Source organism: Providencia sp. PROV119 (assembly GCF_028482435.1).
Lineage (GTDB): Bacteria > Pseudomonadota > Gammaproteobacteria > Enterobacterales > Enterobacteriaceae > Providencia > Providencia stuartii.
Window position 1 is genome coordinate 57,672 of the sequence record NZ_JAMPQL010000002.1, and the last position, 115,343, is coordinate 173,014.

Sequence of the window (115,343 nt, forward strand, 5' to 3'; positions counted from 1 at the left end):
TGGTCCTTATATAGCTGGTAATATCCAGCAGGAATTGGCTCAAGTAATATAAATTGATCATTTCTTACAACGTTAGGCATAAGACCATTCCTTTAGAATCTTTGCATCTTCATTGTTTTTTATTATTTTAGATAATAAGAGATTAAACATACCTTTATGATATAAACAGAAACGCGATAAGCTTTTATTACCGATAGGCTCACCGAATAGGCTAATATTTTGGCATGGGTCAACGCCACAAAAAGGTTGATACGCACAATTATCACATCCGACATGGAGCATATTCAGTGAGTCAGACAGCAATTGATGGTAGATAGGATTTTGTGAAAATATAAGCTGCTCTATATCTCCAATGGAAAAATCAATATCAGGATGGACTTTTTGTAACATTCTAGTCTCATCACTACCATATAGCTTTCCATCATAATTAAATAGTAAGCTATTGAAAATCAATCCACTAGGTGATTTCAAATCTGCGTATCCAGCAAAATTTGGATTATTTATTCTTTTAATGTGGATTGCAGCAGAATGTTCGACAAATGGAATTCCTTGCTTATTTTTTTCAAGAACAAGCTCTAATAGTTTGGAATAAAAAGCAAGATACTCATCAATAGTGTAATCCTCTTTGTTTTTAGCGAATCCATAAGGACTAATAGGCCGAATAAAAATATCGAATATTTCTAACGATTGATGTGCATCCAGTAGCAAATGTGGGGAGTCAAGTAAAGCTTTTGTCACTGTGGTCACTGTTGCAACATGTGATTTACCAAGCGCTTTCTGTAATTTTTTAATATTATTTTCAACGAGTTGAAATGAATTGCCATTGGGTAAAATTCTATTCTTATTATGGATAGATTCCGTTCCATCAAGAGAAACCGAATAATAGATAGGTTTATTGATAGACCAATCAATCATATCATCGTTAAGCAAAGATAGACTTGATGTAATAACAAATTCAATATTTTCTTCCCCAAGTACTATCACGGCTTCTTGATATATTTTTTTTATTAAATCAAAACGTAGTAGAGGCTCCCCTCCCTGAATTTCTATTTTGTATGGTTTAGATGAAAGCTTTTTTATTAATGATATTATTTTAGGGATTTTTTCTTCTTTAAGATCAAAATTTTTGGCTGATAATGAGGCGCGGCTAACTTGGCAATATTTACACGTATGATCGCATCTGAGAGTCGGTACTATCATAAAAATAGGAGAAAATTTGATCTCATTTGTTATTTTTTTTCCAAGTGCTGAAGAAAGCATCTTCTCTGCTAACAAAACATTATTGCTAATAAATAGCTTTTCTATTAGTTCTTTGTTTAGTTGCTCATTCGATGTTGCATGTTCGTTAACTAGCTCAAAAAAATTTTCAGACTTTAGCGTGGTCGAATACCCCGCAAGATTACTTATGAAAAAATCTTCTTCACTTATTTTTTCAAAATTAAAAGGTAAAAGATTCATTGAGATAAACGCTCATCAATACTGGCCAATACTTTACTCATAATCGAGCTTCTGATATCTCTTGTCTTTATATCAATCTGTTCTCTTAAAGTATAATCATTCAATAGGCGATTAAATTGAAATAAAGCATCATCATTACAGTCTTTAAAGGACACCTCATACGTAGTGTCTTTTTCTGTCAATGTCCATTCTGTTATTGATGTCATCCAGTATAACGACTGTCTTATGACAGAGATCGAATACTGTTCTTTTTGTAGGGTTAGTCTATTCATTGTACATAACTAGTTATAAAATTAAAAAATATACCTTAAGTTTAAGGGGATTTAATTTGGAATTCTCTTAAAGACTAAGGCAAATAATACCAACCAATTTTTTTACTTATAGTTAACAATAAAATCCAAACATCTTAAATCTATTTAAATTTTGCTCATCTGCCATTCTCAATAGCGTAATAACATCGATGGGTAACTTATACCTTATTGATAGATATTAGAATAAAATTGACTCAAAACGCCCTCGATATTTTATTAATTTGCTTGTATTTTCAAAGTGGCTGGATCCCAAAAAGGAAATGATAGCAATGAAATTAACACAACTTTGGCGCAAGCACCCTTCAAGCGAGCATTTAACTACCCCACGTGTGATGGCTCGTGTTTTCGTGAAGCAAGGTGAATTAGAAAGTAGCATTGCGTTTTACGAACAACTGCAACAAGTCACTATAGACGGTTTTTTCCCTTTCCCTGAGCACCAACTGCGTCTTGCCATGGTAGGTGCTTTCTTGATCATTGAAGGGCCAGATGACAAATTGGCCCCCTTTACGAGTACTCATACGACATTCCTCGTTGATGATGTGCAACCTTATTACGATAAATTAGTCGAACAAGGCGCGAAAATTATTTTCCCACTACAAGATGTACCAACCGGAAGGGCTTTTAATGCAGTTCATCCCGATGGCACAGTTATTGAATATGTTCATCACCGCCCAAATCATGAGGGCCAATAACCACAGTACAGAACACATTGACAACCCAACATCTTAATAGCGTCAGCGCTTAATTTCTCTCGCGCTTATAACTGTTTTACAATAAGCGCTTTGAGACTTTATATCTCATATGCATAAGTTAAATAAATGACCCTAATATGTACGCCATACACTGATATAAAATTAATCTATTCCTGCCATTAAGCCTACCTCATATTTTATCTTTCTTATTTCTTATAGAGATTTAACTATTAGCGTCAAATTTTGTTATTAAATAAATTTTCAGTGTAATTAATTGTAATTATGCATAAAAATTATTGAGCTTGGTGCTATATCCAAGGTTTATAGTATAAACCTGTTCAACGATGGAGGACTGTATCATGTCATTTCTCAGTTGGTTATTTGGCTTAGGCAAGCATTCTCGATATTCAAAACATGGGCGTTATTCAGGTCATGGCGGTTATTCTAAACATGGTCGCCAACATGACCAATATGAATATCAAAATCGCGATAGCTACTCTGATGTTAATCAGCAATATCAAAATATTATGCGATGTAAACAGTGCAACTCAATCTTAAATAAAGAAGCGAAATTCTGTAGTGAATGTGGTCTACCGGTATAAATAAGAGCCTAAAAAACCCTACTATAGGTACACAATATGAAAATATCTTTTTTTTACCAAATAAATCACTATCCACTTTATATGAAAAATTTTATCGCATCGCCAACTAAGATGGGAACTGTCTTGCCCTCTTCTCGTTGGTTATGTAATACCATGCTCAACAATATTGATTGGAGAAACAGTTATAAAATCGCAGAAATCGGTGCAGGTAACGGTGTTATAACGCAATATATTTTGCAACGAATGTCATCGTTAGCATATTTAGAACTCTATGAAATCAATAATGATTTCATTAAAATTTTGCAGAAGATAGACGATCATCGAACAACAATTCATCATTGCTCAGCAGAATATCTATCGGGTGATTATGATATTGTTATTTCAGGGATCCCTTTTCGTTCACTAAGAAAGAAGATGGGGATGAAAATTCTCAAAAAGGTACAAGAGAGGTTAATAAAAAACAACGGAAGCCTTATATTATTTCAATATACTCAAGGGTGTGAGTCCATGTTCTCACGTTACTTTTCCTTTACCAAAAAGAGGGTTTATCTAAATTTTCCACCAGCTTGGGTGTACACCTGTAAACCAAAATTAGACAGTGACGACTGATCTTCGGATAATAAGAGTACCGTAATGAATATATATGACATGTCACCTTAGAACGGTTTTAACGGCTTTAAGGTGACATCATAAACCCCAACCATTATTGGGTTAATGCTTTCCTACGTTGCAATAACCATTTATCTAGTTCATTTGCAAATTGTTGCCGGTCACGTTGACTTAGACTTGCAGGTCCCCCTGTTTGTACACCGCTTGCCCTCATCGTATCCATAAAGTCTCTAATTGTTAAACGCTCACGAATGGTCGCTTCACTATAGCGCTCTCCCCTTGGATTTAACGCAATAGCGCCTTTTTCCATCACTTCCGCCGCTAAAGGAATATCAGCAGTAATCACTAAATCACCCAATTGTGCACGACGTACTATTTCATTATCTGCCACATCAAACCCTGCTGGAACTTGCAAGGTACGCAAAAAGGCTGAAGGAGGAACGGTTAACCGTTGATTAGCGACGAACGTTATCTGAACTTTCTCGCGATCTGCCGCGCGGTACAGCACTTCTTTAATCACTTTCGGACAGGCGTCAGCATCTACCCAAATAAACATAAAGTTACCCCGTAACTACAATATTAAAGGCTATCTTACCAAGATATAACAGCAAGGTGAGTTTTATTTTACATAGCACTTTTACTTTTCGTTCACGGTGATGAGGGTATATTGTTTCCATAAGGCAAACACAGTTAATAAACCAAAGAAAAATGGAACCGCTAATGTTAATTCGAGGTAGACCAACCGGTTAATATGCAAATGTGGCTCTTTGGGCACTAAATAGTACGCGAGCGGTGCCGCTAAAAAGGCCGAAATAATAGCAATAACAAAAAGGTTTTTAAGTCTATGAATATTTTCCCATTGATTTTCTTGGCTTTGTCGATAATGGTACTGCCAGTATTTATAACACAGATACAGTGCACCGAATAAAGAGCCCGCATGCTGCAATAGCTTATAAATAGCAATCTCTTGGCTATCCGTCATAATATTTAAATTTGATTTAAGAAATGTAAAATGACGAACAACAGCCCCTGTATCATGAGTAAATGAATCCCAAATAATGTGTGTTAGCGCTCCGAGAAAAAATGAAAATATCAGGATGGCGCCATTTTTTGTGCTCCACCGCCAATTTTGGGGAAACTGAAATGGTACCACCTTTGATAACGGAACTCGGAGCCAATAAGTCACAACATAAATAATCAAGCAAATTGGCAGCCCCGTATAAAACCATCCAACGACATGATGGGCTTGTGCCGCTATTTGATACAGCCCAAAAGAATAAAGCAGATCTGGGCTTAAACTCCCCAAAATTAGTGCTGGTAAACTAAGCCATCGACCAAGCTTAGATTGTTTTAATGGAAACACCACTGCTGGGTGAGAAAAAGTCCATGGCATACAAACAATCCCTTACAACAGAAAAACGTTTATTTTGCACTCATGATCCGATTTGTATTATGAGATAAATCGTAAAGCCATTGATATATTAAGCTTATTTCCTATTACGCTATGAGTGCTAAGCTAACAAACTAACTCCATTCGCTCTTATAGCATTAAGCATATCAACCCCAAATTTAATTTCGGGGTTGATAAATTGTTATTAAATTAATGAGTTAAATGTTGAAATAAATCTATCAACATCTTCCTGAGTTGTTGACCAGGAAGTACAAAGGCGCAAACAGCTTTTCCCTGCCTCAGGCTCACAAATCTTACGCAATACGTAATGAGACATCAATTTAGTCGCAAGTTCGTTAGGTAAAACCACAAAAATTTGATTAGATTCTGGTGGCGCAAGGAAACCAAAACCTTTTTCCTCAAAAAGGTTCACTAGCTGTGTCGCTTTATCATTAACATATGCCCCCAATTGAAAAAATAGGTCATCGCTAAACAGTGCATCAAATTGTGCTGCCAACAACCAACCCTTTGCTTGCAAAGCGCCTTTTTGTTTTAGGGTATAGCGAAAATCAGACTTAAGTGCAGGATTTAAAAGCACCAATACTTCTGCTGAAAAAGCGCCTATTTTTGTTCCACCGATATAGAACATATCCGTCATTTGAGCGATTTCTTCGATTGTTAAATCACTCTTGTTCGACATTAATCCAGATGCTAAACGCGCCCCATCCATAAATAGCCACAAACCATATTGATCACAGGCCTCCCTTAGAGCCTGAAGTTCATGTTTACGATATACAGTACCTATTTCTGTTGAGTTACTGATATAGACTAATTTGAGTTGTACTGCATGCTCATCACTATGCTCGGCAAGTACCGCCTGAATATGCTTTGGTTCAAGTTTACCGGAGTCTGAGCTAACGGTGAGGACCTTATGGCCTGTTGCTTCAATAGCCCCTGTTTCATGGGTCGCAATATGCCCAGAATCGACGGCAATTACGGCTTGATGTGGACGCAAAACATGGGAAATGGCTGTTAAATTGGTGATCGTACCACCATTAAAAAAGTGAATATCTGCGTCTGTACGCCCTATTCTAGACTTAATTTTCTCCGCAATTTGTTGAGTATATTTATCTGTTCCATAACCATCAAAACGGCTTCCAACTAAATCATTTAGCGCTTTCATGACTGCGGGGTGTGCTATTTCATTATAATCATTTTGAAAACTGTACATCATTATTCCCAGTGCTGTTTTTGTTAATATTTTTCATAGCACTATTTATATTCGGATACACAGCAATCTTCAATAGCCTGAACGACATCAGTCGTTTTAATGCTGTTTAAACTTTCTCAAGTAGTTTTTAAAATTATTACAACAAAAATTTATGAGCAAAATAAGGGGTTATATTCTTTTTATCTGTATAGACATTATTAGCTTATCAGCGACGTCCTTTTTTACTGGCAACGCCGAAAAGTGATATTGATTCTAAATTCCCCTAAAACCGGATGGCATCCTGCTTTAATGCTACGTACGCCATGGTAATTTAGCCTAGATTTCCCCCCCCAAACCACCACATCACCATGCTCTAATAGTAGTGCTGTCTTGGGCCCTTCACGAGTTAAGCCACCAAAATCAAATGTTGCAGGTAGCCCTAGAGAAAAAGAGACGATCGGTTGAGAAAAATCCATTTCATCTTTGTCTTGATGTAGTGATAATTTTGCCCCAACAGAATAACGATTGATTAAGCATGCATCTGGTGAAAAATGATAAAAACCAGCCATTTCAGCGGCCTTCCTTGCTAATTCGATAAAAATTGTCGGCATTTCGGGCCAAGGCTTATTTGTGACAGGGTCACTCTTTTGGTACCGACAACCTTTATGATCAGTTACCCATCCCCAAGGGCCACAGTTGGTCATCGCCACTGACATACCATATCCACCAGGTGTCACCATATATCGAAAAGGTGATTGCTCTACCACCTCATCAAGTGCTGATATCAATGCCTGCCCATTCCCTAATAAAAAACCTTTTAATAAGAAAGCATCTTCGGCAATTAACAACCTATTGTCTTCATCCGAAAACAGCATATTCACCTCAATCCAAATTAACTAAATAACGTTCATAGTATAACCGGTAATGAGTGATCCGCTTCTCACAAAACTACATTATCATTGCTTTTTAATCTGATGGTTCAAAGCGATTAAGCACAGGTATACCAAGCTATTTTCTCGTTTCTTATAGTACTACATAGTACTACATCCCGACTTTTCTCCCATTATTGGTAAACAAAAATTAATCATTTCAAACATTCCGGCCGATATTAACAGCAGACATCGACGATTAATGTCACAGTTATTGTTTAATAAGCAATAATTTGATTAGCCAATATATTCAACTTAACGCGATTAATTCGAGTTTTTATCTATACTTAAATCTGATTTTGATTTCTTTTCGCTCAAGTTAGAATTTCATTAATCACATTAAAATATTTTATAAAAGTAGAGTTTATAATTAAATGACCAAATACTCCTGCAAAATTACCGTAGCCCTACTATTTATTAGCTCAATCGCTCACGGCATAACGCTAGAAAATACTGATTTTTCTATCGCCATTGAACCCGAAACCTTAAAAATGACTTATCAAGATGAGATCATTAATGAAGGCACTCAGTATACCCCTGTTGAAAAGCTTAACTCGGGTGCAGATAGCGCCAAGTGGTATTGGCCAGATAAACAGATGGAAGTGACGGCTCATCTTGAAGGTAAACAACTTCATTTACGCTTTACCACAACACAAACTCAACAACTCTTTTGGTATCAATCTCCTATCACAGTTTCAGCGCTATATTTGCCGTTAGGTGAAGGCAGTCACATCCCCACTGACAATCCCATATGGCAACAGTATTTAATCAATGAACAAAATGGGATTGATACTAACTATGACCTTAAACTCCCATTATGGGGCCAACAGCAAAAACACGTTTATAGCTGGTTAATGGCAAATCCATTTGGTAATCAGATTGATTTTACGACCCAATCTAAACAGCTGAAAATGTCTGCTCGTCATGTCTTTGACCAATTTAATCTAAACCGTCCCTTTGATGTAATACTCTCAATTGGCGATACCCCATTGGATGGCGCTTTCGCTTACCGCCAATATTTAGAATCAAAGGGTGAAATTAAAACATTACGAGAAAAATTCGCGGATATCCCCGATGGACAAAAGCTAATTGGTGCGACTCACATTTATGTATGGGGTAAAGGGTTGCTTGATCAGCAAGATATTAAAGATTGGCAAGGGTTAAGCCAATATTTACAATCTCCGAATGGTCAGTCTATTTGGGATGCACTAGAACAAGAAGCGCAAGAAGCATTCAAAAAGATTAAGCTCTCACCGCCTGAAAAATGGCAGCAACCATACTTAGTTGGAGCTTTGAATGAAGCCTTCAAGCGTATCGTTCCTAATCAAAAAACACCTGACGATAGTGATTTTTTATACTCTCAGAAGCTACAAGCACAAAAAATAAAGCAAGTTGTTACACAGCAGTTAGGGCCATGGTTAATCGCAAGCGAAAACTGGGGGCAAGGTTTATCAATTCCACTGATTAACCAGCTCAACATTAGAGGACTAGATAAACTTTGGTTAGGAGTTGATAATTGGACCGTAACCTTTTATCAGCCTCAAGCAGTTGAACAAGCCATCGAGCTGGGTTATTTAATTGGCAGTTATGACTCCTATGATACCGGGATCCCTGTTGGTACAAATGACCAATGGCTTACCGCTCAAGTCACCAACGAATTACGCGAAAAATGCGCCATTGTGCAGGAAAAAGGCACCAAATTAGCTGGGTTTAGTGGCAAAGGTTACTACCTGAATCCAGGCTGCATGTTAAGTTATTCACAAGATAGGATCAGAAAATTACTTGAGCTTTCATCAACGAATAGTTTATTCCTTGATGTCGATGGTACAGCGATGGTAACAAATGACTATAATCCAGAAAATCGCACAAGTGCAGAGCAAATGACACACGCCCGTAATGCACGTATGCAGTGGATTGAAAAAAACCTTAGAATTCCTTTAGGATCTGAAGATGGCAATGCCTTAACAGCAAAGCATTTAATGTTTGCCCACGGGATGGAAACGTGGGGTTTTGGTTGGGGCGATCCTAGTATCCATAAAGATAAGCATTCTCCTTACTATTTAGGTGCCTGGTGGCCTGAAAGTGAACCAGCGACCTTTTTTAAACAAGCAAAATTAAAACAACCTTATTTAACCGTTGTATTTGATCCCCGTTGGCGTCTCCCAATGTACCAAGCTGTCTTCCATGATACTATTATTAGTACTCATCACTGGACCTTTGATAACCTCAAATTCCCCGAAGTACAGGTAACGAGAGAGTTACTCAGCCAGTTATATAATACCGCGCCTTTATACAATTTAAGCCGTAGCACCCTTCACCAGCGCCTCCCCGCCATGATGAAATCTAACAGTGTTTATCGGCCACTACACGAGGCTTTATGGGATCAAAAAATGGTCGGCTTTCAATGGCTTGATAATCAAGGCTGGGTACAAGAAACTCGCTTCAGTGATGGCTCAATAATCATGGCCAATTTTTCTAAGCAAGTATTTAAAGATTTACCTCCACAATCGTTAAAAGCCATTTTGTCTGACGGACGGGTCATTAAGCAGAACTACGCTCGTTAGCTTCATTATCTTCAAATAACATTAAAGGGTAAGTTTCATATGCAACTTACCCTTTATGCCACATAGATACTACGTCGTTTAGCTAGTTATGCTAGCTGCTGTAATCTACGCTGTGCTAATCGTTTTTCTGATTGTTGGCTTGTCCATACGCTGCCTAATATCACCACCATACCTAAAAGCTGTAATAAACTTAAGCTCTGATCTAATACTATCCAACCTAATATGACAGCACTAACTGGACTTAAAAACCCTAAAGAAGCGACAGAGCTTGGGCCTAGCAAGGCAAGTCCTCTAAACCATAAAGCATAAGTCAATGCGCCACCAATTAAAGTCAGATAGCTTATCCCTATCATATTAATAACCGTTAATGATGGTAATGAAGGCTCTAACCACAGAGCGAATGGCAATAAAACGATCCCGCCAGCAGTTAATTGCCATGCTGTAAATATCAATGGCGTTACTGGTGGCTGCCAACGACGACTCAGCACGGTACCTGCCGCCATTGAAAAAGCACCGGCGATACCCGCGATCACTCCCGTTAAATCTAGTGCAGCATTAGGGGTCAATAATAATATTGCCACACCCGCAATCCCTGCAAAAGACGAGGCTATAGACAATGCGGAAAGTGGGCTTTTCAATAACCAATAACTTAAGAATAATACAATCAGTGGTTGTATCGCCCCTACTGTTGCCGCGACGCCTCCGGGTAAACGATAGGCAGCAACAAACAAGAGCCACCAAAACAGCGAGAAGTTTAAAATGCCTAATAGCGTTACTCGTAACCACCAAATCCCTTGAGGTAATTTACGCAGCCAAATCAATAATAGCAATCCCGCAGGTAATGCCCTTAATACTGCCAATGTTAGCGGGAAGCCCGATGGTAACATCTCAGTAGTAATCAAATAGGTACTTCCCCAAACAATCGGCGCTAATGCCGTTAATAACAAAGCCGTATATCGGTTCATCATAAAACCCTTCCCATTTATCTTGATATCAAGATAGTTTTAAACTAACTTGACGTCAAGATAAATAGTTGTCATGATTGGCCTATGGATCGTATAGATAAAATCATTCAACAATGGGCACGTGAACGCCCTGATTTAGATATCAGCGCGATGGGGCTGATCGGTCGACTAGGTAATATTGTTCTCCACCTCACCCGTGAAATGGAGAAGGTTTTCGCACAATTTGGCCTTAACCGCTCTAGTTTTGATGTATTAGCGACACTACGTCGCGCGGGTCACCCATACACTCTTTCACCAGGTGATATGTTGGCTACACTGATGGTGACATCTGGCACAATGACCAATCGTATTGATCAACTTGAAAAAGCTGGGTTAGTTAAACGCCATCCTAATCCAGAAGATGGACGCGGCTTTTTGGTGTCATTAACCGATGATGGCTTATCCTTAATTAACCAAGCGATTGAAGCACATGTCGCTAATCAAGCAAGATTAGTGGCGGGGTTGAGCACTGACGAACAAAACGCATTAAATCAGCTTCTTAAAGTATTTCTAGTATCTTTAGAAAAATAAAAAAACAGCCAAATAACGACTGTTTTCCTTTATTACTCATCTCTGAAATATTTTCAACCTCACTAAAATGAGGCTCGACGGAAAATATCAAAATCAGGGCGTATTAAACTCAACTGTGTGTTCCCCCTATTTTCAGGGTACAACGTCACATAGCCACTCGCACGCTCCAATTGTACTTTCGCTGTTCCTCCCATTAACTTGTCATTACTAATTTTTTGCTGGCCAATATGGCTATTATTTGTATACATACTGCGCGATGTTGAGGGAACCGCACGCGAAGTTGATGCTTGAGCATACTGCTGGCTTGGCTGTAATGAGCCTAAACTTTCTGCACTTAAACGCCTATTAGCTGAAGGGGGGATCATTTCTACTTCTTGGGATGAAGAGGAAACACCCGAGTGGCTAACTCTAGAAAGCCCGCTATCATGAGAGTGTGCACTATCAGATCCGAAAGAGCCTGCTTGAGCACGATTAGAAGATACAGAAGAGCGTCTTGATGACATTGATGAGATACCACTCTCTGCACTTGTTCCCTCCCCCCCAGCGATAGCACCGCGCCGCCCCATTCTACGTGCAAAAAAGTCGTGATGCTCTACTTCCGAGGCTCTTCTTAATTGAATTTGACCGTTTCCTACAGAATGTGCTCTATAACGCGGTGCTGGCATAGGCATTCTCTCTAGCCGCCATATAAACATGCCACTTGTCGCTATAACGGAAGTCACTCCAAGTGCAATAGAAGCCCATCCCAAATTTGCTGATGTCCGATTCGATGCTTCAGGTGAATCATCATGGGTCGCTATGCTAGCAATTCCGAGTGCCTCGCCTGCCACAGTTAAAAAAGTAGTACCGGCAAACCAAGCAAATGATGAGGTAATATAAGCAAATGCAATATTCGCCGAAGCAGATGCCAAGTTGGCTAGTATTCCAGTTATAGCAGCCGCCGGTGCTCGGCCCGTAGGATCAGTATAATTAATAGGGTCTCCATTACAGTAAACATAGGGATTGATCCCCCCTTCACCAAATGGGCTTAAACTATCAGGGCAGTTAAAACGCATAATCGTTGGATTATAAGCACGATAGCCATTACCTAAATGATAAACGCCAGTCAGCGGATCTTTTCTTTCACCATTAAAAGCCACATAGGTGTTTTCTTTAATTTCACTATCTCCATAGGGCAAAAATGTATGTGTATCCCCTTCTTCCATTTTCGAATGACGAGACCAACACACACTTTCATTATGACCCGCGGCCATAAAGACCAGTTGATTATCATCAACCACTGCGCAGCACTCATGATCTGACTTAATCAGGCGAATATTTTGCTTTTTGCTTGTATTAATTTCATGAACTAGTTCATCATCACGATAATAGAGATAATAGGTGCCATTATCGTGAGTTTCCTGTTTAACGAGTTGATTAGAGGCATTATAACCATACTTAGCACTCACTAAATCATTGACGCTGACATCCATGAGTCGGTTCAGCATATCGTATTTTAATGTTCTTCCTACTTCATCACATATCATTCTACCGCAAGCATCATATGTAAAAACAGTTGCAGGATAATGAGGGTTAGAGTGAGTGATACGTGTTAATTGAGTTGGATCTAACGTATTTTCATAATGGTAAGTACTGATATTTTCTTGTTGCCCCGAAAATACAGACACAACCTGACGCAAGTTATTCAGTGCATCGTATTCAAAAAATTGTTCGATAACATTCGCTCCCGTGCTATCTTTTGGAAGCTCACTGCCTTGCACAAAATAATTTGTTAAACGATTCCTCACATCATATTGATACTGCTCACTGCGGATTAATCGTGTATTTCGAAATGTGTTTTGAGTTGCGAGTAACCCATTCGCTAACCAACTTTTATTGATAATAAAATGCGTACCATTACTATCAATAATTTCCCGTGTCACTTCCTTATTAAACTCATCATAAGCATATTTAATCTCTACATATTCATCTGCTTTAGTGCTTTTTGCTTTACGGATAGCGGTTCGCCCTAATTCATCATATTCAAAAGTGACGATGATATTTGCATCGATTATGGATTCTATTTGCCCGTCTTTTCGCCATATATACCGAGTTTCATTGTTATCAATATCTGTATATTTGGCGACGGTCCCTAAAACAGTGCGCTCATATTGTGTTTTTCGCACTTGGTCATCAATCAAAAAATACTCTTCTATTAAGTCACCTTGTTGATTTAATTTATTTATATTGAGTGTGCTCTCCGATTTTGCAAAGACTATTTTTTGTGTGGCTACATCGTAATCAAATTGCTGTGTCGTTTCACTCGTCATCACTTTTTTTGTCAGACAATCTAATTCAGGAATATATTCGAAGTGAATTTTTTCTCCCGAAGGCAATATGACTACACTGGGTTCCGGATAAACGTTTTCATATTGAAATTGCGTTGTTCTTCCTCCTACAGTTTGACTTACTAGGCGTTCTAAGCCATCAAATTGTTGTTCACCAAGTAACCACGCTTGTTGGGAGCGATCAGTAACGGTTATTGCCGTCACCAGTTCATTCTGGGAATGGGGAGCGTATTGTCGATGGATCACTGTGCCATCTTCATATTTTTGAGTCACGATGCGATTAAAACAGTCGTAAGTGTTCTCAATACTGTGCCCTAACTCATCGGTTATTTTTAACAGGCGCCCAAGGGAGTCACTTTTATAATATTTGGCGGCAGCGACCTTCCCATCGATACCTAATAAATATTCAGATTCAATTTGCTGATTTTGTTTATTCAGCGTAATTACCGTTTTCCCGTGGCGGGATGCTGAGGCTACTTCTGTATTGATAGGATATGTTGTTTTGGTTAAGGCGATAGGGTCTATCTTTATCATATCCGTAACGCCGATAGATTGTGTTAATGCGGTAACCTCTCCCCAGCCATCATAGTTTGCCGTCGTTTGATAGATAAATTCGGCTGTATTTAAGCCAGATAAATGGTGATCATATTGCAAATGTTTAACTATTTTACCAAATGCATCATATTGGCAAGATTCTATTTTATGCCACTTTTTACTATCATAAGCATCTAATACATCTGTACGAATTTTCCGCCCTAAACCATCAAAATAGTGCTTAAACTGACTCCCACATTTATCTTTTTCAATGGTGATAACCCCCTCCTCTATTTTTAAATATTTCCAAGAAACTGAGGTTTCATAAGGCGTATTTACTGCCGATTTTTTATAAGATGGGCGTCCTAATTTATCATAGGTATAAATTTGAACGACATTAAGCTGATTTATATCTTCAAGTACAACACCTCGTAATATCGACATCGTTTGAGTGGTGGTGGTAATGATATTATCAAAGCTAATATCTGTATTCTTTTTTATAATAGTATCGCCATTTAATTGATAATCAAATTGCTGATAGGATGTGAAATGTTGTGAATTTTCACCCAAAGTATATTGAGTACTTCTAATTAATGATGGCGTACCATATCCTAGGCGTTTAGCATCTTGAAAATAACTGAAAGAGAGACACTTAAATAGTATTTCATCTGAATAAAATAGTTGTTTTGCGATTACTGCAATAGAGGTATTCGCCAAATTTTCATATCTATAATAGATTTTATTAATCGGCTCATTATGCTTTCTGCTTAATGGGTAAGTGATTTTTTCTTTCATATACCGAATAAACCCATTAACTTCGGCAGGACAATCCTCCTCCCCTTCGGCTTTATACCATGTTGTGACCACTCGAGTGCCATCGGGTGTTACTTGTAAAGTTTGATTGCCTTGTTCATCAAATTCATATTCGCTAATCTCTTTTCTTTGGTTACCCTCGTTATCAGTGATCGTGATAACCTGTTTTTTCATTAATTGGAACTGTTCAGGCTGAAAATGAATAGGCGTATATTTTTGAGCATAATATTCTATTTCATTTTTTGTTTTACAGCCATCTCGCTCTATTTCCTCACTAATTTGCAGATGATAATTATTAAATACACGAGTGGTTTTAATTTCACTGCTACCATCAGAAATTGTTTCTGTAGAGCTATAAGTATAGTCTGTTAAAAGTTTATAAATATAATCACTATCACTCGTCCAATCACCAAAGTCGCCATTAAAACCTAAAAAATTATGCTCGCTATATTTGTAGCGTTTAACCGTTTTTTGCTGCCCAAAACCTGGATTAATGATATATGATGTAACAACCGGTAACCGCCCTGTTTTACCCGAGCTACTTGGGAAACGAAAACCAAACAGCTCACTGTACTCGACCTGCTCAGTCAGTCCTGTAGGATAAATAATTTGCGTTAGATAATGCTTATTGCTTTCAGTTAATGCCTCATAGCCAAAACGCCAATAAATAAACGCATTATCTGCATATTCACAAGCAATATAGTTAAGTTGCTCATGATTAATTAATGAAAATTTTATTAAGTACTCATCATTGGTTTCTGGAAAAACACGAATGCTAACATAATGCGAGTAGTTTATTTCACAAAGTGTTTGAAATTCGTCTTTAACCCTTTTTAATAATGGGTATTCACCACTCCATGACCATGATAAGGATAATTCACGGCCTAATTCTGACATAATCTTTGTGGTAACATAATAATCCTCACCGATAAGAGTGAGGCTCTCAGATTTCCCATCCTTCCAAATAACAGTATAACCATCATGACTATTGGTATTATTTGTATATTTTAATATAAAGTGTTTAAGCCTTTTATTTATAACATTTACTGTTCCTGGTGTTATTTTATAACTTTCGCCACTACTTAGCTCTAATGTATTATTACGCAAACAGAGCATCGTTATCCCTATTGAAAACCCTCTTCCAAAACCATAGTTAGCATCTTGCAGTGGCGAATAGGATACAGATAGAGCAAGATCCGGCCCAGAACGCTGATTAGCAATAATATTAACGAAAGGTATGCTGACAAGAAACTGTCCTGTTCTGACATCAACATTTGTCTTTAACTTCCCTAAGAAATTACCCGACTCGCTGCTGAATTGAGTACTCATAGTTCCCCTTTAATAAAAAATAGAAAAGTAGCACTAAATTTAGTTAGAATGATATTTAATGTTTAAAATCAAATAGCAAACATGATAATATCCATTTTCTCTTATCATGATAATCAGCGACTCAATTTAAAGTAAAAAATAAAAAACAACACAAAATATTAATTTTGTCTTGGTGCTATATTATCTATTTTAAATTCAGACTTAACGCCAGCAATCAATAGGGTTGAATACTTACTAGGGGGAATAGCAAACTTCCTTATTCATCACCTATCGAATAAAGAAGTTTTCATAATAGATCGCTAACCAAGAAAAAATAAAAAAGCACGTTTCGCTTTTTTATTATAACCATCCCTGCTTCTGATGCTGTGCGCAAATCGGGCATAAATGCGCGTTGGGCTGCCAAGACAAGAAAGCCAATCGACATTTTTCGCACTGAGCATCATAGTAGTGATATACCGTAGGCTGGTTATTTTTGGCGACTTGGGATTTGACTTCAATTGATTTTGGAAAACACACCACTTGGCAGCTCATGCAGCCAGTACAACGTTTTTCATCAAAGATAAATTGATTTTCTTCAATAAGGATCGCTTGTTCATCGCAAACTTTGGCACACGCACCACATAAAATACAGCTTGAGACATCAAGTTCAATATGGAACCAACTGTCTTGCGGATAGAGTTGTTTGCGGGCATTTAAACCCGTTCTCACTTGCCCTTTATTTAATGGATTCTCATCCAGTTTTTGACGAAAGAATAAGGAGCGACGGCCACTATCAATTTCTGGTGGTTGTGTTACTACCAATTGCCAAATAGGCTCTTGCAACGTTTTTAGCTGAATATTAAGCGCCGCCAGCACCGGCAACCATTTTTCTACCAGTGGCTCCGCAATTTCTACCCCATTTATCTGGTATTGCTTATGCCAAACTAATAACTCTTCCACACTTGCCAAAGGCTCATCGTGGCTAATAACCAGATGATTGTTATGATAAGTACGTTCATGCGGCGAGATATTTTCGATTGCATCGACAGGACATGAAAACAAACAGTTCCCACATTGGTAACAAAGCTGGTTATCGATAGTTGCATTCATCGTCTCAAAAGAGATAGCCCCTACAGGGCAAACTTGTGAACAACTATCACAGACACTATTTTTGAGGCGTTTCCTCACACATTTATCATTGATAATGGGTTCAGGAGGAAGATCCATCCTAATAAAATGCCTCATACAACCAAACTCCATGATGTAACGATAAAATATAAAACGACTGAATACCCTCAGTAACCGAGTTAAAAAATCGCTTTCTTCTCGTAATATGAGCGAATGCGACTTAAGCTGAGGACTTTATTATACCTACTAATCAGAATTTAGGGGAATTATAGTAGGTAAATGATTGATCATGGACAGGTAACAATAACCTCGATTATTGACTATAACCTAACGGTCACCATTTTGTAACCTAATACGATACAAGTAGACTATCAAACTATATACTCATCAATACTAACGTTTACTTATTGAACATATAAATGCTTAGGCTCTACCATTTTTGCACTATAAGAACAGCCATTATATATCCTAAATTTATCCCTATCGCCCTGAATGACAGGTTAATCACTAAGTAGCGCTCGACTAGCCAATAAACCTATTTGCTGCAAAATATCATCAAGCAATGACTGAGTAATTTGGGATTGATTAAGTCTTTTTAATAACGGTTTTTTAGCGACGACAAAACCCAATACCTGCCCAATAAGTGCATGTGCACGAATAATTGCGGTTTGTTCATCAACTTGATTGATAAACTGAATCAAACTTGATAAACGCATATGGAAAGGTTCGATGAAATCACGATAAATAATTTCGTAATTTTCTGTCGGCTCAAGCTGTTCTCTTAAGATCAGTACAGAGTAATAATTGTGTTCTGGGAGCAGCAGAGCATGCCCAAGGCCCCCCATTAACATATGAAGTAATGTTTTAGCCCGTTCCGTCTGTATAGGACGTTGCGCCGTCAGCTCTGCAAAAGTACGGTCAAATTCATGAGTATTGCTAGCGGCCGCGAGGTCATTGGCAATTTTTTGAATAACAGCGGAATAGACGCCCAGCTTTCCTCCCATATGATAAGGAATGGCTGATTGGTTGACCCCGGCATTATCTGCTAATTGTCGGGTTCTCACTCCAGCAATTCCATGAAGAGCAAATAATTTGATCCCTTCGTTTATCAATTTTTCTTTTGTTGACTCAGATGAAAGCGTGTTTTTATTGGTCTCTGTCATATCCCGCTGTGGCCCTATGGGTTAAATATCGGCTCGCATCAAATAGGTGGAATTTTTGTTCAATTCGATCCCTTTTTCTTTGCCAACGACAACTGTTCCGCCTAGATTACATAAATGATAACCAAACGCACAATTAGGTTCAAACGCAAACGTCATACCTGCTTTTAGCACTAACTCTCTGCCTGGGTTGGGTAATCTCTCCAATTGACGATATTTTTGTGCAATCGGCAATGATTCAATACCGGGTGCAGTACCAAAACCAATTGGCCCGTAAGGGTTAATACTGTGGATCAGAGGATGCACATGCCAACCTTTTGATCTTAATAATGGTTGCTCCATTTTATCGACAACTTCGCCGAAGGTGACCCCTTCTTTTAGATATTCGACGCCAATTTCATAACATTCCCGTGAAATTTCAGCCGCTTTTTCAATATTTGGATGTACCTTACCTACTGCGACAGCAGCTTGGTGCTGTGTCTCATACATACCATATAATGCAAATATCTCAGTTAATACAATATCACCTTCTTGAATTTCACGAGGCTTTTGCGAACGGTATTGCCACGCAGGTTGCCCCCAACCGATATATTCAGGACCTGAGCCCATTAATATTTCCGCGGTGAATCCTCCCATAGACAAACATGTAGAGGTTACTGCCGCAGCGATATCAGCTTCCGTATTACCTGGAATAGCGGTTGCTCGCATGGCCTCGCTCATAGCTTCACCGATCATGGCCGCATGCTTAATATGCTCAAGTTCTTCTTCACTTTTAACGGAAGCGAGCTGGAAAAACTGTTTATATACCGGAACAAAATTGACATTTGGCAATCTTTTTTTAATTCCTGTTAAGGTGTTAAACGGCATTGCACCATCAAAATAAAAAGGGGGATATGGTTCCAAACCGATTACGCCTATATTTGCGCGAGAAAATACACCTAAATCAATTAATACTTGTGCAATGTTATGCCCTGTTTTGCCAACAACGATTTGTTCAGGCGCAATCCACTGCATATCACCACGCATGGCAGCTTGCATATGATCAGCAACCATCATAGGTGCAAACGTGACAACGACAGGCGCTTTATCAAGGTGGAATAAAACCACTGATCCTAATCGGTCATTGGTAAAGTAATGATCGATGCAAAATGGTGCTGGTGCAGCAGACTCTCTGTCACCATATACCATTAATACTTCTAGATCATTGGCTTGCATAATTTGGCGCGCAAGCCCCCACCTTCTATCACGCTCATTAATTGTAAATGCGTTTGGGATCACTCTATTTTTCATAACAACCTCATTTAATTCATTTGAATGAATTAAATATAGAACAAAATTTGCTCTCCTGTCAAAAATATTTTCACCATCCTATACAATGAACGAGATAAATGACTCTAACTTTCTGTTTAAACTAACTTAAATTAACATTTAAAAATGTGTTATTTTTGAGTTTAAACTGACTGTCGACAACCTCCGTTTCGCATATTCAAAACTTAGCCGCCTGATCGTGGGTAACTCTTTTTCCCATAACGGGTTAGTTTTAATGTGATAACCCTCCGCTTTAGACGTTGTTATCAACTCAACTAATTCTTCTTTATTCGTTATGATGCATAACTCATCAAAACGCCCTATCTTTTTGGGTAAAGCAAACGTTGCTGGAAAATTAGCATCTAAATCCGTCACTGGACTTGTTGCATCAACACTGTGATGCACGACTTTCTCTGCCTCACCCACTAATGCGCGATTAATTAAAGAAATCATCTCTCTCACTCGTGGTGATGCATTACCAATTTCACTGTCTTCATTTTGATAAAAATGGTTTTCATCTCTATAAGCTTGGCTCAAATTTGCATCTGTTGGTAAGCGTTGATACTTTTCAACACGTTGGCGATATACCGAATGGGCAACATCGGGTACAGGGAGCATATCTTGATGACCAAAATCTCTCATGTGTGGGCCAATTAACAATAAATCATAATCAGCAGTGATAGGTAGGCAACTATCAATAGGTGCTAATACTTGAAGATATTTTTTCTCAAAATAAATTCGGTACTTTTGTTGCTGAGGCTCCCATTTGGCTTCAAATTGATAACTTCTCAAACTAGGCCCTTTCGCGGTAAATTGTTTGACCCCTTGTGAATTTTCTAAACTAAGGTTATCAATCGCTCCCATTTGCAGTAAGGTGTGTAATCGCTCCTCTGTTATTTCAAGAGGAATCGGCCGAGCATGACCTTTTTCAATACAACGACGAATAAAACCGTTATATTTATCAATGAGATCTTCAGATTTGTTTTCTAATTTACTAAAACGCTGCTCAACACAAATCAACCCTGCCTGAGCCCCCCATGAAGCACTTTTACCTTTGATATGAAAGTTTTTTGTCGGGTAGCCCGCCGCAATTAAATCTGTCGCAAAGCGGTCTACAGGCCGAACGCCTATAATGCTATCTTGCTCCTTAGCAACTTGTTGCAATGGGAGCAAATGGCTTGATACCAATCCAGTATTTTGGCTAATACACTCGGTTAACTGCGCTATAGAATGCGTTGTTTTTTGCTCGGTAGACTCATTTGCAGCTTGAAGAGGCTCATAACCGATTTTGTTGTAGCTCTTATGTGTTTGTATCATTACTTTTCCTTACTTATTTATTCCTAATTCCCTCCCTTCTATCAAACTTTTCACCTCATTTCTTTAATAAAACAATGCTTGACATTTGATTTCAAAATCAATTATTTAATTGTTTAAAATGACATATAGAGATAATACAAAGCCAAATTATGCATGTATAATATAGTTATGTTAGTTAATGTATTCTCATTATCTCGTCGTCCTTTACCCCGCTTGTCAGCACGATATGACAAGCAAAGAACGTCTCTTTCAATTCTGAAATAAGGTCTATATATGAACAATTTCGAATTTTATAACCCAACACGTATTGTATTTGGTAAAGGGAAAATTGCTGAATTGAATAGATTGGTCCCCAAAGAGGCTAAAGTTCTAATTCTTTTTGGTGGTGAAAGTGCACGTAAAACAGGAACATTAGACGAAGTAGAACAAGCATTGGGTGAACGTGAAGTTGGTCTATTCGGCGGTATTGAGGCGAACCCTCGCTATGAAACTTTAATCAAAGCGGTAGATAAAATTCACCAAGAAGGCTACAACTATCTGCTCGCAGTTGGTGGTGGCTCAGTCATTGATGGCACCAAATTTGTTGCTGCGGCAGTTAATTTTGAGGGTGACCTCTGGGAAATTTTGACCAGTGGTGGAACCAAAGTAACATCCGCCTTACCCTTTGGCACCGTATTGACGCTCCCTGCCACAGGCTCCGAAATGAATAAAGGCTCAGTGATCACCCGTGAAGCGACGCAATCTAAACGCGCCTTTATGCATGACAGCCTCTATCCACAATTTTCTATTTTAGATCCTGTAAAAACCTTTACGCTGCCACCACGTCAAATCAGCAATGGTGTTGTTGACGCGTTTGTTCATGTAATGGAACAATATTTAACTTATCCTACTCATGCTTATGTACAAGATGCATTTGCAGAAGGTTTATTAAAAACGCTAATTGATATTGGGCCAAAAGCGTTAGCTACTCCGCATGACTATGATTTACGTGCAAGCTTAATGTGGACAGCCACTTTGGCACTAAATGGCCTTATCGGCGCGGGTGTACCACAAGACTGGTCGACACATATGTTAGGCCATGAGATTACAGCGCTATACGGCTTAGATCATGCTCAAACGCTAGCGATAGTCTTACCTTCTATGTTGAAGGAAAAATTACCGCAGAAACAAGCTAAACTGGTTCAATATGCTCAGCAAGTATGGGGGATCAACGAAGGGTCTGAGGAGCAAAAAGCTCTGCAAGCTATTGAGCTAACAAGAGCATTTTTTGAGCGCATGGATGTCAAAACGCGTTTTAGCGATTATAACCTCAATGAAGACGTGATTGATCCTCTTATCGAAAGTTTGACCCAAAATGGAATGACGGCACTGGGTGAGCATCATGATATTACGCCTGAAGTCAGTCGCCGAGTTTATGTAGCATCTCTATAATAAACCCCGCTCCCACCCTTGTGGTGGGATCACTAACTGGAGGTAAAAATGGATAATTCAACTTATACCCCACCGAAAGTCTGGCAATGGGAACAAGGTAATGGCGGACAGTTTGCAAATATCAATCGACCAGTATCAGGTGCGACGCATGAAAAAGAGCTACCGATTGGTAAACATCCCCTACAGCTTTACTCTTTAGGAACACCTAACGGGCAAAAAGTCACCATCATGTTAGAGGAATTACTCGAGCTGGGTATAAAAGAAGCCGAATATGATGCTTGGCTGATCAATATCAGAGAAGGTGATCAATTTAGCTCAGGTTTTGTCGAAATTAACCCTAACTCTAAAATTCCAGCATTAGTTGACCGAAGTGGCGAAAAACCTATCCGTGTTTTTGAGTCCGGTTCAATTTTGACTTATTTAGCTGAAAAATTTTCAGCATTCCTACCAACCACCCAACCGGAAAGAGCAGAAACCCTCTCTTGGCTCTTTTGGCAAATGGGTTCAGCGCCTTTTGTTGGCGGTGGATTTGGTCATTTTTACACCTATGCACCAGAAAAATTTGAATACCCCATCAATCGATTTGCGATGGAAACCAAGCGTCAACTTGATGTATTAGACCAGCGTTTAGCCAATAACCACTATATTGCAGGCGAACACTACTCTATTGCGGATATGGCAATCTGGCCATGGTATGGCGCGTTAGTCAAAGGTTGGTTATATGATGCTGATGAATTCCTCAGTACTCACGAATATCAACACCTAAACCGTTGGGCTGACGAAATTTATGCACGCCCAGCGGTACAACGAGGGCGTCGAGTTAACCGTTTACATGGCGACCCCGCACAACAAGTCCGCGAACGCCATGATGCAAGTGATCTTCGATAGCGCGCTTTAACCTGTATGACTTTATTAAGAGCCTTATGCGATTTGTATAAGGCTCTTTTATTTATATGCAGGATGAAATGGTCAGCGTGGGCGTTCGGCGAGTGATCATTAGCAATAAAATTGCAGAGCATATCGCCATGCAAAAGTTAAAACCTAACCCGAAACTGACCGCATTTTTAAGTTGTTCAAAGGGAAATTGAGCCGAAAAGTGAGTTAATCCGTACTGCATCATCACAGAAACCATAGTGGCACCTATCGCGGCTCCGACTTGCTGCAATGTTGCAGTAAAGCCTGAAGCTTGCCCCGCTATCTGAACACTCACTTTAGCAAGAACTAAATTTAGCATCGGTGTCATGATCATACCTTGTGTAAACCCCACAAGGAATAAAACCGGCGTCAACCATAGTGCTGAGCTATTCGATGAAAACCAATATAGCATCACAAGTAACAGCATATAGCTTAAGCCATAAAATAGCGCGCCCCAAAATATTGTTCTTTCACCATAGCGATTAACCCAAAGAGGGGTGATTACCGATGAAATTACAAATCCAATGCTAGAAGGTACAAAAATCATACCTGACAAAAACGCGCTTAAGCCGATCCCTTTTTGCAGTAATAGAGATAACATTAAAGGGAAAGCGGAAGATGTTGCATAAACACTCATTACTACCAGTAATCCAATAACAAAGGGGCGATTACGCAGAATTTGCATACTGAATAATGGCGCTTTTCCTTGTTTCTCTAATCGGATTTCATAATAAGCAAAGATGGCCAACAGTAAGACCCCACTGCTGAGTAATAGGCTACTTGTATTTAACCAACCCCATACGGGTAACATAAGCAATGGCAATAAAACACAGCAGATCCCTAAACCTGATAATATGACGCCACACCAATCAAGATTAATGCGGCATTTTTCTCCTTCGAGTAAAAAACGCGATAATGCGATAGCCAGTATGCCTATCGGTAAATTCACTAAAAAAATTGTCCGCCAACTCAAGTTAAATAGATCTAACGTGATCAGCCACCCTCCTAAAGCTTGCCCAGCAATAGCAGCGAGTCCTAAGCTCATTCCCAAATAGCCAAATGCTTTTTTCGCCTGTAACGGATTAAAATTGACACGGAGACTGGCATACACTTGGGGAAACAGTAATGCAGCAGATAGCCCTTGAAAAAATCTTGCGACCACCAGCAAGGTTGCTGTCGGTGCGAATGCACAAAATAAAGATGTGAGCGTAAAGCATGCCATACCCACGCGGTATAAGCATTTTTTACCGTAAATGTCTCCTAACCGACCTCCTGTAATGAGTAATAAACCAAAGGCTAATTCATAACCTACTATAATTAATGTTAGCTCAGTCAAATTGGCATTTAACGAATGCTGAATAGTCACAATGGCAACATTAACCACAAATAGATCAAAAATTGTTACGAACCCCGCCAATATTAATACAAAAAGAGCGATATGCTGATGTCGATTCATGATGTTCTCATTTATCTAGCCGAATAAAATGAGGACTATAAAGAATCCGTTATCATGGTACAATTTAACCATTTATACTATTACTAAAGGCAATAGGCTATGAAAGCGATGCAACGAATGCGCCCTGAGCTGGCTGAGTTTTTAAAGCAAAAACGGGAAAGTATTTCACCGGAAGAAGTCGGCCTACCGCGAACGACAAGGCGCAGGACACCGGGGCTTCGTCGTGAAGAAGTTGCTGCTTTAGCTGGGGTTGGTTTGACTTGGTACACATGGCTTGAACAAGGTCGTGATATTGGCGTTTCGACGCAATTCCTTGATAATTTATCAGCCGCGTTACATTTAAATAGCGCTGAGCGTCAACACCTTTATTTGTTAACCCATAACCGCGAGCCGATAGCAACAGGTAATACCGAGCATCGTGTTCCTTCGGCTATTTCCCGCATGATCAGCGATTTTCCTGATCATTATCTCTGCTATGTGCTCAACTTGCACTGGGATGTGCTTGCTTATAATACTCGGGCCGATCACTATTTTCATTTTTCGGATGCGCAACCGTATTATTGCAATTTCCTCTATCTTCTATTTATGGATCCTCGCTACCAAGAACGCTTCGTTAATTGGCAACTTGTTGCCCAACAACTACTGGCCAGTTTTCGCCGTGATTATGCTCGCACCAAGAACAACCCCAATATTAAAAAAATGATTAACGCCCTGCTGGAACAATCAACTTTATTTAGCCAACTTTGGCATAAGCATGAAATTTACCAACCTTGTACAGGTATTCGTGAAATTGCTTATCAAGGTAAAGTGGAAAATTATGATTACTCTTCTTTGACATTTGATATTGAAAAAGGTAATCGGTTATTAGTCTACATTCCGAAATAACCTGATTGTTGTGAAATTATTGAAGCCGCTTTTCTGTATCATGTCAGTGATGACGCTGGGCGATACTGTAACATAGGCTTAAAGCCAAAAATAATAGCGTAATCCTCTATAAAGGTACTGCTATTCCTTCTATTGCCTATTTAAAAAACCCTAATCCTAGATAAGAGTTATCCAATATCTTGTTTTTATCTTTTTCAGCCTTTGTACTGACTCAGCCATTCCCTGTTATCACAAAATTCGGTAATTTATCTATTTAACAGAGAGTGCTACAACTCAATAACAATTATAACGTTAGGTCGTGGGTCATGTTGTCTAAATCAAATATTTCAAATAGCGCTTTACTCTGCTCTTCATTGCTATTAACCATTGGACGTGGAGCAACCTTGCCATTTATGGCGATTTACCTGACACGAGAATACCAAATGGCTATTGATATTGTGGGGATTGCAATGTCTCTTGCCTTAACTATCGGTGTCTTATTTAGTATGGGCTTTGGTATTTTGGCAGATAAAGTCGATAAGAAACGCTGTATGCTAATCGCTATTATTGCGTTTATTTTGGGCTTTATTGCAATTCCACTCTCAAGTCATGCCGTGCTTGTGGTTATTTTCTTCTCGTTAATAAATTGCTCTTATTCCGTCTTTTCAACCGTACTAAAAGGTTATTTTTCAGATACTCTTCCTCTTTCTATTAAAGCAAAGGTATTTTCCCTTAATTACACATTTTTGAATATCGGTTGGACCATCGGCCCGCCTCTTGGAACATGGTTATTGATGTATAACATCAATCTGCCATTTTGGTTAGCGGCAATTTCAGCGTCAATACCCGTTTTCTTTATTCAACACTTTGTACAAAGTGTGAAACCTGCTCCCCACCAAGAAGGCCAAAAGCGCTTATGGAACCCCGCTGCGATGCTACATGACAGAGCATTAGCATGGTTTATTTTGTCCACTTTTCTTGGCTCGCTGGTATTTGGCACCTTCACAACGTGGATATCTCAATATGTTATTACCGTATCCAACAGCGAGTTTGCACAAGCCGTCATCGGGGTCGTGCTTCCCATGAATGCAGTGGTTGTGGTTACTTTGCAATATATGGTAGGTAAACGCCTTACACCAGATAACCTTAAGCGTTATATGACGTTAGGTACTCTCTTTTTTGTCGGTGGCCTTGCCACATTTATGGAAGCTGACGAAAACCTATACTTATGGGCGCTAGGATCCTTTATTTTTACTCTCGGTGAGCTGATCTATGCGCCCGGTGAGTACATGTTGATTGATAATATTGCGCCGGAAGGCATGAAATCGAGCTATTTTTCGGCTCAAGCCCTTGGCTTGCTTGGCGGTGCATTCAACCCGATGCTTACAGGGGTCGTGCTCACAGAGCTTCCCCCTAAAGCCATTTTTATTATTTTAATGTTCTTCACGGTATTAGCTTGGATGAGCATGCTCAAAGGTATGAACGTCAGCAAACAACGACAAATCTTACAAACTCAGTAGGTACGAAGGGGGGAAGCCAACTCGCGCTTCCCCATTATTGACTCGACCGAATATCTAATACACTCAACACAATGGCAATGGTCAGCATTAGCATAATGATCACACTCATGGTAACCAGCCCATGGTAGCTCAATACCCATGATAAAAGTGGCAGCATAGAAAACAGTACAATGTTATTAAAACTTTCCGAAACGGCTAATACTTGACCTTTGTTTTCGCCACTGCGCATCGCAACCATGGTGGTACTCAATGGCGCAGCCATCCCCAAAAAACCGCCCCAAATAACTAAACATGCTGTGTGTACCACCAGTGGAACATACGCTAAAACAAATGTGAGTACCGCCACTGCCATCAGAGAGATGACTAATAACAATCGTTGGCTATCATTTGATAAAAAATGATTGAGCCGACCAACTAATAGATTTCCGATAAATAACCCCACTCCAAACGCAGCAACGACAACACCGATTAGCGCGCTATCAATTGAAAATTTCAGTCTGAGTACCTCTCCTGACAATAAGAAAACACTGACCGCAGTGCCGTTCCATATTGCTTTAGCACTAATAAAACGAACTATTTTTATATCCTGTAGCCACTGGAATCCCCCTTGTTTTCTCACGTCTTGATGAGGCTTTGAAGGTGGCAATATTTTACAGACACAAAACCATACGATAAGACTTCCTACTGCAGTCATAATAAAGGGCGCGTACCATGTTAAATACTCTGTTAATACGCCTGCTAACACAGGGCCTGATACGATCCCTATCGTCATACCAACCATCACCATCCCCATCGCTGTAGATTGCTGACGCGCTGGGAAGATATCTGCAATTAAAGCAAAAATGGTGGGTACTATCGCCGCCGACGCTAAGCCACCACAAATACGGAAGAACATTGCGATAGTGAAGTTCGGAGAAACAATGATAGCCAGGCTATCTATCGCAAATAGAAACATGGCTACTAACAATAACTTTCGCCGATCGATGCGATCAGAAAAATAACCTATCACTGGTGCTGTAACCGCATAAGTCAGCGCATAAGCTGAAATTAGCCATGATGCTTGTGCGCTACTGACCGAAAAAACCTCAGCCAGCGGTGTTAATGTTGCAGATAACATAAATTCAGTAGTACCCACTAGGTAAACCGCCGTAGCAAGTACCCATAATAAGTAACGATATGGTTGCATAATAATTCTCTTGAATAATAGACAGCCCTTCCGTGAACACAAGGTCACAGATAGGTGTTAAGGGCGATGGGAAATAAAATTAAAATGGGTTAAAACAAGAAGTTAAAAAGGGGTATCAGGAGATAAGATATGAATGTTTGAAGCTAACTAGATGTTTAGATCTTATAAAACATCGACGCGCTCGTCAAGAGGCATTATGGTGCCCTTTCATCAATAAAAACACCATAATACCTTTAATTATAAACGGGTTAATTTTAATGTTTCCCCCAATATCTTTATTCCATTAAGACGCCTTGGGATCAACGGCAATGCGTAGTTAATACGTAAATGATGTGTAAAGCATCCATCAGATGAAAAGTGCTCTCCTGTTAGCACAATCACTTTATTGCGCTGTAAAACATCCATTAATTTACGGTTATCCACCGGAGGATGCTCAACCCATAATGAAAAGCCCCCTTGTGGTCGAGAAATCCGTGTCATTGGCGGAAAGTGACTTTCCACTAGTTCTCGATACTGGCATTGCAGCTCACTATAATGTTGGCGCATAGCGCGTAGATGTGGGAAATAGTGCCCATCACGTAAAAAGTTAGCCATAACTTGCTGCATAAATATTTCTCCCGAACAGTGAGACAAATATTTTAAGTGCATGACTTTTTCTTTATATTTTCCGGGTATCACCCATCCTGTTCGCACCCCTGGGGCGATTGTTTTAGAAAATGAACTACAAAGGATCACCTGCCCATCACTATCCAATGATTGGATCGTCGATGGGCGCGGATATTCATACGCTAATCCCGCAAGAATGTCATTTTCAATGATCGTCACGCCATATTGAGTTGCCAGTTGCAATAGCTGCTGCTTATGTGTTTCAGGCATGGAGCAGCCCATAGGGTTATTGCAAGTCGGTGTTACCACAATAGCTTTTACTGACCAACGATGAAAAGCCTCTTGTACCCGTTCTAATTTGATCCCTGTCTGTGGATCTGTTGGGATTTCAATAATTCTTCTGCCTAATCCATACAGTGTCTGCAATAAACCAGGAAATGTCGGTGATTCTACCGCTATCACATCATCGCCTTGCGTCGATGCTTGAATAGACAGCGATAATGCTTGATGACCACTTGTCGTCGTCACGATATCGTCAGGCGTAAACAGGGTTTTATGATCAGAAATATGATGAATTTGCTCACGCAATGCTGGCAATCCTTGTAAGCAATCATACTCTAACATTAAGCGATTTTTACGACGGCTGAGCATATTCATTTCTTGCCACAGCGGCTCTAATGTTTTGTTATCGATATTCGGAACTGCGCAAGATAATGAAGTGATATTATCGCGCTCTTCTACGCGTAAAAAATCAATAGTTGGGTTCCATTGAGCGATATGTACTGGTTTTTGTATGTAATTTACCGCCTTAGGCAGTAGAGCCTCGGTTTTGTTTGGAATAACAAAATAGCCTGATTTAGGTACCGCATAGATCAGTTGCATTTTTTCTAGCTCACGATAAGCAAGCTGCGCTGTTGTTAAGCTGACCTCATGTTCACGCCCTATCTCCCTCACTGAAGGAAGTTTTTCACCACTTAAAAAGTCTCCTCGATGAATTTTTTCCTGTAATGTCTGCGCGATCTGTTTGTACAGTAACATCATTCAGCCCTTAACCGTTTGCATATCGCATTAATGTAATACAAAACTACCCATATTTGATCTGTATTATGCAAAAAACGCTATCTGTCACTTTTTTATGATTATTCTCTATGCAAACCTAATTATAAATTTAAAGGTACAAGGGGGTTATATGGAATATGAACATAACAAAGGTGGTAAACCTTATTCTAAATTAATTTTAATAGAGCCTATCGTTTGGATATTGAAAAAATTAACCAATCCAATAAAAGCGATTTATTATCACTTTAAAACCAGAAAGAAATTTGAAAAATATAAAAACCAAAAAATATAAAAATCAATAATTATCAATAGGGTAAACAAAAAAGCATTTTCATATTAATGTTATCTATAAAAGTTTATTGATTCTTAATTATAGTTAACCCTAAGTGTAAAAAGCTTAAATTATTTTTATTTTTCCTATACTCGATAAATAAAACGAGCGATTACGCTATGTTATAAGAAGCTATCCTTTTAATTCATGATGTTATTTTCAGTCATGAAATAGTGATAGCTTTCCTTAATTAACGCGGAGCTAATAAAATGATGTGGCCTTCTTGCTGTATAATACCTTGTTCTTTCAACTTAAATAAAACTTTATCCAAATGGCGACGTGAAGTACCTAAAATTGCGGCTAACGTCTCTCTCGGTAAACGAATTTGGTGGCTCGATAGTTGCGTTAAAATGTACAGCAAGTTCTTTTCAATGGAATCAACGGCGGTCATCAATCGTTGTTCTCCATTAATTAATGAGCGTTTCGCCAATTGTCGATTTAAAAGAATGGATAAGCGGTGGTCTTGAGATAACCAAACTAAAAAACTATCAGATGGGATACGGATCACTCGTGCGTCCGTTAATGCAATCACATCATAGCGATAATGTTTTTGCTGGCACAATGCTTCCATCTCACCAAGAAATTCACCTTTATAACAGAATGTTAAAGCGAGCTCTTTACCGCTATCAGCGAGTTTGTTCACCACAAATTCACCTTCAATAATAATATAGGTGTATTGGTTTTCTGTGCCTTGATGGATCAATTTGTACCCTTCTTGTAAATGAATGGTACAAAAGGTATTTTTGACTGAGGGTGGCGCATGACGAAATAACCAATCAACATCGGGAAGTAGCTCTTGTTCACTGAACTTTAGCCACAACTCGCGAAAAGGAGTTTCATCCATCATACCTGCCACCCATCACTATGATTAACCTAAAATTAGCCCTGCTATAGCACCGTTCATTAAGTTCGCCAAAATAGCCGCACCAAATGCTTTGAATGCAATACTCGTCAATTCACCACGACGTTCAGGACACATCGCACCGATGCCACCTATCGCAATCCCTATTGTACCTATGTTAGTAAAACCACACAGAGCAAACGAGAGGATCACTTGTGTCTTAACGCTCAATGCTTCGCCTGTCGCTGGCAAAATAGAACCATCTAAATAAGGCTGTAGATTAGCATATGCAATAAATTCATTGAATAATACTTTCTGGCCTAATAACTGCCCTGCGAACTGAGCTTCATTCCAATCAACGCCTAACAGCCATGCTATCGGTGAAAATAGCCAACCAATCAACTGGGTGAGCGAAATTTCATAACCAGTAAAGCTAGTTGCCCACATCATTATGCCATCGAACATTGCAATAATAGCTAACAAAGCCAAGAGCATACCCGCAATATTCAGCGCCATACTAACCCCGACGCTAGCCCCCTGAGTTACCGCATCAATGCTATTACGGTATTCAGATTTTTCGCCTTTCATGGAGCTGACTGTTGTATATTTATCACTGTTCTCTTTAGTTTCAGGGTAAAACAATTTCGCAAACAGTAATCCTGCTGGGGCCGACATAAAGGAAGCCGCCAGTAAATACTCAATTTTCACGCCATACTGGGCGTAACCAAGTAACACGGTTCCCGCAATTGAGGCTATTCCCCCAACCAAAATGGTGAAAAATTCTGAAGAGGATAAATATTTTAAATAAGGGCGGATCACTAACGGCGCTTCCGTCACCCCTAAAAAAATATTTGCAGCTGAAGACATTGATTCCGCTCGTGATGTTCCAAGCAAACGGTGTAATGCTCCACCAATCAAGATGATCAGTTTCTGCATAATACCTACATGAAACAGTAAGGCCGATAGTGCAGATAAAAACACCAGTACAGGTAGTACTTTAAATACAAAAATAAACCCATCGGCACCAAGCAGATCAAACATTTTGTCAGTGGCTAAGCCCCCTAACAAAAATTGTGTGCCTGTTTGTGTATAGTCTAATAATGCGGTGACTTTATCCGCCATCCACATCATAACGCGCTTGCCAGCTGGCAGATATAACATACAAAATGCAAAAGTAAATTGCATTAATAGTGCGATGGAAACGAGCCGTAGGCTTATCCTACGGCGGTTGTTAGAACAAAGGTATGCAACCAATAATATGACAGCAATACCTAAAAGGCTATTCAGTATCGACATCAGCGTCCTCCGCCTACTTTTAACTTTTATTTCAGTTCAAAGGCATTTAAATACTGGTACTGCCTATCACTGAGAGTATCGAAGGAAACACCCATATCTTGTAATTTTAATCGCACCACTTCACTGTCGATTTCATCGGAAACAGCATACACTTTTTTATCCAGCGCATGTTTGAGTAGATATTCCGCGCCTAAGGCTTGTAAAGCAAAACTCATATCCATAATTTCTGCTGGATGACCATCGGCACAAGCGATATTGACCAATGCTCCACGCCCCAACAAATAAACGGTACGACCATTTTTCAAGCAGTAGGCTTCAATATTTTGACGTGCTTCATAGGTACTCACACACAATTCTTGCAACGCATTAAGGTTAATTTCGTCTTCAAAATGTCCGGTATTACTAATGATCGCCCCTTCTTTCATTAAACTGAAATGCACCTCAGTCAGCACATCACAGCAACCCGTTGCGGTCACAAAAATATCACCTAGTGGTGCTGCGGCTTCCATCGTCATGACTTCAAAACCATCCATCTTCGCTTCAAGCGCTTTGATTGGGTCGATTTCAGTAATAATGACTTCAGCACCAAGGCCTTTTGCACGCATCGCACAGCCTTTACCACACCAGCCATAACCCGCAACAACCACTTTTTTACCCGCAATCACTAGGTTAGTTGTGCGCATAATGCCATCAAACGTAGATTGCCCTGTACCATAACGGTTATCAAAGAGATGCTTAGACTGCGCCCCATTAATGGAGATCACCGGGAAATTTAGCTCATGGCTTTTTTCACGAGCCATCGCCCTTAACACGCCAGTAGTTGTTTCTTCACAAGCGCCAATAACATGACCTGCATATTCAGGATAAACACTGTGTAATTCATGCACTAAATCGCCACCATCATCGATAACGATATGAGGCTCACATGCCAGTGTCTCTTTTACAAATTGTTGGTATTCTTCGGCGCTAGCACCATGAATTGCAAATGTATTGATACCACTTTTCACTAATGCCGCTACGATATCGTCCTTAGTCGACATAGGGTTACTGCCAGTCACCGATACTTTCGCACCGCCAGCGGCAAAAACTTGAGCAAGATAAGCGGTTTTCGCTTCTAAATGGATAGATAATGCAATGCGTTTGCCCGCAAAAGGCTTCTCTTTACTAAAGCGAGCTTCTAAAGCACGCAATAGCGGCATATGAGCACGCACCCAAGCAATTTTTTGTTCGCCAGCCGGCGCTAGAGATAAATCTTTATAGATACTTGTGACCATCTTAAATTCCTTTCAATATGTTGCTTAGAATGAAGCAAAACATACAAAACGAACGATAGTCACAATAGGTCATTTGCCCATATTAGGTTGAAAAAGTGTTAACGAGATATAATTATGGCAAACAATTTTGCGTTGTGATTATTTGTTAAACGAATCATTTACTCACCGCTTCTTTATCCAACAACTGACGTTTACGTGCAATACCCCAGCGATAACCGGACAAAGCGCCATCATTTCGCACCACTCGATGGCAAGGAATTGCCACAGCCAGCATATTTGCCGCACAAGCGCCGGCAACCGCTCTTACCGCTTTTGGATGACCTATCTGTTTAGCTATATCACTGTAACTGACCGTTGTGCCAACAGGGATAGTGCGCAATGCTTGCCAAACACGTTGCTGAAATGCTGTACCGCGAATATCTAAGGGTAAATTTAATCCAATTTCGGGTGCTTCAACAAAACCGATTACTTGTGCAACCAACGTTTCAAACTCACTATCTCCCCCGATTAATTCAGCATGAGGAAACTTATCTTGTAAGTCTTTGAGCAGTTTTTCAGGATCGTCGCCCAACAAAATAGCACAGACCCCGACTGAACTTTGCGCCACTAAAATATCGCCTAATGAGCACATGGCTAATGCAAAGTAGATTTTTGCTCCCTCGCCACCAGTTTTCCATGCTGTTGGCGTCATGCCTAAGCGCTCCGCCGAGGTTTCATAAAAACGGCTATCTGAACTAAATCCAGCATCATAAATCGCATCAGTAATACGCGATTGCTGCTGTAATTGCTGACGCAGCTTCCCATGCCGGTAAGCATCAGCATAAGCTTTTGGGGTAAGCCCTGTTTGAGCTTTGAATAAGCGATGAAAGTGATAGCGACTGATCCCCACAAAAGCGGCAATATCATCGAGTTTCACTGACGTACCGCTTTGTTCTATATAGCGGCAGGCTTGTGCAATTTTTTCTTGGTAAAATTGTTCAAGTTGAGCAGCCTCTTTCGTGCTACGTTTACCGGGCCGGTAGCCTTTATCTAACGCCTGTTGTTCGTTATCAAAAAACTCGATATTCTCTCGTTTCGGTAAACGCCCCGCGGCTGACGGATGGCAGTAAATGCGTGAAGTACGGACACCATAAACAAAATGACCATCCGCGGCTTTATCGCGGGCAACAATCGCTTGCCAACGTGCTTCATCACTTAACCATTTGTTTACTGTTGCCATAGTCATACTCCATTTCTATCGTGTGTTGCCGCCATTATTCGTTAAATAAGGCAGCAACAAACTCCATCTCTTGCTTTTTAGTCGCATTAGTCACAGATGCAGACCGCTGGCTGAGTACTTTCTTTTCGTAAGTTTTGACGTACTTTCAACCATAAAACCACAATACCTAATAATGCGACTAACGTTCCCATATAACTCACCGTTGAGTAACTGTAGCCGAATGATAATACGCTAGCCCCAATCGCTGCACCAATCGCATTACCGAGGTTAAAAGCGCCTACATTCACCGAAGATGCTAACGCTTGCGCCCCAACCGCGGCTTTCATGACTAAAATTTGCAAAGGGGGAACAATGCCAAAACTAAAAATACTCCACAGGGCTAACCCTAGTCCGGCACCTATTGTTGTCGTACCTATCATTGGGAAAATAACCATACTTAAGGCCAACATGCCAAAGAACACAAACAATGTTCCATATAAAGTGCGATCCGCAAATCGCCCACCAAGATAGTTACCGATAGAAAAACCGACACCGATAATCACCAGCATTAGTGTGATCATTGAGTCAGAAGCATCAATAAATTGCATTAACATCGGTGCGACATAAGTATACAAGGTAAACATCGCACTAGCTCCTAACACCGTACTTAACATGCCTAACATCACTTGGGGTTTTCGTAAAATACGCAATTCAGCCCGAACGTTGACAACTTGACCCTTTAAATGGCGAGGCAACGCCAAGACTAAACTAATGAGTGTGATAACGCCTAACCCTGAAATGACCAAAAAAGCCTGTCGCCACCCTATGACTTGGGTCAGTTTTGTCATCAAAGGTACTCCACCTATATTGGCGATCGTTAACCCCATAAACATCGCAGCGATTGCACTAGCTTGCTTACCAGGAGGAACAACACTCGCGGCAACCATTGCTCCTAACCCGAAAAATGCACCATGATTTAAGCTAGTCACCAATCGAGAAAGTGACAGCGTCACTAAATCAGGTGACATCGCAGATAATAAATTGCCTATGGTAAATATAGACATAAGTAAGATCAGTGCGTATTTAGGGCGATATTTGACTAATACCAATGTCATTATAGGAGCACCAATCATGACACCTAACGCGTAAATAATCACAATTGATCCGACAGAAGGAATAGCCACATCCAAGTTGCTGGCAATATAAGGCAACATCCCCATCGGGGAAAATTCAGTTACGCCGATAGCGAATGCACCTATCGATAATGCAAAAAGTGCGACATTGATTCTCATAAATAGACCTTGCTAATAAATACTTATTTTTTATTGAGTACACTAAAGTGGCGTGATCTTTTCATATTGATGTGTCATGAAAAAGCCGTTAAGGTGAGAAAAACTTTTGCCGGAATTGCAAAAATGAAAATGACCTTTGAAGAGTTGCAAGTATTTATTAGCGTGGTTGACTGCGGCTCTATTACCGCAGCGGCAGAACAGTTGAATATGACAATATCAACAGTTAGTCGTACCCTTCTTAGGCTTGAAGAAAAAATACAAACAACCCTGATTTATCGCACAACACGTAAAATTAAACTCAGTGATGAAGGGGGAGCATTTTTGCAAAAGGCGCGAGAGATAGTCCAGCTTGCTCAAGAAGCCGAAGAGATGTTATCAGCACGTCAAACCATTCCATCTGGGAAGTTGCGTATTGATGCGTCGACGCCTTTTTTAACCCGTGTAATAGCACCTTTGCTCCCATTATTTAGTGAGCAGTACCCACAAATTGAGTTAGAAATTACTAATTTTGAAGGGTTTACTAACCTATTAGAGAAAAAAACAGATGTCGCCTTTCGGATCGGCTCTCTAAAAGATTCATCATTAAATGCAACATTAATTGGTTATAGTCAAAAGCGGCTACTTGCTAGCCCTGCTTATCTCAAAAAATATGGTGTTCCCAGCAGCGTTGATGATTTAATTCACCATCGTTTGCTAGGTTTTACTGCTCCGGAAACATTAAATATTTGGCCGATAAAAATGGCAGATGGCACACCACTTAAAATAACGCCAGATATTGCCGCAGCCAGCGGTGAAGTGTTATTCCACTTAGCGGTTCAAGGCTGTGGGATCTTACTTTCTTCTGATTTCGTTAGCTATGAGGCACTCGCAAATGGCCAATTAGTGCAGGTTCTAACTGAACAGACCGATGAGGTAAAACAACCTATTCATGCTGTTTACTATCGCAACCAAGCGGTTTCACCTAGGTTACGCTGTTTTATTGATTTTGTGAAAAAGCATGGCACGCAGATTGAGACAAGCTGATTAGTCAGTAACATCACGACGATGACCTTTTTTAAAATTAGATAAGGTTAGCCCTGTATGCCGTTTAAAATATCGACAGAGATAAGAGGTGTCCTCAAAGTTGAGTTGCGCCGCCACTTCTTTGATTGATTTATCTCCACCACCTAACAACGCTTTGATTTCGAGTACAACTTGCCTATCAATCAACGCCTTTGGGGTATCATTAAAAAAATCGCTGGTGATTTGAGACAAATAAAATGGTGTGACGGCTAATTTCCGTGCATAAAATTGGACGTCTCGATGCTCTTTACAATACTGTGTGATCATATCCCAAAAACGCCAGCACAACTGTTCTTTACGGCTTTGTTGTGCTTTTTGTTTAAGGGGTGTTGGTGGCATTTTATTGGCTATCAATAGAAAGAAATTTTGCACATGATGGCATAACATGGTCGTTACGTATTCGCCCTGTTGTTGAATAATAAAATCGAATAACGCTTGCCATTGCTGTAACGCAGCCAAATCAGCTTGCTCCACAGATAGCACCGGCGACGCATTAAAAAATGCAAACAGTGGATTTGGTAACTGAAAAGCGACATCAACTGCAAAATCCTTTTCAAGTAAAAAATAATCAAACAGAGAAGCCCCTGAACACTGTTGCACCATGACAAACGTATCGTCATACAACACAATGATGTCATTTGCTTTTACGACATATTTTTTAAAATTAATATTAAAAACGGCTCTTCCTCTTTTACAAATCAATACGGCGACATAGGTTGGTACAAGTGGCGTAAACTGTGATCTTGCCAACGTTGTCTCCCCCGTGCTTATAACATGAGGTACACAATATCGGTGATTAAATGAGTTCAGCATGCAGGCCCTCTGTGAGCGTCAATATGGATAATGTGTTGGCAAAAGTACCTAAAGTAACGAGGTTTTGCGCTTATTTCTATCACAAAAATACCTAAAATAGGCAGTATCTAGAAAACAATAAGGAAAATCTCGATGAAACTTTATACTGAAAGGCTAATTTTTCGCCCTTGGCAAGAAAGCGATGCTAACGACTTGTATGAATACGCGAAAGATGAACGTGTTGGACCTATCGCGGGTTGGCCCCCTCATAAAAGTGTGGAAGAAAGCCGCTCCATCATCAAAACGATGTTTATGCGTGACGAAGTTTATGCTGTCGCTTTAAAAGAAGATAACCGTGCTATTGGTTTAATTGGTTTGTCCATGCAGGCTGATAGCCAATTACCTATCGGAAAAAACGATGCTGAAATCAGTTATTGGATAGGAGTGCCATTCTGGGGGCGAGGCTTAATCCCTGAAGCGGTTCGCGAGATCATTCGCCACGGATTTGCCGATTTAAAATTAGAGAACTTATGGAGTGGTTATTTTCAAGGCAATCTGCAATCTAAAGCCGTTCAAGAAAAATGCGGATTAACCCATTACGGCACCCTTGAACCCAAATACATGGAATTAATAGGTGAAACGAAAATTGAAGAAATAAGTCGGATCACTTATCAAGAATGGAAAAACCGCACATAATTTCTTTGTTCATAAACAACAGTAAAAGAGCTATTGCCTAATGGCTCTTTTGCCTATAACTATCATTTTTATACACTTCCGGTCGATTCATGCCGACTTTTTTGTTACAAAACGCTGCGAATAAACAGTTATCTATTCATTAATCTTACCTATCAGTGCTATGATTTTTCGATAATTATAATTTTAAAATAAAAAATTCATTGCAAATAGGTAACCACATGCAAGATTATGGTATTTGGACAGTTATTACTCCCATCGTCACTATTCTGTTGGCGATCCTCACCCGCCAAGTCATGCTTTCGCTCATGCTAGGGATCTTGGTCGGCTTTACCGTTATTCATGACCACAATATATTGCTTGGGATCAAAGGAACTGTCGATGGCGTTATTGATACCTTCGCATCACCGGGAAATACACGCACAATAGTCTTTATGGTGATGATTGGTGGAATTATGCGCTTAGTTGTAGTCACGGGAGGCGTTCGCGCATTAGTCCAACTACTTTCCAATCGGACACAGCTAGTCAAAAACCGAGTCACCACTCAACTTTTGGCTATTTTGATCACTTCATTAATTTTCATAGAAAGCTCCATTAATCAGCTAGTCGCAGGCGCTTCGACTAAAAACCTCGCACGCAAATACGCCGTCGCACCGGAAAAAATGTCTTATATCATCCAAACCGCTTGTGTTTCTGTTTGCTCTTCCGCGGTTATCAACGGTTGGGGGGCAGTGATTATGGGGTTAATTGGCGTCCAGATCTCACAAGGGCTTATCACTGGTGAACCTTTTGATATTTTGATTAAATCAATCGGTTATAATTTGATGGCTTGGTTGTCGCTTGCCACTATTTTATTCTACGTATTCACGAATATATCTTGGGGCCCAATGAAAAAGGCTGAGATGCGATATCAGGCTAATCATACCGTGGAAGCCGATTCTCAGCAGCATGACGCAGATGACGAAACGGATATTATTGATCACCCCAATGCTCACTCCGTTTTGAACTTTTTCATTCCTATCCTTTCAACTGTATTAATGGTTCCCGTTGCCTTGTATATCACTGGTGATGGTGATTTTAGTAAAGGAAGTGGCTCAACGTCCGTTTATTGGGGAGTCATGTTTGGTACTGCTGTCTCTTTTTGCTGGTTTATTGGGCGTCGATTGCTCAATATTGAGCATTTCTTTCAAGAATTATTCATTGGCTATGCCAATATGCTAAAAATCAGCTCAATTATGATCTTAGCCTTTTTAATGGGGAATGTTTCAGCGGAGCTAAATACAGGGACTTATATTGCCAGCGTCACACAAGGGGTGATGGCTCCCGGCTTCTCTATTGGCTTTGTTTTTATCATTAGCGCCATTATGTCGTTGGCAACAGGAACTTCATGGGGCACCTTTGCCATTATGATCCCTATTGGCGTGCAGCTAGGGATATCCGTCGGTATGCCTATTGAATATATGATAGGTGCCGCCATTTCTGGATCAATCTTTGGTGATATGACCTCACCCATTTCCGCTGATGCGATTGTCGCGTCAATGGCGACAGATTGTGATCATATTGAGCATATTCGAACACAAATGCCCTATGCATTAGTCACTGCAAGTATGGTACTCGCTATTTATCTATACTTAGGTTTTTCACATTAGTTTCCGAGGAAGTTGACATGTCACTACAACAAAAACTAGCCCAATTTACCAAGTTGAGTTTGAACAAAAGCTCGACTCCCCTTGAACGACTTGAAAACTTATCTCGTGTATATGGTCGTGAGATCTTTATTAAACGTGATGACATTTCGCCTCTCGCGATGGGAGGAAACAAACTACGAAAATTAGAGTTTCTTATTGCTGACGCATTAGAGAAAAAGGCAAAAGTGATTGTTACCGCAGGTGCAATTCAATCTAATCATGTGCGCCAAACGGCGGCAGTTGCGGCTATGTATGGGCTAAGATGTATTGCTTTACTGGAGAACCCTATACAAAGTGACGACCCTAATTTTTTGCATAACGGCAATAAATTGCTGACCAATCTATTTGGGGCTGAATCTGTCATGTGTGAGGCTTTAACCGACCCTCAAGCTCAAATGGAAGAACTCATTCAAACATTAGCATTAGAAGATGCTTATATTGTTCCTGTCGGTGGCTCTAATGCCCTTGGCGCTCTTGGCTATGTTCAATGTGCCATCGAAATTGCTCAACAAAAGCCTTTAGAAGTGGAGTTTGATAAAGTCATTGTGGCTTCGGGCAGCGCGGGCACCCATGCAGGTCTGGCTATCGGCCTACAAGAGCTGTTACCTCACTCTCAAGTCATAGGTGTGACAGTGTCACGTTTTAAGCAAGATCAGGCACCAAAAGTTGAAAAAATACAGCGGGAATTAGCTGAACTACTCGCTATTTTAAAAACGCCAGAAATAGCGCTCTGGGATGGATTCTTTGAACCTATGTATGGCATGCCAAATCAAGCAGGCCTAAACGCTATCACCCTACTGGCTCGCAGTGAGGGAATTTTGTTAGATCCTGTTTATACAGGCAAAGCAATGGCTGGTTTAATCGATTATTTAGAAAACTCAAATGAAAAAACGCCGGTCCTGTTTGTGCATACAGGGGGCGCACCAGCCCTATTTGCTTATCCCGAAATCAACAAAATAGTTAATCAATAATTAAAAACGGCTCATGCTATTGTGAGCCGTCTTCTCATTTACCGCGATTAACTTAGGCTGATAATCCCCTTCATATCCCCTATGCAAAACAGCGTTCCCAACATCAATTGATCTATAAATCAGCGGTATTCACCTAGATTTACGCTTCTTAAACAAATAAGAAGCGCCATGGTTAAACACCGTCAATCAGCCAACCTGTTCATCTCCTCACTCTTTTTTCGCGCCAAAAATGCGCTATACGGACGTTTCTGTAGGCATTGAATAATGAGTTGTATAGACTAATTATTCGATATGGGAGGCAAAGATGAATCTTCAATTACGTACAATAACCAAAGAAAATTACGAAGCAATATCATTACTTGAGGTGTTTGAAGAACAAGAAGATTTTGTTGCTTCAAATACATGGTCTCTGCTTGAAGCAGCATATAATAAGGAGTATGTCACTAGAGGCATTTACCTGAATGATACCCCCGTAGGCTTTTTTATGTGGGTACCGAAATCAGATAACACCGTTGCTATTTGGCGCTTTATGATTGATAAGTCACATCAACATCATGGTATTGGCCGTCAAGCAATGGCGTTAGCCCTAGCAGAAATTAAGCAAGATAATTCATTGCAAGCCATTGAAATTTGCTATAGCCCTAAAAATAGCGTCGCAAAATCATTTTACTCATCATTTGGTTTTCAAGAGATTGGGTTAGATGAAGATGATGAAGAAATGCTTGCTATGATGTACTTATAATATTAACAATCTGAAAAATAATATATTTATGAAAATCATACTCCGAAAAGCGACAGAACAAGACGCACAATTACTCTATAAGATAGGCATGGAAAGCTACCTCTATCACTTTGCAAAGCGATGGAAAAATGCAGATGAGCTAGCCAGCTATGTTTATCATGAATACTCTCCCTTTAAAATTATAAGTGATATGCAGCAATCGAATATTGAGTGGTTTGTGATTGAGAATTCCCAACCTATCGGGTTAGTCAAATTAACTTACCATTCCACTATCCCTGATGAAACAATTCAGGGAACCCAACTCAATAAGCTCTACTTTTTACCTAGCCAAACGGGGCAAGGCAATGGCTCCCTCGTATTTAAGCAGATTGAAGCTCTGACTAAGCAGCATGGTGATACCCTATTATGGTTAGATGTTCTCGCTGATAACCACTCGGCGCTCAGTTTTTATCAAGCAAATGGCATGCATAAACTCAAAGAGGTTATATTTACCCGCCATACTCAACAAAGCCTTGAGTTTATTATGGGGAAAGTAATCTAGTTTGCTTAGTGGACGATAATGAAAACCACATTTTCACTCAAGTAAAAGGGAGCTTATTGCGACGATGGGTCATTCGGAACTTGCCTACATGATTTCTGTTTTTTATATAATAAAATTTGCGCGACAAATCATAGAGAAAGGAGTAGCTTGTCATGACGCCAGAACAATTTCATGAGCAAATTTGGAAGGCATTAAAGCCCATCAATAAAGAAGAATTTCACGCCGTTGCCTCAGTTCCACCAACGGCAGAAGCTGTCTCTTTTATTGAGACATCAACGGGGATTAAAATTCCTGAAGAATTCGCCACATTCTCAATGAAAACCAATGGGCTATGCATTATGGCCAAAGAGTCTGTATGGCCTGAAGCAAAATTATTTGATGTGGCTCCTGCATGGACATTCCATTGTGGTGTAGTGATCCTTGGTATAGATACCGATGATCTCCCTGAATGGGCAAGTATTTTAGAAGCTTATAAACAGCTTGTTGAGCGTTTTGAAATCACAGATGTTCTCCCTTTACTCACAATCTATGGTGACGGTAATCATGTATGGGGTGTTCGCAAAGATGGTGCCTTTGTCGAAGTCTATGATGATGAAATCACTGTACTCGATAAAGAGTTTACTGACGTTTATTCTGAAGAAATCGAAGCCTTGATGCAGCGACTCAATGATATGAAAAAACGCGTCGCCGCACGCCAAAAATAATTTTTAACCACGGTATGAGGGGCTTTTTCCTTAAATAGCCTCTCCTCGATACCATTTAATTGCCCTCCAAACATGTGCTTAAAAATAAAGCTATCTCAACCTTTTCGTTCAATTAATCCTATTCCACTAAACGGTAATGGATAACAAATAGTGATTGTTCTGTTGGATAAATTTCACGAATAAGGCTTTTTAAATTATCCAGCGTCATCGCCTCCTGTGTTGCGTGATACTCCGAAATATCATCGTAATCGATCGGTTCAACAGAGAGGATTTCTATATCCGTATAGTACTTCCCCGTTTCAAGAGCAAACACCTTAACAACTGAGTGCGGTACGTAATGGCTTTCATGTTGATCACGAATAGTAATGACTTTTTTACCTGAGATAACCAAAGGTAGCAGCCGCTCATAAAACGTGATTGTGTCTGGCACTGTATTCACATCAAATCCCTGTATAAAAAATAGGGGTTGGTGATGACAATTTCATCACCAACCGATAATTACGACTTAAGATAACGTGCATGAAATGCAATATGATCACCAATAAAGCTAGCAATAAAATAATAGCTGTGGTCATAGCCTTCACGTAAATTCAATGTGAAATTATGGCGTTTACGCTTGCACACTTCATCAAATAATTCAGGTTGTAATTGTTCTTGGTAAAAAGGATCTGCCGTTCCCACATCAACCAACATCGGCGGTGTCGATTGCGCCTCATTCAATAAATTGATGGTATCATAGCGAGACCAAAGCGATTTATCCTCACCGAGATAAGCAGAAAATGCCTTTTGCCCCCATGGTACTTGTGTGGGAGCAACGATTGGCGCAAAAGCCGATAAACTACAGTAACGGTCTGAGTTACGTAGGCCAATCATCAATGCACCATGCCCCCCCATAGAATGCCCACAAATGGCACGTTTACCATTGGCGGGTAAGTTCGCTTCGACCAATGCGGGCAGTTCGGAGACAATATAGTCATACATTTTATAATGGCTAACCCAGGGTTCTCTTATTGCATTTAAATAGAACCCTGCACCTTGCCCTAAATCATATGCCTCATCATCAGCAACCTGTTCACCTCGAGGGCTGGTATCAGGTGCGATCAAAATAACACCATGCTCTGCTGCAAACTGCTGTGCGCCAGCTTTTGTAATAAAGTTTTGTTCATTACAAGTTAAACCCGATAACCAGTAAATAACCGGGCATTGTTTGTTCGCTGCCTCAGAAGGTAAAAAAGCCGCAAACCTCATATCGCAATTCAATACGGTAGAATGGTGCTGATAGACATCTTGCCAGCCGCCAAAACAGGCGTGACGTTCAATCCTTTCCATACAATCTCCTTATCAATTTGAATGTAAGATAAGCCCGACATTTCGGGCTTGCGGACAATTAATCGTAATGGATCACTGTACGAATGGATTTACCTTCATGCATTAAGTCAAAGGCTTCATTAATCTTTTCCAGAGGCAGTGTATGAGTCACGAAAGGCGCTAACTCAATATCCCCTTTCATGGCATCTTCGACCATTCCTGGAAGTTGGCTGCGACCTTTTACACCGCCAAATGCCGTTCCTCGCCATGAACGCCCTGTTACCAGTTGGAACGGACGCGTCGAGATTTCTTGTCCTGCACCTGCAACACCAATGATAATGGATTGACCCCAACCACGATGCGCACTCTCTAGCGCAGCTCTCATCACATTAACATTACCAATACATTCAAAGGTATGATCAACACCCCATTCTGTCATTTCAATAAGGACTTGCTGAATCGGCTTATCAAAATCGTTAGGGTTCAAACAATCTGTCGCACCAAATTGGCGCGCTAACTCAAATTTTGCAGGATTAGTATCAATTGCAATAATACGCCCTGCTTTTGCTTGCCTTGCTCCTTGGATAACGGCAAGGCCAATACCCCCTAAGCCAAACACTGCAACAGAATCGCCTTCTTGAACTTTAGCTGTATTATGTACCGCGCCGATCCCCGTTGTGACTCCGCAACCCAATAGACATACCTCTTGGTGATTGGCTTCTGGATTAATTTTCGCTAATGACACCTCTGCAACCACGGTATATTCACTGAAAGTAGAGCATCCCATATAATGGTAGAGCGGTTGGCCATTATAAGAAAAGCGGGTGGTACCATCTGGCATAACACCTTTACCTTGTGTTGCGCGAACGGATACACACAAGTTTGTTTTACCTGATTGACAAAATACACATTCGCCACACTCTGCCGTATATAAAGGGATCACGTGATCACCCGGTTTTACACTTGTGACACCTTCCCCGACCTCAACCACGACACCAGCCCCTTCATGGCCTAACACAACAGGAAATAAGCCTTCAGGATCATCCCCTGATAAGGTAAATGCGTCAGTATGACAAACACCGGTATGACTAATTTTTACTAATACTTCTCCCGCCTTAGGTGGCATCACATCAATTTCAACAATTTTCAGTGGTTCCCCAGGCCCAAATGCGACCGCTGCACGTGATTTCATATTGATTCCTTATTTTTAACGCAGGTATGTTCGAATAAGAGAAATAGCGTCATCAACTGACTCTTTTTGGCTCTGCGTAGTTGCAGACTCCTGTAATCCTTCTCGTAGATGGCTCTCTAAAACCCCCGCCATCAACCCATTGACCGCTCCTCTAATTGCCGCAATTTGCTGCAACACAGCACTGCACTCCACTTCATCTTCTAGAGCCGATTCCAGTGCCAGCAGTTGTCCTTTTAATTTCCTGACCCGAGTCAGAACCGCTTTTTTTTCTTTTGGTGAATGTGGCATCGTTAGTCATCCATCATATACATAGGGGGAGTATAGTATTTTTCAGTTCCACTGTACAGAATAGCAAAATTATAGGTCTAAAAATGCGCTATTGGTGATGCACGCTATTAAGGAAAATCCGCTTCTTGTAGACTGGCTTTTAGGATAATAAGACTGATAAATGAGATAATTGAATGAAAAATAATGAGCTGTGTTTTTATCAACAAGAGCGTCATTTCTGGTCAGGAATTTGCAAAAATACCGTAAGCATCAGTGATACAGCTATCGCATATTTCTCTGAACTTCCTATTCCCGCCTTTAGTTTTATCTACTTACACTCCGGCGCATCAATCGCTGATTTTAAAGCAGGCAATGCACTGTTTTTTGAACAAAAAAAACTTATGTCCTTGTCGTACATGAAAAAGTGTTGCCACAGCTCGCGCCAATTATGACTAAGAACCAGTATGAAAATGATGGGGAAACAACGGCAATGGTACTAACCTCATCAAAGATGGTGGATCATACTGACTGTTTACTGCCTGAAAGCTATAGGATTGCCTTAAGTAATGAACAACTGACTGAATGGGCACAGCCATTAATTACTGCGTTTGCAGCCCCTGACAGTGAGGATGATCCAACAGTCATCAACGAATATATCCGTTATCACCAAAGAGCCTTACAGCTAAAGGGGCAACTTCTACACTATGTATTATTTCATGGCAATACCCCTGTCAGTGCATTAACTCTAACCTTAAACGGTAGCATGGCTCGCCTAGACGATATCGGTACAGATACACAATATCAGCGTCAAGGGTTAGCAACCTTATTGATTAAACATGCTTTAAAAACCTGCACGCAAAATGGGGTCGAACGTTGTTTTCTTGAGGCATCAAGCGATGGGTTATCTATCTACAAAAAATTAGGGTTTCCCCCCCTTTTTCGTTACCACAGCGTTATTGTTGAATAGTGGATTGATGGCTACTCATTCCTACATCAACCATTTTTAATCATTATTTAAAACAAGGTTTCTATGTTTTTATCTGTGAAAAGAGCAACTGCCATGGTTTCAATGCCACTAAAAAATAAAAATAGTGAAAACTGTATTAGATTGGCGGTGTTTATTTTGCAAGCGCCTAACAGACTATCTTGATTAGCGTATTGATAATGAACCTCCTCCCCGGAAGGTTTTTTGGAGGAGGCGTTAAAACAGTAGTTAGTTTATGGTTTGATACCACTCGTTAATATCTTTCACAATCAATTCTGTTTGTGATTTTCCTTCTTGATCGAGGAAAAAGTGATCTAACCCCTGATATGTTTTAAACGATACCTGTGGATTATTAATTTTCCCCATCATTCGCACAACACTATGGGGATCTACATTGATATCATCCATTGTTTGAATCACTAAGTGAGGTGTTTTTATCGATTGAAGCAGTTTTTGGTTATTCACTGTTAGCATTTCACGCCACCACTTTTCCCCATGTTCACTCGGAAATTGGTTATCATCTAATTTATTTTGTATTACAGATTTAGCGAATTGTTTAAAACCTTCAATAGATTGCGCGACTTCTTCATTAGGCAATGTTTTTTCAATATTATAAATAACATCGTTAATAAAAAACTGACCGCCACCATTCAATGAGATGGAGGCTTGGATCATATCCGTGTTAGAAACAATTAAATTTGTCACTACCGCCCCTTCACTTCCTCCAAGCAAAATAATATGTTGATAATGGTTTTTTAAATGCCCAATTAAAAATAAATAATTCTCTGCTCTTTCTAATGGAGAATCATTTTTCATATAATCAACAGGACAATTTTCGACTAATGCTCCATCCTCATTTTTTCCAACTTGGCTATCTAATCCCGTTTTTTCAACCAGTAAAATATCATTATTAGGAAATGCCGCGCCAAAATTTTTTATCATCTTAGTGTTATTAATAACACTTTTGCAATCAGAGCCTTGGATCAACACTAATACGTTTTTTGCTGTTTTATCGCTTTGCTTTATTATGTAGTAATGTATCTCTTTCCCTTGTTTATCCTGAATTTTTTGTAACTCAGGACCCTTTTCTGCGTGAGCCGTGAGTGTAAAAGCCACTAATAATAAAATAACAGAGCCTATTTTCATTTTTTACCGTATTTATAATCATAAAATATAACGACATGATTATAGACATCAGAGTGCGCTAAACATGGACTAAAAATGCTGTCTTCTGAATAAAGTTCAACTAAATAAAATTAGGTAAAAGCATAATGAAATTTAATATTTCATTATGCTGAGAAAACGCTAATGTATAAAGGTATGCTGAATATTGCATACTCGTTATCATATATTATTATTTTATTTTGTTGACTAAATTCTGTTGTCAGCACTTGGGACTTTTGCATTCTGATATTCTATTGTGAAACAATTTTCGTGGCACGGCTGCAAGTGGTCGTGTCCTATTTTTTCTAAAAACACGCCTTAACGCTGAATGATCAACTTGTATTGTATCTAACAGTAATCGAACACATTAATTGATTAATCTTGTTTAACTAGGCGCTATTAATACCTAATATACTTCCCTAAGTCATAAATTTAATACATATAACCACAATGCCATACTGATTATCTCTATCTCATTCGAGATACCGTGCTATTTTTCAAAATCAATATAGCTAACATAGATAATATTTTTTTGGTTTCGCATGAGAACCCTATCATATTGATCCTTTAACCTTTATTATTATATAGACTGACAAATGGGCCATCGCACTGATAAGAAGAAATGGACAGAAAAGGGAAATACGCCACCCGATATTAGATGATCCACTTTTAGATACTCTTCATCATAGATAATTTAATAACTAAACTAAATATATTGATAAAATGACTCTATCTCCTGAATTATTAGAAACAACACCGACTACGCCACCAGCCAAAAAAGAGCAAGTGGCAACACGGATTATCTTTTTTATTGCAGGTTTTGCAACCGCTTCATGGGCAGCAATTGTCCCTTTTGTCAAAGCCAATACGGGTGCAAATGACGCCACACTTGGATTATTACTTCTCTGCTTTGGCGTCGGTGCGCTGATTGCGATGCCTTTAACCGGGGCTATTGCTGCAAAATTTGGCTGTCGTAAACTGATGGTGGCCTCGACCATCGCCTTTTGCTTGCTACTCCCTTTACTCCCTGCAATATCACATATCGGTATATTGATTGTTGGCTTATTGCTTTTTGGTGTCGGTATTGGGCTAACAGATTGTGCCATGAACATACAAGCAGTGATTGTAGACAAAGCTTCTGAGAAGCCCATCATATCGGGTTTTCATGGTTACTATAGTGTAGGTGGAATTGTAGGGGCTGGTGCTATGAGTGCCATTTTATTAATGGGTACACCACCAATTGCTGCTGCAATTATTATTTCATTGGTTTCATTACTGTTGCTGTCTATCAGCTTCAAAGGTTTTTTAAGTTATGCCAATGCACCAACCGGCCCTCTTATCGCGATACCCAAAGGTATTGTTCTGGTCATTGGTATTATTTGCTTTGCTATTTTCCTCGCGGAAGGTACGGTACTAGATTGGAGTGCCGTATTTTTAATCGAGCACCACGGTCTAGAAGAATCCCTTGGTGGATTGGGCTTTGCAGCCTTCGCCACAACAATGACAATTGGCCGTTTAACTGGAGATAAAATAGTAATGCGTGTCGGCTCTGCGCGGGTGGTGTTCTGGGGCGCTCTTTTAGCCTGTATAGGCTTTATGATCGCGGTATTATCACCTTACTTATCCATCGCAATTATAGGTTATGCGCTGGTTGGTGCTGGCTGTTCTAATATTGTACCTGTGATGTTTTCATCGATAGGTAAGCAAAATACGATGCCTGAAGCGTTAGCTGTTCCTGCTGTATCCACACTGGGTTACCTTGGTATTTTAGCAGGCCCCGCCGCCATTGGTTTTGTTGCCTTTCAGTTTACATTAGCGACCGCTCTACTCACGATCGCCGCATTATTAGTCATTATTGCGTTTGTCTCTAAATTGGTGAGAGTCTAAAGCTGACAATTAAATAAGATTTTCACCTTAAAACGCCCTGACTAACCCAATAATTAAACATGCACCTTAATCTCTATTAAGGTGCTTATACAAAATCATTCTATCCGATGATTTCAATCTAATTATGTTGTACCGAGGATTACATCGATGAGCGCCCCGAGCATAGTGCAGTGAATATCGCACAAAATGCGCTATCCGTTATTCAAAATTCATTTATAGGTACAAATAGATTACGCTTAGAAAATGCTTTCATAGGAATGCGACCTATGCCACAGGATGAGATGCCAATTGTCGGTAAAGTTGCTGATTTCAGTGGTTTATATATTATTAGTATGCACGCTGCTATCACATTTGCACCATTAATTTGCCATTTGGCACAAGATGAAATAATACATGGCATAGAGCAGACAGCACTTAGCCCCTATCGATTAACACGCTTTGCGTCAGGTAACTGAAACATGAATATTCCGCTCTACTACTTAAGGCATTATCAGTCCATCGAAAAAACATTTTGGACATCGATTTGTGAGCACAGTATCCAGATCGAACAACATACTATATGTTACCTTACCCCTCTAAATTCGCCTGTATTTAACTTTATTTATCTTCAACCTGAATCATCGATTCAAGCATTTAAGCAGGCTCATCACCTTTTTGTTGCACAAAAGAAAAATCATACACTGGTTGTTCCTGAAGAAATGCAGCAAGATATTGTCAATGAGGCACTCGCCTTAGGCTACAAACGTGACAGCGTCACAACAGCAATGGCATTATCACTTGATAAACAACTCCCTGTAGAACTGCCTGAAAATCAAGTGGATATTGTGTTTGCGAACCATGACCTTTCATTGTGGGCTAAGCCTTTAGTATCTGCGTTTTATATTTCGGATGAACACGATAAGGTTGTCAATGAATATGTCCGCTATCATGAAGATGCTTTATTGCAAGGTGCGCCACAATTCCATCTTGTCCTCTTAGTCGCTGGAGAGCCAGCAACATCGATGACCGTCACTATTGAAGGTAGCCTTGCACGTTTTGATGATATTGGTACGGAGCCAACACACCAAGGGAAAGGCTACGCGACACAATTAATCGCTTATGCGTTAGCATTTTGTCATCAACAAGGTGTTGAACACTGCTTCCTTGATGCCTCAGAAGCCGGTTTCGACCTATACAAAAAGTTCGGATTTGAACCTTTATTCCGTTATATTAACTATGTCTGGTGCAAGTAATTTATTAGGCTGGCAATTAGCCCCTACGGCAGCAAAAGTACTAGTAACATCACGCATAGTTTGATCTCTTATCGCAATAAACAAGGTGTGGGTGTCGTTATCACCATGCACCTTGTGAGTCTCTTACGTTAAAACCAATGCCGCTTTTCTTGAACCATAAGTTGGTACTGCTTATGTTTTGCCTGAATAGTGACATCAAGACATTGAGCATTTTTTGTTTGATCAAATAGAATAATTCACTGATAAGCTTCGTTTTCCAGAACGCTTTTGTGCAACTTTACCCTTCAGTAAACCTGAACGGCATATCTACCATAAAATGATTTAACTCATGAAAATTAATGTTATTGGCTGTAGTGGCAGTGGTAAAAGCACCTTTGCCCGGCAATTAGCGTCACTTTACGCTGTTCCATATATAGAAATGGATGCTCTTCATTGGCAAAAAAATTGGCAACCCGCAACCGATGAGCAATTGTATAAGAAATTATCGCAAGCCCTGCAAAATGCACCAAACGGCTGGGTACTTGATGGTAACTATACTCGGACACAACCCATTAAATGGAAAGAGGTTGAGCTGGTGATTTGGCTTGATTACTCATTCTTACGGACGCTTTATCAATCGGTGCGTCGAGTGTTCTCACGGATCAGAAGCAAACAAGAGCTTTGGCCGGATACAGGGAATTATGAGTCGTGGAAAAATGTCTTTTTTAGTCGTGATTCCATCCTAATATGGATGATAACGACCTATCACAAAAGTAAATGGCCTAGGATAGCCAGTATGGCGGATAAACAGTATCAACATATACGTTTTATTCGATTAACGACGCCAAAAGAAACCCAGTTATTCTTAACGCACCTGCAAAAAAATGTTGCGCAGCATCACCGAGATTAAGGCATAAACTAACCGATGTTTTATTAGCGTGACATCGCACGCTAATAAAATACCGCGATATTAGTCAATTAATTAACATCACACGCTGTTTTTAAAGCAATGGTTTGTTGATATTTTTCAATGCCTAGTTCAATAAGGCGGCTGATCAACGCTTGATATGTCATCCCGCCCTGTTGCCACAATTTAGGGTACATACTGATATTCGTAAACCCTGGTAGTGTATTAATTTCATTGATAATAACGTGATTATCTTCGGTCAAGAAAACATCAACGCGAGACATACCACTGCAATTGAGTGCACGATAAGCCTGTAATGCAATTTCCCGTATTTTATCACTCACTTCAACATCTAAATCCGCTGGTGCTACCACAGACGCACCATTTTCATCGATATATTTGGTGTGATAAGCGTAGAAGCTATCATGTAGAACAATTTCGCCACATGGACTTGCCAATGGCTGTTCGTTCCCTAATACCGCACATTCTATCTCACGGCCTTTCACTGCACTTTCGATCAGGACTTTCATATCGAACAAGAAAGCGAAATCCAATGCTGCCTTAAACTCAGACTCATTAGTCACTTTACTGATCCCAACAGAAGAGCCTTGGTTAGCCGGTTTAATAAATAATGGGAGGCCTAATTGTTTAACAACCGCTTCATAGTTGGCTTCAGTGCGATCCGACGCTGTCAGCGTAATAAAAGGTGCAACATGTAGCCCCGCATCGCGTAGTAATCGCTTAGTGATATCTTTATCCATACAGGCTGAAGAGCCTAAAACACCTGGGCCAACAAAAGGTAAATTAGCCATACGCAATAACCCTTGCAAAGAGCCGTCTTCACCCAAATTACCGTGCACAATGGGGAAAATAACATCAATTTGAGGGAGTGGCTGAGCATCTTCAAGGGAAATAAATTGCTGGGTTGTTTTACCAGGGATAATAGCGATACTGCGTTTTGGCGTACTTAGTGCAATACGAGCGGGATCATTTGCATGGATTAAAAAATCAGCTTCATCATATTCATGCCAATGCCCCTGTTTGTTAATGCCGATTAAGCATACATCAAATCTATCGCGATCAAGACCATTAATGATGTTCTTCGCTGACTGCAATGACACTTCATGCTCTGTTGATTTACCACCAAAAATGACACCTACCCGTAATTTACTCATTACTCACTCCACTTAATAAACCGACAAACCCAAGTCTGGAAATATAACACGCTATAAAATAGTTATGTGACAAAATCTTTATTTATCACATGGTTTTGCTGAAAGAATAAACAATTCGAGTGTAAAGTAAAATCTGTGCTACTCCTTTTGGGTTAGTGTATAGCTTTCTTGAAGGCAATCTTTTAGCCACTCAATAAATAGGTGCAAAGCACTTCCGACAACAGGTGGTTTGGGCGACAACAAATAATAAGCTGAACCATCTTCGATAAAACCATAAGGCGCGGTTAATTGACCTGATTGCAACTCATCTTCAACCATTAAAAATGAAGCAATCGCAACCCCTTGACCAGAAATGGCCGCCTGAATGCAAAGGTAAAAATGTTCATATGAAACCTGTCGATTACCTTGCTGACTATTGCCCATCTGCTGTTGCCATTGCTCCCAAACAGAGGGACGAGAGGCTGGATACAGTAACGCAATGTCGCTGGAGCCATCGTGCCAATGTAAATCGGGCCGCTGCACTAACCCCATCCTTTCACGACACACTTCTTCAGCATAAATATGGCTATTCCACTTAAAATCATTACGCCTAAAAGCAAGATCAACACCTGCTTTAGTGAAATCAATAGGCCCTCCTGCCGCAATCAAATGCACCGTAATATGAGGAAATTGCTGATAAAATTGAGTTAATCGAGGAATAAGCCATTTCATAGCGATAGTGGGTTCACAAGAAATACTCACCACATTACTATCAACGACACTGCCAAGCTCTGCTAATGTCTTATCCAATTGAGCAAAGATTTCACTCGTTGTTTGATATAGCTTTTTGCCTGCCAACGTTAAAAAAACCGCTCGGTTACGCCGCTCAAATAATGCAATACCAATCTGTTCTTCAAGCAAACGTATTTGGCGACTGATAGCACTATGCGTGACATGGAGTTCATCCGCCGCTTTAACAAAGCTGCCATGACGCGCGGCGGCATCAAAGAAACGTAATGAGGATAATGGTGGTAATTTCATCATATAGGTAACAAAAACTGACAGATTTACGTCAGCATAAATCGCTTTTTAACTAAATACAATCTATTGATAATACAGTTAATTAATAAACAAGATGATTTATATCAGCAATTTTTAATATCAGTTTTTATTACCTATTAAGGACAGTTAACATGAATGAACTTATTGCTATGGCAGCCATGACTATTTTAGCGGTAATTAGTCCAGGTCCCGACTTTGCCATGGTGACACGTAGTAGTTATGCTTATGGCACAAAAATTGGGTTGCTTGCAGCATTAGGTATAGCCTTTGGGGTGCAGGTTCATGTTTTTTATACTGTATTCGGTGTAACACTGCTTATCATGAACTCACCGACGCTTTTTACTATTGTGAAATTATTTGGTGTGGGATATTTAATTTATATTGGATTTAGCTCATTTACCAATAAACAAAAAATCAATACAGAAACCGGTGAAACACCTAAACCTACAAGATTTGCTGCCTTTAAAATGGGCTTTTTAACTAATGCATTAAATCCTAAAACCATGCTATTTGTCGTTTCTGTATATACGCAAGTGCTCCAAAATTCTCACTCATTAATGCTTAATTTGAGTTATGGGTTTTTTATCTCTTTTGTTCATTGGCTATGGTTCAGTTTGATCGCGTTATTCTTCGCAGCGCCCGTCATACGCAACCAAGTTCTCAATTACCAATTCGTGGTGGATAAAATAATTGGTCTGTTATTAATGGCGCTCGGTGTTTCATTGTTGTTTTTAAATATAAAATAAGTTTTATTTCAACAAGTTAGTTTCATTTACCATGCTTGCCAATTGCAGTAGATCATGTGGGATATTGAGATTGGCTAGCTCTTCAAAAGGCACCCAACAAAATGCAGGATCAGGCGTTTTATCTGGCGATACAAGCTCACATAAATACACCATATCAATATGCCAATGATCCCCTTTTTCTTTATCAGTTATAAACTCTTTTAAGATGGCTAAAGGCATGGGCAAAGCAGTGACTTTTTCACAACCCGTTACCTTGGTTGCTGTTGGATAGGCGCAATCAATCACGCGGCAATCTAACCCTGTTTCTTCCCGTACTTCACGCATTACCGCATCTTGAGGCTCTTCATTATCTTCTAAATGCCCTCCCGGTGGGAGCCAACACCCTAATTTGCGATGCTTATGTAATAAAAACTCCCCTTTTTGATTACGCAGCAATGCCGTTGCCGTGAAATGTTTATCCTCTTGCGTCATCATTCTATTGTTCTCTATTTTGTGTGGCTTTCCAATCATAAGGCATCAATTGCTCTAAGGTGACTTGAGTTTCATTATCGACCCCAACGAGCGTCTGCTTATTTTTATTGGATAATTGACTGACTAATTCTCGACAACGCCCACAAGGCGGTACAACATTTCCAGCGGAATCAACGGCAACCATCGACTTAATGACCGACTTTCCTGCTTTGAGTAATTCAGCAACAGCGCCATGCTCTGCACAAAAACCCAGAGAGCACGCCGTATCAATGCTAATACCTGTATAAATTTCACCATCTTCCGCTTCTAGCGCGGCAGCAACATAACCACATTCAATATAATCATTGATAATAGATGGCTTTGCATAACGGCTGGCAATTTTGACTAAATGCTTCATCAGGTATACATCCTTTTCTCACAGAATAATTTTAATTTTATTATGTCGTTTATCTATGTTGGAAGCCAAACGTGCTCTTTCACCGTTCCATTAGCCAGACTATTTCTGAACACATTTGTACCGCAATAATTCCACTCCAAATCACATGATACTGAAATTCAGAGCACAATTTTGGACGACGGGTTGTATTAGAGACTTGAGAATTGTTTCGAGATTACAGTGATAAAAAAGCCGGCTCATGGCCGGCATCATCATATACCCCTAAAAACTAGGCGGCTAACGCTAATTTAGCCCCAAACATTAAGAAGATAGCACCAATGCAGCTATTAGATAATTTAGACAGTTTTTTGTTATGTTTTACCATGTTAGTAACAGCAACAGCACCAAAAATCAGCATTGATAGATAAATCATACTGCATGCTTCAAGAATGCTGCCTAAAATAAAAAACGGTATGCCTGCATTAGGATAAGCAGGATCAATAAACTGAATAAAAAATGACACATAAAAAATGATCATTTTAGGATTAAGCAAACTTAAAAACACCGCTTTTTGGTATGTTCCTTTCGCTGCTAATACTATTGCATCCACATCCCCAACCGGCTCTTTTTTATGAAAGACGCTATACAGCGTTTTTATTCCTAAATAAACTAAATAGGTAGCGCCAACATACTTAATTACACTAAAAAAGATAGGTGATGTTTTAACCAGTGAAGCAACCCCTAAAAACGATAAAAAAATCAGTATCGCGTCACCCGTAAATACGCCTAGCGCGGCTTTATAACCATTTTTAATGCCATATTTTGCACTACTCGTTAACACAAACAAAGAATTTGGGCCTGGCACCAATGTAATAAAAATGACACCGATTAAATACGTCCATAAATTTGTGATACCAAGATTTTCAAGCATAAGGAACCCGCTAACTTAATAAAAGTTATAACAAAAAATAAACATATTCAGTTAATATTGACTATGATACACGGGGTTATCTTACTATAAAAGATATCACTACGCGCAAATAAAAACATGGGCAAATATGCCATGTATAGACCAAAAACTAGGTTGAATAATCTAAAAATATTGAATTTCATGAACCAATAATTCACGAAATAAACTAAAAATAGAATCGTATTGACACTAACATTTATCTTGGGTTTTTATTCTGCAATATTAAGAATAATTGAAATAATAACCCAAAATAGGCCATTGGGTAGTGATAGTGAAAATAATTAAGATTAAGGGTATAAATAGCATACGTTTAATGCAATATAACTGTGTGTTTATATTCCGTTTTTATCATGGGTAAAGAGTAGGTATTGGGATGGAAAGTGCCAATTATTTTCATTTGCGAGAACTGGGTGGCTTAGAAATGATAGAAGCCCAGTACCATCAACAAAAATTTTCCCGCCATAGCCATGAAGGCTTTTGTATTGGTGTGATTGAAGATGGTGCTCAGCAATTTTTTCGTACTGGTGAAAACCATTATGCACCTAAAGGCGACATTATTGTGGTGAATGCGGATGAAATCCATACAGGCTCTTCTGCTGTAGCTGGTGGCTGGGCCTATAAAGCTATTTATCCTACCCCTGAAATGTTTCAACGCTTAACCTTAGATTTAAAAACGGATAACTACGGAGTGATCCCTTGGTTCCCTAACGCAGTGATCCAAGATCCCGGTTTAGCAGCTCAGTTAAATTTACTATTTAATTTATTATTACAACCCAATAACATCTTATTCAAAGAGACCTTATTACTCTCATCAATGAGCTGGCTTATTTTGAAATACAACAAAAGCCGAGTACAACCCAATGATATTCCCCCTGCAAAACAACGTATGCAGGATATTTGTGACCTAATCATGAGCACCGCAGAGCAGGATCATTCCCTAAGTGAGTTAGCAGCAATTGCTGGGGTAAGTCAGTGGCATTTTCTACGTCAGTTTAAATTACATACAGGCACAACCCCCCATACATTTTTAATCCAAGCAAGATTATACAAAGCTAAAAAATTGCTATTACAAGGGGAGAAACCTGCTGATGTTTCAAACCAGTGTGGTTTTTCTGATCAGAGCCATTTCACACGGCATTTTAAGAAATCCATTGGGGTCACACCTAGCCAATATACGCGGCATATTACCAGTGGCGGCATTCATTTATGCTAGCCCTTATTTCCGTTATCAGCTGAATAACCGCTTTTATTATTGCTTAAAAGATAGCTGGGAATATTGCGTGCAAATTGTCCACATTGTGTAAATTAAAGGCTAGTTATTTACTTTTATGCCATGGCATTGGTGATAATACACTCATATCAAGAGCAATTTTATTCTATCAGCCATCTCAACTCGACAGTATGATAAAAATAACGAAGCAAAAAAGGTATTAAATCAATGTATTCACAACAACGTAGCCAATGGCAACGTGCTTTTACTCATGGGGCTCTGCACATGACTCCATTGAATTTAGCAGTGATCCCATGGGGTGTTTTAGCAGGTTCAATGGCTGTTGAAGCCGGACTTTCATTTTGGCAAAGTATTTCTATGTCAGCGATGATATTTGCTGGCGCAGCACAACTTGTTACTTTAGGTTTACTTAATTCTGGGGCGGGTTATATCACTATTATTATATCTGTCTTCTTTATTACTTCACAGCATTTGCTATACGGCCTAACAATGCGGCCTCATGTTAAGGATTTTACTGCCACTCAACGTTTAAGCATTGGCTTTTTATTAACAGACGAACTATTTGCTATTAGTGCTGCTAAACGGCAGCCACTCAGTTTTCCTTATTTATTTGGTGCTGGATTCAGTTTTTATATTGTTTGGTTAATCACCAGCCTTCTTGGCATTATGATGGCCAATTTCATTACTGACCTAAGTCGCTTACATTTAGACTTTTCTGTGGTTGCGACACTATTAGCGATTGTTGTTCCACTGACAAAGAAAATAAGCACAATTTGTGGCGTGATATTTTCATTAGTTGTGGCCGTTACCCTCTCTCTATATTCAATAAGTAGTGCGATTGTCATCGCGGGTGTTGGGGGGATGTGTGTTTCAGTTATTGTTTCTCGATTACTTAAGGAAGAAAAATGATTTGGGTATTGATCCTGACACTGACGGTTATTGTTTTCTCTTTACGTTACGTTTTTCTGATCCCACAGCTTCCTGTTAGGTTGCCACTGTTTATTAAACAGGCTCTCGGTTATTCAGCGCCTTGCTTATTAACCGCAATTTGTGCTCCGGTGATCCTGTTAGATAATCATGCGTTGCGGGATTTCCCTGATAACCCCTATTTATGGGGAGCTTTATTTTGCGTCGTTGCCGCGGCGTTACTGAAAAATATGCTATTAACTGTTGGGTTAACCTTAGTCTTTTTTTATAGTCTCATCTATTTTATCGGCTAATTCAACGTCAGACACAATATGCGTAAGGTAGGCTAAAATCGTCTATTTTACGCATTCTTATATTGATAAAAACAAAATTACTCTCTAGTATGCCTTTCTTAAAACGCCTCAATATTTTTGAATCTCAACATTGATAACTATCATTGGTGATTGATTTAGAAAACTTAATTTATGGAAAATCAATAGCCATGCTTAATAATTATGTTTTACGTCGTATTCGCTACATACTAGACCTTAGTGATAACCAGATGGTGGAAATTATGCAGCTCTCTGGTTTAACGGTGACCAAAGCAGAAATAGTAAGTTGGCTAAAGAAAGATGATTCCCCCGAATATAGGGAGTGTAATGATAAAACCTTGGTTCACTTCCTTAACGGTTTAGTCTATTTTCGTCGAGGTAAAAGCGATAACCACCCTGCTCCGACAGTTGAAACACATATCAACAATAATATTATCCTTAAAAAACTCCGTATCGCTTTTGCATTAAAAGATACCGATATGATAGAAATCTACCAAAAAGCCGATTTTCGAGTATCTAAACCCGAAATTAACGCCCTATTTCGTCACCCCGAACATAAAAACTACCGTGAATGTGGTGACCAATTACTGCGCTATTTTCTAAAAGGACTCACCCTGAAATTACGCCATACTTCAGCATGATTGAGTCTGGCAATTACACCTTCTTATTGGCAAATAATGGGATTAAATATTGCAAAAAAGCATCAATCTTCGGTGATAATGAACGTCGACTCGCATAAACTGCACGTAATTCAATCGGAGCGGGTCGCTCAGCAAACTCAATAACTTCAAGTAAACCTTGCTCAATATCTGGTTGGCAAGATTCCATCGCTAAAATGGCATAGCCAATCCCTTTTAATGCAGCAACTTTAGCTAAAATACCGCTATTAACTCGGTATCGACTATTAATATTGAGTTTTTGAGGGCGTTCTTGTTGGTCGATAAATATCCATGGCTGACCGGCTATTGCACTTAAACTTGAAATACAAGGCATATTAGCTAGCTCCGTGAGGTTTTTCGGCTTGCCCGTTTGTTCAATAAGATGAGGAGCCGCCACAACAACGCTCGGCCAAGCTTTTATTAATTTCGAATGATAGCTGCTATCGCCTAATTCACCCCGATGGAACGTTAATAATAAATCGATATCATCATTAATCACATCTAAAGGCATAAGCTGAGTATCACAATGAAGCGTTAATTGTGGATGCAACAGAGCAAAATCGGTGATTATGTCGGCTAATAGTAGGCTTCCCGTCTCACTAGGAATAGTGAGCCGTAATGTTCCTGTTAATCTCTCACGATGGCTTATTTGGCTCAATATATCATCAAGCTCTGCATAGAGATTTTGACTATGCTTCCATAATATTTCACCTTGCTCTGTCAGCCTCATATTCCGCGTTGTTCTCTCAATTAACCGACAATTGAGCTGAGTTTCTAATTGCTTAATACTCCGGCTAACATTCGATGTCGGCATAGACAGTTGTTGTGCGGCACGAGCAAAATTGCCCTGAGACGCCACAGAAACAAAAACTCTTAATAAATTCAGATCAACCGACATTTATCGCCTATCCCTATTGAATACATCAAGCCACTACCTTAATTAGAGCCAAAACTGTTCGATGATATGATCATCAAACTGGACACTATTCCCCTTTAATTCAGCACTTAATTTCGCCATAAACTGTACTAAATAATTCGCATTTTGAGTGGCGAGCAATCTTCCCATTGAAGTTTGCATAGTACTCGGTAATTTAAGTAATTTTTGCTGAAAGTGATCTAAAGCCCATTGAGTATCATCCAGTGGCCTATTTTGTGCAAAAGGATCATTTGCATCAAATAATGCCCTATTCAATTGGCCACTAACGGCAAAAACACGCGCTAAGCCAATTGCGCCAAGTGCTTCTAACCTATCCGCATCTTGAACAATTTTCGCTTCAATCGTTTTTGGTTCGAGCTGAGCACTAAAACTATGGGTGATAATACAGTGAGCAATCGGTTCATAGTAATGTTCAGGTAGGCTTGGAAAATGAGACTGAAAAATACTCACCGCTTTATCAGCACTTAAAGAAGATGCTTGGTGTCTTTGGGGGTGATTTTTCGGCAATGAGACAAAATCGTGAAAATAACAGGCAGCCAATACAACCAAAGGATTAACTTGTTCTATTGGCTCCATAATTTTTTGTGCCGTACGCCAAACTCGTCTAAGATGAAAAATATCATGGGCATTATCATCATTAACCCAGTTTTTTAGCAGGTAATTATCAAACTCATTCGCCCATTGCTCTATATTCATTTCTATCACCAAACGACTTCAGATAAAAATGACTATATCATGCTTAACAGTAACCAAACGCCATAATTTTCTGATATCTTTCGGCCAATAATAGATCAACATCCCGTTTTTTGAGGGCCTCTAAATCAATAAGCAACTGCTGTTTTAAATTTTCACTCGCTAATACATAATCGCGATGTGCGCCACCGAGCGGTTCAGGGATAATAGTGTCAATAATACCTAGCTCCTTGAGCCTTTTGGCTGTCATTCCCATTGTTTCCGCAGCAACTTGTGCTTTTTGTGCATCCTTCCAAAGGATTGAAGCACAACCTTCCGGTGATATTGCCGCATATGTGCTGTACTCCAACATATTAATACGGTCGCCAACCCCTATTGCCAGTGCACCACCAGAGCAACCTTCCCCTGTTATCACGCAAATGATAGGTGTTTTTAGGCAAGACATCTCCATAATATTTCGTGCTATCGCTTCAGCTTGCCCTCTCTCTTCTGCACCAATACCGGGATATGCCCCCGCAGAATCAATGAATATCACCACAGGTAAATGAAAACGCTCAGCCATCTTCATTAACCTTAATGCCTTACGGTAACCTTCCGGGGAAGGCATACCGAAATTTCTCATCACTTTTTCTTTTGTGGTACGCCCTTTCTGTTGACCTATAACCATAACAGGTTGCCCGTCAAGGCGTGCTAGACCACCAACAAGCGCCTTATCATCCGCAAATGCCCTATCTCCAGCCAACTCCTGAAATTCCGTAAAAATCAGCGAAATATAATCTAGGGTATAGGGCCTCAATGGATGCCTTGCAAGTTGAACTATTTCCCAAGCACCAAGCTGAGAAAAAATTTTCTTTGTCAGTGTTAAACATTTTTTCTCCAGCAACTTGATCTCTTCATCGAAATCAATATCAGGCTGTTGGCTATTTTGTTTAAAAGCCACTAAGGCGTCGATTCTTTCATTAAGTTCGACGATAGGTTTTTCAAATGCTAAGAAGTGAGTAGACATAGGACCCTTTAAATCAGTGTAGCAATACCTAAAGTGTAGTTAAGATCTAAAAGGCTTTCTATGAAGGAAAATGGGATAAATTGTTATCAAAAGTGGGATAATCACGCGGTTATACCCACTAGATTATGCCTTATTGGCTGAATTTTCGGCTATTTCGTAGGCCTATCGACATTATTTTTTGAAATTTAGGGCAGGCTAAATGATTTTCTTCAGGGCAATTGACGATATGCAAAATACCTTTTTTTAACGCCGACAAATCATCAATGACTTTTTGAATTTCCTCTGCTTTTGTTATTAAATAGCCACGATCAATCGTTGGTCCATTTCTTTGATTCAACATGGTGCTTATTTCATCAAGTGAAAATTTTGCTTCTCTCCCTAAAGCAATAAGTGATAAGCGAGTCATCACATCTTTACCATGATAAACACGCTTCAAACCTTTACGACCAATCGGGGTAATTAACCCCTTTTCTTCGTAATAGCGCAACGTCGATGGCGGTAAGCCCGATAGCTCACTCACCTCAGAAATATCTAGTTCATCAACCATGGCGTTAATAACTCGCTTAATTCACCCATACCTCATTTTTTCATTTGCCACTGCAAATGTCATTGATTCGGTATCTATACTTTTTTATTACCTAAAAGGAGGCTCATCAAAGGTTCTTAATTTTCTTGAATGCAGTTTATCGCCTTCTTGTCGCAAAAGATCAATCGCTCGAATACCAATCTGCAAATGTTCTGAAATTGCCCCTTCATAAAAGCTATTTGCTTGCCCTGGTAATTTGATTTCACCATGTAATGGTTTATCAGAAACGCATAATAGCGTCCCATATGGCACCCTAAAACGATAACCTTGAGCCGCAATAGTCGCACTTTCCATATCTACAGCAACAGCACGGCTTAAGCTGAAACGGCGGGCCGTTGCAAAAAAGCGTAATTCCCAGTTACGATCATCCGTTGTTACCACCGTACCTGTTCTTAGCCGTTGCTTAACTAATTCACCTGGCATATTACTGACTTGTTTCGTTGCATCGTACAGTGCCCTTTGTACCTCTGCGATACTTGGGATGGGAATATCAGGGGGTAAAACATCATCTAAAATATGATCATCACGTAAGTAGGCATGAGCTAATACATAGTCACCAATTTTTTGACTTTCACGTAAGCCGCCGCAATGGCCTATCATTAACCATGCGTGTGGCCGTAATACCGCCAAGTGATCACAAATATTTTTTGCATTCGATGGACCAACACCAATATTAACTAATGTTATTCCTACACCCTCTTTCGCGATCAGATGATACGCTGGCATTTGGAATTTTTTCCATGTGAGATCAGACGTGGCAATTTGTGGGTCAGCGTTTTCAGCCGTTAAATAATTGTGCCCTACACAGGATAATGCAACATAACGACTATTCGGATCCCTAACTTGCTCGCAAGCCCAGCTTACAAACTCATCGACATAACGATTGTAATTTGTAAACAAAATATAAGGTTGCACATGTTCTGGCGGCGTTCCCGTATAATGTTTCAGTCTCGCTAAGGAAAAATCGACACGCAAAGCATCAAAGTGAGAAAGGGGCATCTCCTCTGCGGATTGAAATAAACCGTCGGTAATATCATCACTAATATCTGCAAGATCTGTAATAGGAAAATGAGCCGCTAGACTGCTACTCATACTTCTATCTAAAGCTAAATCAGAACCATCAATCACAAACGGGTATGGCACTTCAGTTTGTGAGGGGTAAACAGAAAAAGTGACATCATAATCTTGCTGTAAAATGCTCAGTTGCTCGGTTAAATATTGACGAAATAGATCCGGCTGGGTCACCGTAATACGATACTGTCCGGGCTTAACAAAACGTGCATATGCCCTCGTTTTTACGCAATGATCAATTTGACCATGCCACTCAACACATAGTTCAGGATAGGCAAATAATCCCTTTTTGCGGGCATCCGCATCAGGTAATTGCCCATCAGTCACATAAGCTGCAATGGCACTTCTTAAAGAATCAATGGCATTTGTGTACAGCAATGAAAGTTTATCTAATACCTCATCAATAGATAGATTTTCATTATTTTGACATTTTTCTAAAGACACACATGACCCCTTATCATCAAATGATATTATTACCTTATCAAGCAGCAGTGTATGTCTTTAATATTATTCAAACAAGCCTTTATACATTCGCGTTGGGGATAAAAAATTCGTCTTTTCAGGTTGTAAACGCCTTACAACCTTGGTTTCAAAAAGCCATTGAAATTCAGCTTTGCTGAGGCTTAATGGCTGCCCAGTATTACTTTCAACGACAAATAGCGTATTATTTTTAATACCTTTAATTTTTATCCCCATCAACTCAGATTCTTTGGTTGTGAGCTTCTCGGGTGAACTAAAAATAGCCTCTATCGCGCGTGAACTGGGAATGGAGAGTGTTTGGTTTATTTGGGGTTGTTGATTAATACAAAATGGCATTAGCGTTCTCAATAAACAGAATTTTGAATGTAGATATAGCCATTAGACATATTTTATCTAAAACTGTCATAATGCGTTATTCCTACCACCATTTTATCCCCAAAATTAACCCCATATTTTAACAAAGCGATTCTCTTCAAACCCATTATCTCACTTAAGCTAAATAACGATAGCAGCAATGAGTTAATGTATTATCTGGGTAAGAATGAATGGTAATGTCACGACAGCAATTACGGTCTGCAAAGTGATGATGCCTGCCATAAGCTGACTATCACCATTTAGTTGACGAGTTAAAATATAAGCCGTCGGCGCCGTCGGTATTGCAAAGAAAATCACAAATAACGCGGTTTCAAACTCCGGTAATGAGAATAATTTTGCTGTTAAAAGCGCTAATACTGGCATCGCTAATAAACGTAACAGCGTAGAGGTCATTAGCGGCTTAAATTCTTTCCTGAGCGTCGATGTTTGCAATGCCGCGCCAATACAAATTAACCCTAATGGTAAACTCGCTGCCGCAAGTAGCTTTAATAGTTGTCCTGAACCAAAAGGTAATCCTATTGGAGATAAGTTCAGCAAAATACCAATAATACAAGAGAGGATTAACGGGTTTTTAATGATCGGTAAAAATAACTGTTTGATAGAAACTTTAGAGCCAGTGGTTAATGCTAAGACCGCAATAACATTACAACTTGGCACCAGTATCGCCATAATGACGGCAGCAATCGCTATGCCATCAGTACCAAATAAATCGGCTATAATTGCAAGCCCTAAATAAGTATTAAAGCGGGTAATACCTTGAATATGAGCACCAAACCGTGGTATTGGCATTTTAAAAAGTAATTTAAAAATTAGAACTAATACACTGCTAATAATAAGCACAAAAAATATCGCACCCGCGAGATAAGGCAGTTTAGGGCTATCAAGTGGGGCACTCGCTAAACTGTTAATCAATAAAGCAGGAAACAAAATAAAATAGTTCAGTTTTTCAGCGCTAGGCCAAAAATCAACCGAAAACAGCGATGAACGACGTAATATAAAACCCATTGCTATCAGTGCAAATAAAGGCCATAAAACTAACAATATTTGTTCCATATTTTTATACTTTACTTTCGTTAATAACCTTACCCAATAAGAGGGCTTACTGTATCGTTAACAAAATGTAATAGTTAGGTAAAAATGGCTCTATTCACGCGTGAAAATGCGACTTTTTATATCATTTATAAAAAATGTCTGATGCCTCACGTTTTATTTAATTTTCAACACTTGCCAGTTACTTTTTAATCAATCTATTTAAGCTATAACTACAGGTCTTTCTTATGGTATTTCGAAGAATTTATCGATACGCTACCCCAATAGAAATTTATTAGAACAATTTATTATGGATATCCAAACCCTTTGCAAACAATACCGAACAGGTAAAAAATTGAAATACCTCTTTTTCTGGGGTCATCAATCAAAACAAAAACAAGTTACCAAGAGTTGCCTGAGCCAATGGTATCCAGCTACTTTTATGGTTGAAGGCAATCGCTTTGCCAGTGCTGAACATTTTATGATGGCAGAAAAAGCACGATTATTTGATGACAATGAAAGTTTCGAGAAAATTATCCATGCCCCAAATCCTGGCGCTGCAAAAGCATTCGGTAGAGAGGTACGAGGCTTTCAACAGAGCATATGGGATGAACATAGATTTAATATTGTTGTCGCAGCAAATCTTGCTAAGTTTTCACAAAATGAAGAGTTAAAAACATTTTTATTAAATACCAATGAAAGAATATTAGTGGAGGCAAGCCCTGTTGATAAAATATGGGGGATCGGCCTTGCTGAAGATAGTGAAAATATCGAGAACCCTCTCACTTGGAAAGGGCTCAATTTATTAGGTTTTGCGCTTATGGAAGTACGTAAACAACTAGCAACTTAAAACATTCCTTACTCACTCTAACATTGAACCAAGAAAATTGGCTTCCCTGCTACCACAAGCATTGAGTATTCGAGTTGTAGCTGGCGGCTTAGATATCATGAGCATTAAAATTACCCCCTTATGTCAATAAGGGAGTATTTTAAGATTGGTTATTTAACATTCATTTTATCGGCGTATGCTGCTCTTTTTTGCCTATTATCGACGATTTTTTTCGTTATCGATTCAACTTCAAGCAAATCATCACATACACTTGATCGTAATGCCAAGTTCCATTTACTTAATGCCTTCGCATTCGTTACTAATTCAGGATGGTGATTTAACCTGCCATTAATTTGTAACCAATTAGCAACCTCAGCCCAATCCCATAAAGGGGATTGCCCTTTAATACGCTGTATTGGGTTTGGAAAATCCCCTGCACCCCGCTTACCATCTTTCAGCATTGCAACCGCTTGCCTTGAGAGATGTGTTAAATCAGCAATATCACTCAAGCCGACGAGCACCGAATCAACCGATTCTACTCTTGCTCCTAACCCAGATGTTTCAACATGATGGATAGCTGACTCAATTGCATCATCTAATGATTTAGCCTCTCTATCAAATTCTAGATAGACCGATTTACCATAAAAACAGATTAGCGCATCACCGCAACCACTTTCATACAGCGCATCTTCAAGTCCTGGGGTATCAGCATTAACACCTGAAAGCACCAACGTGAAATTGTATAGTGACACTGTATTCTCCTTGATACTCGCCATACATTAATGGATTCGTTAATAGATACCTTTAACTGAGACCATTTTATTATCTATACCGTTCTAGGTGACCTTTCTCATCCCCTAGATTATTCGCTTGAAACAGGCGGCAATGCCGCCTTAAATTAATTTCCAGACCGATAACAACTATCAACTTTCCGTTTGATCTGTTTAGCATGATCCTCAGGACGGCTTGGTGTGGACCACACGCTCATTTGATGGTTTTGATGTGCATCATTCGCGTCACCACAGCGTAAACGGCAAAAGGCATGCGAACTATGACCCGCTGATACCAAAACCCAGCCTTTAGAGACAGCATATTCAATCGCTGATTGAATGTGTTTGTTTGGATGTCTCTTCATTTCCCTCCTGTATCCGTACTGTAGTTACTTCGTTGACAGGTGTCAACAAGGTGTTTTCCTTTGAATATCACATGTAGTGATTGTTTACTGTTATTTTTCAATAACAGTCGGATATAACTTAACAAAAAGCTACTTTGAACTTTGTCTGAAATTAAAACAATGAGCATAGCAAAGGAGATAAAAGCCCCACCGCTCGCAAAAACAGTGGGGATGGCAGAAATCGCCAAGAGATCACAAGTAGGATAAAAAATCTTCGGATGATGAGTGGGTATGTAACCTATCTCATGAATAAATCACTAAAAGATTACAACGGCATTCTATATTCAATCACACCTGGTTTTTCAGCAACCCAATCATATAAGCGCTGCCCTCGTAAATTGGTTTCCTGCGTATGCCAATACAGACGTCCACAAGCTTGTTTTTTTGCTTGTTCATGCACGAATTCAATCAGATGTTTTCCTACCTGACGCCCCCTTACGTCTGGCGAAACAAATAAATCTTCCAAATAGCAGAAATTATTTTCCGCCCATGTGGAGCGATGGTAGAGGTAATTGACAAAACCAACCACTTTTTCACCTTCAAGTGCAACGGCGCAATACATAGGCTCATTTTCATCGAAAAAACGCGCCCATGTTTTTAATGTGATTTCTTCGCTTAAATCCACTTTATAAAATTCTTGATACTGCAACCAATAAACTAGCCATTGCGGATAATGCTCGGGTGACACAAACTCAACAGTAACAGGTAACATATTGTTATTCATGATATATCCTTTAACGATTCGACATATAAAACAATGGCGCTATATTACATATCAATCTGGTACTAAATAAGATACACTTTTGCTATTTATTTAGGATCCACTTCTAATGAAACGTAAACCGCAAGCTCTCTTCCCTCATTTACTCTTAGAAGCAGGTTGTATTAAAGAAAATGTTTATCACACCATCAGAAATGCCATTCTTGATGGGCGATTATCTGCGGGGATCAAACTGCCCTCGAGTCGTGCTTTTGCTGAAATGATGTCGATATCTCGCAATTCAGTCATTGCTGGTTTTGAACGATTAATCGACGAGGGTTATTTAGTTACTCGTCAAGGCTCTGGTACCTATGTTTCTACAACCATACCTGATGAGCTGGTTAAATTAACATCCAAGACAGATCCTCTCGATAAACAGCAATATTCTGCACCTAATCTCAATCCCGTGATGAGTCATTTAGCGACATTATGGAAAACGTCTCGGCCTAATACGAATAAAAAACAGATGTTCAATATCGGCATTGGTTGCGTTGATCAGTTTCCCCATGATTTATGGGGAAGATTACTAGGAAGGGTTTGGAGAAGATCAAAACAAGAAATTCCTCACTACAATCATCCGGCAGGTTATCCGCCACTAAAAAGAATATTAGTCGATTATCTGCACTCAACGCGTGGGGTTAATTGCAGCGAAGAGCAAATTATTATTGTAAATGGTACTCAGCAGGCGATTAATTTAACCGCAAGCGTATTATTACAACAAGGTAGCTCAGTCTGGTTAGATGATCCTGGATATGACAGTGCGCGAGCTATTTTAACTGCTCGTGGAGCCAATATTTGCCCAATTCCTTCTGAGAGTGATGGAATGAATATTACGATGGCCGCACAAACTTATCCTGACGCTTGCTTAGTTTACACCGCCCCTTCCCATCAATTTCCTCTTGGTACGACTTTGAGCTTAACAAAACGATTAGCGCTATTAGAGTGGGCAAACAAGAATCAAGCATGGATTTTTGAAGATGACTACAACAGTGAATTTCGCTATTTATCTAAACCTATTCAAGCACTTCAAGGGCTTGATGCGCATCAACGTGTTATTTATGCCGGCACCTTTTCTAAAATGATGTATCCGGGTTTTCGTTTAGGATTTTTAATTGTGCCAAAAATTCTGATCGAGCCTTTTACTATGATGAAATATTACAGTGATAGCCATTCAGGTTACTTAGAACAAGCCGCTTTAGCACAGTTTATTCAAGAGGGGCATTATGCACGCCATGTGCGTAAAGTTCGTAAAGTTTGCTATTCACGCCAAAATGCATTAATTAGTGCAATTAACACCTATTTGCCCCATGTATTTAACGTTGAGCAAACAGATTCAGGGATCCATGCTGTTTGTTGGTTAAAGCCGGGAATTAGTTTGCCGTTTATACTCTCTACCTGCCATCAGTTAGGTTTTGGTGTACAGTCACTGTCTCGTTATTGTATGAATAGTCATGAAAACAACGCTATTTTATTCGGTTATGCTGCACATACTGAAACTGAGATTACGCGTAGTATTATCGCATTGAGCCATGCCCTACAAACAATAAAATAAATTGAGTTGCATAACCTATAATCAATATAACCTAAACGAAAACGTATTATTTAATTTAATACGCGATTTTAATCCGTATTCTCATTGCTGTTACTCTTTGTCAGGGATTACTATCAAACAGAGTTAAAATTATTGAGAGGTATGAATAATGACAAATAATACTCCCCCTAAAAACCTCGAGGTCGGCGATATTATCTTTACAAGTATTGGCACTACGTTATTTCGCCAAATAGCGTCAGCCTCTTTATGTTGGAGCAATCATGTTGGCTTGATAATTGGTCATAACGGGCAAGATTATTTAGTAGCAGAAAGCCGAGTACCGCTATCAACTGTCACGACTTTGACTCGCTTTATTCAACGTTCGGCTGGGCAAAGATATGGTGTTCGCCGACTTACTCACCACCTAACGGATGAACAAAAAGCAGCTTTAGTTGCAGAAGTTCCTTCAAGACTTAATAAATTTTATCATACTGGCTTTGATTATCACTCTTCCCGCCAGTTCTGCTCGAAATTTGTATTTGATATTTACCAGTCAGCGCTTTCAATTAACGTAGGTGAAATTGAAACTTTTAAAGATTTATTAAGTAAAAACCCCGAAGCCAAACTTAACTTTTGGAAATTGTGGTTTATCGGTCATATTCCTTGGGAGCGTGCGACAGTGACCCCCGCCAGTTTATGGAGTCATCCGCAATTAGAGTTAATTTACCGCAGTCACGAGGATATTCATTAGTTCGGATTGCGATAATTCTTTGGCTTGTTGGGAATTAACAGTAACCGAAAAACAAACACAAAGTCCTGAGTTTTGCTCATTTACCTTTTGCCCGCCGTCATTGTATCTGGCGGCGGTGATTTGCTGGACTGCATGGAATGCAACCACAATGACCGCTGGTATGAAACCCCGATTGATTTTACTGGTATTGCGCGCTCGTTTACCTTGTCAGCGGCCTACCATCAATCACCGTTAGTGTTTAAGTGTAATGTGATCACCAGCTGTTTTGAACCAACGCCCTATTTATCACGCCCTGACTTCACCACCTTAGCGCAGGATTTTGTCGTTTTTGGTAATGGTTACCTTGAAAAGCGCATTAACCGGCTCGGCGATATGCTGACATTAAAAACCTCTTTGGCTAAGTATACCCACGCCGGTGTGAATGAGGGGCAATACTGGCAAGTGAAGAATTACCAAGATGCCTTATGAATTTCGCAAAAATAGCGTGATTCATTTGAAAAACCCGTGTATTCACCAAGAGATATATGGCGTTCCTGACTACCTAGCGGGACTCATCTCAGCAAATTTGAATCATTCGGCTACCCTGTTTCGGACAAACTATTATGAGAATGGAAGTCACGCCGGTGTCATGGTGTATCTTTCCGCGGCTTTGGCTGACGACAAGGCTGTTGAGTCATTAAAGAAATCACTCACCGAAGCCCGTAAAGGTAAGGCATTTAAAAATATCTTTGTTTATGCCGCCAATGGTGGCAAGGATGGGATTCAAATTTTGCCATTCTCACAAATCAGCGCCAAAGATGAGTTTGTGGGTATCAAGGACACCACCCGCGATGATTTGTTGGCCATGCACCGGATACCACCACAACTGATGGGGATCATCCCGCAAGGCTCAGGTAGCCTTGGTGATATCGAAAAAGCCGCAATGGTTTTTTGGTTCAATGAGTTACTACCACTGATGGAAAGCATGAAATCAATTAACGACATGCTAGGTGTTGAGGTGATCCGCTTTAAACAATATGCGTTGCTGGATTTTTTGACGCAGGCCAAGAACAAAGAACCGAATTATAAATAAACCATTCAATTCACATTAACCGATGTTCCCTCTTTCAAAGCTAATAGAACGGCCTTAGCGCCGTTCTACCTATTTCACATACCCAAATCTATTTTTTATCTCATCTAGGCTGTACAGCCTGAATAATCGCAAATAACACCACTCATGGACTAATCCCATCATAGCCAGCGCGGCTCATCTTTACCCCTTTGCGCGCGCTTGCTCCCCCGCCTCGCCCGCACACAAAAGGGGTGGCTTTTTGTGCAATTGTGCGGAGGGTTCGAAGCTAGACTGGATATGGGTTTAGGTCGAAAATAAGCTTATGTAGAGATTATGCAGGATAGTGAATATTTGTTAGCTATTTATTATATGAAAAAGTACCACCAAGTTTCTCATTAGGCGGTACTTTTATATGATACAAAAGATTCTTACTATTAATCATCTTCTGTTATGTCTAATAATGTTTGATATGACACATCAAGATTTTTAACTTCTATATTAACCGTTAGTTTTTTAATTATAGGTTCAGATAATATATCTGCATATATGGTTGCTTCTATTTCTACACTACAATCTTTATCTGCTCCGATCTCGAATACATCTGGATGTGCTATTATTCTCTTTGGCTGTAATGCTTGCAATTCTAAATAATTTTCTGGTTCAGTATCCATATCAATCAGAAAACCCCTTCTCCGATTTAACATATCCTTTCTAAAAATAACTGAAGGTTCATCTGATTTTATTAAAAAAGATATGTATATATCTCTAGCTCCAATTATCCCCTCATTTTTTAATGAAAAACAAATAGGAGTGACTTTATTGTAAAGTACAACACTTTTAACTCGCTTTCTATAATAATTAGTATCCCTCTCTCCACGCCACCCACGAAAATCAGCTTGCGTATCAATATAATCCGGGATATCTTCACTGTCAGTAACATTTAAAATTTTAGAGGTAGTGTTTATAGAATCTACAAATTCATCATTTTCATTTTTAAATCCTAAGGAAATACTATTAGCTTTACTTTCGACACTCCCTGTTGATACTCCATTTGACATTAAAGTTCTAATTTGTATTTCTAATTGTCTAGACAGTTTATCTCTAAATTCAATTATTGAGTCGTAACTTTCAATTAGAGCATTACTTAATGTTTGTTTTTTAAACTTTCTTAATTTTTCTAGTTGTTCTAAATCAAGATCATCAGGAGATGCCTTTGCCTTCGAAAAATAGAGCATTATGGGTTTACCGCTATTTGATACTCTTGTTATCTCTTCAATAGTACCGCTGTCTGCAATCCCTGTTGGACTACCAATTCTTGTCCAAAATGTACCTATCAATAAATCACTACTATCAAGAACTTGCTTATTTATAACTGATTGAGGTCTTTTTCCATACTCAGGAGATGAATGAGTTTCCCATCTAAGAGGAAGCAAAACAACTTGACGTTCTGCTGAATTAAGGTCATTCCACTCTTGAATTACTTTTGTTATAACATTACGCTCTTCGTTTACATCGGAAGGTGATGCTATGAATACTCTATACACTTCAGCTCTATATGGCAAAATAACCTCTTTCTTAAAATAATATATTAATGTTGTATATTATTTTAATTTTAATATTATGTAAATTGTTCTATCTCACAAAGATGAAATTTAACTATTATCTATTTTAAAAACTATTGTACATTCCCCATCACTTAGTACACTCAATAAAGTAACATACTAAAAAAATAAAAAAGCATGTCAAAATACCTTGAATTTGCCCCCAAAGTAATCCTTCCCTTTCCGTTGTTAATATGATATGAAAACACTATGATTTTGTAATCATGATACTTACATTCAGAATCTATCCCTTCATATTTAATATTTATAAAAGAGACTAAATATCAATCAATAAAAACTACAAATAACGGTGAGGCTCTCGGAAACCGGTTACAACGGTTACACCCTACCAAAACCACTCCTAACCCACTGATTATAAATAACTCAGCTGTAACTTTTTACTGGTTACAACGGGTTACAAAACAGGGGTTAAAAAGTTACATACTTATAAAACAATAAGTTATATTTTTAATTTGTAACCTCTTAAAACGGTTACACGTAACTACAAAGTAACCCATTTGTAACCTTTTATCATTCCTACATTTCTATATACTATCAATGAGATACAAGACTATTTTAATTTTGTAACCATTGTAACCACCTTCCGAACCCCTCCCACGAATTCTGATTACTCCTCAAAGAGATTAAATAATAGTCCATTCTTGCTTCACTCGTAGCAAACAAAATTCACCCCCCAAATAACGGTGACGTGTTCGGAAAAGCGTTACAACCGTTACACCATCCAAAAACCAATCATAACCTATTGATAATAAATAATTCTCATGTAACGTTTTAACCGTTACAACGCATTACAAAACAGAGTGCTAAACGTTACACCCTTATAAAACAATAAGTTATATTTCTAATTTGTAACCTTTTAAAACCGTTACACGTAACGGTAAAGTAACTCTTTTGTAATGTTTTTAGATACCTATATTTATATTAATAATCAATATATTATATGGAAATACTGAATTTGTAACGTTTGTAACGCTTTTCCGAAGCCCCCCCATAAATTTTCTATATTTATAAAAAAGTTTAAATAATAGTCAATTATAACTCTACTGTTTATAGATATATCTACCTGTATTAATGATCATGCAAAGCTGTCAATTTCCCTGACCCTTTCGGAAAACGGTTACAATGGTTACATACACAAAAAAGGCTTATAACTTATTGATAATAATAAACTCCGATGTAACTTTTTTCCAGTTACAGCAGGTTACAGAGCGAGCCCAAAAGGTTACACCATAATAAATCAACGCGTTTGTAGTTAAGCAGACTTGCAAAAGGAGGGATTTTTTTAGATAAAAGAAAGGCTGCACAAGGCAGCCGATAGAAAGGAAATAGACGATAACTAACTTTCACTGTTTTCTTGGAATACCCAACATCTAAGCACATCAGGCTTCGTTAAAGTACTCCCCGCCGCAAGCGTGCAATTAAACTGGCTGTTCACCGCACTTCACACCGTCTTAACGCCCACAAACTTACGCATGCGCCCCGCTTTCAATAAATTCTTAATATCCGTATTCAATAGCATAGACTGACGGTACTCACTGGCCACCTGTGCAATATGGTTAAAATTCACTGCATAAACACCCTTTTCACTACTGTGATTCACACCAAAAGCCTCGTTATCGTGTAAATAATCAAATATCTCCCAAAACTCCATCACTTGTGGCTGGTCGAGTTGGATCGCTTGAACACGTTGTTTGACCAGCTCAATAATAAAGTCACGCGTTTGGCGAATATAGGCCGCTTTTACAAGAAGAACTACTTTGCAGAGGCTCCTAGGTCACTCGACATTACAGCAAACACTGACCTACGCTCACTTTGCACCGGACTTTCTTCAAGATGCAATTACGTATAATCCATTAAAAGGAGGAACAGAGTTAGCTTAATAGATTGTTCATTTTAGGATGATTTTAACGACGAAAAGCAATATAAATTTAACTTTTGCATGTCCACAAATTGTCCACACTGGGATGCATTTCTTCGCTGTAAGTACCACCAAATCAGCGTTTAGATCGTCCACAAGTTGTCCACACTTGAACACTTTTAAGCACTTTTGAGCTTTTATTGTACAGATTACGTACAAAAAAAGGCACTCGCCCCCGAGTGCCTTTGGGTACAACCTACTGAATTAACAATTATTCAGCGGTTCTGGTACTTGTACGAATGAGGTAATCAAAGGCGCTAAGTGCGGCTTTTGCACCTTCACCGGCTGAAATAATGATCTGTTTATAAGGTACAGTAGTACAGTCACCCGCAGCGAACACACCTTTCACATTTGTTTCGCCACGTGCATCCACCTCAATTTCGCCTATACGGTTACGTGCAACGGTATCACCTAACCAATTGGTATTTGGCAACAGGCCAATTTGTACAAATGCGCCTGCAACTTCTAATAAATGTACACTATCATCAGTACGGTCTTTATATTCAAGACCCGTCATCTTGCTACCATCGCCCTTCACTTCCAATGTTTGAGCATTAACGATAATGTCAACATTTTTCAGGCTACGTGCTTTATCTTGTAGTACTGAATCCGCCTTCAATTCAGGCGCGAATTCCAATACTGTTACATGTTCAACAATACCCGCTAAGTCAATAGCCGCTTCAATACCTGAGTTACCTCCACCAATCACAGCAACGCGTTTGCCTTTAAACAACGGACCATCACAGTGTGGGCAGAATGTAACGCCTTTCGTGCGATACTCTTGCTCCCCAGGTACTCCCATGTTACGCCAACGGGCACCTGTCGCAATAATGATACTCCGTGACTTCATTACTCCGCCGGAAGCTGTTTCGATTTGGTGGTAACCGCCTTCTTCTGTTGCTGGAATTAACTTAGTCACTGACTGACCATCAATTACATCAACATTGTAGTCATCAACGTGGTTCTTCAGTGCTCCCGCAAATATCGCCCCTTCTGTTTTGAGTACAGAAATGTAGTTTTCGATATCAACGGTATCCATAACTTGGCCACCAAAACGCTCACCGATCACACCAGTGCGAATACCTTTACGTGCAGTATAAACCGCTGCGGATGCCCCAGCAGGTCCACTACCGATGATGAGTACTTCAAATGGTTCACGTTCCGTTAATGCTTTAGCGGCACGCGCGTCAGCATTCGTGTCAACCTTATTAATGATCTCACTTAATGTCATGCGCCCTTGGCCGAACTCTTTTCCATTTAGGAAAACAGCGGGAACGCCCATCACATTACGTTCTTCAATTTCATTTTGAAACAGCGCACCATCAATCGCTGTATGTGTGACATTTGGATTTAATACTGCCATTAAATTCAGTGCTTGCACAACATCTGGGCAGTTATGGCACGATAATGAATAATAGGTTTCAAAATGGAATTCCCCTTCAAGGGCCTTCACTTGATCTAATAACTCTTGTGCTTCTTTAGATGGGTGACCACCAATTTGCAACAATGCAAGCACAAGCGATGTAAATTCATGGCCTAGTGGTGAACCTGCAAAACGCAATCCACTATCAACACCAGGGTTAGTAATTAAAAATGATGGTACTCTTTGAGTATTATCTTGTACTTCACGAACAGTAATCTTGTCTGAAAGCGCAGCAATTTGGTTTAGAAGCTGTTTTATTTCATTTGATTTATTACTGCTATCTAAATTAGCGACTAACTCAACAGGTTTAGTCAATTTTTCTAAATACGCTTTCAATTGCGCTTGCATATTGTTATCGAGCATATGATCCCCTTGGTCATAAAATCGGGTGCATAGCACCCGATAACATCAGTATGTTTTTACTTTCTACTTTCGAAATAAAGTTTTCGATTAGATTTTGCCAACCAAATCTAAAGATGGAGACAGAGTTGCTTCACCTTCTTTCCATTTAGCAGGGCATACTTCGCCTGGGTGGCTAGCAACATACTGTGCAGCTTTAACTTTACGTAGCAGATCAGAAGCATCACGGCCAATGCCTTCTGCTGTGATTTCGATAGCTTGGATGATACCTTGTGGGTCAACAACGAAAGTACCACGGTCAGCCAAACCTTCTGCTTCACGCATATTTTCGAAATTACGAGTCAGTTCACCTGTTGGGTCACCGATCATGGTGTATTTGATTTTACCGATAGTTTCTGAACTTTCGTGCCATGCTTTGTGAGTAAAGTGGGTATCAGTTGAAACTGAATAGATTTCAACGCCCATTTTTTGGAATTCTTCGTAATGGTCAGCGACGTCACCAAGTTCAGTTGGGCAAACGAAAGTAAAGTCTGCTGGATAGAAGAAGAATACACTCCATTTTCCAGCTACATCTTTTTCGGTGACTTCGATAAACTTACCGTCTTTAAAAGCTTGATTTTTAAATGGTTTGATTTGAGTATTAATTAAAGACATTTTACGTTCTCCTGTTTGGTTGATTATTAAGTTACTGGTTTACAGCCTTTTTTTCCAATCAGTTAATACTATCGATTTGATAGGCACAGCCTTGCAATGATTTTTGAATTGATAGGCACTATATTACAACGCTTACTGAACAATTCAGCAAGCGTTTTTTGACATAATTGCAACAGCAAGGTGTTATGCCATGGTTGCAATGGTTTTACGAAACCGCATTAATGCGAATGAAAAGAAGACGATACCGATAATTAATAAGACAATAAACTGAGGCCAAACGATCTGGAACCCTGCTCCTCGATATAAAATCGCTTGTGCAAGGCTCACAAAATGTGTTGTCGGCATCGTCAGCATAATGTCTTGAACTAACTGAGGCATACTTTCACGTGCGGTCATACCTCCTGAAAGCATATTTAACGGTAATAGAACAAGGATCATCAATAGCCCAAACTGAGGCATTGAACGAGCTAGCGTACCCATAAAGATACCAATTGATGTGGTCGCAAATAAGCTTAATGCCACACCACACATAAATAGCAGTATAGACCCCTCGATCGGCACTTGTAACAAGGTTTTGACCACCAGCAGAAGTGATACTGCCGAGGCAACCAAAACCACTAATCCCATTGACCAAATCTTAGATAGCATGATTTCAAATGGAGTTAGTGGCATCACCATTAAATGCTCAACCGTACCGTGTTCTCGTTCGCGAATTAGCGCAGCGCCCGTTAACACTATCGAAAGCATAGTAATGTTATTAATGATTGCCATTACCGACCCAAACCATGATTGCGTTAAGTTGGGGTTAAAACGCATACGAACTTCAAGATCTACAGGTAAACTCGCATCACTACGGTACTTAGCAAGAAACTCATTCACTTCACCTAAAGTGATATTTTGAATGTAGCTATTACCTAAAAACGCTTGGCTCATACGTGTTGCATCAATATTCACTTGGATTTCTGGATGGCGACCGGCCAGTACATCCTTCTGAAAATTAGGTGGAATATCTAAAGCAAAAGTATAAGTACCTCGGTCAAGAAGGCCATCAATCTGTTCGGGAGTTACATCCGCCGGCGTCTTAAAATAAGGTGCATAAAAACTATTGATAATACGGTTCGATAACTGTGATTTATCCTGATCAGCAACCGCAATCGGTGCGTGATGCAAAGAGCCTGGCGTCACTGTTGCCGATGAATAAATCGACACCGTAAAAGCAAAAACAATAAGCGCCATCATCGCCTTATCACGCCCTAAACTACGCAGCTCTTTGACACCTAAATGAAATATGTTTTGTAACTTACGTATCATCAGTTAGGACTCCTGTTTTTTCAGGAAAATAACACTGAGGCCTATCACGATAGGGATAGTAATCAATAGCGGAATAAATGACGCTTGCAAATCAAACAAGTTCAGTCCTTTAGAGAAAGTACCGCGTGTTATTGTCAAAAAGTGCGATGTTGGATAAACCATACCAACCCAACGACCAATCCCTTCAAGTGAAGAGACAGGGTCAATCATGCCTGAAAATTGAGTAGCCGGGATCAGTGTAATAATTGCGGTACCAAAAATAGCGGCGATTTGACTCTTCATAAAGCAAGAGATCAGCAAGCCCATTCCTGTTGCGATAGTAATATAGAGAAAAGCTGCAAGTGTTAAGGTCAGAAAACTCCCTTTAAAGCTAACGCCAAAAACAAATACACTCAACGCGCAGAGCATCACAAAGTTAAACATGCCTAATAAAATATAAGGAAGCTGTTTACCTAATAAAAACTCCAATTTGGTGATCGGGGTTACATAAAGGTTAATCATTGATCCTAGCTCTTTTTCGCGAACCACACTGAGGGCACTTAACATCGCTGGGATCATCATCAGCAACAGAGGAATCACTGCGGGAACAATCGCAGGTAAACTTTTTACATCGGGGTTATAGCGATAACGGGTCTGAATGTCGATGACAGGCATTCCCGCCACACCAACAGGTTGCTTAGCAGCCATGGTGCTTAACCAAGCGAGATGCATCGCTTGTACATAACCACGAACAGTTTCAGCACGATTAGGCATTGCGCCATCAACCCATACGCCAATTTTCACCGCATGCCCTTTTGCTACATCACGCGCAAAATTAGGGGGAATTTCAATGGCGACAGATACTTTACCGCTACGCAGCGCGGTTTCCAGTTCATCATAATCCTTAATGGGAGGCTGCTCGATAAAATAGCGAGAGCCTGCCAAATTTAGGGTATAACCTTGGCTTAAACCTGTCTGGTCACGGTCAAGTACTGCAAAACGTAAATTTTCCACATCCATACTGATCCCATAGCCCATGATAAACATGAGGATCACCGTACCCAGTAGTGCGAGTGTCGAACGTACTGGGTCGCGCCGTAACTCCATCCCTTCCCGAATGCTATAACTAAATAATCGACGGAAACTGAAACGGCTTTTCAGCGCTTCATCCGTCTGTTTTTTAAGCTCAGGGTCAACATGAAATTCAGGGGCTGTATCCTTGGTCGCTCCGGCTTCTCCCACAGCATCTTGTAGATAGGCGATAAAAGTGGCTTCCAGCGTGTCTAATCCGCGCTTTTTGATCAGATTATCAGGAGTATCACAATCAAGTACCTTCCCTGCATGCATCAAGGAAATACGGTCACAGCGCTCCGCTTCATTCATAAAGTGGGTAGAAATAAAAATAGTGACACCGTCACGCCTTGAAAGGTCAACCATTAAATTCCAGAACATGTCTCGCGCCACAGGGTCTACCCCTGATGTAGGCTCATCAAGGATCAACATTTCGGGGCGATGAATAACGGCAACGGCTAGCGATAAGCGTTGACGAATACCTAACGGTAAATCATCGGGCATCGTATCTCGCACATCATCTAAATCAAAACGCTGGCACATCTCATCAATACGCTGCTTAATTTGATCTTCCGCGATATGAAATAGCTTAGCGTGCAAAACTAAGTTTTGTTCGACACTCAATTCGCTATAGAGGGAAAATGCTTGTGACATATAACCAACGCGTTTGCGCGTTTCAATATCTTTTGGGTCAATTTCTTGCCCAAATAACCATGCTTGCCCTTCGCTCGCTTGCAATAGCCCAGTCAACATCTTCATCGTTGTGGACTTACCGCATCCGTTAGATCCCAAAAAGCCAAATATTTCACCTTTCGGTATTTTAAAATTAACATGGTCGACCGCCACAAATTGACCAAAACGCATGGTTAGATCTTGCGCTTCAATCGCTATCACATCATCGTCTGAGGTATCACGAGGCGGGATAACCACTTTTTTATGACCGCTACGCTTCTCTTCTGGCAGTAACGCAATAAATGCAGCTTCAAGATCATCGCACTGTGTTTGTGCTTTCAGTTCAGAGGCATGTCCTGTTGCCATGACCTTGCCATCATCCATCGCAACCAGCCAATCAAAACGCTCCGCTTCTTCCATATAAGCAGTGGCCACCAACACACTCATATTAGTTTGTCGTTCGCGAATACGTTCGATCAAATCCCAAAATTGTGCCCGTGACAATGGGTCAACCCCTGTGGTTGGTTCATCAAGGATCAGTAAATCAGGGTCATGAATTAGCGCACAACAAAGCCCCAGTTTCTGTTTCATCCCCCCTGAAAGCTTCCCTGCGGGCCTATCTTTGAATGGAGCCAACCCCGTGCTTTCGAGTAAATCGTCGATACGATACTGGCGCTCTTCTTTGGATTGCCCAAATAGACGCCCAAAGAAATCGACGTTTTCATAGACTGAAAGCGTGTGGTATAAGTTTTTCCCTAATCCTTGGGGCATATAAGCAATTTTAGGACAGACTTCTCGGCGATGTTCTTTATCTGCCATATCACCGCCAAGAACGATAACTTTCCCTTGCTGGATCTCTCTTGCACCGGCAATCAATGAAATTAGGCTTGATTTCCCCACACCATCAGGGCCAATTAAACCAACCATTTTCCTTGCTGGAATTGATAAAGTAATGTCATCCAACGCACAATTATCACCGTAATGTTGGCTGACATGGCTTAAATCTACTATCACATCATCCATCAAATTATGGGTCATTGTGGTAATCTCACCTCAAGGTCAGTTGGCCATTGGGCATTAGGATCTAAACGAACATAAGCTTTGCCAGGTAAACCAGTTTTGACATATTCGAGGTTCTTTTCCAGTAGCTCTGGTGAAATTCGTGCGCGAACACGGAACATTAATTTCAAACGTTCGTTTTGCGTTTCAACGGTTTTTGGTGTGAATTGTGCAACACTGGCAACGAAAGTCGCTTTCGCAGGTATCACAATATTAGGGGCAGCATCTAAGACAATATGCACATCACTGCCTAATGCCACTTTTCCAGCATCTTCTGTAGGTAAAAAGAAGGTCATATAAACATCGCTGAGGTCAACCATATTTAATACTCGACCACCGGCCCCTAATACTTCACCAGGTTCAGCAACACGGTATTGAATACGACCGTTACGCGGCGCTTTAAGCACACTATCATCTAAATCAGCAATAATACGTCTTTCAGTTGCAGTCGCTGCATCAACGCGCGTTTTTGCTTGAACAACGCCCGCTTTTGCAGAATCAATTGCCGCAAGAGAGGCTGCAACCTGAGCTTTAGCCGCTTGCAGCGCGGCTTTTGCGCCTTGTACCTGTGCGGTGTCATCATCAACCTGTTGTTGAGAAACCGCTTTGGTTCTTACTAATGCACGAGAACGGTTAAGTCGTTTCTGTGCCGCATCAAGTTCTGCTTCACGTTGACGAACAACCGCTTGTGCGGCTAACTTTTCACTTTCACGTTGCACTAAACCTGATTCTGCTGTTGATACATTACTAATTGCTTGACGTAATTGAGCTTGTACTTCGTGAAGCTGTTCTTGCAGTGCTCTGGTATCCATTTTGGCAAGAACCTGACCTTCCTTGACAAAATCACCTTCTCTCACCGTAATAGTATCGATCCGCCCTGCCGTTTTGGTTGCAATATCAATTTCGGTTGCTTCTATACGACCATTACTTTGAGCGAAACCTGCGGGTAAACTGCTAGAATTCATACTCCAATAATAAAAACCACCTGCTGCAATAATTAAAATAATAGCGACATAAAAAATGATCTTTCGTTTATTTATTTTCATACCATCCCTTCTCTTTTCTTTATGTGAAAGAAAATAGCTAATTTTTAATTCAATTGTTTAGTATTGCCCATCTTATTTAGTCACACTAAAAAATAATAAAACCAAGAAAATAAAAACTGACTAACGCACATTTTCAACTTAACATCTCAATACAACATTCCTTTTTAGATTAAGTTACTTGCCTGTTCTCTATCCCTTTAATTTAATTCTATTTTATCCCTTTTAACCTTAAGTAAAATAGCACATATATCACAAAATACCATATTCAAAAGTTAAAAAGAGTTTATTGGCACTTATTGCTTAAGATTTATTAAAAAACAAAAAAATAATGCTAACAAAAAAGTTTGTTAGCATTATTTTGTTATAAAATTAACTTATTAGGTATTTAACTTATAAATTCAGCAATTGTTTGTTCATCCATACGGTAACGAACCCATTCATCTTGGGGTTTAGCACCAATACTTTTATAAAAATCAATTGCAGGTTGATTCCAGTCTAAAACACTCCATTCCAAACGCTGGCATTTCCTTTCACTGGCAATCATTGCAATATGCTTTAATAATTTTTTACCCGCACCCGCTCCTCGATAATCAGGGGAAACATATAAATCTTCCAAGTAGATCCCATTATTACCTAACCAAGTCGAGTAACTAGAAAAAAAGACCGCATAACCAGCAGGTTTACCGTCCACATAGCAAATTAAAGCCTCTGTATTTGAATTTTCACCAAATAATGAGTTTTCTATATCGGTGACAGATGCTTTAACTTCATGACGTGCTTTTTCATATTCCGCTAATTCGATGATCATATCTAAAATCAAAGCGGCATCTTTAATTGTGGCTGGTTTTATTTCTACATTCATTTTGGCGTTTCCTATATGTTTACATCTTGATTTTACTCCAAAATTATTACTCACCACAGCCACTAGCAGTTTTATTCATGACACTTTTAATGCCATTAGAATCATTTATAACAATACCTAAACACAATACATCATTGTGATTGATAGAAAGTTGCTAGGTTTGTTATGATAGCGATATTGTTCAACACTAGAAAAAAGGAGGCTTATTATGATGTTGTGTGATCTTATTGACTATTCACACTTCTTTGGTAATCGCCAAAGCTCAGGCTTTCACAGTTATATACTGCGATAACCCTGCCTGAGCGAAGCTCCCAAAAGATACCTTCCTCAGCTTACTGGGTTGTCGTCCTGACTATACCCTGGCATTGTCATGCCTAAAAATTGAGTAAGCTATGAGCACTTTATTATCTGTAAAATCATTAAATTATGATACTTCTACAACCTCTTTATTGAGTGATATTACCTTCACGCTACAAAGTGGCGATCGTATTGGTCTGATTGGACATAACGGAAGTGGCAAAAGTACATTATTGAAGCTTTTGACTGGTCAGTTATCACCTAACAGTGGCAGTATTACTTATGCAAATCAGTGTGTAACCGCTTATATTGAACAGCACCTACCCGAAGAGGTAGCGCATTTGAGTTTAATTGATGCAGTTATGCAGCAACTCCCTGCTCAAGAGCGTCTTTCTGAGCGTTGGCGAGCGGAAGTTTTACTGACTGATTTAGGGTTCACTGAGAAACAATGGGCACAAAAAGCCAATCAAATTAGTGGCGGGCAGCATACCCGATTACTTTTAGGTAGAGCATTAATTCAACAACCCGATCTGATGCTATTGGATGAGCCGAGTAACCATCTTGACCTTCCCACATTGATTTGGTTAGGTAACTTTTTGCAAAACTGGAAAGGCAGCTTCGTTTTAGTTTCTCACGATCAAAATCTGCTTGATAAAGTGACTAACTGCACATGGATATTGCGAGATAAAACGCTACATTTCTTCCGGCTCCCATGCTCATCTGCACGTCATGCACTGAGCCAAAAAGATGTCGCTGATGAAAAACGCCATCAAGCGGAGCAAAAGGAGATTGATCGCATTGCGGTAAGTGCCAAACGTTTAGCTATATGGGGTCAAGTTTATGATAACGAAGACCTTTCTCGTAAAGCAAAACAGATGGAAAAACATATCGATAGACTCAAGGAGGCGCAAACTGAGCTGACTGAAGGCTATCAATGGAAATTAGCGCTAAATGGCAAATCGATCCCCGCAGATAGAGTCCTTGAATTAGATCATGCCAACATTAAGACTCCCGATGAGAAATTGCTTTTCACAACAGGTTTTCATCAAGTCAAAAGTGGTGAGCGTATTGCCATTATTGGTGCCAATGGCTGCGGTAAATCCACTTTATTACGTTTATTGTGGCAACGTTTTAAAGCAGATGAACGATACAGTGAGCAATTAAAGTTTCATCCATCGATTAATGCGGGTTATTACGACCAACAACTTGAGCAACTCAATGATAATGACAGTTTATCTGATGCTTTACGGCCTTTTGCTAATTTAGTCGATGAACAACGCAAAATGGCATTGATTGGTGCAGGTTTTCCTTATACTCGCCACCAACAAAAAGTGGCAACACTCAGTGGCGGCGAACGAGCACGGTTGTTATTTATTGGCTTGAGCTTGGCGCAATATGAGCTAGTGATGCTAGATGAACCCACCAACCACCTTGATCTTGAAGGTAAAGAAGCACTGAGTGAGCAAATATCACAATTTGCAGGCGCTTTGCTGGTGGTTAGCCATGATAAATGGTTAATTGAAACGAGTTGCCAGCGTTTTTGGTATATCAATAATAATCGATTAGAGGAGTATCTTGACGTCGAGGAGGTTTACCAACAAATCGAGCAACAATCGCACCTTCAAAATAACAGCGTAATTAACGAAAAAGTAGCTTCACCCCATATAGACGAAGCCGCTTCTCAATCGACTGTTTATGAAGATGAATTGTTGGAAAAGTTATTGTTACTTGAAGATAAATTACACGCAGATAGGCAACGTAAATTAGCTCATCAAAAACCACTGCTTCAACAACAGTGGATCGATGAAATAGAAAAAATACAGGCGCTACTCAACCTGTAATTAAATCAATCCCCTAATAGCCAAGGTTATTAGGGGATTACATGATAATTATGTAATCCATAAACAGCGTTTTACTATGACCGTTCATTAAGAACAGAAAAATGTTTTGGTAAAATAGGTCTATTTTTTTATTTTCATGGCCTTTTTCCACTAAAATAGCGAATTAAAGTGCAAAAAGTTTTACCATGAATAATAAATCAGCAAAATAACCTATTTTATTATTTAGTACGCTGGCGTTTAGCTCGTTTAAAATAAGATGTCGGTACTTTTGGGCAAACAACCTCTTTAAATTTTTTATCTAATGCAGCCTCTGGTTTTACCTCGGCCGATTCCGTACTTTCGTTAGATGGTATATTAGGTGATGTCTTTACGTTATCTTTCATATATGAAGACTCTTTTGCCTGAATAATATCATTGGTTTTAGCCATGTTCGTGCCCTTCTACTGTCAATACCGAGTTGACTTGTTCAATACGTTCAACAGCACTGTTGATAATTTCAACAACTCGCATTGATTGTTCTTTAGTCAATTCCTGCAAAACAATGTTGTGTCGCAGCAATGATTTAAATCTATCAACAGCAAGCTCTATTTCTTTGGCAAATTGGTTGCCAGCCGTAAGCTCTTGTGCATAACTGAGTTTTAGCTGAACTTCCGCTAAAATATCAGCTTTCAATAATAGAAAACATTTTCCTTCAGGTGTCAGCGAATAACACTTACGCCCTTTTCCTTGCTCCTTATACGCGGTGATCAGCCCCAACTCTTCTAATAATGTTAATGTTGGATAAATCACACCAGGGCTTGGGCAGTAAAAACCCGCCGTTTCCTGCCCTATCTTTTTTATCAATTCATAACCATAGTTTGCCCCATCAGCCAAGAGATGCAGAATGTAGACACGCAACTGTTTTGGGTTAAACATACGGCTTAAGCTTTTACCATCACAAAGGCACGGTTCCGCTTGTTGTTCATTATTCATTAATACTCTCAGAACCCCTTTAGGTCTTAAAAACCGATATATCTAATATAATAGTGGATTTTTTGAAGATTACCAGTTTAGATATATCTGTTTTTTTGCATAAAATGCTAATGATAATTATTCTTATTGAGATGCTAATAAAATGCCATCGATAAAAAAGCATTAGCAATGATCGACGTGAAATAAAAAAAGCCAATCCGTTGAGTCCGTGATTGGCTTTATTGATTTGAATGAAAAGGTCAATTACCCTACGTTTGGCAGTATTTTGAAGGCAATTGCCAATTGAACACCGATCACCACAATACCACACAAGAACACGATAAATAGTGCAGGTGTGCCACCGGTAACTTGATATTTACGCTTATTACACAATCTTGATTTAAATGCCATCGCGCTAGGTAACAATAGTGCAAGAATAGATAATGCAATCGCCGCAAAACCTAATGCCATGACAAATCCTTTCGGATAAAACAGCGCAAAGACTAATGGTGGCAAGAAAGTTAATAATCCTGTTTGCAGGCGGCCCTCCATATTATCTTGGCGCTTAAATAAATCCGCTAAGAAATCAAATAGCCCTAAAGCAACACCGAGAAACGAGGTGGCGAGCGCTAAACTCATAAACATCTGAGCAATAAACTGGGTTCTTTCCGACATCACAACATTGCGGATAGCATCCAGTAAGCCATTTAATCCTGAATTTTCTGCAAGAATGCCGACAAAGGTTGTAGGGTTAATGCTACCTAACGTAGCAATCTGCCATAAAATATAGGCAACTAATGGGATAGCACTACCGATAATAAATATTATCCGTAATTTTTTCACATCACCGCCCATATATTTCACAACACTTGGCACACTGCCATGGAAACCAAATGAGGTAAAAAACACAGGAATAGCCGAGAGGATCAAGACTTTCTCTGTTGGTGCAGACAATAAATTTTGCTGCTCAACATGTGGCATCATTAACACTAAGATAATGACTAGAAAAACAATTTTTGCTGCGAATAAAATACGGTTAATAAAATCAACGGATGATGTTCCAAAGCACACGACACCACCACCAATCACCGTAAAAATAACAATCCCCATCCAATCAGCCATCTCAATAGCAAAACTGCTTTTTAAGTTGGAGGTAATAATTTCCCCTGCACCACTAACATAAGCCGCCGTTAGTGCGTACATCAGGAACATCATACTAAAACCGGTAATAAATTTACCGCCTGAGCCTAAGTAGCGCTGAGCAACAGAGCCGATACCCGTTTCTGAGGACTCATGTTGATAGACTTCGACAAGTAATAATGCGGTGTAACACATCAATGCCCAAAGCACGAACAACATTGCTAAACTTATCGTAGAGCCGTTACCTGCTGCCGCTATCGGCATTGCAAGCATACCAGCACCAATCGTAGTGCCAGCAACAATAAAAATACTGCCAAGTGTGCGATTTTTCATATTGAGATCCTAGCCAAGAAGTTTATAGCGTTATTTTTTGTTTTGAATGATTTAATTTATTTTCTTCATCTATAAGCTGTTGCAACTTGCCTTCAAAGATATTTTTCAACTCTTGCCAAAAATCGGTGAAATGCTGCTTATCCCGTAAGCAATGTGTCATGATCGCGGCTCTTAATACATATAATGACTGAGTCTTATCCCACTCTTGATCACTAAAGCCAGCCTCACGACAGAAATTTCGTGGATTATCACCGTACTCTTCCGAGGTTAAGGATGTTGAGGAAGTTAAAAAGTCATTCGTATAAGAGCGGCCTGCGGCATATGAGCACAACTCATAAAGGCGTTTATTCAGTTGATTCTGCTTTTCTAATGATTGATTACCAACTTCCTTAAACATGAAGTTGACCATATGGAAATCAGGCGATGGCAGCGCAATAATTTCGAATTTTCTATCTTCAATTTCAAATGCCTCACAGGTATTGATACTTTCAATGATCCAATTCGCAGTGGTTATTCCTGCTGCTATCACTTTTCCGTAACCGAGAATATTTAGCGGAACTAACCGATGGGCCGCCCAGACCGCCGCCGCCGTGGCTCCAGCTTTTGACCCTTCCATGATTGAAGAGCCTAATAATACGTTTTGTTGCTTTTCTGCTTTACGCCCTTTTTCTGCAACTTCTTCAAACACATAAGCGGCATGATAAGAAATGAGATCAACAATACGTTTATCCTTCATGCAGATTGCTCCTGCCGCATAAGGAATAAAGCCCACTTTATGAGGATCAACCGTGATAGAGTCCGCTTCTTGTAATGCCTTGAAGCTTTGATAAACCTCTGGCTTTGGCCAAACAACATCGGAGGGGAAAATACCTTCCTGATGGTAACGTTTAATCAAAACATCATAATCAAGGAATTGATTATTCTCATCACGGAACATGGCACAAGCATAGCCTGCATAAGCGGCATCGATATGAATATAAAACGAGACACCAAAACGCGCTTCGCACTCTCTGCGCAATTCAATCAGTTTTGCGACATTATCAATCGCGCCCGTTTCCGTTGTTCCTACAACAGCCACTACGGCTAAAATAGGCTCACCTTGTTCAATCAATGAAAACACAATTTGTCTCATTTGCTCAGTATCAGTGCGATAACTGGCATCGACGGGGAGCTGTACGATATTTTGTTGTCCTAACCCCAAAATATCCATCGCTTTCATCCAAGAGTAATGTTTAGATTGCGGGACTAATAGCTTACCTAATTTCCCTTGTTCTACCCCTTCACCACGACAAGTCATTTCTCTGACTTCTTCAAATAATCCTTGTTTCTTTAAATCATCGATAAGATCTAAAACAGCAGAGGTCGGCATATTCAGCAACGCTTTCTCACTATCCTCTTTTAGTAATTGTCGAGCCTGAGGATGCTTAGCTATTGCCAAAGGTAACGTTTTAATATTTCGAGCAACCCACAACCCCTCATAATTAGCGACAGTGCCGCCTGAAGTAATATGCCCCCATGACTGATTAGTGTCATAACCAAACATTGCACACAGGTCTAACCCTGCTTCTAGCTCGAGTACTGTTGTGGTGGGGGAAGACTCTTGGGCACAGTTATTTGGGTTGTACATCATTGCCATAACGTACGCGAGATTCGATATCATTAAGGTATCCGCGTTCATGTGGCCCATATAACGAGGAGAAAACCATGGGATTGATGTTGTTTTTAACTTAGAAGAGAGTTGATTTAAAATACCTTCTGTTCGATATAAAGTATCCCTATATTCCGGTGCATAACGATCGACCGTTGTCACATATTCAGGGTCTTCTGGGTGGTAGCCTGAACGCCAATGCATATGTTCCGTTACCGCATATTCCATCATCTCTCTGAAAAATACTGCATTTTCAGATTTCGGTCCTAGAAATAAAGCATCTACATTCATTTTTGAGTTATTAAAATTTGTCATTATCACTACACCTTTAAATCATGCCCATGCTTTTAATGGCATATTTGATTTAAGTAACTACTATCATTGGAAAGTGATATAACGGATGCATATCTTTAAAAGACAACAATATATTAATGATCTTGTTATCTTTATTATCTTTGGGTTATTTATTGATAGGCAAGCCGTTAATGTGCCAACTTAGCTATAGGTATAATCCATAATTGTTAAAATATTAATAAACTCGTATTTATTTCAATCGGATTTGTGCGCAGGAACAAAATTTCGAAAATTAGTCTGCTGTAAAGAGATATTTACGCTAAAACCACTTGAAAATGTAAATCATTTGTTATAAATGAGCAAGCCAATGAGCCATGAAAAAATTAAATCTTCATGACTCAATAAATCTCAATAGGAAAATAATTATTTGTTAATTAACACTATTTTTCCATAAAGATCGCCAGATTCCATATGGCGATGAGCATCAGCCACTTGGTCTAACGGGTAGGTTTTGTTAATAAAAGGTTTTAATTCACCTTTTTGCAACATCCCCCAAACGTGCTGCTTTAACTCTGCGGCGATGCTGGATTTTTCAGCAACGGTACGTGAACGCATGGTTGACCCTGTGTGAATCAAACGTTTAATCATTAAAGGCATTAAATTGAGGCTCTTAGGGTTACCTTTCATCATTCCTATTTGAATGATCCGCCCGAATTTTGCGGCGACTTGATAATTTTTATCCACATAATCACCACCAACAATATCAACAACCATATCAACCCCTTGAGAACGCGTGTAATCAAGAGTGTGTTGAACAAAATCATCGTTTCGGTAATTAATTATACAGTCCGCCCCTAATGATTTTGCGACTTCTACCTTTTCTGCTGAGCCGACTGTTGTGATCACCGTGGCACCAAATGCTTTTGCTAACATGATAGCAACGGATCCAATACCGGATGTTCCACCATGAATGAGCACTGTTTCACCCTTTTTCAATTTACCAATCTGAAAAACATTCGCCCAAACAGTAAAAAAGTTTTCAGGTATAGCCGCTCCCTCAACAAATGATAAGTGACCTAATGGTAATGCAATATCTTGATGTACAAGACAATATTCGGCGTAACCACCTCCAGCAACTAACGCACAAATATTATCTCCAATCTGCCATTGTTGAACATCGTCTGCTTTTGCAACAATGGTTCCTGCGACTTCAAGCCCTAAAATAGGTGAAGCATCTGGAGGTGGCGGATAAGCCCCCATACGTTGAAGAACATCAGGGCGATTAACACCAGCAGCCTCAACTTTAACCAATAAATAACCCTCTGATAGTACGGGCAATGGTTGTTCAATTATTTGCAGTTTTTCTGCTCCACCGTGCTCCGCGATATTTATTACTTTCATCGTATTGGGAATATTTAATGGATTATTTACCATTTGATGCTCCTCTGAAGTTTTCATTTTTAAGTCGAATATTGCATTATTGTTTAAATATTATAACTAATGTTAATTTTTAAATTTATCAAAATATATCTTTTAAATAGATATTTAATAGATAACCCCTTTTATCTATTAAAGAATTTTTTACTTAACTTAATGGTTATTTAAGTTAAATAAGGAATATCATGATGTTATAATGAACTATGTAATTTGATTAACTACTTTGTTTTTATACGCTTTTCTATTTGAGATACTTCTGTTTTATATTTCTACTTATCAGTTGCATTATCTTATGTTAAAATTGACTCATATCAATAATTTTAACTTGTATTGAGCATTTAATATGATCCCAGAAAAAAGAGTTGTTCGTCGCATCCAGTCTGGTGGTTGTGCTATTCATTGTCAGGACTGCAGTATTAGCCAACTGTGCATTCCCTTCACACTGAATGAACATGAACTGGATCAACTTGATAATATCATTGAACGTAAAAAACCGATTCAAAAGGGTCAGGCGCTGTTTAAAGCCGGCGATGAATTACGTTCTTTGTATGCCATTCGCTCAGGAACAATCAAAAGTTACACCATCACTGAAGAAGGTGATGAGCAAATTACAGGCTTCCATCTTGCTGGTGACCTGGTTGGTTTTGATGCAATTATACATACACAGCACCCAAGTTTTGCACAAGCTCTTGAAACATCAATGGTTTGTGAAATCCCATTCGAAACTCTCGATGATTTGTCAGGTAAGATGCCTAATCTACGCCAACAAATCATGCGTTTGATGAGCGGCGAAATAAAAGGCGATCAAGAAATGATCCTTTTATTGTCTAAGAAAAATGCGGAAGAACGTTTAGCTGCATTTATTCTTAACCTGTCTCATCGCTTTGCAGAGCGCGGCTTCTCTCCAAGAGAATTCCGCTTAACGATGACTCGTGGTGATATTGGTAACTATTTAGGCCTTACCGTTGAAACGATTAGTCGACTTTTAGGACGTTTCCAAAAAAGCGGCATGTTAAGTGTTAAAGGCAAATATATCACTATTGAAGATATGGAAAAACTGACTGATATTGCAGGTAAAGTCTCCACTGTCTCTTGTTCATAATTCTCGGTGGGTCACTATTTTGTGACCCATCATTATTATTTTTCATCAAATCTTGCCTATTTTTCCTCAATACCTTAGTTTATCTTTAGTAGGGAATGTCCAGCCGTTATGAGGATTTTAATATGGCAAACTATAGAAATCTCCTAGTTGCAATTGACCCAAATCAGGATGATCAACCAGCATTACGACGTGCTGTCTACATAGTGCAACGTAATGGTGGACGGATTAAAGCATTCTTACCTATCTATGATCTCTCTTATGATATGACCACGTTGCTATCACCTGAAGAGCGTGATGCAATGCGTAAGGGTGTCATTAATCAAAAGGCTGCTTGGATTAAACAACAAGCGCATTTCTATCTGGAAGCAGGTATTGAGATAGAAATTAAAGTGATTTGGCATAATAAACCTTACGAAGCCATCATTCAGGAAGTGATTAGTGGTGAACACGACCTGCTTCTGAAAATGGCTCATCAAACAGATAACTTTGAGTCGATTATTTTTACGCCGCTGGACTGGCACCTTTTAAGAAAATGCCCTTCTCCTGTATGGATGGTTAAAGATAAAGTCTGGCCAGATCATGGTTCGGTTGTTGTGGCCGTCAATTTATCAAATGAAGAATCCTATCATGATGACCTCAATATTAAGTTGGTTGAGAAAACGAAGGATTTAGCAACACGTATTGTGAAAGATCAGGAAATTCATTTGGTCAGCGCATACCCTATTGCGCCAATGAATATTGCAATAGAACTACCTGATTTCGACCCAAGCCTTTATAACAATGCACTACGTGGGCAACATCTCATTGCCATGAAGGAATTACGCCAGAAATTTTCGATTGATGAAAAATACACTCACGTCCGTGAAGGGTTACCTGAGAAAATCATCCCTGAAATCTGTGAGGAGTTACATGCCGGCGTCGTTGTCCTAGGTATATTAGGCAGAACTGGGATTTCCGCAGCTTTTCTTGGGAATACAGCAGAACATGTTATCGACAAATTGAAATGTGACCTATTAGCGATTAAGCCTGATGGTTTCGTTTGCCCAATCACAGTTGATGATGATTAATTTTATCGCTCAACCTTAAGTAGATTTATTTTAAAGTGGCAAAAGCGCTGTAGGTAACTCAGCGCTTTTGCGATAAATGAATACACATTCAGTGCTTCAATGCGCAAAAATTAGTATCCCCACTATTTTTGCCAGCAGTATTACTCATAAAATTTGTATATTGGGTAATATAAAAACTATCTAATTGAAAATATCTCTAATTTACCTTCAGCAGAGATATTAACGGCTCCCCCCTCGTCGACTCACTGTAATACGTTATTTAATTCCCAATGCTAACCCATTATCAATGTCCAATCCTGAAACAAATCCATTGGTAATCGTGAGGAAGCCTTATTTACACAGTTGAGAGCCATAATATTGGCCTCCTCGTTATGATTAAAGTGAATAAAATAGCATCATGTGGACGATAAAATGACGGCTATTTTCTATTCTCCGGTTTTAAAATTAAAATGAAACTAATGCACAACATAATGAGATAGACTGAATTTTTAATAAGATAGTTTCTTATACAACCCATTTTTACCCATAAAAAAGCCCTGTAGTTGCCTACAGAGCTTTTGAGGTTAGTATATTAAAGTGCTTTTAAAATCGCATCAACGCTGGCTTTTGCATCACCAAATAACATCTGCGTGTTTTCTTTGAAAAACAATGGATTTTGTACACCTGCATAGCCGGTATTCATTGAACGCTTAAATACAATCACATTGTTTGCTTTCCAAACCTCCAACACTGGCATGCCGGCAATTGGACTATTTGGATCCTCTTGTGCCGCAGGGTTAACAGTATCGTTCGCACCAATAACCAATACTGTATCGGTATCAGAGAAATCATCATTAATTTCATCCATTTCCAGTACTATGTCATAAGGTACTTTTGCTTCAGCTAATAAGACGTTCATGTGCCCAGGTAAGCGCCCTGCTACAGGGTGGATACCGAAACGCACATTGATGCCTCTCTCACGCAACTTAGCCGTAATATCGTGAACAGGATATTGTGCTTGAGCAACCGCCAATCCATAACCTGGAGTAATAATGACAGAGGTTGAATTTTTCAATAATTCTGCCACTTCTTCCGCCGTTGTTTCACGGTATTCGCCCATCTCCTCTTCATTACCCGTTGAGGAGCCATCTGTACCAAAGCCTCCAGCAATAACACTGATAAAGGAGCGGTTCATGGCTTTACACATAATATAAGAGAGGATAGCACCCGACGAACCGACCAATGCTCCTGTCACGATGAGCAAGTCATTACTCAACATAAAACCTGCCGCAGCGGCTGCCCAACCTGAATATGAGTTCAGCATTGACACAACAACTGGCATATCTGCACCACCAATCGAAGCAACTAAGTGCCAGCCAAATGCCAAAGCAATAACCGTCATGATCAGCATGGCAAAGACTTGTAAGCCAACACTATTTGTTTTAACAAAGATCAGCAATAACACAAATGAGACAACGAGCGCCGCTAAGTTTAGTTTGTGGCGATTAGGTAGCATCATCGGTTTCGATGAGATCTTACCGGACAATTTCCCATAAGCCACCACGGATCCTGTGAAGGTGACCGCACCAATAAATATGCCTAAGAACACTTCCGTCAGATGGATATTTTCCATCACCGCGTCTGCATGACCTTCACTGGCAATAAAACTATTAAAACCAACCAAAACAGCCGCTAGACCAACAAAGCTATGTAAAATAGCGACCAATTCTGGCATTTCGGTCATTTCAACTTTTTTGGCCAGACGAATACCAATCACTGCACCAATGACCATCGCAACAATCATCCAGCCAATATTGGCACTATCTGGGCCAAAGATGGTAGCCAGTAAAGCAATCGCCATACCTGCAATACCATAAGTATTACCACGCTGAGAGCTTTCATGGCGTGATAACCCTGCTAGGCTGAATATAAATAGGATAGCAGCAACAATATAAGCTGCCGTTACAATTCCACTCGACAACATACGTTACCCCTTATCCTTTACGAAACATTTTTAACATACGCTGGGTAACAGTAAACCCACCGAATATATTGATACTTGCAATCAATATGGCAATGAAAGATAAGAAACTAACCCATCCTCCCGAGCCTATTTGCAATACTGCACCGACAACAATAATGCCTGAAATTGCATTGGTGACAGACATCAATGGTGTATGCAACGCATGTGTTACGTTCCACACAACGTAATAACCGACAACGCAAGCGAGGGCAAATACCGTAAAGTGTGATAAGAACTCTTTTGGCGCTGAGTTTGCAAACCAACCGAATAGAATGATCGCTAATGCCATTAAGCCATACTTAACTACAGGCGACATTTTCTTCTTCTCAGGCGCTTTTTCTTTTTCCGCCACTTGAGGCTTCGCCTGCGGCTGAGCAGATACTTGAATGGGGGGAGCAGGCCACGTGATTTCACCTTGTTTAATAACGGTAACACCGCGGATCACAACGTCATCAAAATCAATATTGATTTCGCCATTCTTCTCTTTGCACAGTAACTTCATCAAGTTAACAAGGTTTGTGCCATACAATTGCGATGATTGAGTCGGTAGACGGCTTGGTAAATCGGTATAACCAATAATTTTGACACCATTATCAGTCACAACCAATTTATCCGCTTGGGTTAACTCACAGTTCCCCCCTGTTTGCGCCGCTAAGTCAACAATCACACTACCAGGTTTCATTGACTCAACCATCTCTTTGGTAATTAATTTAGGTGCTGGACGCCCAGGAATGAGTGCGGTAGTGACGATAATGTCGACTTCTTTAGCTTGTGCAGCAAATAAAGCCATTTCCGCCTTAATAAACGCTTCGGACATGACTTTCGCATAGCCATCGCCGCTGCCTGCTTCCTCTTTAAAATCTAACTCAAGGAATTCGGCTCCCATACTCTGCACTTGCTCTTTAACTTCTGGACGCGTATCAAATGCACGTACAACCGCTCCCAAGCTACCAGCAGCACCGATTGCCGCCAGCCCAGCAACCCCAGCACCAATGACCATCACTTTCGCTGGCGGTACCTTACCGGCTGCTGTAATTTGACCAGTAAAAAAACGACCAAATTCATGAGCAGCTTCGACAATTGCACGATAACCTGCGATATTTGCCATTGAACTTAAGGCATCTAATGATTGCGCACGGGAAATCCGCGGCACTGCATCCATAGCGAATACATTGATGTTTCTTGCTTTTAAGGCATCCATCAATTCAGCATTTTGCGCTGGCCAGATAAAACTCACCAGCGTTGCACCTTCTTTCAGTAATCCAATTTCATCGTCTAGTGGTGCATTGACTTTAAAAACAATATCGGCTGAATAAGCGGTGTCACGATCAACAATCTCAGCCCCCGACTGCTCATAAGCCGCATCCTCAAAACTCGCTAAATGTCCTGCTTCACTTTCGATACAGACACTGAAACCTAACTTAATCAGTTGAGTCACCGTCGAGGGTGTAGCAGCAACACGAGCTTCATTGGCAAGTCGTTCTCTAGGTATACCAATACGCATAATGTTCCCTTTTCAAAGCCAAAGTAATTTTGTATTTGTTAAATTTGCTAAAAATTAACCATCTTAGATAGAAAAGTCCTATTTTTAGCCGAAAACAGTTCTATGGAGTTCTAATAACCTACTGAAAATAACCTTCTTGATCCATAATTGATCTCGATTCTTAAACAGTAAATGGAATTCGCAGTGAAAATCTTAGTTTTAGGTCAATAAAATACTGGATAGCTAAAAAAATCTGGTAATTATGACTAGTCAATGAATATTTATTTCTTATAAAAAATAAAATTATGAGACAACTTGATTGGTTACGTGTAATAATCATAGCCATGTGATACAACTAAAGTTCAGCACTTTTAAAATAAATTGCGCAAGTCGGAAGGATTTTGTATGAAGCTGAAAACTACGGCCATCGCAGCCGCGGTGTTATCATTAACCAGTATTACTGCTGTACAGGCAGCTGTTGAACTGACGCCCAAACAGGCTGAAGAGTTAAAACCTTATGAGCGCATAACAGTGACTGGGCGCTTTAATGCTATTTATGAAGCATCCGATGCCGTCTCACGCCGGGCTGATAAATTAGGCGCTTACGCTTTCTATATCCAGAGCCTTGATGATGTGGGTGATAGCGGTAACATGCGCGTTGTTGCAGATCTTTACCAAAAAGATGCAAAATCTGTGGAAGAAAGCAAACGTCGCGTATTTGGTGGCGTTGAAGAGATGTCAAAAGCAGACGCAACACAGTATGAACCATTTGATGCTGTTACCGTCAGTGGTTTCTACCCTTCTCAGCCTGATCTTTATGAAGCTATTGCGAAGAAAGCAAAAGAAAAAGGCGCAGCATCATTCTATGTTGTTCGTAACATCGCTGTAAACGATGGTGGAAATACCCTAGCTACCGCTTATGTCTATAAAAAAGATGCGCCTAAGCGCCAAGTTCAGCTAGAGGAAGCTGTCGTACCAGCAGATTCAGAAGCGGGTCAAGCATTATTAGCGGAAGGTGGTGAAGCCGCCAAAAAAGTACGTATTCCTGGCGTTGCTTCATCTGAAGAACCAACTACTGCCGTTGGTCGTTTCTTTGAAACATCAAGCAGTGCACCAGGCAAAACCAGCGTAACATTGCCAAGTGGCTATGTTATCGAAGAAGTTAATAAAACCGCTGCTGCACAAATGGTTCCATTTGATTCGATCACTTTCTCGGGTTATTACACCAATACACCAGAAGTGCGTTATCAAATTGCCAAACGTGCTGAAGCTAAAGGTGCCAAATACTTCCATATCACACGTGAGTGGCAGTCAAATGGCGGTAGCGTAACCATCAGCGCTGACCTCTTTAAGTAATAAGTATACTAACTAACCAAGCCAGCTCCATTTTCGAGCTGGCTTTTTTATTTCTGAAAAAAACGTTTGACTGCTGATTTTCCCACTGAATAAAAATCTTATCAAACTGAATAGTTTTCCATTGCATAACCGTCGTTTCATTCGTAGAATCCCCCTCACTTTATCAGTACGACAGATAAACAATCTATAATTTAAAATTGTTCCAGCTTAAATACATTATAAAATTGTAGATTTAACGTTATTTTAACTTTTGATTGTAGAATAACCAGGACATACATTGAAACATACACTCAGTCTTACAGCACTCACCGCATTAGTTCTCAGCTCAATGGTGGGTGCAGGTGTCTTTAGCCTTCCACAAAATATGGCTGAAGTTGCCAGCCCTTTGGCACTTATCATTGGCTGGTCAATTACAGGCATTGGCATTTTATTTTTAGCTTTCTCTCTACTGCTACTTTCTCGTATACGCCCAGATCTTGATGGGGGCATTTTTACTTATGCAAAAGAAGGTTTCGGTGAACTGATTGGTTTTTGTTCCGCATGGGGTTATTGGCTATGTGCGGTTATCGCTAATGTCTCTTACTTAGTTATCGTTTTTGCGGCCATCAGCTTTTTTACTGATACACCCGATAGGATTATTTTTGGCGATGGTAACACTTGGCAAGCCTTAGTTGGTGAATCCATCTTATTATGGATTGTGCACTATTTAGTGTTGCGTGGTGTTCAAACGGCGGCGGGAATTAATAAGCTAGCCACTATGGCAAAATTAATCCCATTAGGGCTATTTATTATCCTAGCATTTGTCGCTTTCAAACTTGATGTGTTCGATGCAGATTTTAGTGGGATTTCCCTCGGAGTGCCTGTTTGGCAGCAAGTTAAAGACACTATGTTGATCACGTTGTGGGTGTTTATTGGTATCGAAGGAGCTGTCGTTGTCTCTGCTCGCGCTAAAAACCGCCGTGATGTTGGCTTAGCCACTGTTTTCGCCGTTAGTTCTGCATTAATCATCTATATCCTAGTGACCCTTCTCTCGTTAGGCCTTATGCCAAGGGCTGAGCTTGCTGAAATAAAAAATCCATCAATGGCCAATTTAATGGTAGGTTTAATTGGTTCAAGTGGTGAGATCATTATCGCAGCGGGGCTTATTATCTCTGTGTGTGGAGCATACCTGAGTTGGACAATTATGGCTGCCGAAGTGCCTTATATCGCAGCGCAATATCAATCATTCCCTAAAATATTCAATAAACTGAATAAGAATGATGCTCCATCCTCCTCCCTGTGGTTAACAAATGGTGCCGTACAGCTTTCTCTAGTCTTAATTTGGCTAAGTGGGAGTAATTACAATACGCTCCTAACAATCGCTTCTGAGATGATTTTGGTTCCTTACTTTTTAGTGGGTGCTTTTCTCATAAAAGTCGCTTTTGAACGCCATAATAAGCTGCTACTGATGGTTGGAATGGTGGCCAGCCTCTATGGTCTTTGGCTGCTTTATGCTTCTGGACTGATCAACCTTATGCTGTCTGTCGTTTTATATGCGCCTGGTATACTTGTTTTTTGGTATGCGCGAACTCAGCAATCCCAACAAGCTCCACTTAATATGGCTGAAAAGATTATCGCTCTGGCTATTATCGCGGGGGCAGTGCCCGCAACCTACTATCTATTCTAGCTTCAATTACAATCACTACACTGAAAAGGCTCTAGTATTCAGTGTAGTGATCTCATCGATACTTCTTCCTTCATTAGTTCTAGCAGCGCTTTTTTAAATCATTTGTAAGTGAATCATATATTATCTAATGATTGCATTCAGGAGGTAACATGTACTTAATATTACGTAATGAACATTCATATACCATAACCAAAAATGAGAGAATTCAATTATCACAAGACATTGGTTTTAGCGCTAAAGTTAAAAAAATCAATAAGCTTCATTTTTCGAATAGTGCCTGTGCCAGAAAAATTAGATGTCGCCAGAAGTTAAATGAGAAAGGCTCAAAGGAGTTACACCCATTCTCTTTAAACGCCGTAAAAACCAATGGTTCGCCCTATTTGCATAGCGTAACAAGTAAAACACTGTAGTGTTTTGCTCATTTCCCATACAGACAGTTTGTGTTTTTACTCTCTCTGCTAAAACTAGCAAAGGGAGTAAATAGAGACTCTGATTTACCATTTTCCCCCCCTATTCACCCTACCTTGGATTGATTTCCCATTTAATTCTTAGCTAGCCTAGTCACGTTATTTTTTGTATTGGCACTGTTGTTTCATTAGGTACTCTCCAAACAACTAGTATGTTGTAACTAAATTAGTGTGTTTTGATGCTATAATCGTTAAAAATTTAACGGTTATACCCTACTCTTAATTTTTAAGAACAATAAACGGAGTATCATGCTGAAAATCATTTTCATAATGCAAATGTTAAAAACAAAACTTTAGGATGAAAAAGAAAGTCGATATCAAATCATTTGGTTTTGTGCACGCCAATTTACCCCTTTTTAACATAAAAAATAGACTTATTATATTGCGCTCAATCAGCAACATATACTGATAGAAATCACACAGCAAATAATTTACAAGGTCATACAATGAACAGTTTATTAAAATATATATTACTTATTTTATTTTTTAATCATTCTATTTCTTTTTCAGCAGATGGTGAAATAAAGTTCGTTGGCAGTATAATTCCAACGGCGTGCTCTGTTGATACTAATTCTGTACATAAAGTGGTAAATATGGGGAAGGTTTCTGTAGCCGCTTTTACTAATAAAAATAGTGCTGCCGCAGCAACACCATTTAGAATAACATTATCTAATTGCCCTACCGATTATAAGAAAATTCAATTTAAGTTTGATGGTAAAAGTGATAGTGCTAACCCTTCTTTATTAGGATTATCACCAAATGCAACCTCACCTGCTGCAACAGGTATTGCAATAGGCCTTTATGAAGAAAATAGTGTTCGCCGTATACCACTAAATGGGGGAAGCCAGTTTAAAGAAATAACCCCAAGTAAAACGGTAGAAATGAATTTTGTGGCTAAATATATTGCAACCAGTGATCAAATCATTCCCGGCTCAGCAGATGCATTAGCGCATTTTAGCATTATTTATCAATAAAAGAGGAGATGAGAGAGAGGTTCTCTTCTCTCTCATTAATTATCATGAAAATAACAGTCACCTTTTTATTATTGCTTCCTTTTCTCTCTTATGCCGGAATTATTATTAATGGCACGCGGTTTGTTTATCCTGAAAACGATAGGGAAATATCATTATCTATTGAGAACCCTGAGGAGCAAACGACTTACCTTATTCAATCATGGGTTGAGAAAGATAATCAACGGTCTAATGATTTTATTATTACACCACCACTATTTAAGCTAAAACCTGCCTCATTAAATAAATTAAGAGTGATAAAAGTGGCGCCATTAAACCAAACTGATCAAGAGACTCTCTACTGGTTACATATCAAGTCTCTTCCTGCCATTCATGAAAATACAGAAAATAATTTACATATTGTTGTGAAATCCAGTTTCAAGCTATTTTATCGGCCTGAATCTTTAAATAGCAGTGCCGAATCTGCATTTAAAGAGGTCACCTTTAGCTATAATAACCAAAAAGTAACGGCAACAAATCCTACTGGGCACTATATTACGCTGCGAGAACTATACCTTAATGGTAAAGAGATTGCAGAGCCTGGCATGATAGCCCCCTTTGGGCAATTATCTTGGAAAATAGTATTGCCTCAATTGAATTCTGTTTCTTGGAGCGCATTAAATGATTATGGCGGTAAAACACAATTAATTTCTCAACAACTCTTTAATGATGATGAAAAAAAATAATATCAATTTATTAATGCTGTTTTTAATCACGACTCCTCTTTTGGCATATGCTGAATATTTTAATCTTGAGGCACTTGATAACATTGAAAATATTAATGATATTGAAAATATTATATTAAATCTAGATAATCAACCCGAAGGGATTTATGCCGTTGATGTTATTGTCAACAATGTTAGACTATTTACTGAAAATGTAAGTTTTCAATATATAGATCAACAGTTAGTACCAATATTCAGTCGAAATCAATTATTAAAAATTGGCCTGCATGAAAAAACATTAAATACAATGACGTTTGATAAAAATGACAACCTAGCTAGCCACCTTTCAACAATTATCGAGGGTTATTTTCATCATTTTGACTTTAATCACTTAACGTTGGATATCAATATCCCTCATCATTACTTAAATAGTGACACTAATGAGAATAACCTCCAATCACAATGGGATGATGGCGTAACGTCAGCTTATATTGATTATAACCTATCCGGAAGTTATAACTCGAATAAGTACATTAATGACAATAATAGCTTTAACCTGTCATTGCAAAATGGTATTAACTATCTAGGATGGCGCCTAAGAAATAATTTAGTTTACTCAAACTCACACCAACAATGGGAGAGTTATAATACAACTTTATCCTACCCGATTAGGTCATTAAAAAGTCAATTTATCTTAGGCGAGTATTACCTTGCCTCCTCATTTTTTATCCCATACTCTTTTAAAGGGATCTCACTCTCTAATGATGAATTAATGTTTCCGGATTATGATGCATATTATTCACCCATATTACAAGGCATTAATCATAGTCCGGCTCAGGTGACTGTAAGGCAAAATAATATTATCATTTATAATGATTATTTACCTGCGGGGCCATTTACACTAAATCAATTGAAACCATTAGCCCATAAAGGCGTCTTAGAAATGACGATCACTGAGTCTAGTGGTCGAGTTCGTCAATACCAATACCCTTTTTCTTCTTCGCCACTGATGATCAAAAAAGGCCAATTTCGCTATGCCTTAAACAGTGGAATGGTCTCTAACCGCTCACGCTCTGCACTACCTTATTTTTTCATTAGCGAAATAAAATATGGTATTAACAATAATATCACTGCGTATACTGGTTCTATTTTCTCATCACCTTTTAAATCACTGATATTAGGCAGCTCATTTTCAGCCAATGAAATTGGCGATTTGACTATTGATTGGACACAATCCTACAGTCAGAAAAATAAATCAAATAGTTATCAGTTTGAATATTCAAAGTTAATCACGCCCACCGCAACTGAGTTTACATTTAATGTTCAATGGACCGATGACCCTAAGTTACGGCAGTTCACTGATGTATTGGATAAAATAAACTTATCTAACACCGCCTACCCTCAACAGATCATTAAGCTACATTTATCACAAGGGTTAGGTTATTTTGGAAATATATCATTATCAGCATCGCAACAGAGGTTTAGAGAGCAAAGAGAATATCAGTGGGCCTACAATCTCAATTATTCAGGCAATATAAACGAATACCATTTTAGCCTTAACTGCCAGTCAAATTATTCTATCATTGAGCAAAAGCCAGAGTATATCTTTTCTGCTTCCATAATTATTCCAGTGAACGCTTGGTTGCCTAATACGCATTTTAGTTACCAATCACAATATGCGCCAAATAACTATCAAAGCCAGCAAGCAACATTAACGGGAGCCATCCTAGAAGATAATTTTATTTCTTATACTCTACAGCATAACTCTCTAAATAACCGCTGTTGTATGAGGCCGAAAAATGAATCAGACACACGATTTTATACTCAGTATCATCATAATAAATTTATTTTAAATGCGGGTTATGGCTACAAACAAGAGCATCAATTGCACTATGGATTTCGAAGTTCAGTGGTGGCTCATCCGTATGGCATCACGCTAACACCGAGTCGTGGGGAAACTTCCGCTTTATTGGTTGTACCTGATACGCAAGACGTCCGTTTGGATGCTCAACTCAATACCAATACCGATAGCAAAGGCCATGCGATTATCAATCAGCTACAACCTTATCGGCGTAATAACTTTGTTATTGATACACAGACCTTACCTGTAGATACTGAAATTGAAACGAGTTTTCAATCTATTTTACCAACGAAAGGGGCATTGGTACTGGTTCACTTCCCCGTCAAACGGGGCAAACGCTCTTTCTTTACTATTCGGCTTGCGGATGGGAAATTGGCCCCTTTTGGTGCGCTTGCCAGCCTCGTAACAGAAAAAGGAGAACTAACAAGCAATGATATTAATGTAGGGATTATTAACGATATGGGCCAAGTCTATTTAAGTGGGCTTGAGCCATCAGGCACAATAAAATTGAAATGGGGAGCAAAACAATCGCAGCAATGTGAATTTCAATACCAACTATTAGAAACAGATCTGAATCAAGGGTTTTACCATGTTCCGGTGATTTGTCAGCGCAAGGAAGCTTTATGATGACTTTAATTTCTCGTTTATGGCCTTGCTGTATATTCGTTACACATAACGCTTATGCTTCTCAATGCCAATATGTGCCAAATTTCACGCCACATCATACTGTGTTATCCCTCGGTACGGTAACTGTACCTCATCGATTAGCGGTGGGGTCAGTGATCCAAGAGGTGACCTTAAACGGTCTTAGTGACAATCCAATCATGGTAGATTGTCGCTCACCCGTTCAAGCAAAATGGGAAAATAGCCAGTTCCCATTACTATCAAATGGTTATAACTCAATTTATCAAACAAATATTGACGGTATTGGCCTTCGCTTTATCCCACAGGGAGCAGCATTTAGCCGAGATAAGTTACCTTTTGTTAATGACTCACCCAATGCTTGCCACATTACCTCTCATCGTTATAGCTATTGTGGTAATGCATTAAATGGGATCCGAGTACAATTGGTGAAAACAAAAAACATCACAGGTTCAGGGATACTTAGCTCTCATCGTCTGATTGAAGCATCAATTGGCCATTTACCTGTTCAAAGTTATCGTTTCCTAAATACAAAGATTGTTACGCCTAGCTGTGAACTGCTCGAAAAACATAAACGAGTAAAAATGAAGAAAGTCAAACAGAGCCAGTTTAGGGGGATTGGTAGCCATTCCGCCCCCGTCTCTTTTTATCTTACGCTAAATTGTAGTGGAGAAACCTCTGTGGGCATTATCCTTAGTGGGCGAGCCAGTCACAGTGCAGATCATTCTGTGATTGCACTAGATAAAAGACCTGATAGCGCCCAAGGGATTGGTTTACAACTGCGTTTTCAAGGTGAGCCAATCCCTCTAAATAAAGTCTTTAATTTGGGAACTAGCTTTGACCGCTCCCCCTATGCCATTTATTTCGAAGCTCAATATGTGCAAATCCACCCCTCTGTTAGTGCGGGGAAAGCCAATGCAACTGCGACATTACAAATTGTTTATCCATAACCGATAACGATAAAAAAACCCCATCTTTAGCATCATGATGGGGTTTTGAAGGTTATCATCTAACTCTGTGTTTTATACAAGTGACTGACTTAAATTTTCCATTGATTGAATAATCCGTTTATCCGAAATCGGATACGGCGTACCAAGCTGCTGTGCAAATAGGCTTATACGCAACTCTTCGATCATCCAACGGATCTCTTGTACTTCCGGTAATTGTTGTTGTACTGGTATCAGTTTCGCCTTCCATTGCTGCCACATTTGTGTCACATGCTCCACTTTACTCATTTGGGCACGGTCTCTATTAGGATCAATCGCCAGTTTTTCTAATCGGCGCTCAATACCATTCAAATAACGGAGCACGTCAGGAAGCCGTTTCCAACCATGTTCAGTGACAAAGCCTTTAAAGACTAAGTTAGACATCTGCCCTTTTATATCCGAAAGTGCCATTGCCATCGCAAAGTCAACGCGTCCTTTTAAGCGTTTATTGATTGCAAATACCGCAGTGAGTATTTGCTCAACTTGTTTCGCGATTTGTACAACTACATCATTGAGTTCAGCCCGCACAAACTCTTGTAACTTGCCAAACCCATCTTCCGTCCACACAGGGCCACCATAAGTCGCAATGAGTTGATCAACACCACAGGCGATACAATCATCGATTAACTCTAAAACTTTTCCATACGGATTAAAATATAATCCCAGTTTAGATTTGTTCGGGAGTTTTTCATGTAAGTATTTAATTGGCGATGGAATATTCAGTAACAGTAACCTACGTACACCACCCCACATCGCTTGTTGTTGTTCAAATTCGGTTTCGAAAACGCGGATCCCAACACTGTTTCTTTCATCCACTAAGGCCGGATAAGCCTTAACAGAATACCCTCCTCGTTTCTGTTCGTAACGTTGAGGTAACTCACCAAAGCTCCAGATATGTAAGCCGCTTTGTTCAATGCCATCATCAACCACTTCGGAAAGGGTTTCTTGTACCTTTTCTTTGAGCCGATTTTTCAATTCATCCAGATCTTGACCTTCAGCGATGGTTTTATTTTTTTCACCCACTACGCGGAATGTCATTTTCAAATGGCTAGGTAGTTGGTCTAATTGCCAAGCATCACGTTCAACAGTCACCCCTGTCATGCGACGTAATTCACGCTCAAGCTTATCAAGTAGGCTACCATCTGGTGTCGGTACTCTTTCAAGAAATGCCGCGGCATAATTAGGTGCAGGCACAAAATTCCGACGTACAGGCTTAGGTAATGATTTAATCAACGCAATAATCAGTTCTTGACGTAACCCCGGAACTTGCCACTCAAAACCAACATTGTGTACTTGGTTTAAAATGGCTAATGGGATATGCACTGTCACCCCATCTGCCTCCGTTCCTGGCTCAAATTGATAACTTAAGCGGAATTTCAGCTCACCTTGATGCCAAAAGTTTGGATAATCTAGCAATGAAACGTGCGCCGCATCCTCTTTGATCAACATATTTTTTTCAAAGTTCAGGAGATCGGGCTGCTGTTTTGAAGCAACCTTCCACCACTTATCAAAATGGCGAGTAGAGATCACATCATTAGGAATACGCTGGTCATAAAACGCAAACAAGGTTTCATCATCAACCAAAATATCACGACGACGAGACTTGTGTTCTAAATCTTCAACTTCCGCCAATAGCTTACGATTTTCCCTGAAAAATGCGTGACGAGTAACCCAATCCCCTTCGACCAGTGCATGACGAATGAAGAGTTCGCGACACAATAAGGGGTCGATTTTCCCGTAATTCACTTGGCGCGCGGCGACGATCGGTAATCCATACAAAGTGACCTTTTCAGAGGCCATCACAGCACCTTGCGATTTAGACCAATGAGGTTCGCTGTAATGATGCTTAACAAGGTGCTCCGCTAACGGCTCTATCCATTCAGGCTCAATAGTTGCAGCCACCCGCCCCCATAATTTTGACGTTTCTACTAACTCGGCGACCATTGCCCATTTTGGGGGCTTTTTAAATAAACCTGAGCCGGGGAAGATAGTGAATCTTGCATTCCTAGCGCCTGTAAATTCTGGTTTTTCTACATCTTTTTGACCGATATGAGATAGCAGCCCAGCAAGTAATGATGTATGAATACACCGGTAATCTGCCGCTGCACTATTAATTGGAAAACCTTGCTCTTTAACAACTTGCCTCAATTGAGTATAGAGATCTTGCCACTCTCGAATGCGTAAATAGTTCAAAAAATCTTGGCGGCACATTTTTCTAAATTGCGCATTTGATAAAGCGGTTTGCTGCTCTTTTAAGTAATCCCACAGATTAAGGAATGCTAAGAAATCAGATTGTTTATCGTGGAAGCGGCGATGCTTTTCATCTGCCGCTTGTTGTTTATCTAATGGGCGCTCCCTTGGGTCTTGAATCGATAATGCCGCCACAATCACCATGGTTTCCCTGACTGCCCCTAGCTTTCTCGCTTCTATCACCATTCGAGCGAGACGTGGGTCAACCGGTAGTTGCGCCAATTGACGACCAATATCCGTCAATATATAACCGCGTTCACTCTGTTGATGCGCCTGAATAGCCCCAAGCTCTTCTAATAACTTCACGCCATCTTGAATATTACGTTTATCCGGAGCTTCGACAAATGGAAATGCGCTAATATCTCCTAAGCCAATTGAGGTCATTTGTAAAATAACAGACGCCAAATTGGTTCTTAGTATTTCAGGATCGGTAAACTCTGGGCGACTTAAAAAGTCCTCTTCAGAATATAAACGAATACAAATACCATCAGAAACACGACCACAGCGACCTTTACGCTGATTTGCTGAAGCTTGGGAGATCGGTTCAACAGGTAAGCGCTGCACCTTGGTTCTAACACTGTAACGGCTTATTCGCGCATAACCAGTATCAATAACATATTTGATGCCAGGCACGGTCAAAGACGTTTCAGCAACGTTAGTAGCTAAAATAATTCGCCGCCCACCATGTGGGTGGAATATGCGATTTTGTTCACTATTCGATAGCCTAGCAAATAGCGGTAAAATTTCGGTATGGCGCAATTGTAATTTTGACAAGGCATCAGCGGTATCGCGGATTTCTCGTTCACCGCTCATAAAGATCAAAATATCCCCTGAGCTTTCCTGCCCAAGCTCATTTACAGCATCAATGATGCCATCGATTTGATCGCGGTCGCTGTCATTATCATCCCCCATAATCGGGCGATAACGCACTTCAACGGGATAAGTTCTCCCCGACACTTCAATAATGGGTGCCTGATTAAAATGGCGAGAGAAACGTTCAGGATCGATAGTTGCTGACGTAATAATGACTTTTAGATCAGGACGTTTAGGTAATAATTGGCGCAGGTAACCTAAGATAAAATCGATATTTAGGCTACGTTCGTGAGCCTCATCGATAATGATCGTATCATATTGCAGCAGTAACCTATCATTTTGCAGTTCTGCTAACAAAATGCCATCTGTCATTAATTTGACTTGTGTACTATCACTCACTTGATCACTAAAGCGAACTTTATAACCAACAATAGTTCCGACTTCGCTTTCAAGCTCTTGAGCTAGACGGGTTGCTACCGCACGAGCGGCTAGTCGCCTTGGTTGTGTATGACCGATTAGCCCTTTAACGCCTCGCCCTAATTCCAGACATATTTTGGGGATCTGAGTCGTTTTACCGGACCCTGTTTCACCCGCGATGATCACCACTTGATGCTGTTTTATCGCATCATAAATAGCTTGTTTTTTCTGACTAACAGGAAGATTTTCTGGATAGACGATTTTAGGTGGATTAAGCAGCTTGTTCGAAATTTTTTGTTTCGCTGTTTCAACATCCGCTTTTATCGCATTCAGTACCGCAACTCGTGATTTTTCATCACGAATTTTAACTATTCCTTGAAGACGCTTTTTCAGTAACCGTTGGTCACGTAATGAAGTTTGTCCAATATCAGCTTCTAAGGCTGTCAGCATGGATTCCACTTTTTAAATCCTTATTATTTAACTATTTTATGCCATTTTGTTGAATATAGGCTGTCATTACCATCATGATAAAAACGCCATCAATATCACAGAATAAATGGCAACATCAATTTTTTTGATATAACTCTTCTAAAATTCTTTCTTTCATTGATGATTAAAATCTGTATTATTAATTACGATATAAATCAATGAGTTTTAAGGTAAAACGATGAAAAAAGTATTGTTGTTGAAATCAAGTATTCTGGCAGACTATTCACACAGTAACAAAATGGCAGATTACTTTATTGAACAATGGCAAGAAAAAAACCCGAGCGATAGCATAACCATCCGTGATCTTGTCAGCAACCCAATTCCAGCGATTGATGCGGAAATTTTAGCAGCTTTCGCACCAGGCGACAGTAAAACTGAACAGCAGAAAGCGCATTTAGCATTATCTAACCAATTGATCGATGAAATCAAACAACATGATGTGATTGTCATTACTGCGCCAATGTACAATTTGAATATCCCTTCCCATCTTAAAAATTACTTTGATTTTATTGCAAGAGCGGGAGAGACCTTTAAATATACTGAACAAGGCTCAGTCGGTTTATTAGAAAATAAACGTGCATTTGTGTTAACCAGCCGAGGTGGCATCTATAAAGATACGGCTTCTGACATTATTGTTCCATTTTTAAAACTGTTCTTAAACTTTATCGGTATCACCGATATCGAATTTATTTTTGCTGAGGGTACTGCATTAGGTACTGAATCGGCTGAAAAAGCACAGCAAGATGCTCGTCAATGCATCGATACGGTTATCGCTTAACCGCAATTGACCTCACAATGATGTGCGTATGAACAAATCATGCGCATATTATTTTTTCTTCAACCATTGACCATTAATACCGCGTACATACTCCCCACTCGCGGCTCTTTCAACGAGTTTCTGCCCCGCTATTTTACCCACATCCCTAGTTTTTAGATTGTTTTTCTTCGCAATTTCACTGTATTTGATTTCACGCTCACGGTTAATTTCAGTGACAAGCTCATCAACTTCCGCATTACCGTGGGTAACTACCGCTAAATAACCCGATAATGTTTCACCAACTAACCCTTGATTTTTTGCCTCATCAACGGTTAGTGCAGCAGCCGAAAAAACAAATAAACCGGATATCATCAACGCTTGGAAAATGGTCTTCATTGTGCTTCCACCTTACCAAAAAGATCACTATTTTCTTTAAGTAAGTCTTCAACTTGCTTATCAGCTTTAATGAGTATTTCGTGCTCAATTTTAACATTCATGTTGATATTAATGGGTTTATCAGGTGTCGCTACCTCAACCCGCAAACAACCTGTCAGCATCATTGCCATCAATGTAAATACACTCGTCGCGATTATTTTCACTGTTAATCCTTATTCCTTTAGATATTTTTTTCCAGCCACTCTTCTAAGTTACTGCCAAAACGTAGGCTACGCCATAATTGGAAGATATTCTCTTCATGTGTGTAATTTAAGTGGACTTCTCTTTTTTTAGATTCTTGAGGATTAAAACCTTGGATAATGGTTTTCATTGTCAACAAGCCTAAATTGGTGATATTCACATCGGTACGGCTGCGAGAAATTTCCAAGTATTGCAACCAACCTATCGCTGCTCCTGCAGACATATTATCAGCCTTAATTGACTCAACAAACTGAGTATCAAGACGCAAGGCCAACGGGCCACTATTTTCTAACCAACCATTTTTAACGATCCACTCTGGATTATTAAGGTAAAAAGGTAATTCCCCATCAACGCGACCAGAGGCCGCAAACTGAGTTACTTTGAGTATGGTAAATAATCGGCTTAATTCAATTTGATGTAGTCTGATTGTGGCTGGCTGTTTTTGTGGCCAACGGAGTAAATCAAGCTCTACCTTCCCCCCTAATAAATTAAAACCAACTTGGCTCAATTTTAATGGCATTGCATCTGTTGGCGGGTAAGTACCTGATAAATCGGCTCGAATATCGGTTAGTTCAAACAAATTATTTAATTGCTTGATACGTAATTGTACAGCCGATTTTTCACCTAACGTCCATGTGCTATTTTGTAATTTCCAAGGTAAAACGAAATCTAAGCCACTCACTTCACCATCTTTAAGCCACATTCCCGTATTTTCTACACGCCAGTGCCCTCCCGCGATAAAACCGGTTTCTGGATCAATCGAAAAAGCGGCTTGTGAAAAAAGTTTTCCTTCACGCAAGGTGATCCCTAAATCATTTGGGATCAATGTTTGGAATGCACTCACTGATTGTTCTGGCCAACGCGCTTGCCCCCGAAAACGTTCGCCATCCCATCGACTAAAAATAACAATTGGCCCTACGTCTTTAGTACTTAAATCAGCTTTTAACTGAAAATCAGCCGGTGATTTACCTTTTAGAGCCGCATTAACAGTCGTTTTAGGCAAATAGCTTGCGGCTCCAAATTGCATTCGGTGACTGGTAAGTTGGAGTTCACCTTGGAAGTTCTCTTTAGCCGGATCACGTTGCCAAAATAAAGGTTTTGTTAAAATAAGGCGTGTTGCCGTCATCGAAAGCAAACCATATTTTATTTGGTCAAACCCAGTGTTTAACGTATTTAGGGTAATTAACGAATCTTGCCAACTACCTTGCCCTTTGATATCCCAATGCGCCGCTAAAGCCGGTAATTGTGCATTTCCCCAATAATTCCAAAACCACTTACCTTTATCAAATATAAACTTATTCGCCTGACCATCTAAATGAATGGCGAAATCCCCCCAATACTGCTCTTTCACTTTTAAAATAGCTTGGAGGCGCCCGGTGATCCCTTCCGCACTCAATGAAGTACCCGCTAAAGGTAAGCGTGCTTCTTGTAATAGTAGCGTCGGTGAAACACGCCCATAAGCTCGTAAGAGTGAGCCGGGAAGAAATGAAATTGCGGGCGAAATTAATTGACCCGATATTTTTGACGGCAAGTTGATATCTAAAACCATATCATCATATTTCAATTGCCCATTTAGCTGAAAATGAATATCTGCATCGAGTAAATTAATTTTATTAGCTGGTAAATTTAATACTAAATTCGCTTTACCTTTTTGAGCCTCGGTCATCATATTAGTACGCCCACTAATCACCATGTCACTCAGGCCCGACTGCCAATTCTCTATTTGTAACGAAATACCGCCATGTAATGGAACCTCACTCTCTTCCCACTGCCAACGCCCATCCTCAATACGGATCATGTTGGCTGACACTTGCCAAGGCAAATGAAAAATTTCTTGACCACTTTGCTTATCAAATAAAGACAATGTGCCTTGATCATCCAGCCACCGCAATTTCGCATACAGGGATTTGCTTGGCTGAGTTAATAAAAATTCAGCAAAGAGTATGCCTGATGTCGGAAGTGATTCTGTCGTTAGTGGTAAGCTTAACTCGCCATCGAGTTCAAGGCGCTGCTCTTGTTCTGGTAATTGAACGGAAAAATGTTCAATATTGAGTTGATGGTTAGCAGTGATATTAGTTGAAAAAGATAATTTATCACCACGATAATCTAAAGCTAATGGCGTCCCTTCATTTCGATACAGCCAAATACTGCCTTGATACTCTTCCCAAGGCGATACCTTGGCATTTTCAATGACCAATGAAAATGAAGGTAAGTTATCAATCAATTCAATCACCGATAGTGGTGTACTTTCGCTATCTTTTTCATCTGAAGACAACTGACTTAAACATTGATTATCTTCAGTTAACTCATTAATTGCTAAATGTAATGGAAAAAGCGAAAAACGGCTCTTTTTAGCATCAAACCACAAGCAGTCGCCTGCCTTCAATTGTATGCTATCAACAATTAATTGGTCATGACGATATACAGGCTGGCTAAATGACAGCGTCACGTTTTCGGGTAAATAAGATTTTGCAACAATAGGAAGCCAACGGGTTACTGTGACCCATAAAATAGATAAGAGCACAACGCATCCTACAACGCTTAAGAGTAATATTTTAAGTGCCCTTTTCATCAAACAGCTTCCTTGTTTTATCTATATCGATTGTGAATATTGGTGCTAATCAAGATCGTTATATCTTTAAACGACTACAATCACCAATTAAAGCGCAATAAAGGCGCGCTTTCAGTATTTTTTTGATGATTTACTGTAATAATTATCTTATTCTGACCTTAATGCTTGGTAGCCACTTTTTTAGCTACCCCTTATTTTGGGTTCCTAACGAATAGTACACGGAGTTTCTTAGATGAAAATCGTTTCTTACAGTACTAAACAGTATGATCGTAAACATATGGATCAAGTCAATCAAGGATCCGAGTTTGATTTTAATATCGAATACTTTGATTTTCCATTAACAGTACAAACAGCAAAAAATGCTGTCGGCGCTGATGCCGTATGTATCTTTGTTAATGATGATGCTAGCCGTGAAGTATTAGAAGA

The 115,343-nt window shown here is 39.6% G+C and carries 105 protein-coding genes and 1 pseudogene (2 of these 106 cut by a window edge); 45 read left to right on the forward strand and 61 right to left on the reverse strand.

Translation table 11 applies throughout. The annotated features are described in order from the left end of the window. The 3 genes in view from hxsC to hxsD are tightly spaced (each overlapping or abutting the next) and all read right to left on the reverse strand, a layout consistent with a single transcriptional unit that may run on beyond the window. Positions 1-80, reverse strand: partial view of a His-Xaa-Ser system radical SAM maturase HxsC gene (gene hxsC / locus PSF11_RS02585; RefSeq protein ID WP_072502267.1) — the beginning only. The gene continues 1,024 nt to the left of window position 1, outside the view; the window shows 80 of its 1,104 coding nt (coding positions 1-80); it begins with the start codon at positions 78-80; the stop codon falls past the left edge of the window. Continuing rightward, a complete protein-coding gene (gene hxsB / locus PSF11_RS02590; protein WP_072502266.1) occupies positions 73-1,458 on the reverse strand; it encodes a His-Xaa-Ser system radical SAM maturase HxsB in 1,386 nt (461 codons plus the stop codon). Before hxsB ends, hxsC begins: the two co-directional genes overlap by 8 nt. Then, positions 1,455-1,730 carry a His-Xaa-Ser system protein HxsD gene (hxsD, locus tag PSF11_RS02595; RefSeq protein WP_072502265.1) on the reverse strand — a complete coding sequence of 92 codons (276 nt, stop codon included), beginning with the start codon at positions 1,728-1,730 and terminating at the stop codon, positions 1,455-1,457. The genes hxsB and hxsD overlap by 4 nt, the downstream gene beginning before the upstream one ends. 308 nt (positions 1,731-2,038) lie before the next feature. Here hxsD and PSF11_RS02600 point away from each other — a divergent pair, with 308 nt between their 5' ends. From PSF11_RS02600 to PSF11_RS02610, 3 genes are all read left to right on the forward strand, one after another. Continuing rightward, complete coding sequence (locus PSF11_RS02600; RefSeq protein ID WP_036940287.1) at positions 2,039-2,461, forward strand: VOC family protein; 423 nt, start codon at positions 2,039-2,041, stop codon at positions 2,459-2,461. A 359-nt stretch (positions 2,462-2,820) separates the two neighbouring features. Beyond that, positions 2,821-3,063, forward strand: a complete 243-nt coding sequence (locus PSF11_RS02605) for a zinc ribbon domain-containing protein (RefSeq protein ID WP_004919892.1) — start codon at positions 2,821-2,823, stop codon at positions 3,061-3,063. Between the two features lie 36 nt (positions 3,064-3,099). Beyond that, complete coding sequence (locus PSF11_RS02610; RefSeq protein ID WP_004919889.1) at positions 3,100-3,672, forward strand: class I SAM-dependent methyltransferase; 573 nt, start codon at positions 3,100-3,102, stop codon at positions 3,670-3,672. A gap of 94 nt (positions 3,673-3,766) precedes the next feature. On the opposite strand, the gene PSF11_RS02615 is transcribed toward PSF11_RS02610, so the two are convergent. From PSF11_RS02615 to alkB, 4 genes are all read right to left on the reverse strand, one after another. Continuing rightward, positions 3,767-4,228 carry a YaiI/YqxD family protein gene (locus PSF11_RS02615; RefSeq protein ID WP_004919887.1) on the reverse strand — a complete coding sequence of 154 codons (462 nt, stop codon included), beginning with the start codon at positions 4,226-4,228 and terminating at the stop codon, positions 3,767-3,769. 81 nt (positions 4,229-4,309) lie between these two features. Next, positions 4,310-5,065, reverse strand: a complete 756-nt coding sequence (locus tag PSF11_RS02620; RefSeq protein WP_060561022.1) for a DUF4184 family protein — start codon at positions 5,063-5,065, stop codon at positions 4,310-4,312. A gap of 202 nt (positions 5,066-5,267) precedes the next feature. Continuing rightward, positions 5,268-6,293, reverse strand: coding sequence for a threonine aldolase family protein (locus PSF11_RS02625; RefSeq protein ID WP_072502264.1), 1,026 nt, complete (start codon positions 6,291-6,293; stop codon positions 5,268-5,270). Positions 6,294-6,514: 221 nt separating this feature from the next. Then, positions 6,515-7,147: a DNA oxidative demethylase AlkB gene (gene alkB / locus PSF11_RS02630; protein WP_072502263.1), complete on the reverse strand. Its 633-nt coding sequence runs from the start codon at positions 7,145-7,147 to the stop codon at positions 6,515-6,517. A gap of 428 nt (positions 7,148-7,575) precedes the next feature. Here alkB and PSF11_RS02635 point away from each other — a divergent pair, with 428 nt between their 5' ends. Beyond that, on the forward strand, positions 7,576-9,765 hold the full coding sequence (locus PSF11_RS02635) for a glycoside hydrolase (RefSeq protein ID WP_036940279.1): 2,190 nt from the start codon (positions 7,576-7,578) through the stop codon (positions 9,763-9,765). Positions 9,766-9,851: 86 nt separating this feature from the next. Here the strand turns inward: PSF11_RS02635 and PSF11_RS02640 are convergent, their stop codons facing one another. Continuing rightward, positions 9,852-10,733, reverse strand: a complete 882-nt coding sequence (locus PSF11_RS02640) for an EamA family transporter (protein ID WP_376739121.1) — start codon at positions 10,731-10,733, stop codon at positions 9,852-9,854. Positions 10,734-10,814: 81 nt separating this feature from the next. Here PSF11_RS02640 and PSF11_RS02645 point away from each other — a divergent pair, with 81 nt between their 5' ends. Continuing rightward, the gene (locus tag PSF11_RS02645; protein ID WP_060561018.1) at positions 10,815-11,300 is read left to right on the forward strand and encodes a MarR family winged helix-turn-helix transcriptional regulator; all 486 of its coding nucleotides are present in this window, start codon (positions 10,815-10,817) and stop codon (positions 11,298-11,300) included. Between the two features lie 62 nt (positions 11,301-11,362). Here the strand turns inward: PSF11_RS02645 and PSF11_RS02650 are convergent, their stop codons facing one another. From PSF11_RS02650 to PSF11_RS02670, 5 genes are all read right to left on the reverse strand, one after another. Continuing rightward, positions 11,363-16,303 carry an RHS repeat-associated core domain-containing protein gene (locus PSF11_RS02650; RefSeq protein ID WP_072502262.1) on the reverse strand — a complete coding sequence of 1,647 codons (4,941 nt, stop codon included), beginning with the start codon at positions 16,301-16,303 and terminating at the stop codon, positions 11,363-11,365. A gap of 339 nt (positions 16,304-16,642) precedes the next feature. Next, positions 16,643-17,527 carry a 4Fe-4S binding protein gene (locus PSF11_RS02655; RefSeq protein WP_040133138.1) on the reverse strand — a complete coding sequence of 295 codons (885 nt, stop codon included), beginning with the start codon at positions 17,525-17,527 and terminating at the stop codon, positions 16,643-16,645. A 383-nt stretch (positions 17,528-17,910) separates the two neighbouring features. Further along, on the reverse strand, positions 17,911-18,573 hold the full coding sequence (locus PSF11_RS02660; RefSeq protein WP_004919855.1) for a CerR family C-terminal domain-containing protein: 663 nt from the start codon (positions 18,571-18,573) through the stop codon (positions 17,911-17,913). A 21-nt stretch (positions 18,574-18,594) separates the two neighbouring features. Next, complete coding sequence (locus PSF11_RS02665; RefSeq protein WP_072502261.1) at positions 18,595-19,860, reverse strand: M24 family metallopeptidase; 1,266 nt, start codon at positions 19,858-19,860, stop codon at positions 18,595-18,597. A 138-nt stretch (positions 19,861-19,998) separates the two neighbouring features. Further along, entirely contained in the window at positions 19,999-21,195 is a 1,197-nt protein-coding gene (locus PSF11_RS02670) for an anthrax toxin-like adenylyl cyclase domain-containing protein (protein WP_072502260.1), read from the reverse strand. Between the two features lie 273 nt (positions 21,196-21,468). Between PSF11_RS02670 and PSF11_RS02675 the strand changes: the two genes are divergently transcribed. Beyond that, on the forward strand, positions 21,469-22,626 hold the full coding sequence (locus tag PSF11_RS02675; protein ID WP_053110198.1) for an iron-containing alcohol dehydrogenase: 1,158 nt from the start codon (positions 21,469-21,471) through the stop codon (positions 22,624-22,626). 48 nt (positions 22,627-22,674) lie between these two features. Beyond that, entirely contained in the window at positions 22,675-23,514 is an 840-nt protein-coding gene (gene yghU / locus PSF11_RS02680) for a glutathione-dependent disulfide-bond oxidoreductase (RefSeq protein ID WP_004919841.1), read from the forward strand. A gap of 61 nt (positions 23,515-23,575) precedes the next feature. Here the strand turns inward: yghU and PSF11_RS02685 are convergent, their stop codons facing one another. Beyond that, a complete protein-coding gene (locus PSF11_RS02685; RefSeq protein ID WP_004919838.1) occupies positions 23,576-24,997 on the reverse strand; it encodes an MFS transporter in 1,422 nt (473 codons plus the stop codon). Between the two features lie 99 nt (positions 24,998-25,096). Between PSF11_RS02685 and PSF11_RS02690 the strand changes: the two genes are divergently transcribed. Next, a complete protein-coding gene (locus PSF11_RS02690) occupies positions 25,097-25,882 on the forward strand; it encodes a helix-turn-helix transcriptional regulator (protein WP_014658367.1) in 786 nt (261 codons plus the stop codon). A 305-nt stretch (positions 25,883-26,187) separates the two neighbouring features. After that, entirely contained in the window at positions 26,188-27,381 is a 1,194-nt protein-coding gene (gene ydeE / locus PSF11_RS02695; protein ID WP_014658366.1) for an efflux MFS transporter YdeE, read from the forward strand. A 34-nt stretch (positions 27,382-27,415) separates the two neighbouring features. Here the strand turns inward: ydeE and PSF11_RS02700 are convergent, their stop codons facing one another. Beyond that, positions 27,416-28,567, reverse strand: a complete 1,152-nt coding sequence (locus tag PSF11_RS02700) for an MFS transporter (protein ID WP_072502259.1) — start codon at positions 28,565-28,567, stop codon at positions 27,416-27,418. 237 nt (positions 28,568-28,804) lie between these two features. Next, positions 28,805-30,214, reverse strand: coding sequence for an aminotransferase-like domain-containing protein (locus tag PSF11_RS02705; RefSeq protein ID WP_004919824.1), 1,410 nt, complete (start codon positions 30,212-30,214; stop codon positions 28,805-28,807). Between the two features lie 148 nt (positions 30,215-30,362). Here PSF11_RS02705 and PSF11_RS02710 point away from each other — a divergent pair, with 148 nt between their 5' ends. Beyond that, positions 30,363-30,524 (forward strand): hypothetical protein, encoded by a 162-nt coding sequence (locus tag PSF11_RS02710; protein ID WP_154598661.1) that lies wholly within the window; start codon positions 30,363-30,365, stop codon positions 30,522-30,524. Between the two features lie 229 nt (positions 30,525-30,753). On the opposite strand, the gene PSF11_RS02715 is transcribed toward PSF11_RS02710, so the two are convergent. The 5 genes from PSF11_RS02715 to PSF11_RS02735 all read right to left on the reverse strand — a co-directional run bounded on the left by PSF11_RS02715 (position 30,754) and on the right by PSF11_RS02735 (position 36,464). Further along, positions 30,754-31,410: a Crp/Fnr family transcriptional regulator gene (locus PSF11_RS02715; RefSeq protein WP_036940251.1), complete on the reverse strand. Its 657-nt coding sequence runs from the start codon at positions 31,408-31,410 to the stop codon at positions 30,754-30,756. A 21-nt stretch (positions 31,411-31,431) separates the two neighbouring features. Then, complete coding sequence (locus PSF11_RS02720) at positions 31,432-32,700, reverse strand: NupC/NupG family nucleoside CNT transporter (RefSeq protein WP_014658360.1); 1,269 nt, start codon at positions 32,698-32,700, stop codon at positions 31,432-31,434. Between the two features lie 26 nt (positions 32,701-32,726). Then, positions 32,727-33,974, reverse strand: coding sequence for an adenosylhomocysteinase (locus PSF11_RS02725; RefSeq protein ID WP_272682734.1), 1,248 nt, complete (start codon positions 33,972-33,974; stop codon positions 32,727-32,729). Between the two features lie 154 nt (positions 33,975-34,128). Continuing rightward, positions 34,129-35,193, reverse strand: a complete 1,065-nt coding sequence (gene ada, locus PSF11_RS02730; protein ID WP_040133132.1) for a bifunctional DNA-binding transcriptional regulator/O6-methylguanine-DNA methyltransferase Ada — start codon at positions 35,191-35,193, stop codon at positions 34,129-34,131. 86 nt (positions 35,194-35,279) lie between these two features. Next, on the reverse strand, positions 35,280-36,464 hold the full coding sequence (locus PSF11_RS02735; protein ID WP_014658358.1) for an MFS transporter: 1,185 nt from the start codon (positions 36,462-36,464) through the stop codon (positions 35,280-35,282). A gap of 123 nt (positions 36,465-36,587) precedes the next feature. On the opposite strand from PSF11_RS02735, the gene PSF11_RS02740 reads away from it, so the two are divergent. Beyond that, positions 36,588-37,487, forward strand: coding sequence for a LysR family transcriptional regulator (locus PSF11_RS02740; protein WP_172955140.1), 900 nt, complete (start codon positions 36,588-36,590; stop codon positions 37,485-37,487). Here PSF11_RS02740 and PSF11_RS02745 read toward each other — a convergent pair whose 3' ends face one another. After that, positions 37,488-38,276 carry a helix-turn-helix domain-containing protein gene (locus PSF11_RS02745; RefSeq protein WP_223854770.1) on the reverse strand — a complete coding sequence of 263 codons (789 nt, stop codon included), beginning with the start codon at positions 38,274-38,276 and terminating at the stop codon, positions 37,488-37,490. Positions 38,277-38,471: 195 nt separating this feature from the next. Between PSF11_RS02745 and PSF11_RS02750 the strand changes: the two genes are divergently transcribed. The 6 genes from PSF11_RS02750 to PSF11_RS02775 all read left to right on the forward strand — a co-directional run bounded on the left by PSF11_RS02750 (position 38,472) and on the right by PSF11_RS02775 (position 43,657). Beyond that, positions 38,472-39,014: a GNAT family N-acetyltransferase gene (locus tag PSF11_RS02750; protein WP_072502257.1), complete on the forward strand. Its 543-nt coding sequence runs from the start codon at positions 38,472-38,474 to the stop codon at positions 39,012-39,014. A gap of 218 nt (positions 39,015-39,232) precedes the next feature. Further along, positions 39,233-40,660 carry a Na+/H+ antiporter NhaC family protein gene (locus PSF11_RS02755; RefSeq protein WP_004919795.1) on the forward strand — a complete coding sequence of 476 codons (1,428 nt, stop codon included), beginning with the start codon at positions 39,233-39,235 and terminating at the stop codon, positions 40,658-40,660. Positions 40,661-40,677: 17 nt separating this feature from the next. Further along, positions 40,678-41,670 (forward strand): D-cysteine desulfhydrase, encoded by a 993-nt coding sequence (locus PSF11_RS02760; RefSeq protein ID WP_004919792.1) that lies wholly within the window; start codon positions 40,678-40,680, stop codon positions 41,668-41,670. Between the two features lie 304 nt (positions 41,671-41,974). Then, on the forward strand, positions 41,975-42,412 hold the full coding sequence (locus tag PSF11_RS02765) for a GNAT family N-acetyltransferase (protein WP_053110204.1): 438 nt from the start codon (positions 41,975-41,977) through the stop codon (positions 42,410-42,412). A gap of 28 nt (positions 42,413-42,440) precedes the next feature. Beyond that, positions 42,441-42,953: a GNAT family N-acetyltransferase gene (locus tag PSF11_RS02770; protein ID WP_004919788.1), complete on the forward strand. Its 513-nt coding sequence runs from the start codon at positions 42,441-42,443 to the stop codon at positions 42,951-42,953. A 152-nt stretch (positions 42,954-43,105) separates the two neighbouring features. Further along, complete coding sequence (locus PSF11_RS02775) at positions 43,106-43,657, forward strand: hypothetical protein (RefSeq protein WP_053110205.1); 552 nt, start codon at positions 43,106-43,108, stop codon at positions 43,655-43,657. A 118-nt stretch (positions 43,658-43,775) separates the two neighbouring features. Here PSF11_RS02775 and yqfB read toward each other — a convergent pair whose 3' ends face one another. Genes yqfB through frmR form a run of 4 tightly spaced genes read right to left on the reverse strand, consistent with a single transcriptional unit; the run spans position 43,776 to position 46,445 of the window. Beyond that, on the reverse strand, positions 43,776-44,096 hold the full coding sequence (gene yqfB / locus PSF11_RS02780) for a N(4)-acetylcytidine aminohydrolase (RefSeq protein WP_036940233.1): 321 nt from the start codon (positions 44,094-44,096) through the stop codon (positions 43,776-43,778). A 59-nt stretch (positions 44,097-44,155) separates the two neighbouring features. Further along, a complete protein-coding gene (gene fghA / locus PSF11_RS02785; protein ID WP_040133128.1) occupies positions 44,156-44,986 on the reverse strand; it encodes an S-formylglutathione hydrolase in 831 nt (276 codons plus the stop codon). Positions 44,987-45,044: 58 nt separating this feature from the next. Further along, positions 45,045-46,157: an S-(hydroxymethyl)glutathione dehydrogenase/class III alcohol dehydrogenase gene (locus tag PSF11_RS02790; RefSeq protein ID WP_004919779.1), complete on the reverse strand. Its 1,113-nt coding sequence runs from the start codon at positions 46,155-46,157 to the stop codon at positions 45,045-45,047. 15 nt (positions 46,158-46,172) lie between these two features. Beyond that, positions 46,173-46,445, reverse strand: a complete 273-nt coding sequence (frmR, locus tag PSF11_RS02795) for a formaldehyde-responsive transcriptional repressor FrmR (protein WP_004919776.1) — start codon at positions 46,443-46,445, stop codon at positions 46,173-46,175. Between the two features lie 173 nt (positions 46,446-46,618). Here frmR and PSF11_RS21175 point away from each other — a divergent pair, with 173 nt between their 5' ends. Both PSF11_RS21175 and PSF11_RS02800 read left to right on the forward strand, forming a co-directional pair. Beyond that, complete coding sequence (locus tag PSF11_RS21175; protein ID WP_231136229.1) at positions 46,619-46,876, forward strand: hypothetical protein; 258 nt, start codon at positions 46,619-46,621, stop codon at positions 46,874-46,876. Next, positions 46,873-47,391: a GNAT family N-acetyltransferase gene (locus PSF11_RS02800; protein WP_312029018.1), complete on the forward strand. Its 519-nt coding sequence runs from the start codon at positions 46,873-46,875 to the stop codon at positions 47,389-47,391. Before PSF11_RS21175 ends, PSF11_RS02800 begins: the two co-directional genes overlap by 4 nt. A gap of 246 nt (positions 47,392-47,637) precedes the next feature. On the opposite strand, the gene PSF11_RS02805 is transcribed toward PSF11_RS02800, so the two are convergent. Then, a complete protein-coding gene (locus PSF11_RS02805) occupies positions 47,638-48,555 on the reverse strand; it encodes an acyl-CoA thioester hydrolase/BAAT C-terminal domain-containing protein (protein ID WP_014658348.1) in 918 nt (305 codons plus the stop codon). A gap of 741 nt (positions 48,556-49,296) precedes the next feature. On the opposite strand from PSF11_RS02805, the gene PSF11_RS02810 reads away from it, so the two are divergent. From PSF11_RS02810 to PSF11_RS02825, 4 genes are all read left to right on the forward strand, one after another. Then, positions 49,297-50,460 carry an MFS transporter gene (locus tag PSF11_RS02810; RefSeq protein ID WP_004919762.1) on the forward strand — a complete coding sequence of 388 codons (1,164 nt, stop codon included), beginning with the start codon at positions 49,297-49,299 and terminating at the stop codon, positions 50,458-50,460. A 266-nt stretch (positions 50,461-50,726) separates the two neighbouring features. After that, entirely contained in the window at positions 50,727-50,915 is a 189-nt protein-coding gene (locus tag PSF11_RS02815) for an FAD-binding oxidoreductase (protein ID WP_053110206.1), read from the forward strand. Between the two features lie 3 nt (positions 50,916-50,918). Then, positions 50,919-51,692, forward strand: a complete 774-nt coding sequence (locus PSF11_RS02820; protein ID WP_060561007.1) for a GNAT family N-acetyltransferase — start codon at positions 50,919-50,921, stop codon at positions 51,690-51,692. A 328-nt stretch (positions 51,693-52,020) separates the two neighbouring features. Then, entirely contained in the window at positions 52,021-52,581 is a 561-nt protein-coding gene (locus PSF11_RS02825) for an adenylate kinase (RefSeq protein WP_053110207.1), read from the forward strand. Positions 52,582-52,649: 68 nt separating this feature from the next. Here PSF11_RS02825 and ddlA read toward each other — a convergent pair whose 3' ends face one another. Continuing rightward, positions 52,650-53,753, reverse strand: coding sequence for a D-alanine--D-alanine ligase (gene ddlA, locus PSF11_RS02830; RefSeq protein ID WP_004919748.1), 1,104 nt, complete (start codon positions 53,751-53,753; stop codon positions 52,650-52,652). Positions 53,754-53,891: 138 nt separating this feature from the next. After that, entirely contained in the window at positions 53,892-54,776 is an 885-nt protein-coding gene (locus PSF11_RS02835) for a LysR substrate-binding domain-containing protein (protein WP_072502255.1), read from the reverse strand. A gap of 149 nt (positions 54,777-54,925) precedes the next feature. Between PSF11_RS02835 and PSF11_RS02840 the strand changes: the two genes are divergently transcribed. Continuing rightward, on the forward strand, positions 54,926-55,540 hold the full coding sequence (locus PSF11_RS02840) for a LysE family translocator (RefSeq protein ID WP_040133126.1): 615 nt from the start codon (positions 54,926-54,928) through the stop codon (positions 55,538-55,540). Between the two features lie 3 nt (positions 55,541-55,543). Here PSF11_RS02840 and PSF11_RS02845 read toward each other — a convergent pair whose 3' ends face one another. The 3 genes from PSF11_RS02845 to leuE form a co-directional block, all read right to left on the reverse strand. Continuing rightward, positions 55,544-56,014 (reverse strand): NUDIX hydrolase, encoded by a 471-nt coding sequence (locus PSF11_RS02845; protein WP_014658343.1) that lies wholly within the window; start codon positions 56,012-56,014, stop codon positions 55,544-55,546. Between the two features lies 1 nt (position 56,015). Next, the gene (locus PSF11_RS02850) at positions 56,016-56,408 is read right to left on the reverse strand and encodes a cytidine deaminase family protein (protein ID WP_014658342.1); all 393 of its coding nucleotides are present in this window, start codon (positions 56,406-56,408) and stop codon (positions 56,016-56,018) included. A 268-nt stretch (positions 56,409-56,676) separates the two neighbouring features. Then, on the reverse strand, positions 56,677-57,318 hold the full coding sequence (gene leuE / locus PSF11_RS02855) for a leucine efflux protein LeuE (protein WP_036940216.1): 642 nt from the start codon (positions 57,316-57,318) through the stop codon (positions 56,677-56,679). 412 nt (positions 57,319-57,730) lie between these two features. Here leuE and PSF11_RS02860 point away from each other — a divergent pair, with 412 nt between their 5' ends. From PSF11_RS02860 to PSF11_RS02875, 4 genes are all read left to right on the forward strand, one after another. Continuing rightward, positions 57,731-58,570: an AraC family transcriptional regulator gene (locus tag PSF11_RS02860; RefSeq protein WP_072502254.1), complete on the forward strand. Its 840-nt coding sequence runs from the start codon at positions 57,731-57,733 to the stop codon at positions 58,568-58,570. Between the two features lie 225 nt (positions 58,571-58,795). Then, on the forward strand, positions 58,796-59,497 hold the full coding sequence (locus tag PSF11_RS02865) for an AzlC family ABC transporter permease (RefSeq protein ID WP_040133124.1): 702 nt from the start codon (positions 58,796-58,798) through the stop codon (positions 59,495-59,497). Continuing rightward, the gene (locus PSF11_RS02870) at positions 59,494-59,808 is read left to right on the forward strand and encodes an AzlD domain-containing protein (RefSeq protein WP_004919731.1); all 315 of its coding nucleotides are present in this window, start codon (positions 59,494-59,496) and stop codon (positions 59,806-59,808) included. Before PSF11_RS02865 ends, PSF11_RS02870 begins: the two co-directional genes overlap by 4 nt. 188 nt (positions 59,809-59,996) lie before the next feature. Further along, positions 59,997-60,467 (forward strand): DUF1456 family protein, encoded by a 471-nt coding sequence (locus PSF11_RS02875; RefSeq protein WP_014658339.1) that lies wholly within the window; start codon positions 59,997-59,999, stop codon positions 60,465-60,467. A 13-nt stretch (positions 60,468-60,480) separates the two neighbouring features. Here PSF11_RS02875 and PSF11_RS02880 read toward each other — a convergent pair whose 3' ends face one another. The 7 genes from PSF11_RS02880 to PSF11_RS02910 form a co-directional block, all read right to left on the reverse strand. Next, a complete protein-coding gene (locus PSF11_RS02880) occupies positions 60,481-61,383 on the reverse strand; it encodes a LysR family transcriptional regulator (RefSeq protein WP_014658338.1) in 903 nt (300 codons plus the stop codon). Positions 61,384-61,425: 42 nt separating this feature from the next. Continuing rightward, on the reverse strand, positions 61,426-62,118 hold the full coding sequence (locus PSF11_RS02885; protein ID WP_004919724.1) for a phosphohydrolase: 693 nt from the start codon (positions 62,116-62,118) through the stop codon (positions 61,426-61,428). A gap of 43 nt (positions 62,119-62,161) precedes the next feature. Continuing rightward, positions 62,162-63,121, reverse strand: coding sequence for an acetyl-CoA carboxylase carboxyl transferase subunit alpha (accA, locus tag PSF11_RS02890; RefSeq protein WP_060561004.1), 960 nt, complete (start codon positions 63,119-63,121; stop codon positions 62,162-62,164). A gap of 130 nt (positions 63,122-63,251) precedes the next feature. Beyond that, on the reverse strand, positions 63,252-63,668 hold the full coding sequence (locus PSF11_RS02895) for a helix-turn-helix domain-containing protein (RefSeq protein ID WP_004919718.1): 417 nt from the start codon (positions 63,666-63,668) through the stop codon (positions 63,252-63,254). An 87-nt stretch (positions 63,669-63,755) separates the two neighbouring features. Next, positions 63,756-65,222: an AMP nucleosidase gene (locus tag PSF11_RS02900; RefSeq protein ID WP_004919716.1), complete on the reverse strand. Its 1,467-nt coding sequence runs from the start codon at positions 65,220-65,222 to the stop codon at positions 63,756-63,758. A gap of 63 nt (positions 65,223-65,285) precedes the next feature. Continuing rightward, a complete protein-coding gene (locus PSF11_RS02905; protein WP_004919715.1) occupies positions 65,286-65,594 on the reverse strand; it encodes a hypothetical protein in 309 nt (102 codons plus the stop codon). A 183-nt stretch (positions 65,595-65,777) separates the two neighbouring features. Continuing rightward, the gene (locus PSF11_RS02910) at positions 65,778-66,686 is read right to left on the reverse strand and encodes an AEC family transporter (RefSeq protein ID WP_061064052.1); all 909 of its coding nucleotides are present in this window, start codon (positions 66,684-66,686) and stop codon (positions 65,778-65,780) included. Between the two features lie 286 nt (positions 66,687-66,972). On the opposite strand from PSF11_RS02910, the gene PSF11_RS02915 reads away from it, so the two are divergent. After that, positions 66,973-67,512 carry an NADAR family protein gene (locus tag PSF11_RS02915; protein ID WP_004919711.1) on the forward strand — a complete coding sequence of 180 codons (540 nt, stop codon included), beginning with the start codon at positions 66,973-66,975 and terminating at the stop codon, positions 67,510-67,512. Positions 67,513-67,661: 149 nt separating this feature from the next. On the opposite strand, the gene PSF11_RS02920 is transcribed toward PSF11_RS02915, so the two are convergent. The 3 genes from PSF11_RS02920 to PSF11_RS02930 all read right to left on the reverse strand — a co-directional run bounded on the left by PSF11_RS02920 (position 67,662) and on the right by PSF11_RS02930 (position 69,389). Then, on the reverse strand, positions 67,662-68,243 hold the full coding sequence (locus PSF11_RS02920) for a helix-turn-helix transcriptional regulator (RefSeq protein WP_053110211.1): 582 nt from the start codon (positions 68,241-68,243) through the stop codon (positions 67,662-67,664). A gap of 146 nt (positions 68,244-68,389) precedes the next feature. Then, the gene (locus PSF11_RS02925; RefSeq protein ID WP_004919708.1) at positions 68,390-68,626 is read right to left on the reverse strand and encodes a hypothetical protein; all 237 of its coding nucleotides are present in this window, start codon (positions 68,624-68,626) and stop codon (positions 68,390-68,392) included. Positions 68,627-68,930: 304 nt separating this feature from the next. Continuing rightward, positions 68,931-69,389 carry a GNAT family N-acetyltransferase gene (locus tag PSF11_RS02930; protein WP_036940190.1) on the reverse strand — a complete coding sequence of 153 codons (459 nt, stop codon included), beginning with the start codon at positions 69,387-69,389 and terminating at the stop codon, positions 68,931-68,933. Positions 69,390-69,495: 106 nt separating this feature from the next. On the opposite strand from PSF11_RS02930, the gene pdxR reads away from it, so the two are divergent. The 4 genes from pdxR to PSF11_RS21245 all read left to right on the forward strand — a co-directional run bounded on the left by pdxR (position 69,496) and on the right by PSF11_RS21245 (position 72,779). After that, a complete protein-coding gene (pdxR, locus tag PSF11_RS02935; protein ID WP_072502253.1) occupies positions 69,496-70,977 on the forward strand; it encodes a MocR-like pyridoxine biosynthesis transcription factor PdxR in 1,482 nt (493 codons plus the stop codon). A 148-nt stretch (positions 70,978-71,125) separates the two neighbouring features. After that, positions 71,126-71,707, forward strand: a complete 582-nt coding sequence (locus PSF11_RS02940) for a YebB family permuted papain-like enzyme (protein ID WP_004919702.1) — start codon at positions 71,126-71,128, stop codon at positions 71,705-71,707. 132 nt (positions 71,708-71,839) lie between these two features. Beyond that, complete coding sequence (locus tag PSF11_RS21240; RefSeq protein WP_404824038.1) at positions 71,840-72,175, forward strand: hypothetical protein; 336 nt, start codon at positions 71,840-71,842, stop codon at positions 72,173-72,175. Then, a complete protein-coding gene (locus PSF11_RS21245; protein WP_376739122.1) occupies positions 72,165-72,779 on the forward strand; it encodes a phage portal protein in 615 nt (204 codons plus the stop codon). Before PSF11_RS21240 ends, PSF11_RS21245 begins: the two co-directional genes overlap by 11 nt. A gap of 413 nt (positions 72,780-73,192) precedes the next feature. Here the strand turns inward: PSF11_RS21245 and PSF11_RS02950 are convergent, their stop codons facing one another. Beyond that, a complete protein-coding gene (locus PSF11_RS02950) occupies positions 73,193-74,320 on the reverse strand; it encodes a hypothetical protein (protein WP_072502252.1) in 1,128 nt (375 codons plus the stop codon). Positions 74,321-75,821: 1,501 nt separating this feature from the next. Continuing rightward, positions 75,822-75,980, reverse strand: coding sequence for a hypothetical protein (locus PSF11_RS02955; RefSeq protein WP_014658326.1), 159 nt, complete (start codon positions 75,978-75,980; stop codon positions 75,822-75,824). Between the two features lie 154 nt (positions 75,981-76,134). Between PSF11_RS02955 and PSF11_RS02960 the strand changes: the two are divergent. Continuing rightward, positions 76,135-76,260: pseudogene (locus PSF11_RS02960) on the forward strand (phage integrase); the annotation flags it as partial. 249 nt (positions 76,261-76,509) lie between these two features. Here PSF11_RS02960 and ahpF read toward each other — a convergent pair. From ahpF to PSF11_RS02990, 6 genes are all read right to left on the reverse strand, one after another. After that, positions 76,510-78,084, reverse strand: coding sequence for an alkyl hydroperoxide reductase subunit F (gene ahpF / locus PSF11_RS02965; protein ID WP_036940177.1), 1,575 nt, complete (start codon positions 78,082-78,084; stop codon positions 76,510-76,512). 87 nt (positions 78,085-78,171) lie between these two features. Beyond that, on the reverse strand, positions 78,172-78,735 hold the full coding sequence (gene ahpC / locus PSF11_RS02970; protein ID WP_004919611.1) for an alkyl hydroperoxide reductase subunit C: 564 nt from the start codon (positions 78,733-78,735) through the stop codon (positions 78,172-78,174). Between the two features lie 183 nt (positions 78,736-78,918). Next, positions 78,919-80,043 (reverse strand): ABC transporter permease, encoded by a 1,125-nt coding sequence (locus PSF11_RS02975; RefSeq protein ID WP_169342274.1) that lies wholly within the window; start codon positions 80,041-80,043, stop codon positions 78,919-78,921. Between the two features lie 6 nt (positions 80,044-80,049). After that, positions 80,050-82,806, reverse strand: coding sequence for a ribosome-associated ATPase/putative transporter RbbA (gene rbbA / locus PSF11_RS02980; protein ID WP_014658323.1), 2,757 nt, complete (start codon positions 82,804-82,806; stop codon positions 80,050-80,052). After that, on the reverse strand, positions 82,803-83,873 hold the full coding sequence (locus PSF11_RS02985; RefSeq protein ID WP_004919603.1) for an HlyD family secretion protein: 1,071 nt from the start codon (positions 83,871-83,873) through the stop codon (positions 82,803-82,805). The genes rbbA and PSF11_RS02985 overlap by 4 nt, the downstream gene beginning before the upstream one ends. Positions 83,874-84,258: 385 nt before the next feature. Beyond that, complete coding sequence (locus tag PSF11_RS02990; RefSeq protein ID WP_036940170.1) at positions 84,259-84,735, reverse strand: GNAT family N-acetyltransferase; 477 nt, start codon at positions 84,733-84,735, stop codon at positions 84,259-84,261. A gap of 392 nt (positions 84,736-85,127) precedes the next feature. Here PSF11_RS02990 and PSF11_RS02995 point away from each other — a divergent pair, with 392 nt between their 5' ends. Continuing rightward, positions 85,128-86,873, forward strand: coding sequence for an ABC-F family ATP-binding cassette domain-containing protein (locus tag PSF11_RS02995; protein ID WP_040133116.1), 1,746 nt, complete (start codon positions 85,128-85,130; stop codon positions 86,871-86,873). A gap of 218 nt (positions 86,874-87,091) precedes the next feature. Here PSF11_RS02995 and PSF11_RS03000 read toward each other — a convergent pair whose 3' ends face one another. From PSF11_RS03000 to PSF11_RS03020, 5 genes are all read right to left on the reverse strand, one after another. Further along, entirely contained in the window at positions 87,092-87,301 is a 210-nt protein-coding gene (locus PSF11_RS03000; RefSeq protein ID WP_004919597.1) for a hypothetical protein, read from the reverse strand. After that, entirely contained in the window at positions 87,294-87,845 is a 552-nt protein-coding gene (locus tag PSF11_RS03005) for a PadR family transcriptional regulator (protein ID WP_040133115.1), read from the reverse strand. The genes PSF11_RS03000 and PSF11_RS03005 overlap by 8 nt, the downstream gene beginning before the upstream one ends. Positions 87,846-88,088: 243 nt before the next feature. Continuing rightward, positions 88,089-89,237, reverse strand: a complete 1,149-nt coding sequence (tyrP, locus tag PSF11_RS03010) for a tyrosine transporter TyrP (protein WP_306463368.1) — start codon at positions 89,235-89,237, stop codon at positions 88,089-88,091. Positions 89,238-89,319: 82 nt separating this feature from the next. Further along, positions 89,320-91,260, reverse strand: coding sequence for a pyridoxal phosphate-dependent decarboxylase family protein (locus PSF11_RS03015; protein WP_014658320.1), 1,941 nt, complete (start codon positions 91,258-91,260; stop codon positions 89,320-89,322). Positions 91,261-91,662: 402 nt separating this feature from the next. Next, positions 91,663-92,673, reverse strand: coding sequence for an NAD(P)H-quinone oxidoreductase (locus tag PSF11_RS03020; protein ID WP_014658319.1), 1,011 nt, complete (start codon positions 92,671-92,673; stop codon positions 91,663-91,665). Between the two features lie 346 nt (positions 92,674-93,019). On the opposite strand from PSF11_RS03020, the gene PSF11_RS03025 reads away from it, so the two are divergent. Further along, entirely contained in the window at positions 93,020-93,778 is a 759-nt protein-coding gene (locus PSF11_RS03025; RefSeq protein ID WP_004919586.1) for an FNR family transcription factor, read from the forward strand. Between the two features lie 122 nt (positions 93,779-93,900). Continuing rightward, positions 93,901-94,845 carry a universal stress protein UspE gene (gene uspE / locus PSF11_RS03030; RefSeq protein ID WP_014658318.1) on the forward strand — a complete coding sequence of 315 codons (945 nt, stop codon included), beginning with the start codon at positions 93,901-93,903 and terminating at the stop codon, positions 94,843-94,845. Positions 94,846-95,416: 571 nt separating this feature from the next. Here the strand turns inward: uspE and pntB are convergent. Together pntB and pntA are read right to left on the reverse strand one after the other, a co-directional pair. Beyond that, positions 95,417-96,805, reverse strand: a complete 1,389-nt coding sequence (gene pntB / locus PSF11_RS03035; RefSeq protein ID WP_014658317.1) for a Re/Si-specific NAD(P)(+) transhydrogenase subunit beta — start codon at positions 96,803-96,805, stop codon at positions 95,417-95,419. A gap of 13 nt (positions 96,806-96,818) precedes the next feature. Further along, positions 96,819-98,351 carry a Re/Si-specific NAD(P)(+) transhydrogenase subunit alpha gene (pntA, locus tag PSF11_RS03040; protein WP_004919579.1) on the reverse strand — a complete coding sequence of 511 codons (1,533 nt, stop codon included), beginning with the start codon at positions 98,349-98,351 and terminating at the stop codon, positions 96,819-96,821. A gap of 384 nt (positions 98,352-98,735) precedes the next feature. On the opposite strand from pntA, the gene ydgH reads away from it, so the two are divergent. The 6 genes from ydgH to PSF11_RS03070 all read left to right on the forward strand — a co-directional run bounded on the left by ydgH (position 98,736) and on the right by PSF11_RS03070 (position 106,947). Next, positions 98,736-99,686 (forward strand): DUF1471 family protein YdgH, encoded by a 951-nt coding sequence (ydgH, locus tag PSF11_RS03045; protein ID WP_004919577.1) that lies wholly within the window; start codon positions 98,736-98,738, stop codon positions 99,684-99,686. 328 nt (positions 99,687-100,014) lie between these two features. Further along, positions 100,015-101,352: a basic amino acid/polyamine antiporter gene (locus tag PSF11_RS03050; protein ID WP_004919572.1), complete on the forward strand. Its 1,338-nt coding sequence runs from the start codon at positions 100,015-100,017 to the stop codon at positions 101,350-101,352. A 913-nt stretch (positions 101,353-102,265) separates the two neighbouring features. Further along, positions 102,266-102,793 carry a fimbrial protein gene (locus PSF11_RS03055; protein WP_004919568.1) on the forward strand — a complete coding sequence of 176 codons (528 nt, stop codon included), beginning with the start codon at positions 102,266-102,268 and terminating at the stop codon, positions 102,791-102,793. A gap of 44 nt (positions 102,794-102,837) precedes the next feature. After that, complete coding sequence (locus tag PSF11_RS03060; protein WP_004919566.1) at positions 102,838-103,515, forward strand: fimbrial biogenesis chaperone; 678 nt, start codon at positions 102,838-102,840, stop codon at positions 103,513-103,515. Then, positions 103,496-105,982, forward strand: a complete 2,487-nt coding sequence (locus tag PSF11_RS03065; protein ID WP_272682735.1) for a fimbria/pilus outer membrane usher protein — start codon at positions 103,496-103,498, stop codon at positions 105,980-105,982. The genes PSF11_RS03060 and PSF11_RS03065 overlap by 20 nt, the downstream gene beginning before the upstream one ends. Continuing rightward, positions 105,979-106,947, forward strand: a complete 969-nt coding sequence (locus tag PSF11_RS03070) for a fimbrial protein (protein WP_072502249.1) — start codon at positions 105,979-105,981, stop codon at positions 106,945-106,947. Before PSF11_RS03065 ends, PSF11_RS03070 begins: the two co-directional genes overlap by 4 nt. Positions 106,948-107,019: 72 nt before the next feature. On the opposite strand, the gene hrpA is transcribed toward PSF11_RS03070, so the two are convergent. Then, entirely contained in the window at positions 107,020-110,913 is a 3,894-nt protein-coding gene (hrpA, locus tag PSF11_RS03075; RefSeq protein ID WP_181795765.1) for an ATP-dependent RNA helicase HrpA, read from the reverse strand. Between the two features lie 217 nt (positions 110,914-111,130). Between hrpA and PSF11_RS03080 the strand changes: the two genes are divergently transcribed. Next, positions 111,131-111,730: an FMN-dependent NADH-azoreductase gene (locus PSF11_RS03080; RefSeq protein WP_004919558.1), complete on the forward strand. Its 600-nt coding sequence runs from the start codon at positions 111,131-111,133 to the stop codon at positions 111,728-111,730. Between the two features lie 48 nt (positions 111,731-111,778). Here the strand turns inward: PSF11_RS03080 and PSF11_RS03085 are convergent, their stop codons facing one another. From PSF11_RS03085 to PSF11_RS03095, 3 genes are read right to left on the reverse strand one after another with little or no spacing between them, the layout of a single operon-like run. Then, a complete protein-coding gene (locus tag PSF11_RS03085; protein ID WP_004919556.1) occupies positions 111,779-112,105 on the reverse strand; it encodes a YdbL family protein in 327 nt (108 codons plus the stop codon). Further along, positions 112,102-112,275, reverse strand: coding sequence for a YnbE family lipoprotein (locus PSF11_RS03090; RefSeq protein WP_004919554.1), 174 nt, complete (start codon positions 112,273-112,275; stop codon positions 112,102-112,104). Before PSF11_RS03090 ends, PSF11_RS03085 begins: the two co-directional genes overlap by 4 nt. Before the next feature lie 50 nt (positions 112,276-112,325). Next, positions 112,326-114,917 carry a YdbH family protein gene (locus PSF11_RS03095; protein ID WP_004919551.1) on the reverse strand — a complete coding sequence of 864 codons (2,592 nt, stop codon included), beginning with the start codon at positions 114,915-114,917 and terminating at the stop codon, positions 112,326-112,328. 232 nt (positions 114,918-115,149) lie between these two features. On the opposite strand from PSF11_RS03095, the gene PSF11_RS03100 reads away from it, so the two are divergent. Next, on the forward strand, positions 115,150-115,343 hold the start of the coding sequence (locus PSF11_RS03100) for a 2-hydroxyacid dehydrogenase (protein WP_004919549.1). The gene runs 805 nt beyond the window's last position; only the first 194 of its 999 coding nucleotides appear in the window; the start codon lies at positions 115,150-115,152; the stop codon falls past the right edge of the window.

Bases quoted from the DNA above. Each gene is read 5' to 3' on its own strand.
- leuE (WP_036940216.1), bottom strand. From the start codon at position 57,318: ATGCTTGAAAATCTTGGTATCACAAATTTATGGACGTATTTAATCGGT.
- PSF11_RS03090 (WP_004919554.1), bottom strand. From the start codon at position 112,275: ATGGCAATGATGCTGACAGGTTGTTTGCGGGTTGAGGTAGCGACACCT.
- PSF11_RS03025 (WP_004919586.1), top strand. From the start codon at position 93,020: ATGATCCCAGAAAAAAGAGTTGTTCGTCGCATCCAGTCTGGTGGTTGT.
- PSF11_RS02910 (WP_061064052.1), bottom strand. From the start codon at position 66,686: ATGGAACAAATATTGTTAGTTTTATGGCCTTTATTTGCACTGATAGCA.
- tyrP (WP_306463368.1), bottom strand. From the start codon at position 89,237: ATGCTTGCAATGCCGATAGCGGCAGCAGGTAACGGCTCTACGATAAGT.
- ada (WP_040133132.1), bottom strand. From the start codon at position 35,193: ATGGCAACAGTAAACAAATGGTTAAGTGATGAAGCACGTTGGCAAGCG.
- PSF11_RS02860 (WP_072502254.1), top strand. From the start codon at position 57,731: ATGGAAAGTGCCAATTATTTTCATTTGCGAGAACTGGGTGGCTTAGAA.
- ahpF (WP_036940177.1), bottom strand. From the start codon at position 78,084: ATGCTCGATAACAATATGCAAGCGCAATTGAAAGCGTATTTAGAAAAA.
- PSF11_RS02690 (WP_014658367.1), top strand. From the start codon at position 25,097: ATGAAAGCGATGCAACGAATGCGCCCTGAGCTGGCTGAGTTTTTAAAG.
- pntA (WP_004919579.1), bottom strand. From the start codon at position 98,351: ATGCGTATTGGTATACCTAGAGAACGACTTGCCAATGAAGCTCGTGTT.
- PSF11_RS02600 (WP_036940287.1), top strand. From the start codon at position 2,039: ATGAAATTAACACAACTTTGGCGCAAGCACCCTTCAAGCGAGCATTTA.
- PSF11_RS02610 (WP_004919889.1), top strand. From the start codon at position 3,100: ATGAAAATATCTTTTTTTTACCAAATAAATCACTATCCACTTTATATG.
- PSF11_RS02720 (WP_014658360.1), bottom strand. From the start codon at position 32,700: ATGTCGATACTGAATAGCCTTTTAGGTATTGCTGTCATATTATTGGTT.
- PSF11_RS02925 (WP_004919708.1), bottom strand. From the start codon at position 68,626: ATGAAGAGACATCCAAACAAACACATTCAATCAGCGATTGAATATGCT.
- PSF11_RS03020 (WP_014658319.1), bottom strand. From the start codon at position 92,673: ATGGTAAATAATCCATTAAATATTCCCAATACGATGAAAGTAATAAAT.
- PSF11_RS02620 (WP_060561022.1), bottom strand. From the start codon at position 5,065: ATGCCATGGACTTTTTCTCACCCAGCAGTGGTGTTTCCATTAAAACAA.
- PSF11_RS02635 (WP_036940279.1), top strand. From the start codon at position 7,576: ATGACCAAATACTCCTGCAAAATTACCGTAGCCCTACTATTTATTAGC.
- PSF11_RS02815 (WP_053110206.1), top strand. From the start codon at position 50,727: ATGCCACAGGATGAGATGCCAATTGTCGGTAAAGTTGCTGATTTCAGT.
- PSF11_RS02840 (WP_040133126.1), top strand. From the start codon at position 54,926: ATGAATGAACTTATTGCTATGGCAGCCATGACTATTTTAGCGGTAATT.
- PSF11_RS02655 (WP_040133138.1), bottom strand. From the start codon at position 17,527: ATGAGGCATTTTATTAGGATGGATCTTCCTCCTGAACCCATTATCAAT.
- PSF11_RS02735 (WP_014658358.1), bottom strand. From the start codon at position 36,464: ATGAGAATCAATGTCGCACTTTTTGCATTATCGATAGGTGCATTCGCT.
- PSF11_RS02930 (WP_036940190.1), bottom strand. From the start codon at position 69,389: ATGAATAACAATATGTTACCTGTTACTGTTGAGTTTGTGTCACCCGAG.
- PSF11_RS02645 (WP_060561018.1), top strand. From the start codon at position 10,815: ATGGATCGTATAGATAAAATCATTCAACAATGGGCACGTGAACGCCCT.
- PSF11_RS02725 (WP_272682734.1), bottom strand. From the start codon at position 33,974: ATGGTCACAAGTATCTATAAAGATTTATCTCTAGCGCCGGCTGGCGAA.
- hxsB (WP_072502266.1), bottom strand. From the start codon at position 1,458: ATGAATCTTTTACCTTTTAATTTTGAAAAAATAAGTGAAGAAGATTTT.
- fghA (WP_040133128.1), bottom strand. From the start codon at position 44,986: ATGGAAAGGATTGAACGTCACGCCTGTTTTGGCGGCTGGCAAGATGTC.
- ddlA (WP_004919748.1), bottom strand. From the start codon at position 53,753: ATGAGTAAATTACGGGTAGGTGTCATTTTTGGTGGTAAATCAACAGAG.
- PSF11_RS03085 (WP_004919556.1), bottom strand. From the start codon at position 112,105: ATGAAGACCATTTTCCAAGCGTTGATGATATCCGGTTTATTTGTTTTT.
- PSF11_RS02800 (WP_312029018.1), top strand. From the start codon at position 46,873: ATGACTAAGAACCAGTATGAAAATGATGGGGAAACAACGGCAATGGTA.
- ydgH (WP_004919577.1), top strand. From the start codon at position 98,736: ATGAAGCTGAAAACTACGGCCATCGCAGCCGCGGTGTTATCATTAACC.
- PSF11_RS02775 (WP_053110205.1), top strand. From the start codon at position 43,106: ATGACGCCAGAACAATTTCATGAGCAAATTTGGAAGGCATTAAAGCCC.
- PSF11_RS02660 (WP_004919855.1), bottom strand. From the start codon at position 18,573: ATGACAGAGACCAATAAAAACACGCTTTCATCTGAGTCAACAAAAGAA.
- PSF11_RS03015 (WP_014658320.1), bottom strand. From the start codon at position 91,260: ATGACAAATTTTAATAACTCAAAAATGAATGTAGATGCTTTATTTCTA.
- PSF11_RS02880 (WP_014658338.1), bottom strand. From the start codon at position 61,383: ATGTCGGTTGATCTGAATTTATTAAGAGTTTTTGTTTCTGTGGCGTCT.
- PSF11_RS03060 (WP_004919566.1), top strand. From the start codon at position 102,838: ATGAAAATAACAGTCACCTTTTTATTATTGCTTCCTTTTCTCTCTTAT.
- PSF11_RS02650 (WP_072502262.1), bottom strand. From the start codon at position 16,303: ATGAGTACTCAATTCAGCAGCGAGTCGGGTAATTTCTTAGGGAAGTTA.
- PSF11_RS02740 (WP_172955140.1), top strand. From the start codon at position 36,588: ATGAAAATGACCTTTGAAGAGTTGCAAGTATTTATTAGCGTGGTTGAC.
- yghU (WP_004919841.1), top strand. From the start codon at position 22,675: ATGGATAATTCAACTTATACCCCACCGAAAGTCTGGCAATGGGAACAA.
- PSF11_RS03055 (WP_004919568.1), top strand. From the start codon at position 102,266: ATGAACAGTTTATTAAAATATATATTACTTATTTTATTTTTTAATCAT.
- PSF11_RS02825 (WP_053110207.1), top strand. From the start codon at position 52,021: ATGAAAATTAATGTTATTGGCTGTAGTGGCAGTGGTAAAAGCACCTTT.
- PSF11_RS02625 (WP_072502264.1), bottom strand. From the start codon at position 6,293: ATGTACAGTTTTCAAAATGATTATAATGAAATAGCACACCCCGCAGTC.
- PSF11_RS02615 (WP_004919887.1), bottom strand. From the start codon at position 4,228: ATGTTTATTTGGGTAGATGCTGACGCCTGTCCGAAAGTGATTAAAGAA.
- ahpC (WP_004919611.1), bottom strand. From the start codon at position 78,735: ATGTCTTTAATTAATACTCAAATCAAACCATTTAAAAATCAAGCTTTT.
- hrpA (WP_181795765.1), bottom strand. From the start codon at position 110,913: ATGCTGACAGCCTTAGAAGCTGATATTGGACAAACTTCATTACGTGAC.
- PSF11_RS02750 (WP_072502257.1), top strand. From the start codon at position 38,472: ATGAAACTTTATACTGAAAGGCTAATTTTTCGCCCTTGGCAAGAAAGC.
- PSF11_RS02640 (WP_376739121.1), bottom strand. From the start codon at position 10,733: ATGATGAACCGATATACGGCTTTGTTATTAACGGCATTAGCGCCGATT.
- PSF11_RS02755 (WP_004919795.1), top strand. From the start codon at position 39,233: ATGCAAGATTATGGTATTTGGACAGTTATTACTCCCATCGTCACTATT.
- PSF11_RS02770 (WP_004919788.1), top strand. From the start codon at position 42,441: ATGAAAATCATACTCCGAAAAGCGACAGAACAAGACGCACAATTACTC.
- PSF11_RS21240 (WP_404824038.1), top strand. From the start codon at position 71,840: ATGGAATGCAACCACAATGACCGCTGGTATGAAACCCCGATTGATTTT.
- PSF11_RS02705 (WP_004919824.1), bottom strand. From the start codon at position 30,214: ATGATGTTACTGTACAAACAGATCGCGCAGACATTACAGGAAAAAATT.
- PSF11_RS02895 (WP_004919718.1), bottom strand. From the start codon at position 63,668: ATGGTTGATGAACTAGATATTTCTGAGGTGAGTGAGCTATCGGGCTTA.
- PSF11_RS02790 (WP_004919779.1), bottom strand. From the start codon at position 46,157: ATGAAATCACGTGCAGCGGTCGCATTTGGGCCTGGGGAACCACTGAAA.
- rbbA (WP_014658323.1), bottom strand. From the start codon at position 82,806: ATGACCCATAATTTGATGGATGATGTGATAGTAGATTTAAGCCATGTC.
- PSF11_RS02985 (WP_004919603.1), bottom strand. From the start codon at position 83,873: ATGAAAATAAATAAACGAAAGATCATTTTTTATGTCGCTATTATTTTA.
- PSF11_RS03095 (WP_004919551.1), bottom strand. From the start codon at position 114,917: ATGAAAAGGGCACTTAAAATATTACTCTTAAGCGTTGTAGGATGCGTT.
- PSF11_RS02995 (WP_040133116.1), top strand. From the start codon at position 85,128: ATGAGCACTTTATTATCTGTAAAATCATTAAATTATGATACTTCTACA.
- alkB (WP_072502263.1), bottom strand. From the start codon at position 7,147: ATGCTGTTTTCGGATGAAGACAATAGGTTGTTAATTGCCGAAGATGCT.
- PSF11_RS02700 (WP_072502259.1), bottom strand. From the start codon at position 28,567: ATGCAACCATATCGTTACTTATTATGGGTACTTGCTACGGCGGTTTAC.
- PSF11_RS02835 (WP_072502255.1), bottom strand. From the start codon at position 54,776: ATGATGAAATTACCACCATTATCCTCATTACGTTTCTTTGATGCCGCC.
- PSF11_RS02805 (WP_014658348.1), bottom strand. From the start codon at position 48,555: ATGAAAATAGGCTCTGTTATTTTATTATTAGTGGCTTTTACACTCACG.
- PSF11_RS02820 (WP_060561007.1), top strand. From the start codon at position 50,919: ATGAATATTCCGCTCTACTACTTAAGGCATTATCAGTCCATCGAAAAA.
- PSF11_RS02665 (WP_072502261.1), bottom strand. From the start codon at position 19,860: ATGAAAAATAGAGTGATCCCAAACGCATTTACAATTAATGAGCGTGAT.
- pdxR (WP_072502253.1), top strand. From the start codon at position 69,496: ATGAAACGTAAACCGCAAGCTCTCTTCCCTCATTTACTCTTAGAAGCA.
- PSF11_RS02850 (WP_014658342.1), bottom strand. From the start codon at position 56,408: ATGAAGCATTTAGTCAAAATTGCCAGCCGTTATGCAAAGCCATCTATT.
- PSF11_RS03080 (WP_004919558.1), top strand. From the start codon at position 111,131: ATGAAAAAAGTATTGTTGTTGAAATCAAGTATTCTGGCAGACTATTCA.
- PSF11_RS02760 (WP_004919792.1), top strand. From the start codon at position 40,678: ATGTCACTACAACAAAAACTAGCCCAATTTACCAAGTTGAGTTTGAAC.
- PSF11_RS02670 (WP_072502260.1), bottom strand. From the start codon at position 21,195: ATGATACAAACACATAAGAGCTACAACAAAATCGGTTATGAGCCTCTT.
- PSF11_RS02885 (WP_004919724.1), bottom strand. From the start codon at position 62,118: ATGAATATAGAGCAATGGGCGAATGAGTTTGATAATTACCTGCTAAAA.
- PSF11_RS02990 (WP_036940170.1), bottom strand. From the start codon at position 84,735: ATGAATGTAGAAATAAAACCAGCCACAATTAAAGATGCCGCTTTGATT.
- PSF11_RS02810 (WP_004919762.1), top strand. From the start codon at position 49,297: ATGACTCTATCTCCTGAATTATTAGAAACAACACCGACTACGCCACCA.
- PSF11_RS02915 (WP_004919711.1), top strand. From the start codon at position 66,973: ATGGATATCCAAACCCTTTGCAAACAATACCGAACAGGTAAAAAATTG.
- accA (WP_060561004.1), bottom strand. From the start codon at position 63,121: ATGTCTACTCACTTCTTAGCATTTGAAAAACCTATCGTCGAACTTAAT.
- PSF11_RS21245 (WP_376739122.1), top strand. From the start codon at position 72,165: ATGCCTTATGAATTTCGCAAAAATAGCGTGATTCATTTGAAAAACCCG.
- PSF11_RS02845 (WP_014658343.1), bottom strand. From the start codon at position 56,014: ATGATGACGCAAGAGGATAAACATTTCACGGCAACGGCATTGCTGCGT.
- uspE (WP_014658318.1), top strand. From the start codon at position 93,901: ATGGCAAACTATAGAAATCTCCTAGTTGCAATTGACCCAAATCAGGAT.
- PSF11_RS03050 (WP_004919572.1), top strand. From the start codon at position 100,015: ATGGTGGGTGCAGGTGTCTTTAGCCTTCCACAAAATATGGCTGAAGTT.
- PSF11_RS02870 (WP_004919731.1), top strand. From the start codon at position 59,494: ATGATTTGGGTATTGATCCTGACACTGACGGTTATTGTTTTCTCTTTA.
- PSF11_RS02765 (WP_053110204.1), top strand. From the start codon at position 41,975: ATGAATCTTCAATTACGTACAATAACCAAAGAAAATTACGAAGCAATA.
- hxsD (WP_072502265.1), bottom strand. From the start codon at position 1,730: ATGAATAGACTAACCCTACAAAAAGAACAGTATTCGATCTCTGTCATA.
- PSF11_RS02715 (WP_036940251.1), bottom strand. From the start codon at position 31,410: ATGATGGATGAAACTCCTTTTCGCGAGTTGTGGCTAAAGTTCAGTGAA.
- PSF11_RS02875 (WP_014658339.1), top strand. From the start codon at position 59,997: ATGCTTAATAATTATGTTTTACGTCGTATTCGCTACATACTAGACCTT.
- PSF11_RS03070 (WP_072502249.1), top strand. From the start codon at position 105,979: ATGATGACTTTAATTTCTCGTTTATGGCCTTGCTGTATATTCGTTACA.
- PSF11_RS02605 (WP_004919892.1), top strand. From the start codon at position 2,821: ATGTCATTTCTCAGTTGGTTATTTGGCTTAGGCAAGCATTCTCGATAT.
- PSF11_RS02675 (WP_053110198.1), top strand. From the start codon at position 21,469: ATGAACAATTTCGAATTTTATAACCCAACACGTATTGTATTTGGTAAA.
- ydeE (WP_014658366.1), top strand. From the start codon at position 26,188: ATGTTGTCTAAATCAAATATTTCAAATAGCGCTTTACTCTGCTCTTCA.
- frmR (WP_004919776.1), bottom strand. From the start codon at position 46,445: ATGCCACATTCACCAAAAGAAAAAAAAGCGGTTCTGACTCGGGTCAGG.
- PSF11_RS21175 (WP_231136229.1), top strand. From the start codon at position 46,619: ATGAAAAATAATGAGCTGTGTTTTTATCAACAAGAGCGTCATTTCTGG.
- PSF11_RS03000 (WP_004919597.1), bottom strand. From the start codon at position 87,301: ATGGCTAAAACCAATGATATTATTCAGGCAAAAGAGTCTTCATATATG.
- PSF11_RS02940 (WP_004919702.1), top strand. From the start codon at position 71,126: ATGACAAATAATACTCCCCCTAAAAACCTCGAGGTCGGCGATATTATC.
- PSF11_RS03005 (WP_040133115.1), bottom strand. From the start codon at position 87,845: ATGAATAATGAACAACAAGCGGAACCGTGCCTTTGTGATGGTAAAAGC.
- PSF11_RS02865 (WP_040133124.1), top strand. From the start codon at position 58,796: ATGTATTCACAACAACGTAGCCAATGGCAACGTGCTTTTACTCATGGG.
- PSF11_RS03065 (WP_272682735.1), top strand. From the start codon at position 103,496: ATGATGATGAAAAAAAATAATATCAATTTATTAATGCTGTTTTTAATC.
- PSF11_RS02905 (WP_004919715.1), bottom strand. From the start codon at position 65,594: ATGCCATTTTGTATTAATCAACAACCCCAAATAAACCAAACACTCTCC.
- PSF11_RS02710 (WP_154598661.1), top strand. From the start codon at position 30,363: ATGGAATATGAACATAACAAAGGTGGTAAACCTTATTCTAAATTAATT.
- PSF11_RS02685 (WP_004919838.1), bottom strand. From the start codon at position 24,997: ATGAATCGACATCAGCATATCGCTCTTTTTGTATTAATATTGGCGGGG.